This window comes from Garicola koreensis (assembly GCF_014195445.1).
In the GTDB taxonomy this organism is placed as follows: domain Bacteria; phylum Actinomycetota; class Actinomycetes; order Actinomycetales; family Micrococcaceae; genus Nesterenkonia; species Nesterenkonia koreensis.
Genome location: NZ_JACIBT010000003.1, coordinates 1 through 114,097 on the forward strand (window position 1 = coordinate 1; position 114,097 = coordinate 114,097).

Below are 114,097 nucleotides of genomic sequence, written 5' to 3' on the forward strand. Positions count from 1 at the left end.
TGCGGCGTTTGAAGACCGTCCCCTCCTTGATGGGGAAGTGCTTCACCAGGTCCTTCACGTCCAAGACGACTTCAGAGTCGGCGAAGGGGTCCTGCGGCGCGTCGACGGCTGGCTGGCTCATGCCTGAGCCTCCTCTCGGGGCTGCCGAGTCCCATTGTAGATCTCTTCGCGATAGTGGCACGCAGAGGTGTGTTCGGCAACCACCGGCAGCAGTCCGGGGCGCTCAGCGCTGCACAAGTCGGTGGCATAGGGGCAGCGCGGGTGGAACGGGCAGCCCGAGGGCATATCCGTCAGCGACGGCGGCAGTCCGGAGATGGCGTTGAGCCGCTCGTCCTGACCGTCAATGCGCGGCACCGAATTCAGCAGGCCCTCTGTATAGGGATGGGCCGGTTGGGCGTATATCTCGTAGACGTCGGAGACTTCCATCACCTGCCCGGCATACATCACCGCGATCTTATCGGCCACATCGGCGACGACGCCCAAATCGTGGGTGATGAGGATCAGTCCCATGTTGTTCTCGACCTGCAGCTCCTTGAGCAGCCGCATCACCTGGGCCTGGACGGTGACGTCCAGAGCTGTGGTGGGCTCATCGGCGATGAGCACATCCGGGTCCAGGGCGATGGCCATGGCAATCATGATCCGCTGGCGCATCCCACCGGAGAACTGGTGGGGAAAGTCGCCCACCCGTTCCTCTGCCGCGGGGATGCCCACCCGCTGCATCATGGCGATGGACTTCTGCCGGGCCAGCTTGCGGTTCATTCCTTGGTGGACCCGAAACATCTCCGCGATCTGCCAGCCGACCGGCAGCACCGGGTTCAGCGCGGAGAGCGCGTCCTGAAAGATCATGGAGATGCTTACTCCGCGCAGTTTGCGGCGCTTCTCCGGCTTCATCGTCAGCAGGTCCTCACCGCGGTAGCGGATCTCACCGCCGGCGATGTGCCCCGGGGGCATGTCCAGGATTCCCATGATGGTCTGGGCGGTCACAGACTTTCCGGATCCGGATTCACCCAGGATCGCCAGCGTCTCACCAGCATTCAGCGTCACATTCAGTCCATTGATGGCTTGGGCAACCCCGGCTTTGGTGTGAAACTCCACATGAAGGTCCACCACTTCCAGCAGCGGGGACGCCGTGTCGCCAGTGAATGAGGGCTCGGGCGTGCGGGGTGTGGTCATCTGACTCACCTCTTCTTGGACTTCGGGTCAAGGGCGTCGCGCAGCGCCTCGCCCATAGAGGTGAAGGCGAAGACGGTTAGGGCGACGAAGATCAGCGGGAACGTCAGCAGATGCGGCAGCTGCTGCAAGTAGCTTTTTGCCTCGTCGAGCTGCAGCCCCCAGGAGATCGCCGGCAGCTGCAAACCCACCCCGAGGAAGGTCAGAGTCGCCTCTGCGCCGATGACGATTCCTGTGAACACCGCCGCGTAGCCGACCACCGGGCCCAGCGAGTTGGGCAGAATATGACGTCGCATGATGGTCAGCGGCCCAGCGCCCAGCGCCCGTGCTGCGGTGATGTAGTCGTTGTTGATCACCGCCAACACGGAGCCGCGCATCAGCCTGGCGAACGTGGGCCAGGTGAAGACAATCAGGATGAGAGACACATCCCAGACGCTGCGCTCCGACTGAACCGCGAGGAACACCAAGGCTCCCAAGAGGTAGGGGATGGCGAAGACCAGGTCGGTGAGGCGCATGAGAACCGCATCGACCCAACCGCCGAAGAAGGCGGCGACGAGACCCAGCGCCACACCGATGACAAAGACGCTCAACGAGACGATGACCCCTACAGCCATGGAATTTGCGGCTCCATAGATCACCCGGGCGTAGTAGTCGCAGCCCTGGATGTCTGTGCCGAACCAGTGCTCGGCCGAGGGCTCCTGCCGCGAGCGCGAAAGCGGGCAGGCTCGTGGGTCATTGTCGGTGAAAAGCTGGGGGAACAGTGCCATGGTGACCAGGACCACCAGCAGCACCGCCGAGACGACGAACCAGGGGTTTCGGCGCAGCGAACGCCAGGCGTCCATCCAGAGGCTGGCCTCCTCCTGGGCCTTGGCCTTCTTCGGCGCCGGTGGCGGCTCCCCCGCGGCCACAGTGTGTGCTTTGTTCAGCTCAGTCATAGCGGCTCTCCTAGTCGTAGCGGATACGGGGGTCGATGGCGGCATAGAGAAGATCAACCACGAGGTTGAGCACCACGTAGAAGAGGACAAACAGGGTCACGATGCCGACCACCACAGTGTTCTCCTGGGCTTGGATGGAGCGGAAGATCTGACCGCCCAAGCCGGTGAGGTTGAAGATGGTCTCCACCACCACGGTGCCCCCGAGCATGGTCGCCAGATCTGCACCGAGGAATGTCACCACCGGGATCAGCGAATTGCGCAGTCCGTGACGGACCACGACCCTGCTGCGCCTCATGCCCTTGGCGGTGGCTGTGCGCACGTAGTCCGACTGCAGGGCCTCCACCAGTTCACTGCGCAGCATGCGGGCCACGATGCCGGTGGAGACGGCCCCCAGGGTGATTCCCGGCAGGACGTAGCTGACCAGGCCTTCTCTGGTGCCGGCAATGGGGAACCATTCGAGGTTGAGCCCAAAGGTCAGCTGCAGCAGAAAACCGATGGCCAGGGTGGGCACTGCCACCACGATGACCAGCGACACCTGGACCATCCGGTCCAGGAAGCTGTCCTTGTAGACCGCAGCCAGGACGCCGGCGATGACCCCAATGACGATTTGGAAGCTCAGGGCCACCAGCGCCAGGGTCACCGTGATCGGCAGGCCCTGCTGGATGATGTCCAGCACCGGGCGCCCCTGGAATGTGGTGCCGAAGTCACCCGCGGTGAACACTCCCCACATGTACTTGGCGTACTGCACAAGGAAGGGGTCGTTGAGGTTGTACTGCTCACGCAGCGTCTCCAAGACCTGAGGACTCATCGGCCGGTCTCCGGAGAGCGCCCGGATGGGGTCGCCGGGCATCAGGAAGACCATGGCGTAGACGATGAGCGTGGCCGCAATCACTACCGGGATGAACTGCAGCATACGCCGAATGATGTAGCCGGTCATGGGTGTCCTTGCATGGGTTCAGCGGGTACGGTGAGTCGTTTCATCGTGGGGGGTCTCCATCGTCACGCGCAAGCGACCCGCACCAGGATGAAGACCATTGCTGGTGCGGGCCACGTGCTGTGTGTCGAGAAGAGCTACTCCTCGTTGACCACGAGCTGCTCGACCCGCAGGAAGGTGCGGGGGTCCATCTGCACCGAATCGTGCTGAATCCGGTCGCTGTGCACCACGCCCTGGCTCTGGAAGAACATCGGGATCACCGGCATCTCCTCGAGCAGAATGTCCTCGGCCTCCTGGTATATCGAGTCTGCCTCTTCGGGATCGGCCGCGTTGGCCTCAGCGATCAGATTGTCAAACTCCTCATTGGAGAAGTCGGCGTAGTTCGACGATTTGCCTGTGGTGTAGATCGGCTCCATCGCGTACTGCGGGCTCGGGTAGGAGAGCACCCAGCCCAAGCGGAACGGGCCAGTGACTTCCTGGTTGTCATGCAGATCCAGGTACTGGGCGAACTCCAGGGACTCAAAGGAGATGTTCTCAATCCCCAGGTGCTCCTGCCACTGGTTGCTGACCGCTTCGACCCAGTCCTCGTGACCGGCACCGGAGTTGAAGTAGATGGTCAGCTCACTGGGACCGTCAGCCTCCTCGTAGAGCTCAGCTGCCGCCTCCGGATCGAAGTCACAGTAGTCGCAGGCGTCCTCGCGGGCAGAGGGCAGCATGGGGGGAATGATGTTGCCGGCCGGAACCTGGGCACCGTCGAAGATGTTGTCGATGATCAGCTGACGGTCGATGGCCATGGAGAGTGCGTGGCGAACATCCTTGTCCTGGAACTCCTCCTGGTAGAGCGGCAGTCCCATGTAGGTGAATGAGGAGGTGTCGAACATCGTCTGGTTGTCTCCGAAGTCTGCCTCCATGGTTGACAGGCGGTTCGGCGGCACTGAGTCCATGATGTCTAGTGTGCCTGCCTGAACGTCCAGGTAGGCGGTCTCTATGTCGTTGTAGATCTGCCATTCGATGCGCTCCGGAACTCCCGGATCCTCTCCGGGCCAGTCCTCGTACCGGTCGACGGCGATCTGCACATCGTGCTCCCATTCGCCGTCCATCTGGTACCGGCCGTTGCCGACCGGTGCCTGCTCAAACGACTCCGGATCCTCAAATGCTTCTGCGGGCATCGGGTAGAACCCGGTGTAGGACAGCATCATGGGCAGCGGCGAGAAGGGCTCGTTGAGCTCGAACTCCAAGGTGTAGTCGTCCGTTGCGGTGACGCCTGCCAGCTCTTCGGCGTCCCCGTTGACCACATCCTCGTAGCCGACGATGACGTCGTAGAAGCTGGTGTTCTGCTGAGCGTTGTCCGGGTCTACGACCCAGTTAAAGGTCTCGACGAAGGTGTTGGCGTCGATCGGGTCACCATTGTGGAAGGTCCAGTCCTCACCGAGGGTGAATGTCCACTCGGTCTGGTCCTCGTTGGACTCCCAATCGGTGGCGACACCCGGGACAGCCTCGTAGGTCTCGTAGTCCACCTGGGTGAGACCGGTGAACAGCTGCTCCAGCACCCAGGATCCGCAGACCTCGGTGGAGTTCGACGGCATCAGGTTCTGCGGCTCACAGTTATAGGCGGAGACGGTGCCGCCCCCGGCAGCTTCAGCGCCACCGTTGTCAGCGGTGCCGTTGCCGCCATCGCCATTGCCGTCGTCTCCGTTGCCGCAGGCGGCCAACACCAATGCGGCTGCTGCGGTCATGGCGACAGCACTGCGACGGCGCGCCGACCCTTGGGGTTTATGCGTGGTCATGATCAGTCTCCTCATCAATATGGAGCGTTCAAGTGATGTGAGACACACTAGTACACATTTCTGCCGAGCAATATTCTGACGCGGAATCGCACCGAACAATTGTTTCGTTTCATCGGTGCCGGCAATTCTCCGGTCTCAGCTGCTGTGATCAGTGCCGCTCCAGGATGACCGACCCTGCTTCCCAGGTCAGCAGGTAGTGGTTCTCCCCCACCGTCTGCAGAGATTCGAAACCTGCGTCGAACTGCTCCTGGGCCACCGCGGGGATCTCCACCGAATCTGCCGGTGCGTCCACGTCCAGCGGAGGCTCTGCAGGTTCAACACGTTCGGTGACGACGTCGACGGCGCTGAGCTGGTGCTCGGGGGTGTCTTCATCGAGGCCGTGATGGATCTGGAACTCATTCTCGCCGAGCCTGCCGGCGTTGAGATTGAGCACCTGACTCCACGCGGTCGCGTGTCCCTGGTGCTCACCGGTGATCTGCTGCGTCTCGACTCCACCGTCCAACCGCAGGCATTCTGGGTCGTCGTCGGAGCCCAGTGCGGCAGTGACCAGATCAGTGTCGCCGTGGTAGGTGGGGGTCTGCAGCACTACGTGGGAGCCTGCCGTTCCGACGCCGTAGAGCACCCGCTGACGGGAATCGGCCACGCTGTGGTCCCGGACGGGGTGAATCGTCTGCGCGGTCCAGGTGATCGAGGCTGTCTGCGGATCGAACAGCGACACCCGGTCAGTGCCGGTCCAATACTCCTCATGATGACCGATGAGCAGCTGGTCACCCACTGCCGCTGCCGAGTGCTGACGCTGCGTGATGCCGCCTGGGTCGAACTGACCCAGGACCGGCTGCGCATCGAACTCCTGCGCCACGATCTCTACTGCGGAGATGAGCTGCTGCTCATCCACGTCGTCGTCGCCGCTGAGCGCCTGCTGGTGCACATCCCAGTCTGCAAAAGGCGGTTGAACCCCCGAGGGGTCACCGACATGCACATACTCCCCGCAGGTCAGGCCCAGGGCGTCCGTCAGCCCTGACTCCCTGGGGTAGTCGTAGACGATGAACGCGACGACGCCGACTGCTGCAGCAAGTCCGGAGCCTTGGAGCAGCCTGCGCCGGCGCCATCGTCGGTGACTTTCACGCTTCTCAGCCATCCAGTCGCGTTTATGGGCGCGACTGTAGGCTGCGGTGAGGGCATTCGACGGCTCACTCAAGGGCAGGATCCTTCACTGGGGCCCGGCAGCTCGGCTCAGGTGGCGGTGAGCCCCTGGGCCTCCCACAGCTGCTGCCGCGCTGCGCGACGTTCATCCTGCTGGCGCGGGTCGGGCACCGGCGCTGCGGCCAGCAGCCGTTTGGTGTAGCCCATCTGTGGGTCGCGCAGAATCTGCTCCTTGTGCCCCTGTTCCACCACACGGCCCTTCTCCAGCACCATGATCTGGTCCGCCAACTGGTCGACCACGGCCAGATCGTGGCTGACGAACAGACACGCGAAGGCGTACTGCTCCTGCAGCTCGGCGAACATCTCCAGCACACGGGCCTGCACGGAGACGTCCAGCGCAGAGGTCGGCTCATCAGCGATCAGAATAGAGGGGCTCAGTGACAGGGCCCGGGCGATGCTGATGCGCTGACGCTGCCCGCCGGAGAGCTCGTGCGGGAACCGGTTGATGACCCCCGCGGGAAGCTTGACCGCCTCCAGCAGTTCGGCGGCCCGAGCTTTGCGATCCTTGGGCGAACCTACTTTGTGGACCACCATGGGCTCGGTGATGATGTCACCGATCGGAAAACGGGGGTCCAAGGAGGCCGCAGGATCCTGGAAGACCACACCGATCTCTCGCCGTGCAACCTTGCGTTCGGCTCCTTTGAGTGCCGGAAGGTTGCGTCCGCGGATCAGCAGCTCGCCCTCGTCAACGTCCAGCAGCCCCAGCACGGCCTTAGCGATCGTGGATTTGCCGGAACCAGATTCTCCGACCAGCCCCAGGATTTCACCCTTGGGCACGGCGAAGCTCACGTCCTCAACAACCCGCACCGGCTTACCCCGGTTGTTCCGGTAGGCCAGGGCGAGGTTCTTGCCCTCAATGACCGTTTCCTGCTCCGGCGCAGTCGTCGGTTGGGCAGCCTCCCGCCGATCCTTCGCGGAGACACCCTGAACGTCACCTTTCTGGTGCAGGGTGGGCATCGCATCCAGCAGCCGCCTGGTGTAGGGGTGTTCGGGCTGAAGCAGAATCTCCTCAGAGGATCCGGATTCGACCACCTGGCCCTGGAACATCACCACCACACGGTCAGCCATATCGGCCACCACACCCATATTGTGGGTGATGAGCAGAATACCGGTGTCGATCTCGTGCTTGAGCCGTCGCAGCAGATCCAGAATCTCTGCCTGGACGGTCACGTCCAGTGCTGTGGTGGGCTCATCGGCGATGATCATCGAGGGATTGCAGGAAATGGCGATCGCGATCACGATGCGTTGGCGCTGTCCGCCGGAAAATTGGTGGGGATACTCGTGGATCCGCTGCTTGGCATCGGGGATGCCCACCAGCTCCAGCAGCTCCACGCCCTTGGCCAGCGCGTCCTTGCCGAATGCCACACCATGGACCTGCATGGCCTCAACCAGCTGGTCGGAGACCTTCAGCACCGGGTTCAGCGCAGTCATCGGCTCCTGAAAGACCATGGAGACTTCGGACCCGCGCAGCCGACGCAGCTGCGCCGCGTCCATGGTGGTCGTTTCCTGGCCGTTCAGAAAGGCCCTGCCGGTCACGGTGCCATTTTGCGGGATCAACCCCATCGCGGCGGCTGAGGTGACCGACTTGCCGGAGCCGGACTCCCCGACGACGGCGACCACCTCACCGGGCATCACATCGAAGCTGACGCCTTTGACGGCGTCGACGGTGCCGAACTCGGTGTTGAAGCTTACCCCGACGTTCTGAAAGCTCAGCGCCGGCTGTTCGGCGGCATCAGCGGCGCGTTCGGCAGCCACGGCCTCGGACACTGGTTCGGCAGTTCGGTACGCGGTCACTGCGGCGAAGACCGCGATCAGCACTCCGATGCCGATTCCCGCCAGGGCGACCGTATCCGCCAGGGTCACCGCACCCCGGTTAACATCGGTGCCAGAGATCCGCAGCGGCATCATCACCATCGTCGGGCCCACGGCGATCACCAACCAGGCGATCAGGAGCTTGAGCCCGAACTCCCGCTGCTTCAGCACTGCCATCTGGCCCAGCCCGGGGATGATCAGCGACAGGACTGCGGGGAGCCAGGGATTGGTGGCCGTGGTCTGCTCAGTGGCGGGATCCTGGGTGGTGGGAACCTGGGAGCTGTCTGCGCTCATTTCTTCCTCCGGAACCTGAATATATTCGCCTTAGGGTCAGTGCTGTCCGTCGCGAGGCTGGAGCCGGTCCGCCCGGCGGTGTCCAGACCCAGCTGACCTGCCTGGCGACTCTGCGCCATGGAGGTCCCGCGAAACCCCAGCGCCTGCCGCAGGCCGGGGCGTCGCTCGCCCTTGCGCTGCTGGTGCGGGTCGAAGGCATCACGCAAGCCGTCACCGATGAAGTTCACACACAGCACGATGATCAGAATGAAGATGCCCGGGATCCAGAACAGGTGCGGCCGGGTGTTGATGGCCACCTCGCCCTCGGAGACCAGCATCCCCAGGGAGACCTCCGGCGGCTGAACGCCCATGCCCAGATACGACAGGGTCGATTCCAGAAGAATCACCGCAGCAACGGTGAACGAAGCGTTGACGATGATCACGCCCACAGCGTTGGGCAGCATGTGTTTGCGAATGATTCGCCAGGGCGAGGCCCCCATCGCCACTGCAGCAGAAACGTATTCCTTCTCCCGCAGAGACAGCACCTCCGCGCGCACCAGACGGGCCATCCCGGTCCAGCTGACGATTCCCAGGACGATGGCCAGCGGGAACGGAGGGAACGGCATGCCGCTGACGAACTGTCCCAGGATCGCAGCGATCACCAGCAGCGGCACCACGATGACGAAGTCGGTCAGTGTCATCAGCACCGCTTCGATCTTGCCGCGGAAGTATCCGGCCACCGCACCGATCAGGATTCCCATCACGGAGGAGACCAGCGCGACGACGACGCCGATGATCAGCGACTGTTGGGTGCCGCGCATCACGCGGGCGAAAATATCCCTCGGCAGACTGTCCTGGCCGAAGGGGTGGGGACCGAAGATCCGGCCGTCGTCGAACATGGTCGGCTCCCCGCCGTTGACCAGTTCGGCTCCCTGGGGCAGCCGGAACGGATGCGGCCACCATCCGGGGATTATGCCGTAGCCCACCGAGGTGAAGGCCGTCACGGTGATAATCGTGACCACCACCAGTGAGATCATCGCCGGGATGTGACCGAAGAACCGACGTCGAATCAGCTGGTTCTGGGAGTAGGACTGGTGAGTTTCGCTCAGCTTGGCGTCTTCGACCTCCGCGAGGTCGACCATCTGCTGCTCGAGGCCTTCGTTGCTCTGTTCGGGGCTCTGGTCGTTGCTCATACTCGGATCCTTGGGTCGAGGACGGCGTAGAGGATGTCAGCGATGAAGTTGAACAGCACCGCGATGCCTCCGGTGAAGAGGATGACTGCCATCACCGGGGCTGGATCAACGTTCTCCAGACCGGTGACGAACATGGTTCCCATCGAGTTCCAACCGAAGACGCGCTCCACAACAATGGCCCCGCCGATGAGACCGGCGAAGTCGAAGGCGACGATGGTGGCCAGCGGGATCATCGCATTACGAAAGGCGTGCTTAAGCACCACGGTGCGTTCGTTCACACCCTTGGCCCGCGCAGTCCTGATGAAGTCCTGTTGGACGACCTCGAGCATGGAGCTTCGGGTGTAACGGGTGTAGGTGGCCAGGGAGACCAGCATCATCACCAGGGTGGGCAGCCACAGCTGACTCAGCTGGTCCAAGGAGACGACCCAGAAGTCGTCGGTGCCCAAGTTCGGCGAGGTGGCACCGATGGTCCGCACCGGGCGAGGTTTGGCCGAGAGCAGCTGCGGCCAGGTGTACATGTAGTGGTCAAGCATGATCATCAACGAGATGAGGATGCCGCTCAGGGTCGTCACCGCAGTCGCCTGCCCCTTGGCGTATCCGCCGAATACTCGGCCGACCAGTACGCTGACCGCGATGGCCAGCGCAAACAGAGCAACCGGAAGCAGGTAGCTCTGGGCTCCGCGGATCAGGTCCCAGGTCAGGAAGTAGGAGGCGACGCCCAGTGCGGCGGTGATCAGCCCAGAAATCAGCACCTGGCGGTTCTGCAGTCCGGCCAGCAGGGCGGTGAGGCCCAGGGCGAGGACAACGGAGCCGACGATGATGAAGCCGGTGCCCAGACGGGGCTGCTCCATGAAGTGCATGTGGTCCAGCAGGGGCATCACCGTGGCGGTGTAGACAAACATCGTCGCCCCGATGGCCACTCGGCGTCGCGCGCTTCCACCAAAGATCATGGGGACAGTGACCGTGAGAATTGCTGCAACGATCAGGATCGTCGATTGGGAGAAGTGCGGGTCGGCCATCCAATCGTTGAACTCGATCGCCAGGTATTCCTTGGCGATCACTGCGGCCCAGAAGATCGGCAGCGACCAGAAGAGGAACATCAGAAAGCTCATCGCGAAGTCGAAGAACGAGTACTGGCGCATCGCAGAGACGATTCCGGTCAGCACTCCGATGATGATGGCCAGCAGCGTGGCGATCAGCACCAGACGAAGGGAGATCTCTGCGGCGTTGGCGATCTGGGCGGTGACGTCACCGCCGTTGACCGTTTCGCCGAAGCTGCACCGGCTCAGGATGGCGCCCGTGGGGTCCAAACAGCCCAGAACGCCGGTCAGCCAGTCCCAGTAGCGTTCGTACCAGGGAAGGTAGTACTGGTCAGTCCAGGGCAGCATCAGGTTCAGCTGCTCAGCCCTGGTCTCCATCTGGAACTCAGCGTCCGCGTCGGTGGACTCGCGCAGGTCCTCCAATGGGTCACCGGAGTGGACGATCAGGGCATAGGAGAGGACCGAGGCGCCGAAGAGCACCAGGAAGAGTCGTGCGAAGCGCTTGAGGATGTATTTCAGCACAGTGGGTAGCTCGCCTTCTAAGGTTTACTGAAGAAGCAGCAGGACACCGAACGGGGTCCGACAGGCGTATCGCTGCCGGACCCCGTCACTGGTGGTTACCGGGTGGTGTCCCTCAGGCTCACTCGGCGCGCTGCCACTGCTCAGCGTTCCACTGAACCTGGGTCTGAGCGGCTGTCATACGGACGTTGGCGATCGAGGAGTCATGAGCCACAACTCCCGGGTGTGTGTAGAGCGGAATGCCGTGCAGGTCATCCCAGAGCGCCTGCTCCATCTCGATCAGGGCTTGCGTGCGCTCCTCATCGGAGATGTTGCCGGCAATCACGTCCCACTGCTCATCGACTGTCTCGTTGGAGTAGCCGGTAGCGTTCTGCTGTCCATCAGAGGAGTAGATGTTCTGCCCTGAGACGATCTGACCCGATCCTGCCCAGGCGAACATGGCCACACCGGACCAGTTGCCCTCCAGCAGCTCAGCGGAGAATGCCGGGTCACCGGCATCTTGGATGTCGAATCCTGCGCCCTCGGCACCGCAGTAGGTGTTGATGATCTCGACTGCGGCCGCACGGCGCGGCTGGCCGAAGTGGTTGATGTCGATGGTGGTGCCCACTGCATCGTTGGCCTCGATGATTTCGGCTGCGCCCTCGACGTCCGCTCCGTCGTAGCGGCCATCGTAGGACTCGGCGACGAAGTCGTCATAGCCCTCTTGGAAGGAGAGAACCTCCCGGGCATTGAGCACTTCAGCCTCCTCGTAGACCGGCTGAATCAGCTGTTCGACGATCTCCTGGCGCGGCAGGCAGAGCGCGAAGGCCTCAGCCAGTTCCGGGGTCTCGGCGAACGGGCCCTGCTGGTACTGGAAGTCAATGTGCTCCCAGCTGGCAATGTCGCCTTCGTGGACGACCACGTCACCGGTCTCGGCCAGGTCGTCCAGGGCAAGCTTCACATCCTCATCGGCCTGGGGCTCAATAACGTTGATGTCTTGGTTCTCCAGCGCCTGAACGTGGGTGGACTCATCGACGAACTGGAAGATCAGCGTCTCCGTGCCGGGTGGGGTGCCCCACCATTCCGGGTTGGGCTCCAAGGTGACCGAACCGCCGGACTCCTCGCCCTGCCAGTTCCACTCAGCCAGCTGATAGGGGCCGGAGGAGAGTGCGATCTCAGGGTCCCACTCACCGGCGTAGCCCAGCCCCTCGTTCCAGACCTCAGCAACGGGCTCAAGAGCCTCCAGGTCGCCCTCCTGGATGGCTGTGCTGAGCTCATCGACACTCATGTCGGACTCCTGGGCCACGATATGAGCCGGGACGCCGGGACCGGAGACCAGCAGCTGCCAGTCGGCGTAGTACTCGGGGAGTTCCATCGTGAAGGTCTTGGCGTCGGGTGCTTCAGCCTGGAATCCATCTGGCACGTAGTCAGCCAGCGATGATCCCGATGGGTTGAAGCCGGCTCCGGGCGATTCCTCAGTGTCGGCGTACGCCTGTCCGGCCCAGCCCAGCTGGTAGTCCAGCGCAGTGATCGCAGTGCCGTCAGACCAGACGGCCTCCTCGTTGATGGTGTACTCGACGGTCAGCGGGTCCTCGCTGAGCACCTCGTAGCTGCCGAACTCCTCGTTCTCGACGATCGACAGGTCGGAGCCGAAGTACATGAAACCGGAGGACATCCGGTCAGAAACTATCGAGTTCCCTGTGGAGTTCGCCCCGGCCTCATCGTTGTTGACGTTGATGAACGGCACCGCACCAGGGGAACTGATGATGGTGTCACCGTTCGTCTCAAAGCCTTCGGGCATCTCGGCTTTGGCGCCGGAGTCAGGAATTGTCGAGTACAGAGCACCTTCCTGGTCGAATTCGCCGCCGGTGCCCTCTTCGACTCCGGCCTCGGCGTCGCCGCCGTTTTCGCCGTTCTGGGTCTCTGTGGCGTCGCCGTTGCCGCCGTCGCCATTGCCGCCGTTGCCGTCATCGCCCGGGGTGCAGGCGGTGAGGATCAGGGCGCCGCTGGCCAGCATGGCCGTGGCGGCAGAGAGTTTGCGCAGTTTCATATTGCTCCTCATGCAATAGGTGCGAACGGCTGATGAGATGAATCTCACATCAGCCTTCAAGGTGCACACCAGGCTACGGGTCAAAGTGACACCGGACACCCTCTTCCGCCCCGTGTAATTGAATCGTTACCAGCGAGAGCTGAGGGCCGCAGGACCCATGATGACGCCCGAAAAGTCAAGCTTTTCACTGCGGTCACCCCTGCAGAGCCACAGAATGCAAACCTGCCGAGTCGGCGAAATCTCAGTGAATGCCCGGAAACTCAACGAACGGGCGTCCCATCCCTTAAATCAGGCAACGCCCAGGTTTTCCGCAGTCTGCATCATGCTTAACGTGATCGCAGCAGCAGCACGACCCTTAATCCGCATACGCAGACCTGCCGGCTCGCATTCTCCGCCACCGTCAGCGTACGAAACGTTACGTTTTGTTACGCAGTTTGCTGGCGTTACGGTCCAGTATTCGGACACTCTTGGGTGAATTTTTCGTCCCGGCTCATCGACGCCAGATCTCATCGGGATCCGTGGTTTCACCGGTGGACATCCGCAGTGCTTTGCCTTCAGCGACCAGTGCCTCATGCTTCTGGTGCTGCTTATGCACTCCGGCAGTCTGCCGCGGAGCCAGCATGAGCGTGCGTTCAGCGCCGATGCCTGCCTGCAGCTGGCGCGCACGCTCCAGTTCAGCGTTGAACTCAGCCCCCAGCAGCAGCACCACGTTCATGATGTAGATCCAGAACAGGAAGATGATCACACCGGCTAAGGCCCCGTAGGTGGCCTCATAGTTGGCGAAGTTGCCGATGTAGAAGCCGACTCCGATGGTGGTGATGATCATGACGGCGATGGCCAGCAGAGCACCGGCGCTGATCCACTTGGCACCGGGCTGGCGGATATTGGGAGTAAAGGTGTAGAGCAGAGCAATGCTGAGCGCCGCCACCAGCACCAGAATCACCGGGGTGACCCAGTTCCACACTGTCAGGGCGGTTTCGCCCAGGCCCACCGTGCTGCCGAGGGATTCGGCCAGCGGCCCGGAGACCACCAGCATCACCGCAGCGGCGGCCACCAATATGATCAGTGCTGCGGTGATCCCGTACAGCAGCGGCCGCAGCTGCACAACGCTGCGCCCCTCCTGCGCGTTGAGGATGCGATTCATCGCACGGGAGAACGCGTTGACGTAGTTGGAGGCAGTCCACAGGGCCGCCAGAATACCGATGGCCAGCGCGAGCCCGGCCCCGGGAGCCGCCGTCACTTGAGCGACCACCGTTTCAATGGTCGCCATGAAGTCGCCCTCGACCATGTCGGAGAGCATGTCGAGCAGGAACTGTTGGGTGCGCTGAGCCTCCCCCACCAGGGAGAGAATCGAGACGAAGGCGATCATCGCTGGGAAGACCGACAGCACCGCATAGTAGGTGAGCCCGGCCGCCAAGTCGGTGCACTGGTCGCGGCCGAACTCCTTCAACGTTCGCTTCAGAGCGTACTTCCAGGAAGCCGCGCTCAGCTTCACCGGCGAGGACGGTTTCTTCCGCTGCGCCTGGGCCTCGTCGAACTCTTCGCGCTGACGAGTCTTGACCACGTATGGTTCGTCGGCGGCGACCGCCACACTGTCTGGCCGCCACACCTGCTGATCTCCGGGCGCGCTCACCCCGGCGGAATCCTCCGGGTCTCCTAATGCGTGAGGAGCAAGGCCCGGCCCCTCGTGCTCTGCGCTGTCTGGGCTCTGCTGTGATGCGTTCATGAAGCCACACTACCGACCTTTTTCGGCCGCCTTACGAAAAATTGTCGCGGCGCGTCTTCATCAGATCATCGGTATGGGTCACTGCCGCCGGCAGCGCCCCATTCAGGTAGCCGGAACGGGCAATGGCCATAGACCCCACTGCAGAGGTCAGCATCTGGGCAACGATGGCCAGCAGGGCTTTGAGTAGGTTCAGCCAGCTGAAGTCCATCAGCAGTGCGCCCACGACGATGCTGGCCACTCCCAGGCCCGCCGACGTGCCCACTGCCGAGGCCCGCAGGTACAGGTCCGGCAGGTTGAACAGGCCGATTCCGGCGACGACGATGGTGGCAATCCCGATGAAGATGGCCACCAGTCCTGCGATCTGCATGATGTTGTCGAGCTCCATCAGCGGCGACCTCCTGTTCCTAGGCGCGCCATGGAGAGCGCCGCCATGAACCCCAGCAGTGTGGCGATGAGAATGATGTCGAACAGCGCCTCAATGTTGGTGCGCAGCCCGATGAGTGCGATAAACCCGATGAAGGCGAAGAAGATCAGGTCAGAGGCCACTGCGCGGTCATTGATGCTCGGGCCGATGTAGGCGCGGATGGCTGCCAGCAGCATCCCCACCCCGAGCAGGATCAGGGCCGTCTCCAGAACGATGTCCGACATTACTGCTGATCACCTCCGGGAGATTTGTCCTCCGGAGCCACCACGGGCACCTGCACCGGGCGGCTGAGGTCCCCGGGGCTGCGACGCATGGCCCGCAGCATCCGGTTCTCCATCTCCTGGACCTCCGCGACCAGCGATTCACGGGAGTCTGCGAACATGCCGTGGACGTAGAGGATCCGGTGCTTCCGGGAGATGGTCAGGGTCAGGGTCCCGGGAGTCAGCGTGATCAGGCAGGAGATCAGGGTCCACTCGGCACTGGACTCACTGGCGGCCGGTACAGCGATGATGGCCGGATTCATCTTCATCCGCCTGCGTGGCCGCAGGATGTCTGCGGTGACCTGAGCATTGGCCACCAGGAACTCCTTTGCGTACCAGAAGAGGAAGGTGATGATTCTCCAGGGCCAGAGGGCCGTGGATGAGTTCTTGTGGTTAGGCACCGCTCACCGCCTCGACATAGCCTTCGGGGTTGAGCAGATTCTCTGCTGCACTCTCCGACAGAGTCATCAGCACCTCCGCGCCCAGGCCGAAGAACAGGGTGATGACGGCCAGAATCACGCTGGGCAGGATCAGCTTCAGCGGAATCTTCACCGCCCGTTCCCCCGAGAGCACCGCCGAGGTCGTCGCTGTCGGCGGCCCGATGGTCAGCGTCGGGTTCTCCGCCTGCGCCTGAACGCGCAGGTAGCGCTTGCCGTGCATACGCTCCTGGTAGGCCAGCGCGCGCTCGTCCAGGTTCTTCGGCTCTGCGCCCATAAACACTCCGGTCCAGATCTTCAGCATCGCCAGCATCGTGAGCACCGAGACGAGCAGGGCCACCGCGGCCACCCAGTAGTGGCTGAGCTCGAGGGTGGCCTGGATGATGCTGAACTTGGCGACGAAGCCGGAGAACGGCGGAAGTCCGACCAGCGAGAGGGCGGCGACCATGAATGTCACCGCGAGCAGCGGCTCGCGTTTGGCCATGCCCCCGAGTCTATCGATCTCGCCGGTGCCGTAGGTCTCCTCCATGGCCCCGGTGGAGAGGAAGAGGCTTGCTTTGACGATCATGTGATGCAGCAGATAGAAGATGCCGGCGGTCAGTCCCAGACCCGTGAAGAGGCCGACGGCCAGCAGGATGAAGCCGATGTGGCTGATCATGCTGAAGACCAGGATGGAACGGGTCGTCTTTTCACCGATGGCGCCGAGCACGCCGACGAGCATCGTCAGGCTGGTGACCAGCAGGGCGATCCACAGGAACCTCTCGTCGCCGTCGAAGAGCAGCGAATAGATGCGGTAGATCGCATAGATGGCCACTTTGGTGTGGATACCGGAGAACAGAGCGGTGACCGCCGGGGACGTCATCGGATAGGTGCGGGTCAGCCATCCGTGGACCGGCACCACAGCGGCTTTGATGCTGATCGCGGTCAGAACCACTCCGCCGGCCACGGCGACCGCCGGATCGTCTGCAGCCGCGCCGTGCAGTTCAGCGAGGTTCACCGTTCCGGCCGTGGCGTAGACCAGGCCCACCCCAACCAGCAGCAGGGTGGAGGCCAGCAGGTTCACCGTGACGAAGATGCGGGCACCGTTGGCGCCGAGCTTGGCGCCCATGGTCGCCAGCAGCCCGTAGCTGGGCAGCAGCATGACCTCAATGAACACGAAGAGGTTGAAGATGTCCCCGGTCATCAGGGCGCCGGAGACACCGGCCATGAGGATCATCACGAACGGGTGGAAGAAGCGTGCCCTGGCTTCGTGGGTGGCCATGGCGAAAAGCACGCTGGTGAGGGCCAGGGCCGTCATGATCAGCAGCACCGAGGAGGTCAGCGCATCCACGACGAACGGAATGGAGATCCCGTAGTCCCAGAACCCGACCTGATGGGCCAGGATCGTCCCGTCATGGGTGACTATCACCAACACCACGGCGAAGATGAGCATCGCACTGAGCGTGCCCAGGCTGAGGACATGGCGGGCCCGCTTGTTCTTTCGCAGAGCAGCGCCGAGGCCGCCCAACAGCAGCGGAACGCCGACGAGCAGCGGCAGCAGCGGGGGAAGTGTCTCGCTCATGTGCGCCCGCCTCGCTCAGTGCTGCTGGGACCTTCGGGGGCAGAGAACGCTCCCCTCGGCGAAGCCTTTGCTCCTCCGGTGTCAGCACTCTGCGCGCCGGTGACCGCCGTGTCGATCCGCTGACCGATGGAGTCGGCGGTGTCCGCCGTCGTCAGTTTTTGGCCCGGGGCGGCTGCGGCGGCCGGGTCCGCATCCTCGTCAGGGGGAGTCACCAGCACGTTGGCCGGCGAGCGCTCCTGGTCCTCGGTGTCGTCGTCGCCGGTGGTGGTGATTGCCAGAGTCACCATGAACATGGTGATGGAGAAGGCGATCACGATTGCTGTGAGCACGAACGCCTGGGGAAGCGGGTCTGCCTGCTGGCCAGCCTCACCGGAGCCGACGTAGGGCATGTCGCGGAAGGCGGTGTTGCCGGCGGAGAAGAGCAGCAGGTTCCCGGCATGGCTGATGAGCACGAAGCCCAGCACAATGCGGACCATGCCGCGCTGCATGAACAGGTAGACCGCGGCAGCCGTCAGCAGCCCCACTGTGATCGCGACGCTCATTCGCTCTCACCTGCCTTTCGGGAGGGTGGTGGTTCGGGCTGCCAGCCGGCGCCCTGGGCTTGGCGGGGCACATCACCGGGGTCCTGCCCGGCCTCGATCTGCAGCTGGCCGGTGTTCTGGCCCTGGGCGCGCATGTGTGCCCGCAGCAGCTCCGCCGGATACCGCTGAGCCTGGCCCAGCCGGTCCAGCGCCACCAGCACCGAGCCGATCACCGCCAGGTAGATGCCCACATCGAAGATCAGCGCGGTGCTCAGCGTGAAGCCGGCCTCAGAGCCCCACGGCAGCGTCAGCCCTTCAGCGATGACGATGGGCCGCAGGAACGACGCCTGGTCGCCGGCAAGGAATCCGGTCAGACCCACTGCGACTCCCAGGACGATTCCTCCAACGATGACCAGCGCATAGTCGAAGCGCAGCTTGACTCTGGAGTCCGAGGGCGCCACCAGGTAGCGCAGGGCGAAGAAGCCGCCAGCCACCAGGGCGGCGATGAATCCGCCGCCCGAATCGTAGTGGCCGCGGACCAGCAGCACCAGCGAGAGCAGCACGATGAACGGGGCCATCCAGTTGAAGACGCTGCGCATGGCCGTGGTGTTGTCGGCGGCGTTGCCCAAAGGCGTGCCCTCCCACAGCTTGGACTCCTGCGGCGGCTGGTCACTGGTGGAGAAGGAGGAGTTCAGCAGCGAGAGGATCGCGAAGCCGGCTATGCCCAGCACAGTGAGCTCACCCAGGGTGTCCAGTGCGCGGAAGTCCACCAGGATCGAGTTGACGATGTTGACCGCGCCCACGGTCTCGTACGTTTCGCTCAGATACCATTCGGCGATCGGTGACTGGCCGCGGCGACCGGTCAGAGCGAAGGCTGCGATGAAGGCCATGGCCCCGAATGCCAGCGCAACGGTCGCTGAGACCACGGTGCGGGTGCGCGAGACCCTGTGGAAGGTGCGCGGCAGCTTACGCATCACCAGCACCAGCACCACCACGGTGAGGATCTCCACCAGCAGCTGGGTCATGCCGACGTCGACCGCGCCGAGCACAAAGTACCAGGCGCCGACCACGAACCCGGCACCACCGGTGAGCACCACGGCCGCCGTGCGGGACTGCGAGAGCACTGCTCCGAGCAGGAAGATGGCCATGGTGGCGATGAGCACCCAGTCGTTGGGACGCGTGTGGCCCGGGTCCAGCTGTCCGACGTCGCCGACGTAGAGGACACCGGCGACGAAGATCGCGGCCAGGAAGATGCCGGGAAGAGTCAGGTGCAGCGCGTGCATATCGGTGCGGGTGAGGTTGCCGACGCGGCGACCCAAACCGATGGACCCGGTGCGGATCTTCTCAGCGGCCTGCACGCCGGTGAAGGGCAGCACAGTGCGCGGAACCCAGGTGTCCATCCGTGTGCGGCCCAGGACGGCGAGAAGCCCGACGCCGATCACGACCACCGAGAGCATCAGGTCGGTGCTGAGGCCTCCCCAGAGGTAGAAGTGGGGCTCATAGTCGGAGGTGGTGGCCGCTTGGGTGGCGGAGGTGAGCAGACCGTCGAAGATGAAGGGCACGAATCCCAGCACAGCCCCGGCCGCGGCGGGCAGCAGTGCGGGCATGTAGAAGGTCGGCGCCGCCTCGTGGGCGGTGTCGGGGTGCATCGGCTCTTTGACCTCATCCTGCCTGCCGGTCCCGGTGTAGGTGGTGAAGCAGCCCAGTACGATGCGTCCGCAGTAGGCGAAGGTGCCGATAGACGCCAGCACGCCCAGCAGGGTGATGGTCCAGGTGACTCCGGTGCTGAAGCCGCCGTCCTCACCGGCTGAGAGGAACCCTTTGAGCAGGTTCTCCTTGGAGACGAAGCCGAACAGCGGGGGCACCCCGGCCATGGACAGCGAGGCCACCAGGGTGATCACAAAGCTCACCGGCATCGTGCGTCGCAACCCGTTGAGCACGCGGATGTCTCGGGATCCGGCTTCGTGCTCGATGAGCCCGACCATCATGAACAGGCTCGACTTGAACAGCGCGTGGGCGACCACATGGATCAGCGCCGCGGCGATGGCGGTGGGGGTGCCGATGCCGATGATCGCCACCAAAAAGCCCAGTTGGGAGACCGTGGAATAGGCCATGATCTCTTTGATGTCGTGGCGCTGCAGCGCGAAGAGCGCCCCGATGAGCGCAGTGATGAGGCCGCCGATGATCAGCATGCTCTGCCAGATCACCACACCTTCGAACACCGGGGAGAAGCGCAGCAGCAGGTAGATGCCGGCCTTGACCATGGCTGCCGCGTGCAGATACGCCGACACCGGTGCCGGGGCGACCATAGCGTCGGGCAGCCAGAGGTGGAAGGGGAACTGCGCCGACTTGGTGAAGGCGGCGAAGACGATCAGCACCGCGACCGCACCGGTGAACCCGGCGTCGTCGTGCCATATCTGATGCTGCAGAGCCTCTGCGAGGCTGGTGGTTCCGGTGCGCACAATGATCATCAGCACTGCGGCGAGCAGACCCAGACCGCCGGCCATGGTGATCAGCAGGGTGCGCTGAGCCGGGGCCGCGGCCTTCTCCCCGGAGCGGTTGATCAGGAAGAACGAACACAGAGTGGTGAACTCCCAGAAGACGAAGAGCAGGATCATGTCGTCGGCGAGCACCATGCCGGACATGGAGAAGACGAAGAGCAGCATCCAGACGTAGTAGTCGGATGTCTTCTTCTGCGGCGTGAAGTAGCGGGCGCTGTAGGCCAAAACCAGGGCTCCGATGAACAGCACCAGCAGCAGGAACACCATGCTGATCCCGTCCAGCCGCAGCGAGATGCCCACGTTGGCCGTAGGGATCCAGGGCACCTGCTCCGCCATGGTCTCACCAGCAATGATGCCGGGCAGCCACGCCGCGCTGAAGCCACCCAGGACCAGCAGCCCCACCGCGGCGAACCAGCCGGTGTCGCGGCCGAGGATCCGGTGGACAGCGCTGGAGGCAGGAACCAGCAGCAGAGTCAGGAAGAGCAGCACCAGCAGATTCACCGGGCGTTCACCGTCTCAGACTCTGCACCAGCACGCGGGGCACCGATGAGACCATGCGGCGGTGAGATCTCCATCAGGCGCTCTCCAGGAAGGGTCGGCGTGCATCGGTCACTTGCTGAGACTGCATCTTACAGATGCTGGCGTGGGCCCTGCATATCAGGCTCACGTCCCCAACAAGGCTCGACGTCGTCGCCGAACCTGCCGACCAGACTTCCCGGCACACCAATTTTGCTGTTCTGACTATAACCACAGCGGGCAGGGCACACCAAAGTCGGCCCAGCCGGCGCGGTTCCTCAGTCCGCGCTCTCCAGCACCCCGCAGGCCAGGCGCGCCCCAGCGTCGCCGGTGGCCAGCGACCCGGCGTCGGGGCCGTAGGGGGCGTAGCGCTCCGGGACGTTTCCGTGATGGTCGGCGTCGGCGTAGATGACCACTGCTGTGCCGTCCTCGTCCATCAGCAGATCCTCGGTCAGGGCTGTGGAGACCACTTCCAGGTAGCCGGTCTCGTTGTCGTTGATCATCAGGTTCGGAAGCGCTCCAGCACGTTGGGACCGGGGCAGATCCTCTGCGGTCTCCGGCGGCCTCTCGGGCTGCCCCGGTGCGGCCTCACCGGCAGCCTCTGCCCCGGGCAGTCCTCCGGCTGGGCGAACACTGAGCTGAGCTGCCGCAGCGCTGGAGCCGGGTGCTCCCTGCGGAGGCTGCTGCTGTGTGCTGCCCGGCAGCTGATCCTGCTGTCCGCCGGGATCCTGACCGTCGGTGCCCGGCTCCTCAGGGGTCTGCTGACCCGGCGCCTGCTGGTCAGGAGTCTCCGCCCCGGGCGATTCGGACAGTTCCTCTTCGCCCTCGACCACTCCGGGGTCTTCCTCAAGTGGGCCAGGGACCACGGCACCGGCGGAGTTGAAGTCACCGATCTGGCCCCACTGATCAGCCGACTGAACCTCACAGACCCCGTGCTCGTGAACGGCTATTGCGCGGAACCCCGGTGTGAGATTCTGCACCTCAGCGCTCAGCCGCACTCCCTCCTCTGAGTCTGCGGCGGTGACGGTGCCGATCGGGTTGCCGGCCAGGTCGGTCACCTCGGCTGTGGCGAAGGCGTGATTCTCAGCGCTTTCGGTCTCCCCGGTGCCCGCAGTCTCCTCGGCGGATGCTTCAGCCGATTCCTCCGCCGTGGGCTCGGACGTGGTCTCGACCGGTTCGGCGTCGTCGTCCGCGCCGCAGGCGGTGAGCAGCAGTATCGCAGTGGTCGCGAGGCAGAGTGTGCCCTGAGTGGTATTCATCAGCGCCCAGCATAGTCAACGCTGCTGGGTGAGCCCGGACGCCACCGCATGGGACTCGGCGCATGCAGGGCTACCATGCGGAGTTGCCATGTGGGGCGCCCCAGTGCCTTCCATGCCGGCGGCGCTGGAATTGGTCGCCGCCTCGACCATCGGTTGATGGATTCTTGGCGGAATGCGCCCAGATCTGTGCTCCGAGCACCAAGAATCCATCAACCGATGCAGCTGAGCGCTGGACACACTGCTTCAGCTGGACACCGGGGCCGCTGACGCAGGCGGGCGCCGGGAGCACAGCCGCCGCAGCCTCGAAATCACGGCGGGCCCGGACGAAACGTGGGGCACAGTGGCAGCGCACCACCGGCTGAGCATGAAAAGCTGACTGTCATGACTGACACCACATTCTCCGACCTTGACCACTATGTGGCCCACCCGCGGATCGGCGCTCTGGCGCTGAGCCCCGACGGTTCGCGGCTGGTCACCACGGTTCAGACGCTGAACCCCAAGAAGGACGGTTACCTCACCGCGCTCTGGGAGGTCGACCCCAGCGGTCAGCGGCCCGCGCGCCGGCTGACCCGCAGCGCTCACGGCGAGTCCGGGCCCGTCTTTGCCGCCGACGGGGATCTGTACTTCACCTCGGCCAGGCCGGACGACGAGGCCGGCGATGAGGGCACTGCGCTCTGGTGCCTGCCGGCAGCCGGCGGCGAGGCCTTTGTGGTCAACCGCCGGGCTGGCGGGGTCAGCTCGGTGATCCCGGCCGCCGGCGCGGCGGTAGTGGCGGTCACTGCCCCGCTGCTGCCCGGCGCCGAGGACGAAGCCGCCCAGGAGACGCTGCACAAGGCACGCAGCGACTCCTCGGTGAAGGCGATCCTGCACAGCGGCTACCCGGTGCGGTACTGGGACCATGATCTGGGCCCGGCTCACCCCTCGCTGTTCGTTCTCGGCGAGGAGGAGGAGGACGACGACGGCGCCGCCACCGTGGAGCCCCGGCGCCGCAGCCTGCGGAGCGTCACCGCAGGGATCGGATCGCACTTCAGCGGTGAGGCACACCTCAGCCCGGACGGCACCCAGGCGCTGATCGGCGTCGTGGTGCCTGAGGCCCAGGCGGAGCGGCGCAGTGCCGTGGCGCTGGTGGACACTGCGACCGGCGAGCGCCGAATCCTGCTCGACGAGCCCGGCACTGACTACTCCCCCGGGCCGATCAGCCCTGACGGGACCAAAGCCGCAGTCACCATCAGCCCGCAGCCGCACCCGGGACGGGCGCTCGCACCGAACCTGTACGTGCTCGATCTGAGGGACGGCAGCCTGACCCGCATTGCTGAGGACCTGGACCTGTGGCTGACGCCAGCCTCGGCCCGGCCGTGGATCGATGACACCCGGCTGCTGGCCACCGCTGATCAGCAGGGCCGCGGGGCCGTGCTCATCGCCGACAGTGCCAGCGGATCGGCCTCCGAGGTGCCGGTGGCCGACGCTGTCTACTCCGAGCTCTTCGCCTCAGCAGACGGCAGGAGCGCCTACGGGCTCGCCACCAGCTACGCCTTCCCCGCCGAAGTGGTCCGCATCGATCTGGACACCGGTGAGACCACCCGGCTGCAGAACCCGGTGGAGCGCCCACAGCTGCCGGGCCGCCTGACCGAGGTGGAGACTACCGCCAGCGACGGCGTGCGCCTGCGCGCCTGGCTGTGCCTGCCCGAGAATGCCTCAGCGACAGAGCCGGCGCCGACGCTGCTGTGGATCCACGGCGGCCCGCTCGGCTCATGGAACGGGTGGTCCTGGCGTTGGAATCCGTGGCTGGCGGTGCAGCAGGGCTATGCGGTGCTGCTTCCGGACCCGGCGCTCTCCACCGGCTACGGTCAGGATTTCATCGCCCGCGGGTGGAACAGCTGGGGCGATAAGCCCTACACCGATCTGATGAGCATCACCGATGCCGCGCTGCAGCGGTCCGACCTGGACTCCACGCGCACCGCGGCGATGGGCGGGTCCTTCGGCGGGTACATGGCCAACTGGGTGGCCGGGCACACCGACCGGTTCAGTGCGATCGTCACCCACGCCAGCCTCTGGGCACTGGACCAGTTCGGCCCCACCACCGATATGTCACCGTTCTGGCGCCGGCAGATCGACCAGGCGATGGCCCAGACCCATTCGCCGCACCGCCATGTGGCCGATATTGTCACCCCGATGCTGGTCATCCACGGTGATAAGGACTACCGGGTGCCCATCGGCGAGGGCCTGCGGCTGTGGTACGAGCTGCTGGCCGACTCGGGTCTGCCCGCCGACCAGAACGGTGAGACGGCCCACCGGTTCCTCTACTTCCCCACGGAGAACCATTGGATCCTCAGCCCCCACCACGCCAAAGTCTGGTACCAGGTGGTGTTCGCGTTCCTGGCTGAGCATGTGCTCGGCCAGCAGGCCACCCTGCCGCAGGAGCTCGGACTGACCCCGCCTGCGGAGCAGGACGGATCAGCTAACGCCTGACGACGAAGCCGCTGCCGGGCAGCGACTCCAGCTCCTCGACGGAGGCCTCCCGCTCGTCGACCGAATCGACCTCTGCCCGCCGCGGCCCCCGGCGGCACCAGGCGAGGAGGGAGTCCACTGCCGGACCGTCCCCACCGATGAGGAGCTCGACGGCGCCGTCGTCGGTGTTGCGCACCCACCCGAGAAGACTCAGCTCATCGGCCTGCCGCTTGGCGGCGTTTCGGTAGTTCACCCCCTGCACCGTTCCGGTGACGCGGGCGAGGGTCCCGGTGCGGATGTTGCCCTGCGGTTCCGGTGCTGGCTCAGTGCTCATCATCGGCTCACTCTCTGTACGTGGTCTGTAGGGTGCGGCGTACCTCGGGGCGGCGGACTTAGGGTCCAGCGCTACCAGCGGGAGGCTGCCTCGCCCAGCCCGCTGCTGGGGTCGAAGGTGTAGACCTGCGTGCCGCTGACCCACGTGCGCAGCACCCGGTTTCGAGCGTCAAGCGGGTCGGCCGACCACAGGACCAGATCCGCATCCTTGCCCGGCTCCAGGGACCCGACCCGGTCGGCGACCCCGAGCACCTCTGCCGGGTTGATGGTCACCGCCCGCAGCGCGGCCTGCGGGTCCATGCCCTCACGCACCGCCAAGGCCGCCTGGGTGATCAGAAAGTCGATGGGCACCACGGGGTGGTCGGTGATGATGGAGACCTTCACCCCGGCCCGGCTCAGCAGCCCGGGCCCACGCGCAGTGCGATCGCGGACCTCGACTTTCGACCGGGAGACCATCAGCGGCCCGCAGAGCACCGGGATCCCGCGGGCGGCGATCCGGTCGGCGAGCTTATAGGCCTCGGTGCCGTGATCCAGTACCAGCTCGTAGCCGAACTCATCAGCGATGCGGATCGCGGTGGCGATGTCATCAGCGCGGTGACAGTGCTGACGCCACGGGATCTCCCGGTTGAGCACCTGGCTCAGAGCTTCGGAGACGAGGTCGGCGCTGCGTTCCTTCTGCGGTGTGGCCGCCCAATGGCGAGCCTGGGTGAACGCCCTGCGCAGGATCAGGGCCACCCCCATCCGGGTGCCGGGAGTCTGCTTCTGTTCGCCGTAGACCCGTTTGGGGTTCTCCCCCAGGGCCGCCTTCAGCCCCGATGGGGAGCGCAGCACCATATCGTCGACCACGGCGCCGAAGGTCTTCAGCGCCACGGTGAGCCCGCCGATCGGGTTGGCCGAACCGGGGTTGACGTTGACCGTGGTCACCCCGTTGGCCAGAGCGTCGTCAAAGCCGATCTCCAGGGGGTTGACGGCGTCCAGGGCCCGTGCGGCTGCGGTGACCGGGTCGGTGGATTCGTTGAAGTCGGCACCGGCCCACCCCTCGCCCTCCTCATGCACCCCCAGGTGCACGTGCGCGTCGATCAGGCCCGGCAGCAGCCAGCCGCCCTCGGCGTCGATGATCTGGTGACCATCAGGGACGACGACGTCGGGCCCGAGCGCGGCGATGCGGCCCTCGGTGACCACCAGCGAGCCGTCAAAGGCCTCCGCGGTGACCGGCACAATATGGGCGTTGCGCACCACATAGTTCTCCGCAGCATAGTTCTCCGCAGCAACCATGGGCCCACCCTAACGCACCCGATTCCCAGCTGGCCTGCGGTGAGAACGCTTCCCAGTAGCGCTCGCAGGATGTGTGTTCTTCCGCTGAACCGGGAGAATGGGGACTATGGATCACCACTCTCACACGGCCACCGGCTCCCGCTCCGGCCACCGTCTGCGGCTGATGGCAGCCTTGTTGATCACCGGTGGGATCGTGGTGGCTCAGCTGGTGGGCGCCTGGGTCACCGGTTCCTTGGCGCTGCTGACCGATGCGGTGCACTCCTTCACCGACACCATCGGGCTCGGTGTGGCGCTGGTGGCCGCCACCCTGATGTTCCGTGCCGCCACGGCCACCCGCACCTGGGGGTTCCGCCGCGTGGAGATCCTCGCCGGATTCCTGCAGGCCACCCTGCTGCTGGGGATCGGCATCTACGCCGCAGTGGAGGGCATCAGCCGGCTCAGCTCCCCGCCGCAGATCCCACCGGTGGAGCTGATGGTGTTCGGCGCCGTCGGCCTGGTGGGAAACATCGCCTCCATGGCAGTGCTCAACGCCTCCCGGAAGGCCAACTTCAATATGCGGGCAGCCTTCCTGGAGGTCGCTGCCGACGCGCTGGGGTCCTTGGGGGTCGTGGTGGCCGGCGTCGTCATTTGGACCACCGGGTTCCAGCAGGCCGATGCGGCAGCGGGTCTGCTGATCGCCGCGCTGATCATTCCGCGCGCGCTGAAGCTGCTGGTGGAGACCGCACGCATCCTGCTGGAGTTCGCACCGAAAGGCCTGGACCTGGAGAAGGTGCGTCAGCATATGCTCCAGCTGGAGCACGTCGAAAAGGTCCACGACCTGCACGCCTCCACTGTGGCTACCGGGCTGCCGGTCATCTCCGCCCATGTGGTGGTGGATGAGTCCTGCTTCCGCGCCGGCTGCGCCCCGGACAAGCTGGCCGAGCTTCAGGCCTGTGTCGCCGAGCATTTCGACGTCGGCGTCCAGCACTCCACCTTCCAGCTGGAGACTCGGGACATCGCCGCCTCCGAGACCCACGTTCACACCTAGTTGCACCCCTGGCAGCAGCTGAACAGCAGCCGGTTGCGGTTCCCGAGGGACCTGTTAGTGTCCTGAAGCAGTGGCGCTGATCCGCCACAGAGATTCTTACACAACTTCAGGAGGGTATTCAGATGACGACGACAACGTCACCCATCAGCACCGCAACGACCGATTTCTACCCGACGCGCACCGGCGAAGGATCGAAGGTCCTGGACCGCCGGGACCCGGTGGTCCACGGAACTGCGGAGCAGGGCCCCTTCGACGCCGAAACCCTGCGCAGCTTCGACGCGAAGGGCTACCTCTCCATTGATCAGCTCATCAGTGACGATGAGCTGACGCTGTTCAAGGACGAACTCAAGCGTCTGGCGGAGGATCCCGAGGTCAAGCAGGACGAGCGCACAGTCGTTGAGGCCAAGTCCGATGAGGTTCGTTCGATCTTCGACATTCACCGCAGCAATGAGATCTTCGCCAAGATCGCCAACGATCCGCGCGTGGTCAATCGTGCCCGCCAGATTCTGGGCTCAGAGGTCTACATCCACCAGAGCCGGATCAACTATAAGCCCGGGTTCGTGGGCAAGGACTTCACCTGGCACTCGGATTTCGAGACCTGGCACGCCGAGGACGGCATGCCCACGCCGCGGGCGGTGTCGATCTCGATCTCGCTGACCGACAACTACTCCTTCAACGGTCCGCTGATGATCATGCCCGGGTCGCATAAGCACTACATCAGCTGCCAGGCCGAGACTCCGGAGGACAACTACAAGAAGTCGCTGGTCATGCAGGGCGCCGGTGTACCTGAGCCGCAGATCCTCTCGGACTTCGCCGACCGGTTCGGCATCGATGTGCTGGAGGGCCCGGCCGGAGGAGCGATCATGTTCGACTCCAACTGCATGCATGCCTCCAACGGCAACGTCACCCCCTATTCACGGTCGAATGTGTTCATCGTCTACAACTCGGTGGAGAACACCCCGGTCGAGCCATTCGCCGCACCCGCCCCACGGCCGGAATTCGTGGGAAGCCGAGACTACACACCGGCTGGCCAGTAGCGCCTGGGGCGCCTCAGAGCGGCCGCTGCACCCCGATGACGGCATCCATGTCGTCATCGGGGGCCAGGCGGTTCCGGTCTTGGGCCCCGCAGACGGTGCAGCGATGAATGAGCAGATATCCCTTCTTCCCCGAGTGGTCGACCCCCACCGGGCGCATCGCTCCCCCACAGTTCGCAGCCCGGTCCCCGGGGGTGATGTCCACATGCTTGGACCACAGGCACCGCGGACAGTGGTTGCGGTAGCTACCCCCGGGTTGGCTGGGGATCGGCCGTCCACAGTGCATACAGTCGAATCCGGTGTTCTGGGTCGAACGGCTGGTTGGTGAGTAGCTCACTGGGCTGCCCGGCGCTGATGCATCGCTGAGGCGTAGAGACAGATCCCGGCGGCCACCGCCACGTTGAGTGACTCCGCCTGCCCATACATCGGGACGGCCACGCGGTGGTCTGCCAGCTGCAGCTGCTCATCACTGAGCCCGTGCGCCTCATTGCCCAGCAGCCACAGAGTGGGCCGGGCCGGCTGGTGGCTCGTCATGGCAATCAGCGAGGTGTCACCGCCCCCGGCAGCGGCCAGCACCTGCCACCCGTTGGCTCGGGTGAGATCGATCAGCTGTCGCAGGTCGATGCCGGCGGCAATGGGGATGTGAAAGTGCGACCCCGCTGCGGCGCGAACCACTTTGGGCGCCCAGGGGTCGGCGCTGCCGGGACTGAGGATGACGACGCCGGCGCCTGCGGCATCTGCGGTGCGGATGATGGTGCCCACGTTGCCCGGATCCTGAAGCTCAGTGATCACCGGCGCCAGGGTGAGCGGCGGATGCTGCGCGGTGAAGCTGCCATCTCCCACACTCGTCCCCATCAGCAGAGAGTCCAGGCCCTCAAACTCCAGCCGCGGGATGCGGCAGACTGCAATGATCCCCTGGGAGGTTTCCGCATCACCCATAGCGCTGAGCACCTCGGCGGTGGCCTCGCGCAGGAACACTCGCCCCCCGCGGGGAAGCTGCGTCTGGGGGTCGAAGAGGACACCACGCATGCGGTCCAGCAGCGCCTGAACGTCGCTGTGCTGCTCAAGCGCCGCCGGGTCGAAGTACAGTGCATCAAGGGTCGGGGTGAAGGGGGACGGCGCCCCAGCCGATTCACCGGCCTCCCACTGCTGCAGCCACAGCCGCATCGCTTCACGGACCGGCTGCGGCCCCTCTGCCAGGAAAAGGCCCTGCTTCCTGCGTCCGGAACGAGTGGCCAGCAGCGCGGTCTTCTTCACCCGCTCAGCCCGGGGGTTGTCCATCACATGCTCAGTCACAAGGGTCATTGTCTCGCATCATCGTCGCTTGTGACCCGTTGTCCCCGCTGATGTTGCGTTTGCGCACTCGCGGCCGTCCATTGTGAAACGAGACCGGGGATTTCAGCGGTGACGACCGCGATGTGCCGACCGGTTAACGAAGACGGCGCCCGCCCCCGTGCTGAGCAGGGATCGAGCGCCGTGTTCGGTGTGCTGAAAGATCGGTGCGCTGGAAGTGCTTCAGGCAGCCTTGGGAGCGTTGACGTCCTGCGGCAGCGCCTTCCGAGCGGTGTCGACCAGTGATTCGAAAGCCTTGGCGTCGGAGACGGCCAGCTCGGCCAGCATGCGGCGATCCACCTCAACCTCAGCGGCCTTCAGGCCCTGGATGAAGCGGTTGTAGGTCATGCCGTGGGCGCGGGCAGCGGCGTTGATGCGCTGGATCCACAGGCGGCGGAAGTCGCCCTTGCGCTTCTTGCGGTGCTGGTAGTTGTAGGTGAAGCTGTGCAGCAGCTGCTCGTGCGCCTTGCGGTAGAGGCGGGAGCGCTGGCCGCGGTAGCCCGAAGCCCGGTCAAGAATCTTGCGGCGCTTCTTGTGAGAATGCACCGCCCTTTTTACACGTGCCATGTTTCAGTTTCTCCTGTAAGTCTTCAAAGTCTTCGTAGCCCCACAATGCAGGGACTGGTCTGGGTCAGAGTCTCAGAGACCCAGCATCTTCTTCACACGAGTCTCGTCAGCCTTGGTGACGAGCTCGTCCGAGGCCAGACGGCGAGTCCGGCGGGAAGACTTGTGCTCCAGGTAGTGGCGGCGGTTGGCCTGCTGCCGCTTGATCTTGCCGGAGCCGGTTACCTTGAACCGCTTCTTCGCTCCGGAGTGCGTCTTGTTCTTCGGCATAGTGCCGTTCTCCTTCGTTGGTTCGGACCTTCAACACCTGTATGCCGCGTACCCGTAGGTTCAGCGGCGGCGGTGCAGAGGTGGATCCACTGGCTCCTGGTCACAGGAAGCCGGGTTCCCTTTCGTTCGGGCCTGCTGCGCTGGGCACCAGGGCACAGCTCATCAGGCCCAACGCACTAGTTTACGCAGAGTCGCACCCATCCGGCAATCGAAGCCGGTCAGAGGTTCTTCAGCTCATCCGGAAGGTAATCAGCCATGGAGTTCGACAGCGGCTTGACGTCGTCCTCATCGGTGTTGACCCGCTCCTGACGCTGCTGGGTCTTGCGAGCACGCCGTTCGCTCTTCGCCCTGGCCTGCGCCTTATTGTCCTCGTTGTCCGTGACGACGTCGTTGCCGCCGCTCTTGGCCTGCTGAGCTTTGGTCCGCAGCGGGCCGACAACCATGACCATGTGACGGCCGTCCTGGCGCGGTGAGGATTCCACCTGGCCCAGATCGGCGACGTCCTCGCTGAAGCGCTGAAGCAGCCGCACGCCCATCTCCGGGCGCTGCTGCTCACGGCCGCGGAACTGGATCATGGACTTGACCTTGTCCCCGGCCTCCAGGAACCGGCGCGCGTGTCCGACCTTGGTCTGGTAATCGTGCTCATCGATCTTCAGACGGAAGCGAACTTCCTTCAGCGTTGTGGTGGCCTGGTTCTTCCGCGATTCGCGGGCTTTGACCGCGGCCTCATACTTCCACTTGCCGAAGTCCATCAGCTTGCACACCGGCGGCTTGGCCTGGGGGGCAACCTCCACCAGATCCAGGTCAGCCTCGCCGGCCAATCGCAGTGCATCCTCAATTCTGACGATACCGACCTGCTCCCCCTGAGGGCCCACGAGGCGGACCTCCGGTACGCGGATGCGGTTATTGATACGTGGTTCGCTGATGTGTCCTGCTCCTGGCTCGATACGGTGAAAAGTGTGAGTGTCTGCATCTGGGCACGCGTTGGCGCGGCCGAATGAGACTATGTCAAGCTTATCAGCATGACCAGTGAGCAGAACACCCCAGATCCGATCACCAACGACGACGCCGGCGCCGTGCTGGGCGGAGCCCAAGCCAGAGACATCGCAGAAGTCCCCGCAGTGGAACTCATCAACACCGTTTCGGTGCACCTGATGAGTGCCGCCGCAGTCAAGACCGGTCTGGCTGAGGGCGAGGACGCCGCCCAGCTGAAGGATCTCGATGAGGCCCGCAAGCTCATCACCGCTCTGGCCGGCCTGGTGACCGCTGCGGCCCCGGAGGTGGGCTCAACCCACGCGGCTCCGCTGCGTGACGGGCTGCGCTCCCTACAGCTGGCCTTCCGTGAAGAGTCACGGATTCCCGACGAGCCGGGCAAGGGCCCCGGTGAGAAGTGGACCGGCCCCGTCAACTGAGGCGCCGCTCGCAGGGCGCATCAGAGGGCCTGCTCCCAGAGCTGAAGATGCTCCACATGAGAGTCCGATGAGAAGCAGATGAGAAGATCGTGCGATTTTTCTCATCCGTCTCTCACCGTGATCTCACGTTCACCGCGCAGAGTGGTTGACCATGAGCATCACTGTTGCGCTGTACTCCCACGACTCCGTGGGCTTGGGCCACGCCCGTCGTAATCGCGCCCTCGCCTATGCCCTCGCCGCTGATCTGCCCCGCCTGACCGGTCAACGGGTGCGGGGCCTGCTGATCGCCGGACACCCAGATGCCACCGCGGACTCCCTTCCGCCGGGGTGGGACTGGTTGGTGCTGCCGGGGTTCACCCATACCCGCCAGGGCTATATGTCCCGCAGCTTGGATGTGAGCACCGAGCGGCTGTGGCATCTGCGCAGCGCCACCGCCACGGCCGCCCTGGAGGCGATGAGCCCGGACCTGTTCATCGTTGACCGCCACGCCTTCGGAGTGGACGACGAACTGCTGCCCGCTTTGGAGACCCTGCGCGCAGCCGGAACCCGCTGCGTGCTGGGCATGCGCGAAGTGTTGGACACCCCCGAGGTCGCCGCCGCCGAGTGGGAGCGCATCGGCGGAGCGTCCGCCGTCGCCCACTACTACGACGCGGTATGGGTCTACGGGGACCGAAACGTCTACGATCCGGTGGCCACCGGCGAGGTCCCGGCCGAGTTGGCGGACCGCACCCACTTCACCGGCTACCTCTCCCACGGTCGTCCGGACGACCTGCTCACCGAATCCAGCGTGCGTGCCGAACGGCCCTACGTGCTGACCATGGTCGGCGGCGGCTCCGACGGCGGCCACATCGGCCTCGCCGCCGCTCGGGCTGCGCTGCCCACAGGCCACCGTCACCTCATCCTCACCGGTCCGCAGATGCCCGCCGAGGACCACCAGAGCATCCTGGATGCCGCACGCAGCTCTGCGGATGCACAGCAGATCAAAGTCAGTCGCAATGCCCCCCATGTGCCCCACCTGGTGCGCGAGGCCGCCGCAGTGGTGTCGATGGGCGGATACAACTCGCTGGCCGAAATTATGGCCACCACCACCCCGGCGCTGATCGTTCCGCGCAACGGTCGTCGCCAGGAGCAGCTGCGCCGGGCCCAGGCGTTGGCCGCCGCCGGAGCGGCAGACGCCCTTCATCCCGAGAAGCTGACCCCGCAGGCGCTCAGCGGTTGGCTCGAGGAAGCCGTGAGCCGCCGAACTGCACGCGATGCAGTGGATCTGGACGGGCTGATGCGCGTCGGCGACTTCGCGGCCCGAGAGATCACCCCACGACCCGTCGGTGCAGACCTGTTCACCGCACCTGTCCCCACGCTGAACGAGACGAGGCCCCTCCCCCATGTTTGATAACAACGACGCCGAGCCCACAACTCAGTCCGCGGTCCAGTCCAGCTCCCCCGTCGTCGGCTATGTGCTGAAGATGTATCCCCGGTTCTCCGAGACGTTCATCGTCTCCGAGATCCTGGCCCGTGAGGCCGCCGGTGAGCGGATCGTCATCTTCTCCCTGCGCCCTCCCACCGACGCCCGCTTCCATGCGGAGCTGGCCGCGGTCCGGGCGCCGGTCATCCAGATTCCGCGCACCTCCAATGCCGCAAAGCTGTGGCAGCAGCTGGGCGAAGTCGGCAGCGACCCCCAGCTGCGGACCGGCCTCAGCCAATCGTTCCCCGATCTTCTGGCTCACCACGGCGACGACGCCCTGCAGGCCGCACTGCTGGCCCAGGCCGCGCTGCAGGCCGGGGTGACTCATCTGCACGCCCACTTCGCCTCGGTCGCCACCTCGGTGGCCCGCCTGGCCGGGCAGATCGCCGCACTGCCGTACTCCTTCACCGCCCATGCCAAAGACATCTTCCATGAGGAGGTCGACCCACAGATGCTGCAGCGCAAGCTCGCTGAGGCCCACCATGCGGTGACCATCTCCGAGTACAACCTCAGCTACCTTCGGCAGCGCTTCCCGCAGGCCACCCAGCGGCTGCACCTGGTGCGCAACGGGCTGAGCCTGGAGCGCTTCCCCTATGAGCCGCGCGCTGCGGGCAGCTCCTCGATGCCGCGCATTCTCGCGGTGGGCCGGCTGGTGGAGAAGAAGGGATTCGGCCTGCTGATCCAGGCGATCGCCCAACTGCATCGTCGCGGTGTTCAGGTCCAGGCCGATATTGCCGGCGACGGTCCGCTGGCAGCAGAGCTGCAGGCCCAGATCAGTGCCCTCGATCTGCACGACGACGTCCACCTGCTCGGCCCCCGCACCCAGGCCGAGATCAACCAGCTGCTGGGCAGTCATGATGTGTTCGCCGCTCCCTTCATCATCGGTGCCGACGGCAATGCCGACGGTCTGCCCACTGTGCTGCTGGAAGCCATGGCTCGCGGGATCCGCTGCGTGGCAGCCGATGTGACCGCTGTCGCAGAAGTCATCTGCGGCGCCTCACCGATACGCGCGGCGACCGGCTGGCTGGTTCCCTCCGGCGACGTCGACGCGTTGGCGGATGCGTTGGCTGAGGCGCTGACACCCGGTGACCACTCGGCGATGACCGACGCCGCGCGACTGTTGGTGGAGGAGCAGTTCGGCTCCCACCGGCAGGCCGAGCAGCTGAAGGCACTGGTCCGCGGCGAATCACCGCAGCGACCAGCGGCCGACCTGCTGTCAGCGGCGGCACTGGCCCACGAAGGAGTGTCGGTATGAAGATCGCCTACATCCTTGCCGACCCGGGCATCGGCATCTTCGGCTCCAAAGGTGCCAGCGTGCATGCCCAGGAGATGATCCGGGCCTTCAGGCAGCTGGGTCATGAGGTCACCGTCTACTGCACCAAACGCGGAAACCGGGCGGATGACCCCACCAGCGAAGCGGTGCCGCCGGATCTGGGTGACCTGCCGGTCTTCGTCGTTCCGGTGACCGGTGTCAAGGGCGCCGCCGCCCGGGAGCAGGCCGTCGCCCGCACGGCCGCGCGCATGGCCGCCATAGCCGGTGAGGCGACCTACGATCTGATCTATGAGCGCTACTCGCTGTTCTCCGCAGCCGGAGCCGCACTGGCCGAATCCACCTCGGCCCCGCTGGTGCTGGAGGTCAACGCCCCGCTGCTGAGTGAGCAGGCAGCCCACCGCAGCCTGCACGACGCCGACGGGGCGCATCAGGCCACCCTGCGCAGCTTCAGCGCAGCACACCTGATCTCGTGCGTGAGCGAACCTGTCGCGAACTGGGCGCGCGGGATGATCCCTCAGGGATCGGCGAAAGCGCCGTCGGTGCGTGTCACCCCCAACGGTGTCAACACTGCGCGGTTCACCCCCGGCGCCGCCGGCCGCACCGGGCAGTACATCACAGAGCAGTTCACCGTAGGGTTCCTCGGCACCCTGAAACCTTGGCACGGCACCGAGCTGCTGCTTGAGGCCTTCGCTGCCGCCCCCGCCGCTGACCGGAACAGCTGGCGCTGCGAGATCCTCGGCGACGGGCCCCATCGTCAGCAGCTTCAGCAGCTGGCCGACCAGTTGGGCATCAGTCACCAGGTCAGCTTCCGGGGCGCGGCGGCACCTGAGACGGTGCCCGCCGCCCTGGCCGACTGGGACGTCGCCGTCGCCCCCTATCCCGCACCTGGTGAGCAGCAGAACCACTACTTCTCGCCGATGAAGGTCTACGAGTACTTAGCCGCCGGTCTTCCCACGGTGGCCTCGGCAGTGGGCGAGCTGCCCCGACTCATCGACGACGGCGTCACCGGCGTGCTGGTGCCAGGCTCTGATGTGGCCGCTCTGGCCGCCGCGCTGGCTCAGCTGGCCGCCGATCACCGGCTGCGCGATGAGCTGGGCCGCGCGGCTCGCGCCGAAGTGCTGGCCCATCACGACTGGCGGCACCGGGCTTCAGCAGTCATCGACGCCGTCCACCTGCGCCCCCCACTGCTGCCCACCCCCCACCTGCCGACCCCACTGCCCGTTGAGGAGGCGCTTACCTGATGGCTTCCAAGAAGGAGAGCAAGATCCACCGTGAGTCGCTGCTTCGAACGGTGAAGATGCTCCTGCCGTTCGTCAAGCGCCACAAGCTGTTGGTGACTCTGGGGCTGCTGGCGCTGATGGGTGACGTGGTGTTCCGCATCCTTGAGCCGTGGCCGGTGAAGTACGCCGTCGACACCGTCTCCGAAGCCCTGGGCGCAGAAGTCTCCGACGTCGCCGCCACTGACGAGAACGTCGGGCAGCTCATCGCCTTCTGGGCGGTGGCGCTGGCGCTGATCGTCGGCGGCCGCGCGGCGTGCAACTATGCCTCCACGATCGCCTTCGCCCGAACCGGGGTGAAGGTGGTCGCGGCCCTGCGGGTCCGGGTCTTCGCCCACATTCAGGCGCTCTCCCTGCGGTACCACTCCAAAGCATCGGTCGGGGACACCTCGCAGCGGCTGGTCGGCGATATGGGCCGGCTGCAGGAAGTCGCAGTGACTGCTGGGCTGCCGCTGGCGGGAAATCTGCTCACCCTGGTGACCCTGTTCGTCGTCGTCATCGTGCTCAACCCGATGCTTGCGGTGATTGTGCTGGTCACCGGCATCGCCTACCTGCTGGTGTCACGATCGCTGAGTCCGCAGATCACCTCGGCCTCTCGGGACACCCGCAAGGGCGAGGGCCGGCTGGTCGGCGACGCCGCCGAAGCGCTGGCAGCCATTCGTGTGGTTCAGGCCTACGGCCTGGAGGACACCGTGGCCTCCGGCTTCGCCGCCGGGAACAACACTGCGGTGAAGGCCGGCATCCGCGCCCGGCGGCTGGCCGCGCGTCTGGAGCGCTCCACTGACGTGTTCGTCGGCGTCGCCACCGCTGTGGTGCTCGGCTTCGGCGGCTGGCAGGTGCTCGCTGGAATCATGACTCCCGGTGACATGGTGCTGTTCCTGATGTACCTGAAGGTGGCGATGAAGCCGTTGCGGGACATGGCCAAGTACACCGGGCGCATCGCGCGTGCCACCGCCTCCGGAGAGCGCATCGCCGATCTGCTCGATGAGCCGATTGAGATCCAGGACCCCCCTGACCCAATGCCGATGCGTCAGGTCTCAGGCGATATCCGGTTCTGGAACGTCAGTGCAGCCGACGGCCGTGGTGTGCCGCTGTTCGAAGATCTGAATCTGCATATCCCGGCTGGGCAGCGGGTGGGGCTTTTAGGTCCCTCCGGTGCCGGCAAATCGACGCTGACCGGTTATCTGATGCGGTTGGCCGACCCGGATTCGGGCTCAGTGCTGGTCGACGGCTATTCCACCCGCAGTGTGGCGAAGTCGCAGCTGCGCGCCAATATTGCCGTGCTGCTGCAGGAGTCGGTGCTGTTCTCCACCAGCATCGCCGACAACATCCGCCACGGGCGGCCCGACGCCACCGACGAGGAGGTCGTCGCCGCCGCCCGCAGGGCTGGTGCCCACCAGTTCATCATGAGTCTGCCCGATGAGTACCAGACCGTGCTGGGCAACCGCGGAGACACCCTCTCCGGCGGGCAGCGGCAGCGAGTGGCCATTGCTCGGGCGCTGATTCGTGAGGCCCCGATCGTGCTTCTCGATGAGCCCACCACCGGGCTGGACCCGGCCTCGAAGTCGCTGGTGGAGACCTCGCTGCGGGAGCTGACCCGCGGCCGCACCACGGTGGCGATCACGCACGACCTGTCGATGATTCAGTCCCTGGACCGGGTGCTGTGGCTGCAGCACGGCACGATCATCGAGGACGGTGCGCCTGAGCAGCTGCTCACCGACCCGGACTCGCAGCTTGCCCAGTGGGCCGCCACCCAGCGCGGGGCGGCCGAGGCCGGCGCGCAGACGGCATCCGGGCAGGTCGCAGTGCCCCAGCCTGATGCGGCTGAGCCGGATGCCGATGAGCCGGGTGGCTCTGATCCCTCTGCCCTGCGCCCGAGTCTGCCCAGCGCCCACGATGTTCTCATTCCCGCTCGGAGGGTGATCAGTGCATGAGCCTCACCACCACACAGTCCACTTCGGCCAGCGGCCGTCCCACCTCGTCCAGCGACCGGCAGGACGGCGGCGGGACGCTGCAGCCGCTCACTGTGTCGGCAGCCGATGCCCTGGCGGCCAACGCTTCTGGTTTGGAGCGCGCTGGTGAGCTGCTGGACCCGGCGGCGCTGTCTGAGCTGCTGGGCCAGCAGGTGAGAATCACCCATGTGCGCAGCAAGCCCGACCGTTCGCTGCTGGTGGCCCATACCGACAGTCGCGGCGAAGCCGGCTGGACCATGCTCACCGTTGACCCGGTGAAATATCACAACGCGCAGGAGCGCGCGGAGGGCTTCGGCCGCAGGATCCAGGTGCACAGCACCGCTGGGCCCCACCTCTTCAGCGGCTCGGTGTGGTCGGACCCGCAGCTGGCCAAGGAGCTCACCGAAGCTCGCGCGGTCCTCGGCGAGGACGTTTCCTGGCAGATTCTGCGCTACAACCCGCGACGCCGGGTGGTGGCCACACTCAGGTCCGGGAGCAGCCAGAAAGTCGTTCGCGTGCTGGCCAGCGGCGCGGATCACCTGCGTCAGACCACCCGGCACTGGCGCGGACTGGGCCTGCCGGTCAGCAATGTCTCTGCACTGGGTCAGCGCAGCACCGCTGTCATCGCCCCGATGTGGGGAGTCAGCGACCTGCACAGCAGCCCGCATCCGCCAGCGGCGGTGACCGCCGGTGCCGCCGTCGCCGCGCTGCACGCTGCCCCGCCACGCAGATCCGCTGCCAACTGTGCTCACCCAGACCCCCAGAGAGCCGCCGCCGGACTGGGCCAGGTGGCCCCATGGGCGCAGCAGCGCGCCACCACCCTCGCCGAACGGTTGGCGGAGCGGCTGGCACCGTTGGGCAGCTCCACCGCAGCGGAGATTCACGGTGACCTCTCCCCCGACCAAGTGGTGCTGGCCGCCCACGGCAGTCATAAGATCCGACTGATCGACCTGGACCGAGCCGGAAGCGGACACCCGATGCGCGATGTGGGCTCCTGGGTCGCAGCCTGTCGGCGCAATGAGCAGACTGAGCTGATCGATGCTTTCCTCACCGGCTACACCGAACACGCCCCCGCAGAGCCGGACGATATGCACGCCTGGGAGGCCTATGCCCACCTTGCCGGTGCCGCGGACTTCTTCCGCCACCGCGAAACCGACTGGCCAGCGCACACGGTTCGCGCGCTGGACCTGACTGAGGAGGCCCTCAACAGATGAACCCCACAGAGACTCGTCCGCGCAGCGGTCCGAGCACCGCTTCAGATCTGCCCGCGACCCGACTGACCACTGCCGACGGCAGCCTGAGCGTGCGCCGCGCGTGGCCGGTGCCCGGCTCGGACCCGCACACATTAGCCATAGAACTCGACGACGCCGACACCATCCGCGCCGGCTGGTGGTCAGCGGATAAGCTGCGCCTGCTGGACGCCGGCGAGGACCCGAAGCTGGCCGCCTTGGCGGCCGCCGCGCAGCAGGGCACCGTGATCTCCCACCGGCCCGGCAAGCGAGCGGTGGTCCGCAGCTCCGACGATGCGCGTTATGTGAAGGTCGTCAAAGCCGGAAAGGCCGGCAGCATCCTCGACGGCGTGCGCCGGGCCGCCGCATTCTCCGGGCCCTTCCGCACCCCAGAGGTGCTGGGCAGCACCGAGTCCACAGTCACCTTCGCCGCCCTGGAGGGGCAGAGTCTGCATGAGGCGAACACCTTCACCGCCGATCAGTGGCGAACCGCATGGTTGGCGGTCTGCGCAGCCTGGGAAGAGTCCGTGGCTGAGCCACGCTCAACGGCGGCATCGGCGCCGGTGCGTCAGTCGGGGCTCATTCACCGCGCGGAGGCTGAGATCGCCGTGCTGCGCCACTGGTACCAGCTGGCCCGCCCCTGGCTGAGCGATGAGGAGCAGGCCCACCAATCCGTGGAGCACCTGGCAGAGCTGCTGGCGAGCCTGCCGCAGGAGCAGCTGCGCCCGGCACACCGGGATCTGCACGATAAGCAGCTGCTGTGGTCTGCGCAGGCGGGGCCGGGGCTGCTGGATGTGGACACCGCCTGTCTGGCGGATCCTGCGCTGGACCTGGGGAATCTGCGCGCTCACGCGCTGCTGCGTCGTCGTCAGGGTGTGTGGACGGCCGAGCAGGCGGAGACGGTCACCTTCTGCGTGGATGAGACCGCGCAGCGGATCGGTGCACCCATGCCCACGGTCGCCGTCTACGAACAGTCTGCTCTGCTGCGCCTGGGCTTCGTCTATGCGGTGCGGCCGCAGTACGCCCGGGTCGCCGAGCAGCTGCGTGAACTGATCCGCGCCTAGTCTGCCCGAGGGCCTCCGCCCAGCCACTGCTGCGTGGGCCGGAGGAACAGCATCACCAGAACAGCACCGGCCGGAACCAGAAACCCAGCGCCGACCAGGGGCGCACCACCTGCGAAGAAGTTGAAGGAGAGCACCACGACCAGCAGCTGCAGCACCATAGTGGGCGTGCGCGCACCTGCCGAGCCGGCCAGTATGCGGAATCCGAGCAGGATGAGCACCGCCCCGGCCACGAGGTAGAGCACCAGCATGGCGACTTGCCCGGCGACGTCGAGCTGCTCGGCCTGCCCTGAGACCATCTCACCGATGATGCTGAGGATGACTGCGGCACCCTGCAGCAGCAGAATGAGCCAGATGCTCCAAACAGTTGCAGGACGCGCGGGAGTGGAGGTGGGTTCAGCCATGGGTTCCATTCAATCATCGCCGAAAAGAATGAGAACATTCTCATCTGTCTCTCCTCCTGCTCTCATCGCCAGGTGGAAGAGTGACCACACAGAGTCAGAGGGATCGTGCTGAAGGAGCAGGGACACATCATGAGCCGACAGACCACCTGGGTCATCACCGGAGCACTGAGCATCATCGCCATCGGCGGCGGCACCGCAGTGGCCAGCGTCATGGGCCAGGGAACCAACCACGACCTGGGCCCGGCCATGGAGGTCACCACCAGTGCCGAGCCGGAAGCGAGCCCCTCGCCGACGGACACCCCCGCTGCCAGCCCCAGCAGCACCGCGGTTCCCACCGCCACCAGCGCCGCCTCGCCGACCAGCACCCCGACCCCGGAGAGCTCCGACAGCCCCGCCGCACCGGCCACCACTGAGCAGCCGCAGCCGAGCACCGTGAACCCGGCGCCGCCGTCGTCGCAGGCACCGCTGCAGTCACCGGACTCCTGGACCGCCCCCTCGCCCCAGAGCGTGTCACCGCAGTCGGCGCAGAGCTATTCAGCTCCTTCGGCTGCCTCCAGCGCGTGAGAGGGTTCTCATCACTGTCTCCTCTGCTTCTCACCAAAGGCCGGAAGAGTGGGTATATCCGATCAGAACGTTGACATGGAGGAGCAGGAAATATCATGAGCCGTCAGACCACCTGGGTCATCACCGGAGCACTGAGCATCGTCGCCATCGGCGGCGGCACCGCAATGGCCAGCGGCATGGAGCCAAGCATCGATCACGATCTGGGCCCAGCCATGGAGGTCACCGCCAGCCCCGAGCCCGCGGGGGCCGCATCGGCACCTGCCACACCTTCGGCCACGCCCACCAACACGGCTATCCCCTCAACGGTCAGTGCCACCAGCACGACCTCACCAAACAGCACCGCTTCGCCGACGAGCCCCGCCTCCGCGACAAGTGCGCCCTCGCCCCAGAGCGTCTCCGCACAGTCAGCGCAGAGCGCCTCCCCCCAGTCGGTGCAGTCAGCTGACAGCGTCTCGGCCCCATCGGCGCAGAGTGTATCGGCGCAGTCCGCCCAGAGCTACTCAGCTCCCTCAGCTGCATCCAGCGCCTGAGGCTGGACCCACATCCCAACAAGGACCGTTCGCGGGACCAGCTACGCACTGAGCCGGTAGCCGACGCCGCGGACGGTCTTGATGCTGTCGGCTCCCATCTTCGCCCGCAGGTACCGGACGTAGACGTCGACCAGATTGGAGCCGGGGTCAAAGCTGTAGCCCCACACCATCCCCAGCAGCTGCTCACGGGAGAGCACCTGACGGGGGTGGCGCATAAAAGTCTCTGCCAAGGTGAACTCCCGGGACGAGAGCTCATGCTGGACACCGTCGACGCTGATGATGCGCGAATGCAGGTCCAGCTCCAACGAGCCGGCGCTGAGCCGGGTGGGTTCGTCGGCCGAGCCGCCGCGCAGCCGCAGGCGTATCCGAGCCAACAGCTCATCGATGCTGAAGGGCTTGGCCATGTAATCATCGGCTCCGGAGTCCAAACCGGCCACAGTGTCGGCCGGAGTGTCACGGGCGGTGAGAATGATCACCGGGGCGCTGAACTTTTTCGTCCGCAGCCGCGAAAGCATACGCAGCCCATCCTCATCGGGCAGCCCCAGATCCAGCACCACCAGGTCCACAGCCGAGTTCAGTGCGTTCTCGAAGCCCTCTGCAGCGGTGGCAGTCCGCAGCGTGGCGTAGCCTGCAGAGCGCAGGCCCTTTTCGACGAAGGATGCGATGCGATCCTCGTCCTCAATGATCAGAATATGAGTCACCGGTCGTTCTCCTCGCTGCTGTTCTCGGCCTCTGCCTTCTGGGGCAGCACAATGGTAAACGTCGACCCGGCGTCCGGGGCAGATTCAACCTCGGTCCGGCCCCCATGGGCGACGGCGATGGCCTCCACGATAGCCAAACCCAGCCCGGACCCTGCTGCTGTGGTGTCGGTGCGGGCGAAGCGTTCGAAGATCCGCTCGGTGTCTTCGGCGCTGATGCCCCGACCCTGGTCACGCATACTGAGCCGGATCGTCCCGTCGGAGACGGATGAGCCCATCGAGATGACTGAGTCCGGCGGAGAGAACTTCACCGCATTCGCGGCCAGCTGCAGCCATGCCTGGGTCAGACGCTGACGATCCAGCAGCACCGTTCCTTCAGCACGGGAATCGATGAGCCAGCGCCTCTGGCCCAGACCACGGGCCTTGTCATAGACCTCATCGGTCAGTGTTCCCAGCTCGACCGGCTGCCGCTGGACGAATTCGGGGTGGTCGGCCTGGGCAAGGGTGGTGAGGTCATCGACGACGCGGTTCATCCGATGCAGCTCATCCAGGGTGAGTTCCCGGGTGGAGACCACATCGTCTTGGTCTCCGACGTCGAGGACCTCCAGGTGTCCTCGCACAATGGTCAATGGGGTGCGCAGCTCGTGGCTGACGTCGTGAATGAGTTGGTCCTTGGCCTGAAAGGCACCTTCAAGCCGATCCAGCATCTCATTGACGGATCGGGTCATCTCCCCCAGATCATCGCTGCGAGTGATGGGGATCCGTTCAGAAATGTCCTCTCGTCCGATGCGCCGGGCTCTGGTCGCCAGCACCCGCACCGGGTGCAGCAGCCGCCCGGCGACCAGCCAGCCCACCAGTCCGACCACGAGCAGGGACACCAGCGCGACACCGGCGTAGATCACGAACCCTTCGGAGAACACGGCCTTCTCAGCAGTGATGTCATAAGCCAGTACAAAGGCTGCGACGTCACCGTCGCCGCCGTCTGCGCCCTCGACGGAGGCGTGCACCGGCACCACTGCGGATCGATAGGTGGTGGTCGCCGTCTGGAATGTTGTGAAGCTTGCCCGCTCGGCCACCGCATACTGACTCAGTTCTTCGATGAGCTCGGTGTCCTCCTCCAGCTTCACCGGAGAGACCGGGGAGGTGTACCTCACCTCACCGTTGACCATGCCCACGATGCCCTCATTGCGGGTCGGAATGATGCGTTCCATCGCTGTGCGCACCAAATCCGAGGGCGAGGCGAAGCTCTGGCCCGTGCTCGGGTCCACCCCCACATCGTGCAGAACCCTAAACTGTTCGGCATCGGCTTCGAGCTCGGCGTCGATGCGGGTCTCCACCTGGATCTGCTGGATGACGAAGGCGGTGTAGCCGGCCACGGTGAGTGCAAGGGCGGTCAGAGTGACCACTGCAGTCAGAATTCGGGCACGGACGCTGAGGATGCCCAGGCTGCGGCGCCGCTTCCTGTCGGTGCCGTCCAGGGCCGCGGAGGGCTGCGGCTGGGCAGCAGCATGCTGATTCGTCACACTGATCAGTTTCTCATTGATTGTCGACTTTGGAGAAATAAAATCCATGAGAGTTTTCTCATTCGTCGCATCCGTCAGAATAGAACCATGACGCGAGAACTGGAACGGCTGCTGCGCAGCGAGGACGCTGGAGACCTGCTGGCCTCGGCGCTGGCATCCACCCGGATGCAGCTGGACTCATGGCAGCTGGAGCGCATCTACTCCCGGCCGCAGAACCATGGGCGAAGTGCGGAGACCTCTGCCAGATTCCGAGTCTCGGCGGGGGGCCGGACCCTCACCCTGGTGGCCAGCACCCGCACGCTGGACCACCTCCAGCTGCAGGCCCTGGGTGCCGTGCGCTGCGATTCCCCGGCTGGCCAGCTGTACGTGTGGGCCCATCCCAACGACCCGGAGCTTCCGGGACTGGCGGTGGCTGAGGACCCGAGGCTGCTGGCCCAGCGCCTCACCCCCCTGCTGGGAATCTCTGTCCACGTCACTGCCACGGAGATGCTGGTGCTGCGGCCGCTGCGTCGGGCGGTCTACCGTGTGCAGGTGTCCTCGCAGCTGGGCGAGCGAGTCCTGTTCCTCAAAGTGGTCCGGCCGAAGAAGGTCGCGGAGCTGCTGCAGCGCTACGCCGCCTCTTCGCTGACCCCCCGAGCCGCCGACGCCGGTGATGGGCTGCTGGTCAGTGAGGCCGCCGACGGATGGCCGCTGACCGAACTGCTCTACCGGCCGAGCTCGCCGAATCCGGGAATGCGCATTGACCCGCACGCGGTGCTCGCCGCCTTAGACTCCCTGCAGCCTGAGGCAATGGCTCTGCCGCCGCGGGCGGCACCGTCGACACGTCATCGCAGCTTTGTGGACTCGCTGGTTGCCGCTGGAGCGGACCGCAGCAGACTCCAGCGACTCGTCGACCGGATCGAGGCCGGGCTGATGCCGAATCCGGGACCGACTGTGCCCACCCACGGTGACTTCCATCCGGGAAATCTCTTTCTCACTCCTGATGGCAACCAGGCAACCGCGCTCATCGACGCCGACACCGTCGGTCCGGGTCATCGCGGCGATGACTTGGCCATGCTGTTGGCGCACCTGCTGGTCCTTCCCAGCTTCGACGCGGCCGGATACGCTGAGGTTCCCATCCTGGTCAATGATCTCTGGGAGCTGGTGCGCCACGAGCAGGACGCCGCCGACTTACCGGCACGCACCGCAGCGTCTGTGATCTCACTGGCGCCGGGGGCCAGGTCCACTGAACAGTTGGAGCACTACACAACCATCGCAGAATCACTTATTGGCTGTGATCAATCACACATACTTTCTGGAAAGTTTACCGGCTGAGAGGTCTTGTTTGCACTGCCGTAACATGCCAGCCTTGATAGGTACCACGGTGAATGCGGAAGTGACCGGCCGAAATCCGGTATGATCCGGCCCTCGCACGCTGAGAGTGGACGTGATCCCGATCCGTCGCCCCGAGTTCATCACACGTAAGAGCCCCACCTGGCCCGCACCCCGCGACGCCAGACCCAAGGAGTAGTGATCGCCATGGATTGGCGCAGCCGAGCAGCTTGTCTGGACAAGGACCCAGAGCTTTTCTTCCCCGTCGGCAACACCGGACCCGCCCTGCTTCAGATAGAAGAGGCCAAGAGCGTATGCCGTCGCTGCCCAGTCATGGACACCTGCCTGCAGTGGGCCCTGGACAGCGGCCAGGATGCCGGCGTCTGGGGCGGAATGAGCGAGGATGAGCGCCGGGCGCTGAAGCGCCGCGCCGCACGCGCACGCCGCGCATCCTGAACCCCCACTAACTCAGGATAGGGGCCCGGATCACCACACGTGTTCCGGGCCTCACTGCCTCCGGGCTGCGCTGCTTCCATTCGATGGACCCAGAAAGTTCTCCGCGCACCAGCGTGCGCACGATCTGCAGGCCGAGTCCGGGCTCCCACCCTTCGGCGGGCACGCCCACCCCGTCGTCAGTGAGTTCGATGTCGAGCCGCTGCCGGCCGGCGGCGTCATCGTGGCGACGCACGTTCAGCTCAACGTTCAGCTGCTCGTCCGCACCGCTGGCGCCGGGTCCGTGTTCAACCGCATTGGCCACGATCTCGGTGATCACCAGCGCCAGAGGGGTGACCATATCCGGGGGCAGCTGGCCAAAGCTTCCATGCAGCTGAGTGTGCGCGATGCGCTGGGACTGGCCGGACTCAGTGGCAAGGGCCATCTCTGCGGCCAGGCGCAGCTGGCGCCGAATCAGCTCATCGACGTCGACCATCTCCTCCAGCCCCTCCGAAAGGGAGTCGTGGACCATGGCGATAGTCTCCACCCGGCGTTGGGCCCGCGTGAGCCCTTCGCGTCCCTCTTCGGAATCCATACGGCGCGACTGCATGCGCAGCAGCGCGGAGACGGTCTGGAGATTGTTCTTCACCCGGTGGTGAATCTCCTTGATGGTGGCGTCTTTGCTCATCAGCTGCTTCTCGCGCCGGCGCAGCTCGGTCACATCGCGGCACAGCACCAGAGCGCCGACACGCTGGGCGCCCTGGTAGAGCGGAATCGAGCGCAGCGTCACCGCAGCGCCGTGCGCCTCCAGCTCGCTGCGCTGGGCCCGCCGGCCGGTCAGAAGCATCGGCTGGGACTCATCGACCACGACTCCGGTGGCCCGCTGCAGCTCAGCGCCGATGCCGGCCAGAGAACGGCCCTCCACAGTGTCCTGCACCCCCAGCCGCAGCAGAGCTGAGACCGCGTTCGGACTGGCGAAGGTGATGGTGCCCTCGGAGTCCAGGCGCAGCAGACCGTCACCGACCCGGGGAGCACCGGAATAGCCGGTGAACTCCTGCGCGGTATCGGGCCAGGCCCCGGACGCCACCATCGGCAGCAGATCCCCCGCACAGCGACGGTAGGTCAGCTCCAGCCGCGAGGGGGTGCGCATGGCGCCGACGGAGAAGTGCAGGGTGATCACCCCCACCGTACGACCTGCGCGCACCAACGGGATCGCGGTGACCCGCATGGGCGCCGGAGACGGCTGACCCTGATCTGAGGAGTTGGTCTCCACCTGGGAGGCCCAGGCGCGTTCCACCATAGTGCGCAGATCTGCCCTGATGCGGTCCCCGACCACATCACGGTGGATGAGCGTCTGCGTCGTGGACGGTCGGGCCTGGGCGATGGAAACGTAGGAGCGCCCCTCCGAGGAGACCATCCCCTCTGGGGTGTGGGGGAACCACAGCACCAGGTCCGAGAACGCGAGGTCGGAGAGCAGCTGCCAGTCGGTGACCAGAGCATGCAGCCATTCCACGTCGGCTGGGACCAGGTGTGGGTTGCTCTTCAGCCGCTCGTTGAAGAACGCCATGGTCAGCCCGGGTCAGCCTCCGATGAGGCCGCGCAGGTGACGCAGCAGCACTGTGATGGAGGCGATGCTGTGGTCTCCTCGGCCGCGCACCTCGGCGATGAGGCGCTCCGAGCGTTCCACCGAATCGGCATAGTCCTGCTTCCAGCGCTGCAGCCGATCCTGCGCATCTGCCGCCTCCGTGTTGGTCAGCACCGATTCGGTGATCTGCCGCAGCGCGAAGTACAGGTCATCACGCTGGGCTCCCCGGGCCAGAGCCTGCCACTTGTCCTGCCGCGGAAGGCTGCTGATCGAGTTCAGCAGCGCATCGGCGTCGAACTCGGCGTAGACGGCGTAGTAGACCTCTGCGACCTGTCGGGAGTCCAGGCCCAGCTGCTCTGCCGAAGCGGCAATGTCCAGCAGTGAGTAACTTTCGAAGAGCTGGGAGTACCAGTCCGCCAGCTGATGGCCCATCCCCTCGGCGGTGGCCTTCTCATACTTGGAGGAGACACGCTCAACGTCTGCGCCGCGCATCAGCTCCCCGACCCGGCCGTGCAGTGGGCTGATGTGTTCGGCATAGCTGTCGATGTCCTCAGCCAGCGACTGGGATGCCGTGTGGTTGTTGATGATCCAGCGCACAGCGCGGTCCAACAGCCGACGCATGTCCACATAGATCGGGGCACGGGCCGAGGTGGGGAACTCCACCGGCAGCTGCCGCATCTGGGCGTCGAACTCGTCGAGCCGGAACAGTTCGCGGGCCATGATGAAAGCACGCACCACCTCAGCCTCGGAGGCGAAGGTCTCCTCCATGGTCCGGAAGACGAAGGTGGCCCCGCCCATGTTGACCGCGGCGTTGGCGATCTGATTGACGATGAGCCGGTGCTGCAGCGGATGCCGCCTCAGCTCACCGGCGAACTCTGAGGTCATCCGCTCTGGGAAGTAGTTCCGCAGCACCTGGGTGAACCAGGGGTCGGCAGAGAGATCGGACTCCACCAGTGCGCCCTTGAGCTGAATCTTGGCATAGGCGGCCAGCACCGAGAGCTCCGGAGACGTCAGCGGCGGGAGGTCGTCGGAGAGACGGACCCGCAGCTCCTCGTTCGTCGGCAGCACTTCCAGGTCGCGGTCAAGCCCGGCGGTCTCCTCCAACCAGTTCAGCAGGCGGCCGAAGCTCGGCGACCAGTCAGCCAACCGCTGCCGGTCGGTGAACAGCAGCACGTTCTGATCCTCATTGGTCTGCAGCACCAGCTCGGCGACCTCCTCGGTCATCTCGGCCAGCAGATCCGGGCGGTCATCAGGATCCAGGTGGCCGGAGTCGATGAGCCGACCCAACAGGATCTTGATATTGACTTCGTAGTCTGAGCTTTCCACCCCGGCGGAGTTGTCGATGGCGTCAGTGTTGAGCAGCACCCCGCCCTGGGCCGCTTCGATGCGGCCGGACTGGGTGAGGCCGAGGTTGCCGCCCTCGACGACGATCTTGCAGCCCAGATCAGCCCCATTGACCCGGATGTTGTTATTGGCCCGGTCCCCCACCTCGTCGTGGGTCTCATGCTCGGATTTGACGTAGGTGCCGATGCCCCCGTTGTAGAGCAGATCCACCGGTGCCTTCAGCATCGCAGAGATCAGCTCCGGAGGGGTGAGGGTCTTCGCCTCGATGCCGAAACGTTCCCGCATCTGCGGTGTGACCTCGATGCTGCGGGCGCTGCGGGAGAAGACCCCGCCGCCCTCCGAGATCAGGTCGGCGTCGTAGGCGTCCCAGCCGCCCCGCTCGTTGAAGAGCCGCTGGCGCTCCTCGAAGGAACGGGCCGCGTCCGGGTCGGGGTCCACGAAGATGTGCAGATGGTTGAAGGCACCGACCAGCTGGGTGTGCTCCGAGCGCAGCATCCCGTTGCCGAAGACGTCGCCGCCCATGTCTCCGATGGCCACCACGGTGAACTCCTGGCTCTGCACGTCGTGGCCGAAGCTGGCAAAGTGTGACTTCACCGATTCCCAGGCGCCGCGGGCGGTGATGCCCATGGCCTTGTGGTCGTAGCCCACTGAGCCGCCGGAGGCGAAGGCGTCGCCGAGCCAGTGCCCGTACTCGAGGCTGATCTCGTTGGCGGTGTCGGAGAAGGTCGCCGTACCTTTGTCTGCGGCGACCACCAGGTAGGAGTCATCGCCGTCATGGCAGCGCACGTTGTTCGGGGCAGCGATGGTGACGCTGCCGTCGTCCTCCTCGATCTGCTTATCGGTGAGGTCCAGCAGGCCGCGGATGAAGATCTTGTACGCCTCACGGCCGCCCTCGAACCATGCGGTGCGGTCCTGCCGCGGATCGGGAAGCTGCTTGGCGTAGAAACCGCCCTTGGCCCCCGAGGGCACAATGACCGAGTTCTTCACCATTTGGGCCTTGACCAAGCCCAGCACCTCAGTGCGGAAGTCCTCCTGACGGTCCGACCAGCGCAGTCCGCCGCGGGCAATGGTGTCGAAGCGCAGGTGGGTGCCCTCAACCTGCGGTGAATAGACCCAGATCTCATGGGCCGGACGCGGCAGCGGGGCGGCGTCGATATCTGCGGGCCGCAGCTTGAGCGCAACCCGGTCGTGGCCCTGATAAAGGTTGGTTCGGTCCGTGGCGTCGATGAGGTTCAGGAAGGCGCTCAGCACCCGGTCGGCATCGAGTGTGGCCACACCCTCCAGTGCCTCCATCACCGCAGCACGAGCAGAGTCGACGCCGTTCTCGCGGCCTGCCGCCTCCGGGTCGAACTTGGCGATGAAGTACTCGACCAGCGCCTCAGCCACCTCCGGGTGGGCCAGCAGCGCTTCGGCGAGGAAGTCGTAGGAGTGCGGGCTGCCCAGTTGACGCATGTACTTGGCATAGGCCCGCAGCACTGTCACCTTGCGGATGCTCATTGCCAGCCGCAGCACCAGCCGGGAGAACACGTCCGACTCCACACGGCCGGTGAGCACGTGGTGGTAGGCCTCCTGGAACAGCTCCTTGGTGGCCGAGGCGTCGACTGACTCCGGGTACCGCATCCCCAGGTCGTAGAGGTAGAAGACCTCGCCGTCGTCTGTGGTGAGGGTGTAGGCACGCTCATCGAGGACGGAGAGCCCGAAGTCCACCAGGTTCGGCAGCGTATCGGTCAGCGTCTTGGGCTCGGTGAGGTAGAGCTTCAGCCGCATATCGGCGGGGTCATCGTCCTGCGGAGTGTAGAAACTCAGCCGCGGACCGTCCTGCGGCCGGGCCTCCAGGGTCTCGAAGGTGGCCGCGTCCTGCAGCGCATCGGAGACTTCGTAGAGGACCCGGTAGTCGCCGGGGAACGCTTCCCGCCATCTGCGCGAGATGCGCTCAGCGTGCTCGTCCTCGTAGCGGGCGGCGGCCTCCTGAGCGATGCCCTCCGGCCAGGAGCGCACGACGTCGGCCAGCCGGGCCTGCAGCTCCTCGGTGGTCAGGGCCAGCTCATCGGCACCGGGGCGCAGCCGCATCCGGAAGAACACCCGGGCCAGCACAGACTCGGAGAGCCGAACTGTGAAGTCGATCGACTCGGCGTCGATGTGCTCCAGCATCTCGTTCTCCACACGACGACGCACCGCGGTGTTGTAGCGGTCGCGCGGCAGGTAGAGCAGTGCGGTCATGAACCGGCCGAAATGGTCCTGGCGCAGGAAGAGCTTGATCCGACGGCGCTCCTGCAGCTGAAGGATCTGCCAGGCGACGTCTTCGACCTCGTCGATCTCCATCTGCATCAGTTCGTTGCGCGGATACGTCTCCAGGATCTGCAGCAGGTCGCTGCCGGAGTGTGAGTCGGCGCTGAACCCGGAGCGGGCGAGCAGCTGCTTCGCCCGTGAGCGCAGCAGCGGAATGGTGGAGATGGACTGCGTGTAGGCGCGCTGGCTGAACAGCCCGAGGAAGCGGCGCTCACCGGTGACCTCACCGTCGGCGTCGAACATCTTCACGGCCACATAGTCCATGTAGGTGCGGCGGCGCACGGTGGATCGTGAGTTGGCCTTGGTGATCACCAGCGCGCGGCGCTGGCGCGCCCTGGCACGACCGGCCGCAGACAGCGCCGAGGCGCTCTTGGGGCGGGTGGCACCCTCCACATCAGAGAGGATCCCCAAGCCGGTGCCGGGCACCGGCTCCAGCCGGGCCGTGCCGTCGCTGTCGGTCAGGGAGTACTCTCGGGACCCCAGGAAGAGGAAGTTTCCATCGCCCATCCATTCGACCAGTTCGGCGGACTCGCCCTGGTCGACCAGATCGTCCAGTCGGCGAATATCAGCGGCTGAGCGGTGGGCCTCAGCGATCATGCGGTCCTGATCACGATGGCTGAGCGCCACATCGCTGAGGATCTTCCGCAGTCCCGATTTGAGCTCCTGGACCTGCTGATCGGTGAGGACGTGGTCAAGTTCGACCGAGATCCAGGACTCCAGCTGGCTGTGGTCGTCCTCATCCTCCAGCAGGGCCGAGAGCGCCGGATGCGACTGGGTGTCGCCGGAGGACAGCGACCGGGCTTGGCTGGGCAGCGACTTGACGCTCTTGAGGCTGTGGTCGGCGCTGGAGCGAGCCGTGAGGAAGATGGGATGGACCACCAGAGAGATCGGGTGGCCGGCACGAGAGATCTCGGCGGTGACCGAGTCCACCAGATACGGCTTATCGTCAGTGACGACGTAGACGATGCTGCGGCGGCCCACTGTGACGACCTCGACCACCGGTTCGGAGTCGCTGCGTGCGGCGGCGACCTCCAGGTGCACCTTCAGCCGTTCTCGCTGCTTCTCCGGATCCACCTGTGCGAGGTCCTCCGGCGCGATATACGCGTAGTACGCGCTGTGAAGGTCATCGACCTCCTGATCATCGCGGGTCCAAAGTCTGGTGGGCAGCTCAGCCATTGCCTGACATCTTCCTAACCTCGATCGTGAACTACCACACAGCCTATCCTCTGGACGCGGGGGTTTCGACCTTCCCGCGGCGGCGCCGACGACGCAGGCCGCTGCCCGGCAGCAGTCGGCGACGCGGGGAGAGCTCGACGCCGACCAGCGAGGCGATATGACGCCGCAGCCCGGAGTTTTTGCCCGACTCGGCCAGCACCTCTCCGGAACGAAGCGCCAGGTCGCAGGCTTCCTGATCCCAGGGGAGGAAGCTGCCGATGCTGCCGCCGGGGCCCAACTGCGCCCACGCGTCACTGAGCTGCCGCCGTGGGGAGCGTCCGATGACCTCTTTGCGCAGCTGATTGACGATGACCTGCGGCTCGGGGGCCTGCGGCAGGTTCTCCGTCATCTCTTGAACGGCCTTGATCAGGCGCGCAAACCCCACCGGATCGGCTCCGCCGACGGCGAAGACCGTATCGGCGTGGATCAGCGCCGTTCGCGTCGCGGCGTTTCGCTGCGCAGCGGTTCCGGCGGAGTCCAGGGACAACTCCTCATCGTGCTCGATCCAGGGTGCCGTGTCGATGATGATGTGGTCATAGTCGGCCCTGGCCTGGGCCAGCACCAGTTCCAGGGCGTGGGCCCGCACTTCGGTCCAGCGGTCAGCCCGCGGAAGCCCGGTGAGCACTGTGAGTCGCCGATTTCCCAGCATCACAGTGGTGGCCGCCGCTGCAAGTCCCACCGGATCCAGCCGCCTGAGGTCGGCTGCGCGACAAGCCTGTGCGAGTCCGGCCGACTCCTGCAGCAGACCCAGGTGCACAGCGATGGATGAAGCGTAGGTGTCAGCGTCGATAAGCAGCGTACGCGCTCCGGAGATCGCCAATTCAGCGGCAATATTGACAGCCACAGTGGTGCGCCCGGGAGATCCGGCGGCACCCCAGACCGTGGTGATACCAGCCACCTGCCCCACTGCCTGCCCCGGCTGCACAGGCTCTGACGCCTCATGGCCGAGGTCGTCGACCATCCCGTTGGTCTCCATCAGGCGGGTGAACTCATCTGCCGACAGCCCATCCGCCGGCGGCTCCTCGGCGGATCCGCCGGCCACGCCCTGCGGATCAGCCAATGCTTCGGCCAGCTGCTCCGGGTCGGCGTCGTCGCTGAAGCAGACGGAGCCGAGTCCGGTGAGCCGCTGGCGCTCAGCGGCCACTTCGGAAACGACGACCACGTTCAGTCCCTGGTCGCCCAAGCCCGCCAGCACGGCGGCAGTCAGCTGTTCGGTGCCACCGATGATCAGGGCCGCATCGGCCCGGGTGGTCTGCGCTGCGGCGATCAGCTCAGTCAGGTCGGCGCAGCGCCGGTCCACCGTCACGGGAGTGTGCAGCCGTTCCAACGCGGTGACGTGGTCGGTCTGCAGCCGCCCGGTGCTCAGCACTGAGCAGCGCCTCATGGTGCGTCCCCCTGGGCCGCCGAGGGCAGCACCGAGATGACCGCACCCTCGCCCTGGGCCGTCAGCAGTTCAGAGAGCTCCTCAGATGCGACCAACAGTTCGACGGTCACCGAGTCTTCAGCTGCGAATGTGGAGCTGGACTCCCGGACATCTGTGACCTCTGCGGCGGTGACCAGCTGGGCCGCATCAGGGGCTTCGCCGCTGAGCGCGGCCCCTGCTGCGGCCCACACATCGACGAGGCGGCCGGGCTGAACGGCTCTGGCGAGGTCGTGCTCGGCCTGCACAGTGACGGCCTGCAGCCCGTTGGAGGTGACTTCGGTGAGCGCGGCGGCCGGAAGCATCTCGCCCTGGCCCACCATCCTGGTCAGCTGCAGCCCCTCAGGCAGATCGTCTTCCGCGGAGACGTAGCGTTCGGCGGCTTCGGGGATATAAACGTGAACAGTGCGCAGGTCCTCAGGCTGCAGATGATCCCCGGTGCTCAGCGGCCTGTCGGCGGCGTACACGGGCACAGTGCGGTCCTGGGCCGTGAGCAGTCCAAGAACACCAGCAACTGAGAGAACGACGATCAGCACCCCCAGGATGAGCCGGGGGTCGCGCCAGGTCGGCCGACGCAGGCGCTGCGCAGACCGTGACTTCTGATCTTCGGTGACTGTGATCTGACTCACGCGCTACACGATAGTCGAACCTGTGGGCACATGGGAGGGCGCGCCTGGAACTGTGGATAGTTCCGCTGAGCGCCCCGGGGTGAGACAATAATGACAAACAGCACCAAATGGCAGCGAAAGGGGAATAAGCGATGCGGAGGTTCCTCACCCTCCCCGATGTGGCCGAAGCACTGAACATCTCGATGTCCCAGACCCGCGCGCTCATCAAAAGCGGCGACCTGGAGGGCATTCAGATCGGCGGACGCGGCCAGTGGCGCGTCGAGGAGGCGAAGCTGGATGAGTACATCGACCGCCAGTACGCCGCTCAGCGGGCATCGCGGGCAGCCCATGACCAGGAGCAGCAGCACACAGCGAATTAGCTGCAGCGACTCACATGCTGCGCACCAGCACGACCGAGGCCAGGGCTATCGTCCGTATTCGTGGCTGAGTGCGCACTGCGGGGACTGAGGAGCCCGGCACTGCCACATCGAGGTGATCGGCACTCACGCCGGTGATCACTCCATGGCCGAGCTCTCCGCCGGGGCCTTCGACGGTCACTGTTTCGCGGCTGCGCGCCAGCGCCCGCAGCGGTGACCCGATCCCCAGCAGCCTTCGCGCACCGCTGGTTTCAGGCTGCGCCCGGGACGGCAGCGCCTCGACTGAGGCAATGGCGCGGACCGGAATGAGGAGACTCTGGGCACCTGCATGCCCACTGACCCAGTCAGCACCCACACTCTGAACCAGCAGGCTGCGCTCGCTGCCGCCCTGCAGCTTGAGCTGCAGCTGCGCGCCGACACCGGCACGCAGTCGGTTCACCAGCAGTATCTGCGCGCGCTCCCATTCGACAGCCTGGGCGACGTCGGCCTCCAACTGGTGAGCCTGCTGCGCAGACCACTGGGCCTCCAGGTCATCGAACAGCGCGTCCCACCGCATGATCTGCCCCCGATTCGACTCGTTCAGGTATCACTCTACGCGCCACTCTGGCGCCGCCACTGGCAGCTGTGTATTATCTAATGACATCAAACACTGCGAAACATGTTGATACACGTTCCAGCAATACGTATAGAGAGTCAACGATGGGTTTTGTTTCATTTCGGCCGCGACTGGGGTCTCCCCGGCACACCGGAGCCGAGGTTCGTGCCGGGGAGGCGGACGTCTGCGTGACAGTCACTGCCGGCACCTCACTGTGGAGCATCGCCGGTGAGCATCTGGGAGCGGCGGCGACGGACTGGGAGATTGCTCGCGAGTGGCCCCGGTGGCACCTGGCGAACTATGAGCTCATCGGCGAGGACCCGGCGCAGCTGCGCCCCGGGACCGTGCTGCGGCCTCCGCCGCGCTGACAGAACTGTTCGAGGACCGATCACCTGATGTGAAGGAGTGACCTGTGACGATGGCACTGAAGAAGAAGACCACACTGTTGGAGACCCTGGGGCCCGGTGAGGCTTCACGTCCGCTGCGTGCCACCGCCAGCGCAGCGGACGCCGATGCCGCCGAATACCAGGATGCCGGGCCGGGGTCTGCCGAACCTGGACGGTTCCGGCTCCATCGGGAGGCAGAGGTTCCGCGCATGATGGCCGCATTGGGCACTGATGCGGCGCCCTCTGCCTGGGCACAGGATGCTCAGCGCCCGGATGAGCTGGCTACCCTGCGGCAGGAGCGTCGCCAGATCGTGGCGATCTCACGGGTCGTGTGCCAAGCAGTGGCCGAAGTGCTGGCCGGGCTGCGGCCGGTGGCGCAGATGAGCCGTTGGCTGACTCCAGAGGTTCACGACAAGGTCCGGCAGCGTGGTGAGATCCTGGCACGCCACAGGCAGGGATCCACTGTGTACGGCGGTCCGCTCGCCTTTCGGTCCATCCGCACCACACATGTGCGACCCGGAGTGTGGGAGGTGTCGGTGGTCTTCAGCGACGAACGCCGCACCAGAGCCTGTGCGATGCGCCTTCAGGCTCACCGCAGGCGGTGGCGCATCAGCGCCATGGAGCTGGGCTGAGCCGCAGGGTCAGCTGGAGGGGTTTGTGTCCCGCATCCCTGGAATGGTGACCCGTTTGCCGGCGGCGGCAGCACGGCCGTCCTTGACCCCGGGGAGCTTCGGCCCATCGGCCGGCGGAGTCACAGCAGTGACTTCTGCGGCAAAGAGCTTACGGACCGACTCTTCACGGATGTCCTCGGCCATCCCCTGGAAGAGCAGGTATCCCTCCCGCTGGTACTCCACCAGCGGGTCACGCTGGGCCATGGAGCGCAGACCGATGCCTGACTTCAGATAGTCCATCTCGTAGAGGTGCTCCTGCCACTTCTCATCGATCACGCTCAGCAGCACCCGCCGCTCCAGGTGGCGCAGCGCATCGGCGCCGATCTCCTCTTCCTTCTTCTGATAGGCGATCTTCGCATCAGAGACTATCTCTCGGGTGAGCATCTTGGTGCTCAGCTGGTCGATACCACCGGCCTCCTCGATCAGATCCTCGATCTCCAAGGTGATCCCGTAGAGGTCGCCCAGCTCGTCCCACAGCGTCTCAAGGTCCCAGTCCTCGGCGGATGAGGCCATGGTCTTCTCCCGGATCATCAGCTCAACAGCGTCCTCGATGAAGAACTGGACCTTCTCGTGGACGTCGTCGCCCTCCAGAATGCGCCTGCGGTCGGAGTAGATGGCTTTGCGCTGCCGGTTCATGACGTCGTCGTACTTCAGCACGTTCTTACGGGTCTCAGTGTTCTGTGACTCGCGCTGCTGCTGGGCGTTGGCGATGGCGCCGGAGACCATTTTGTGCTCCACCGGCACCTCGTCGGCCATCGCTGAGGAGTTCATGATGCGCTGCGCCGCCGACTGGTTGAACAGCCGCATCAGGTCATCGGTCAGTGAGATGTAGAAGCGGGACTCTCCCGGGTCTCCCTGACGCCCGGAACGGCCACGCAGCTGGTTGTCGATGCGCCGGGACTGGTGCCGTTCGGTCCCCAGCACGTAGAGGCCGCCGAGCTCGCGGACCTTCGCAGCCTCTTCCTCGGCCTGGGCCTTCGCCCGAGCAAAGACCTCGTCCCATTTGGCCTCGTACTCCTCTGCGTCCTCCTCAGGGTCAAGCCCCAGCTGCTCCATCTGATGGACCGCGTTGAACTCAGAGTTGCCGCCGAGCATGATGTCGGTTCCGCGGCCGGCCATGTTCGTGGCCACAGTCACCGAGCCCACACGTCCGGCCTGGGCGACGATCGCGGCCTCCCGTTCGTGGTTCTTGGCATTGAGCACCTCGTGGCGGACGCCGTTCTTGGCCAGCTGTTTGGAGAGATACTCCGACTTCTCCACCGACTCGGTGCCGACCAGCATCGGCTGGCCCCTCTCATGACGGGCCAGGATGTCCTCGACTACGGCGTTGAACTTGATGACTTCGTTCTTGTACACCAGGTCGTTGTGGTCGGTGCGCTGACGCGGCTTATTCGGCGGAATCAGCACGACCCCGAGCTTATAGGTGGACATGAACTCCGCAGCCTCAGTCTCAGCGGTGCCGGTCATGCCGGAGATCTTCTGGTAGCTGCGGAAGTAGTTCTGCAGCGTGACTGTGGCCCGCGTCTGGTTCTCCGGCTTGATGCGCACCTCCTCCTTGGCCTCGATGGCCTGGTGCAGGCCCTCGTTGTAGCGACGGCCCTTGAGGACGCGCCCGGTGTGCTCATCGACGATGTGCACTTCGCCGTCGACGACCACATAGTCCGTGTCACGCCTATAGAGCTCTTTGGCGCGGATGGCGTTGTTGAGGTACTGAATCAGCGTGGTGTTCTGGGTCTCGTAGAGGTTCTCGATGCCGAGATAGTCTTCGACCTTGTCGATGCCGGGCTCTAGGACGCCGACGGTCCTCTTCTTCTCGTCGACCTCGTAGTCCTCCTCAGCGTGGAGGGTCTTGACCAACTTGGCAAAGTCCCCGTACCAGCGCGAGATGTCACCGCTGGCCGCCCCGGAGATGATCAGCGGGGTCCTGGCCTCGTCGATCAGGATGGAGTCGATCTCATCGATGATCGCGTAGTTGTGGCCGCGCTGGACCAGATCGTCCAACGACTGGGCCATATTGTCACGCAGGAAGTCGAAGCCGAACTCGTTGTTGGTGCCGTAGGTGATGTCGGCGGCATAGGCTTCACGACGCTGAGCGGGATTCAGCGCATTGGTGATGACTCCGGTGGTCATCCCCAGAAAACGAAAGACGCGCCCCATCAGCTCCGACTGGTACTTCGCGAGGTAATCGTTGACCGTAATGATGTGAACGCCCTCACCGGTCAGAGCGTTCAAGTAGGCCGGCGCCGTAGCAACTAGGGTCTTGCCCTCACCGGTGCCCATTTCGGCAATATTTCCCAAGTGCAGCGCGGCCCCACCCATGATCTGCACGTCGTAGTGGCGCTGACCCAGGGTCCGGTCGGCGGCCTCCCGAACCGCAGCAAAGGCTTCGGGAAGCAGCGAATCCAGGGATTCGCCCTCGGCGATGCGCTCCTTGAAGCGCTCCGTTTCGCCCCGCAGCTCCTCATCAGAGAGCTCTTTGAACTCATCCTCCAACAGGTTGACCGCGTCGGCGTAGCCGCGCAGCTGTTTGAGGACTTTCTTGTCCCCGGTCTTGAGGACTTTTTCCAGCAGGGTGGGCACAGTCGGTTTCTCCGTTGAGTGTTCTTATGTCAGCAGGGTGCGCTCTGGGCACACCGGACCACCTTCCAGTGTATGCGCGAAGTCAACGATTGCGCACACACCTGCCTCCGATGTGCCCAGAGCAGGCGACGGCCAGCAGAGCCCCCGCGCTCAGCCGGTGGGCAGGTTCGCCCGCGTGGTGCCGTTGGTCGCCCGGTAGGCACGCTCCTCAGTGTGCGGCTGCCCTGAGGTCTGGTCGGTGTCCAGCGAGATCACCCCGTAGGTCCATCCGCGACGGCGGTAGACGGCCGAGGGCTGACCGGTCTCCGCGTCGAGATAGAGGTAGAAGTCGTGTCCGATGAGTTCCATGGCATCGACCGCAGCATCGACGCTCATCGGTTCGGCGCCGAAGACCTTGCGCCGGATTCTGATGGGCTCATCGCCGTCCTCCTCCTCAGGAGGGGCGTCGTCGGCGGCCTCGGCGTCCAAGACCTGTTCATAGAGGGGGCGGTGGGGGTCCACCGGAGTCAGGCCTGACAGCGCTTCCCCCACGGATGGGGTGTGTTGGCCGCTGCTGCGCGAGCGGCTCTTCTTCTTGTCGCGTGCCCTGCGAAGCCGCTCCAAGAGTTTGTTGAAGGCCGTTTCGAATGCGGCGAACTTCTCCTCGGCCTGCGCCTCGGAGCGGATGACTTTGCCGCGTCCCACCACGGTGAGCTCGACGGTCAGCGTGGAGTCGGCACGACGGTGGGAGGTTTCATTGGAAACTTTGATCTCTAGTCGCTGACCCTTATCCGCCAGCTGCTCAATCTTGCCGCTTTTGGAGTCGACGTGCTCTTTGAACCGGTCAGGGATCGTGATGTTGCGGCCGGTGTAAGTCGTCTGCAGAGCCATAAGTGTCCTCCTTGGCATCCGGGCTGGTATGTCGCAGCGCAAGCCGGAAGACTCTGCATCGAGCCCACCGCTGCTGCGATGGGACTCTTTCTCAAGTGCCCATACCTCACACTATGCCGAAAACCAGTCCGCGGGAAGAGCCCTTCGACAAATCATCGCTGAGGTGGACGCTCACCGCGCAGTGGCAGCAAGCACCGCCGCTGCCGACACGTGAGCCCCGGCCTGACAGAGACACTGATACAGGCGTCCCAGGGTGGCACCGGTGGTGAGCACATCATCGACCAGCATCACCTCGGCACCGCGAAGCACCTGGTCAGCGCCGGGCACCAGGCTGAAGCGATTCTGAGTCTGACGCCGGGCACGCTTGGACCGGCTCTTCTGCCCGCGGCCCGGACGCACCACATCGGTCACCGTGATCCGGTGCCGCACCCAATGGCCGGCCGGCATCACCTGGGCGGGCAGCCTCAGCTGCTGAATCAGCTCACCCAGCGGATGCCGCCCCCTCCGGAGCTGGGAACGCGGCGGGGACGGCGGCCAGACCAGCAGGACCTGCTCACTGGAGCACAGCGTCGCGGCGGACCGTACAGCCCGCTCCAGCGCCGAAGCCAGCACACGGGTCAGTCCCACGCGTTGGTGATCTTTGAAGGTCAGCACCGCATCTGCCACCAATGTGGTGTACTCAGCCGCGCTGAGCACCGGCAGGACGCTGAGGTCCTCCAGGATGGGCAGCGCTTCAGCCGGCCCCTCCGCCCGGTAGGGGTGCTGGGTCAGCAGCCGCAGGTCGTCCCGGCAGTCCGGGCACAGGTCAGTGCCTGGGGAGCGGCAGCCCACACACCACGAGGGTGCCAGCAGGTCGGCCGCACCGGCTGTCGCGCCGCGCACCGCAGCCGCTGGTGGGGAGAACCAGAGCCGGTCCAGACGTTTGAGCACCATGTGTTCAGCCTGCCTCACCTGGCAGCCGGCCACCAGAGCAGAGGGGCTGACTGTGGAGAACGCGCCTGAAGCCTCAGCCGGAGTAGGAGAGGTCCGAGACTCCTATCTCCTCCTGCTGGGTCCACCGGTCCCCTACGTTGACATAGACCTGGTCACCTGACTGCTCCATGTAGATGTTCGACCGGCCTTCCCCGATGGAGACGTTGAGCAGGCCCGTGACTCCTTCTTCGGGATCATCGAGGGTGCCGTCCAGATCGATGCGCTGCACCTGACCCTGGGCCGGATCTGAGTCCTCATCCTCGTCCCAGGGCTGCCAGACCATGACCGCGTCGTTCTCCGCCCACCGGACCTCTTCGATGGCGACGTCGGCGTTGAGCACGTAGTGTCCGCCCAGACCCCGCGGCACCCCGGTGGACCCGTCACGGACCACTGAGGCGATATAGAGGGTCCGCACCCCGGCGTCCTCGACAACAAGGGCCACGCGGGTGCCGTCCTGGGATATGCGCAGCGACGTCACCTCCTTGTCCTCGAGAAAGTCAGCCGGCACCTGCACACTGGTGGTCTCGGTCGGCTCCTCGTAGGAGTAGGCACGGATCGTGGCGTCGCCGTCCTCGGTGTGGGTCACCGTCCAGGTCCAGCCGAAGTTGTCCATCGAAGGCCGAGTCAGGCGGTCGGCCTCGACCAGAAGCTCCGGAGCCGGCGCGTCGGCTCGCACGTGGTAGAGAGAGCTGAGGTCGCCATCCATAAATGCGAACACCTGGTCAGCCGGGGGGCTGGGCATCGCAGGGTACCGGGGATCGAGCTCGGAGACGTCCGGCAGCCCGGAAATTTCGTTGGTCGAGGTCCCGGTCTGTCGCACCAGGGCCCCGTTGCGCACAGCGATCTGAGACTCTCCCGCAGTCGGGCTGGCCTCAATGTCCAGCTGCTCCTCCTCACTGAGCTCGCCCGGTTCGGGAACATCGACGCTGCTGCCATTGACAGTGATCTCCGTGTCGCGCACCGTGGACAGCTGCGAGAGCGCCAAGTTGAGCTGGTGGCGCATCAGTGCCAGTTCCGGCCCGCTGGCCCCCGAGGTCACCTCATCGGCGAGATCCACAGTGGCTACCAGTTCGTCCACCGGCACAGACGGGTTGCCCAGCGAGGCTTCCGGCTGGAAGGCCGAGACAGCCCCGTCCTCCAACCACGGGGCCGGGCCCTCAAGAATGCGGCTGACGATTTCGGCGGGCAGACCGGGCCGGTTGATGAACCAGCGCAGATCCGGCACGGCGTAGCGCTGCTGAGAATCGTAGAAGTACAGCGTATAGGGGTTGTAGACCTCGTTGAACGTTCCCCTATCGAGGATCTTTCCAGCAGGAGCCTCAGCGATGCGCCACTCGTCCTCCACCTGCTCAACGGCGAAGTGGAAGGTCTCCGTGCCGCCGGGACGGACCATCGTGCCGTTGCCGTCAACGTAGCGGTCCAGCTGAATCTCGACGACGAAAGCTTCCCCCTCAGCCTCCTGAATAGTCGGTTCGCCCGCGTAGACGTAGGTCTGATCATCCGGCGACCATTGGTCGGCAGCACTTTCGGTGAGGTACTCACGGGCGACGTCGTAGTCGTTCTGCGGACCGGCTCCAGCCTCCAAGAAGCCGTTGATAATGTCTTCGGGCCCAGCCCCGGGCTGCGGAGCGACCGGGTCACGCTGATACTCATACCCCTGAGCCGGCGGTGCTTCCGCTCTGCCGACGGGCCCATCGGTGGGCAGGGCGGGAGTGCAGCCGATGACGGCCAGTGACACCGCGAGGACGGCGGCAAGGGTGGTCTTGGTGCGGGAACGGCTCATGCTTTGGGGTCCTGCTGGTAGAGAGACTGCTCGTGGACGCGATCATGGGGCACCTCGCCGCTGAGCGACACCGAGTCCACCGAGATTCGACGTCGCTCAGACTCCTGATAGCTGGGCGGCAGCGCCAGTGGAGAGGCACGGTAAGGCTGGCCCTGGCGGCGCGGCAGCACCACACGGAAGCATGAACCCTGCCCCATTTGGCCCCATGGGTCCAGACTGCCCTGATGCAGACGGGTATCCTCAGTGGCGATGGAGAGACCCAGACCCGATCCGCCGGTGGTGCGAGCCCGGGCCGGATCAGCTCGCCAGAACCGGTCGAAGACATGGTCCACCTGATCCGGAGTCATCCCGATTCCGAAGTCTCGCACGGCGATGCCGACCGCTGTCGGGCTGGATGTGATCACCACATCCACCGGCTGGCCCTCAGAGTGCTCGATGGCGTTGTTGACCAGATTGCGCAGGATCCGATCAATCCGCCGTCGGTCAACCTCCGCGATGAAGTCCTCCCCCTGGACCACAATATTCAGTTCACCCCCGGCCTGTTCCGCCAGCGGCAGCGCAGCGGTGAGCACCTCTTCGCAGAGTGCTCTGAGATCAACGTCGCTCAGCACCAGCTCTGCGGCCCCGGCGTCGAAGCGCGACATCTCCAGAAGGTCTGCAAGCAGCGCCTGGAAACGTTCCACCTGGTGATGCAGCAGCTCGGCAGAGCGGCGGCTGACCGGGTCGAAGTCCTCACTGGAGTCGTGGAGGACATCTGCTGCGATGCTCACCGTCGTCAGCGGGGTGCGCAGCTCGTGGGAGACGTCGGAGACGAAGCGCTGCTGCATCTTCGACAGGTTGGCCAACTGCGTAATCTGCTCCTGCAGGGTGGAAGCCATACGGTTGAACGAAAGCCCCAGCCGGGCGATCTCATCCTCACCGACCACCGCCAGACGCTGGTCCAGCTGGCCATCGGCGATGCGCTCAGAGACTTCGGCGGCTTGGGAGACCGGTTTGACCACTGTGCGGGTGATCCATGCGGCGATGAGCATATTCATCAGCAGGATCACTGCGATAGCAGTGAGGAACACCTGAAAGACGAAGGTGACATTCTCATCCACCGAGGAGAAGTCGTAGACGTAGAACAGGCCGTAGGGCTCCCCCGGCGGCAGGTGCACATAGATCCCGAAGGCCACCCCCGGGGCAGTGTTTCCGGCGTCATCCTCGATGCCCACCGGCTGCCACAGCTGGGTATCCTGACCGCTGGTGAGCACCGCCTCACGCAGCTCGTCGCTGATGATGTCTTCCGAAAATCCTTCGGAGTGCCGCGGCGCCACCTGCAGGTCCTCCGGCTGGCCCAGCGGAAGCAGCACAAAGTTGCGCGGCAGCGCAGCGGAGCCTCCGAGGTTCTCCAGGACCCCGGCCACCTGAGACTCAACCTCCGAGCTGTCCACCGGCTGCATTGCATCGAAGCCGTTGCGGGCCTGGATCAGTTCATCCGTGGCTTCGGCCTCCACCTGGTCGAAGCGCTCCTGGTAGAAGCCGGTGGTGACCTGCTCCACCAAGAAGTAGGCGATCAGCCCAGTTCCGATCAGCGTCAGCAGACCAGTGAAGAACACCGCGCGGACCATCAGCGAGCGCGCCCAGAACTTGGGCAGCCGCAGCATGCGCTGGCGGAAGCTCAGCGGTGGGCGGGCGCGCTCGATCGCTGGCGAGTCGGGCTCGGTGCCAGAAGGGTTCGCTGGGGCTGCTGCGGTGTTCTGCTCAGTGATGGCTGCGGACGCTCCTTATCCGCCAGCTTTGTACCCGATGCCGCGCACGGTTTGGACGATCTCAGGGTGCTCCGGGTCCTTCTCCACTTTGGAGCGCAGCCGCTGCACGTGCACATTCACCAGCCGGGTGTCTGCCTGGTGCCGGTAGCCCCAGACCTCCTCCAGCAGCATCTCGCGGTTCCAGACCTGCCAGGGTTTCTTGGCCAGCGTGGAGAGCAGGTCGAACTCCAGCGGGGTCAGCGGAATCTTGGTGCTGCCGCGACGGACCTCGTGGCCGGCCACGTCGATGGACAGATCCCCGATGGTCAGCGTCTCCGCCTCGTGGTGATTGGCACTGCCCTCAGCAGGCCGCAGCCGAGCGCGGACCCGGGCGACCAGCTCGGCTGGTTTGAACGGTTTGGGCACGTAGTCGTCGGCGCCGGCCTCCAAGCCGCGCACCACATCTGCAGTGTCGGACTTGGCGGTGAGCATAATGATCGGGGTATCGGCCTCTTCACGGATTTCGCGGCACACCTCGATGCCGTCTTTGCCCGGAAGCATCAGGTCAAGCAGCACCAGATCAGGGTCTGAGGCGCGGAAGACTTCCAGGGCGCCGTCGCCGGTTTCACAGAACGTCGGATCGAACCCGTCGTTTCGCAGCACGATGCCGATCATCTCGGAAAGTGCCTCATCATCGTCGACCACCAGGATCCGGCCCTTCATGACACATCCTTCCTCACAGCTGCTGCAGCGATTGAACCTTTTCCTCAGGATATATGCATTCCAGCCTGTCATCCTCATACACGCGCGCTGAACCCCGATTGCGATGCGCGCCTGCGGCCAACGGCGATAAGGTGGCGGAGAAAGTCTGACATGCGAGGAGGGTGTGGTGAGCGCAGTGCGCCGGCCGAACACGACGCCGTCTCCGAGCAGCCCAGCGCCCGGAAGTGCAGAGCCCCGCAGCCCAGAGCCGCAGGTGCGGCCCGGTGCGGTCTACCCGCTGCGTGCCATGGGTCAGGACGAGATGTTCTCCGGGGCGTTCAGCGTGATTCGGCGCAATCGGCGCGCCGTGCTGGGCCTGCCCCTTCTGGCCGGTGTGCTCAACTTCGCCACCGCCATTCTGCTGATGCTGCTCTTCCCCTCGCAGCAGTTCATGCGCATGCTCCTGGACCCGGCGGCCTTCGATGACCCGGAGATGGCCTGGGCGGTGATGGGTGATGGGGCCATGTGGCTGGTGCTGATGCTCACCGGCTTCATCGGCAACCTGGTGCTGGCGCTGTCTGTGGGGCTGCTGGCCATCCCCGCGCTGCGTGCGGCCTACGGTCTGCCCACCACTCTGGGCCAGACCATCCGGCTGCGCGCCGGCACGCTGGGCTGGCTGGCGCTGCACTGTGTGGTGCTGGGGCTTCTGCTGGCAGTCGCTGGGGTCATCGTCCTGGTCCTCAGCGCGCTGCTGATCGGCGTGACGTTCTTCATCGCCGCCGTCGTGGTGCTGCCGGGGCTCTTCCTGCTGCTCTGCTGGGTGAGCGCGGCCTTCATGTTCGGCCCGATGGTCATTGTGGTGGAGCGCCGCAACGCCTTCAGCGCGCTGGCGCGTTCGTTCAGCCTCAACCGCGGCCTGTGGTGGCGCCACATCGGTGCGGTGGCCCTGGTTTATCTGATCGGCACCATCGCCCTGCTCATCGCCTCGCTGCCTGCCGGCATTGTGGCGGGATTCGGCACCGAGCTCGGCTGGCAGGCGCCGCAGGGTCAGGAAAGCTGGATTTCGATTCTGCTGCTCGCCGTCGGGAACCTGTACGACGCCGTGCTGGCCGCACTGATGGTGGCACTGGCTGGCACCGTGATTGCGGTGATGTACCTCAACGCGCGGTTCCGGCAGGAGGCCCTGGATGCGGTGCTGCTGGATGCCGCCGCAGACGTTGATGATCCGGCGACGCTGATCCCCGGCTCCCCGGAGCACCTGGGGGCGCACTTCTCCGCTGCCGGCAGTGGGAGGCCCGAGTAGATGTATGACCGGGATGAGGCGCGCCGGCTGCTGGAGGATGAGCTCTCCGGCCCTGAGTACCAGCGGCAGTTCAGCGGACCGGTGCGCGAGGCCGTCGACCGGTTCCTGCAGTGGCTGCAGGAGGGTGCGGTGAACCTCGGCGTCGTCGATATTCCTGCCGGACCCCTGGTGGTTCTGCTTCTGCTGGCGGCGGCCGTCACGGTGGTTCTGCTGGTGGTCCGCCCGCGGCTTCAGCGTTCCGGCGATCCGGACCAGCAGGTCGATATCGAGGCGGGCATCACTGCCGCCGCGCTGCGTGATCGCGCTGACCGCAGCGCTGAGGCAGGCAACTACGACGACGCCGCCCGCGACCGTTTCCGAGCGCTGGTGCGCGGCGCGGAGGAGCGCGCCCTGCTGCCCAGGTCCACCGGCCGCACCGCCACCGAGATCGCTGAGCATCTGGCGGGACAGTTCAATGAGCATGGCCACCAGCTGCGCACCGCCGCCGAACTGTTCAACCTCTCCCGGTACGGCAGGCAGCGGCTGAGCGCCCAGCAGTACGGGCAGCTTCGCACCCTGGATGCGACCCTGCGGGAGGCCCAACCCACCGGAAGCCTCGATGTTCAGGGACCCAGACTGGTGGCCCCGCGGTGACCGCGACCGTCGCAGGTGCAGGCGCTGCCGCACGCTCAGCCCTGGCCAGGTGGCAGTTCTGGATCGTGCTGGTCCTCCTCGGCGCCATAGCTGCAGCGGCCATGCAGCTGCTGGACACTGAGGACGCTGAACCCTACGGCTTGGCCAACACAGACCTTGACGGGTACGCCGGGTTGGCCTCCGTTCTGGACGAGCAGGGCGTGGAAATCCACCGCGCGCACTCGGCCCAGGTGGCCGCGGACCTGATGGATGAGCACCCTGATGCCTCGGTGGTGGTCCTGACCCGCAGCTTCCCACCCGATGAGGGGTTCATCTCCGAGCTGGGCCAGCAGCACCAGGCCGGCCGCGAGGTGGTGTGGATGGCTGAGCGCTCCCACCTGCTGGCCAACGCACTGGGCGATGAGCTGCGGGCTGGGCCGCCGATTCCCACCGGAGCGGCCGGGACACCCGCCACGGTCGGCGCCTCAGAGGCGTGCACCGCTGAAGCAGCCCACAGCGCGGAGAACATTCAGGCCTCCGGCACGAGTCTGCAGGCCGACTCCGGGTGCTTCCGCCTGGAACCCCAAGCCGAGGGCGCGGCTGCGGGCTACGTGCTGGCCGAGACCAGCTTGGGCTGGGCGTTCACCGCCCCGGATGCGTTCACCAATCAGCGCATCACCGACGCGGGCAACGCAGCCCTGGCGCTGGGGATGCTGGGTGCCGATGGGGGCCCCAGCGGCGGCGACCTGATCTGGTACACGCCTGCGGGCGCAGATCTGGCCGGCTCTGAGCAGTGGTCCTCGCCGATGGATCATCTGCCGGACTGGTTCTGGCCGCTGGTGTGGTGGCTGCTGATCTGCGCGGCGGTGGCCATGCTGGTCGCCGGGCGGCGCTATGGCCCTGTGGTCTCCGAGCCGCTGCCGGTGAGCGTGCCCGCCAGCGAATCCGCCCACGGCCGGGGCCGGCTCTATCAGCGCTCCAATGAGGTGACCGCCACCGCGCGCACCCTGCGCAGCGCCCATCTGCTGCGACTGGGCAGGCTGCTGCGGCTGGGGCCCGCCCCTGAGGCTGAAGTTGTCGCTGCGGCCGCGGCGCGAGCCTCCGGCTGGGATGATCAGCGGGTGCCCCGGCTGCTCATCAGCGACGAGGTGCGAGGCAACAGTCAGCTCAGCAGCTATGCTCAACAGCTTGCGCGGCTGGAGAATGACGTCAGAGACCGAACACGAATGCGAAGGAGACCATAAGTGAATGAGCCCGGGCCCTACGACGGCGCAGAGGCAGCGCCACAGACGCATGCGCCCAGCGCTGCACAACCCAGCGCTGACCAGCCCGGTGCTCCCGGTGCGTCCAACGACGAGCTGCGGGCGCGGCTGACCAGGGTCCGCGAAGAGGTGGCCAAGGCCGTCGTCGGCCAGGACGCGGCGGTCACCAGTGTGGTCATCGCCCTGCTGGTGCGCGGCCACGTGCTCCTGGAGGGCGTGCCCGGGGTGGCCAAGACCCTGCTGGTGCGCTCGATATCGGCCTCGCTGAGTCTGGACACCGCACGCGTGCAGTTCACCCCCGACCTGATGCCCGGTGACGTGACCGGCTCCCTGGTCTACGACTCCACCACCGGGGACTTCTCCTTCCGCCACGGACCGGTCTTCACCAACCTGATGCTTGCCGATGAGATCAACCGCACTCCGCCGAAAACCCAGGCCTCCCTGCTGGAGGCCATGGAGGAGCGGCAGGTCTCGGTGGACGGACTGGGCCGGTCCCTGCCGGACCCGTTCCTGGTGGCGGCCACGCAGAACCCGGTGGAGTACGAAGGCACCTATGCGCTGCCCGAAGCGCAGTTGGACCGGTTTTTGCTGAAGGTGAATCTGGACCTGCCTGAACGCGAGCAGGAGGTGGAGATCATCCGCCGCCATGCTGCCGGCTTCAACCCGTCGGACCTGGCAGCGGCCGGAGTGGCACCGGTGGCTTCTGCGCACGATGTGCTGGCCGCCCGGCACGCAGTGGCTGGGGTGCAGATCGCCGCCGAGGTGATCGGCTACGTCGTCGAAATTGCCCGCGCCACCCGCCAGGCGCCCAGCTTCCAACTGGGGGTCTCCCCCCGCGGGGCGACGGCGCTGATGAACGCCGCCAAGGCCTGGGCCTGGCTCTCCGGCCGGGACTACGTGACCCCCGACGACGTCAAGGCGCTGGCGCTGCCGACCCTGCGGCACCGCGTCTCGCTGACCCCGGAGGCCGCGATGGACGGCGCCGGTGCCGACAATGTGCTTCAGGGGATCCTCGCCTCCACGCCGGTGCCGCGCTAGGTACCGGAGCGCTGCCACGTGTTGACCTACCGGTTCCTGTGGACGGCGTTGGGCTTCGCCGTCGTCGTCGTCCTTGCCCCCCAGCACTTCTGGTGGTGGGTGGCGCTCCTTGCCGCGCTGGCGGTGACCGATCTGCTGCTGTGTGCTTCCCCGCGCCGCATTTCTGTGGAGCGTGAACCCACCCAGCCGGTGCGCCAAGGAGGCACCGGCTCCGCGTCGAGCCGACTGGTGAATCGTGGCCGGCGTCGGCTGCGAGGTTGGGCCAAGGACGGGTGGCAGCCCACCGCAGGAGCTGCCGACGCGCTGCAGCGCGTCAGCATCGGTGCCGGTGAGCAGACCGTGGTGCGTGTTCAGCTGGCGCCGACTCGCCGCGGCGAGCTGCGAAGCGAGCACCTCACGCTGCGCTCCGTGGGCCCGCTGGGGCTGGCGGGCCGCCAGGTGGTGCACCGGAGTCCGCACAGTCTGCGGGTGCTCCCCCAATTCCGCTCCCGCAGACATCTGCCCTCCAGGCTGCAGCGGCTGCGCGAGCTCGACGGCGCCACCGCAGTGCAGCTGCGCGGTGCCGGCACGGAGTTCGACTCCCTGCGCGACTACGTGCGCGGCGATGACATCCGCTCCATCGACTGGCGCGCCACCGCACGTCGGCAGGACGCGGCGGGCCAACACCTGGTGGTGCGCACCTGGCGCCCCGAGCGGGACCGCCGGGTGATCCTCTGCTTGGACGCCTCCCGGACCTCTGCGGCGCGGGTCGGAGCGGTGGACGATGAGCAGGCAGCTCCGGGCGCCGCAGACCAGCCAACTGCCGAACCGCGGCTGGACGCGGGGGTCGAGGCCTCGCTGCTGCTGGGCGCCCTGGCCGCTCAGGCCGGCGACCGGGTCGACTTCCTCGCCTTCCACCGCCACACCGTGGCCCGGGCCTCCTCGGCTGAGCGCGGCCAGTTTCTGCACGTGCTCAGCACGGCCGCCTCCACCGTGGAACCGGCACTGGTGGAGGCCGACTTCTCCCAGCTGCCAGCCGAGATCGCCGCGGTGAGCAGCCAGCAGGCCCTGGTGGTGGTGCTCACCGCAGCCGACTCGCCCTCGCTGCAGGAGGGACTGCTGCCGGTGCTGCCTGCGCTGACCGCCAAGCACCGTGTACTGGTGGCCTCGGTGCGCGACCCGCAGCTGCAGCGGGCGGCCCAGCGCCGCGAATCAACCTCCGATGTCTACCAGGCCGCGGCGGCCGAACGAGCCCTGATTGAAACCGAGGCCGTGGCCGCTGAGCTGGCCGGGATGGGCGTGGAGGTGCTGCAGGAAGTGCCGGATAAGCTCGCCCCGGCTCTGGCGGACGCCTATATCCGCCTGAAGGCCACCGGCAAACTCTGATCCCTGCCGCCCCTCCCCTCCCTCCTGCCTCCTCCGCGTTCGGTCACGCACTATGACCCTTTCTTAGCCGTTCTTGGGCCCAAGGTGCTGTCAGACTGCGTGACCGAACGGCGAGGGTGGGGCGGTGGCGTGGCAGCGGGGGTGGCGGCAGGTGGGGCGGCGGCCGTGTTGGCGGCGGCACCGCAGATTCCGTACCGTAGATACCTATGAAGGTCCTTGCAGCAATGTCCGGCGGTGTCGATTCCGCAGTAGCCGCCGCCCGCGCCGTCGACGCCGGTCACGAGGTGGTCGGGGTGCACCTGGCGCTCTCACGCATGCCCGGAACCCTGCGCACCGGTTCCCGGGGCTGCTGCACCATTGAGGACTCCTCCGACGCATGGCGCGCCTGCGAGAAGTTGGGCATCCCCTTCTACGTGTGGGACTTCTCTGAGCGGTTCAAGGCCGACGTCGTCGACGATTTCATCGCTGAGTACTCCGCCGGGCGCACGCCCAATCCGTGCATGCGCTGCAATGAGAAGATCAAGTTCGAAGCTCTGCTGGACAAGGCGATCGCGCTGGGCTTCGACGCCGTGGCCACCGGCCACTACGCCAAGGTCACCGAGAACGACGACGGCACCCGCGAGCTGCACCGTGCGGCCACCTGGACCAAGGACCAGTCCTATGTGTTGGGCGTGCTCAACGCTGAGCAGATCGCCCACTGCATGTTCCCCCTGGGTGAGACGCCGTCCAAGGAGCTGGTGCGCGAAGAGGCGGCCGAACGGGGCATCTCAGTGGCAAAGAAGCCCGACTCCCATGACATCTGCTTCATCCCCGACGGCGACACCCGTGGGTGGCTGGCAGAGCAGATCGACATGGAGCCCGGCGCGATCGTCGACGCTGAAGGCACCCAGATCGGCGAGCACGAGGGCTCCCAGGCCTACACGGTGGGCCAGCGCCGCGGGCTCAAGCTGGGCCGTCCAGCACCTGATGGCAAACCGCGCTTCGTCCTGGAGATCCGGCCGAAGGAGAACACCGTGGTGGCCGGGCCCAAGGAGCTGCTGGACATCGACCTGATCACCGGGATCCGGCTGTCCTGGGCGGGAACTCCGGTGCCGCAGGCCGAAACCGGCGAGTGGTTCCAAATCGAGCTGCAGATCCGCGCGCACGCCGACCCGGTGCCGGCTCAGGCTCGGGTGGAGTACGCGGACCAGGCCCCACGGCTGGTCGTGGAGCTGGCGGAGCCGCTGCAGGGTGTGGCCCCGGGCCAGACTGCGGTGATGTACCAGGGCACCCGCGTGCTGGGCCAGTCGACCATCGACACGGCCCGCTCCAGGCACCGCACCGACGTGCCCGCCGTCTCCTAGTGGGGCGCGCAGCGGATAGGCTGGCACGATGAGCACCGATCCCCGGGCCGGCGAGGCCGGACAGTACGTGGACTCCGAGATCCTTCAGGACCTGCTGTCGATACGCTCCTCGATCGACAACATCGACGCCGCCCTGGTGCACCTGCTGGCCGAACGGTTCAAGGCCACCCAGCGGGTGGGCGTGCTCAAAGCCAAGCACCGGCTGCCCCCGGCGGATCCGGGCCGGGAGAAGGCCCAGATTGCCCGCTTGAAGCAGCTGGCCCAGGACGCCCAGCTGGACCCGGACTTCGCCGAGAAGTTCCTGAACTTCATCATTGAGGAAGTCATCCGCCACCACCAGGCGATCTCTGAGACCTCCGGCGGCGAACCGGATCCGAACGCCCCCTTCGACTGGGCCGACCACCAGTGAGCGGTGCACCAGTGAGTGTTGTACGAGTGAGCGCTGCCCGAAAGGTCGGGCTGTGACGCTGCGATTCGCCGCGCCGGCGGTGATGGGCGGCGCCGATTACCGCCGCGCCACTGAGCTGACTAACGCCGAGCTGCACGCCCCACACCTGCAGCCCCTCCTTGAGCTGCCCCAGCGCGGCAACCACGCCTCGCTGCTGGGCCGCACCGTCGCCCACCTCACGGAGCTCTACGCCGAGCTGGCCTCCTACGGGTGGCGGCTGGTGCAACGTCCCGGAGCAGACCACAGCCGGGCGGTGAGCCTGCTGAACTCCGATGTGGACGCGCTTGCCGATGTGCGCGGAGAACGTGCCGACACGCACCACGACGACGCCCCGCTGCCGCTGAACCTGGAGGTCCTGGGGCCGGTGAGCCTGGCCGCCCAACTGCATCTGCCCGGCGGAGAGAAGGCGCTCATCGACCATGGTGCCCGGCGCGATCTGGCAGACTCGCTGGCCACCGGGCTGATGGCCCATGTGGCCCACGTGCGCCGCGCCGCGGCCGCCGAGCAGGTCCACGTGGTGCTGCTGGAGCCCGACTATGCCCGGGTGCTCGCCGGCGATGTGCCCACCGCCAGCGGATACCGGACGCTGCGTTCGCTGCACCGCGATGAGACGCGGCAGCTGCTCGGCGTCGTGGTGCAGGCGCTGCGCGATGCTGGGGCCGCCAGTGTGATCCTGGACTTCGGCCAGCCGATGACCGCTGAGCAGATAGAAGACTTTCGCAGCCGCAGCGGGAGCGCCGTGGACGGTTTCACGCTGCCGGTGCACCTGGCGCAGACCCAGGACTGGGAGCGGGCGGCAGCACTGGTGGAGGACGGCGCCAATCTGTGGGCCGCCCTGCTGGACCCGCAGGAGGCGGACCACTCCACCCGGTTGCCGCAGGTCAGTGCGCTTGCCGACCGGCTGGCTGCGCCCTGGCGTGGGCTGGGCATGCCGCTGACCGCGCTGGAGGCGTTCACAGTGACGGGCTGCGGCGCCGAGCACCGTGGGCGCCTGGCCCGGCTCAGTGAGGCCGGCTCCATGAGGACGCTCACCCGACTACGCGGTGCTGCAGAGGCGCTGACGGACCAGATCCGTCAGTAACTGTGCTCCGCTCATACTGGTTCCCGCAGCAGCGATGCTGCCCCACGCAGAGCGGCCACATAGGAGGCCTGCGCCTCGTCCGCCTCTGAGGAGCCCGGCACCAGGCCCTCCAACTCCAGACTGACCAGCCCATGGACGTAGGCCCACACGCGCTGGGCTCGCAGCGCCGCCTCGGCGTCGTCGCAGTCGGCGGCGCGGCCGACCGCGTTCACCAGCACGGCGAACGTCTCCTCGCCGCGGCCGGCGGACACAGCGCCGGAGGCCGGGCCGAACATCACACGGTAGAAGTGCGGATTCTTCAGCGCATTCTCCCGGTAGGCAACACCGAGCCCAATGAGGTCCTCAGCAGGCTGGGCGGTCTTCTCGACCGTGGCCAGATGGGCACCGAAGCGTCGGAACCCTTCCTCGACCACAGCGGCGATGAGAGCTTCGCGGCTGCCGAAGAGCGCATAGACCGCAGCCGTCGTCGTCGAGGCGTCTCGGGCCGTCGCGCGCAGCGAAACTGCAGCTGCTCCCCCGGCCGCGATGGAGGCCGAGGCAGCCTCTAGGAGACGACGGCGCACGTGGTGGTCGTGGGTCCTGGGCCTGGCCATGGGATTAAGCATAGGGGTTGCCAGAAGGTTTCCGCACATTGTTAGATAACAGTGTTACTAAACCTTCGCCCAAGGAGTGCCCCCGTGTTTGAGATCACCGAAGCCGCCCAAACGACCGCCGGCATTGTGTTCCTGGCCGCCATCACCGTGACCAGCGGCGGCTGGTTCCTCACCCGCGTCAGCCTCGGCAGTGTCGAAGCCACCGAGTTCCAGAGGTCGTTCTTCCGCGCCGGCCACGCCCACGCCGGCACGCTGATCATTCTGGGGCTGCTGTGCCTGCTGTTCACCGAGGCCACCGCACTCACCGGGTTCTGGCAGTGGCTCAGCCGCACCGGCGTGCTGGTTGCTGCGATCCTGATGCCGGCAGGCTTCTTCCTCTCGGCCACCGGTCAGGGCCGGACCACGCCGAACCGCCTGATCGGACTGCTGTGGCTCGGCGCCGGTTTTCTGATCGCGGGGCTGGGGACCTGTGGAATCGGGCTGCTGCTGGGTTGAGAACTGCAGCTGCGGCGAGAGTTGCCCCATACTGAGGGGTGTCTGATTCCGAGAACGTTCACTTCGACGAACCCCGCGCCGGCGTCGTCACCGTTTTACCCCGCCGGATAGGAATGACCGGCCTCTATAGGGCGGGGTAATTCCTGCAAAGCAGGGTAAAAAGCCGCTGAGACGGTGCTGGCCGCGCACCCCTTACCCCCACGATGCTTGGTGCGTAGACTCGCTGTCACAAGGTCTCAACTGAAGTCGCACCAGGAGGTATGGCATGCGCGCAGTAGTGTTCGAGGAGTACCAGACGTTCCCCTCGCTGAAAGATGTGGAGAGGCCGACGCCGGGCCCCGGAGAGGTGCTGCTGAAGGTCGCTGGCTCCGGCGCGTGCCACTCCGATGTGGCCATCTACAACGACTTCACCGCCGACTTCGGGCCACCGCAGATGGCCCCCAGCTTCATTCTGGGTCACGAGAATTCCGGCTGGGTCGAAGAGCTGGGCCAAGGCGTCACCGGCATCAGCAAGGGTGACGCCTACCTGGTCTACGGACCCATCGGCTGTCAGCAGTGCCGGGCCTGCAGCCGGGGTCAGGACACCTACTGTGAGAACGCCGCGTCCATGCGGTACCTGGGCTCCGGTCTGGGACGCGACGGCGGTATGGCCGAGTACCTCGCGGTACCGGCACGCAACCTGGTGGCGCTGGGCGACGCCGACCCGATCGCAGCAGCACCGCTCTCCGATGCTGGCCTGACCCCCTACCACGCCATCAAGAAGGCCATGCCGGTGCTCACCGGCGGCGGCAAGACCGCCCTGGTGATCGGCCTGGGCGGGCTGGGCCAGCTGGCGGTGCAGATGCTCACCGCTCTCACCGGCGCCAAAGTCATCGCCACCGACATGAAGGACTCCGCGATGCGGCGGGCCGAAGAAGCTGGCGCGGTCACCGTAGCCGGCGGGGACGATCAGGCTGCCCAGATCTGTGAACTCACCGAAGGCCGCGGCGTCGATGCGGTCTTCGACTTCGTCGGCGTCGCCCCCACGATCAAGGTCGCCATGAGTGTGGTGGCCCTGCAGGGCAAGGTCACGGTGCTGGGCATCGCGGGCGGGAAGTACGAATGGGACTTCTACTCCACCCCCTATGAGGCGCAGCTGACCAACACGTACTGGGGCACCATCGAGGAGCTTCACGAGGTGGTCGACCTCTATAAGGCCGGGCTGATAAGCCCTCTGGTGACGCGCTATAGCCTCCACGACGCGCTGAAGGCCTACCGAGCCCTCCAGGCCGGGGAACTCGATGGCCGCGCCGTCGTCGTCCCACACGGAAGCTGAGCACCAGCTGCTGGGGCTGCGCGTTTGGGGCTGAGCTCCCCGGGGCTCAGCTCTGCTGTGCCCAGGGATCTTCGCGCATACTGGAAGGCGATGACCACTGCAGACAACGTTCACTTCTACGAACCCCGCGCCGGCCACGGACTGCCGCATTCGCCGTTCAACGCGATCATCGCGCCGCGGCCCATCGGCTGGATCTCCACCCGCAGCACCGCCGGGGTGCTGAACCTGGCTCCCTACAGCTTCTTCAACGCGTTCAACTACCTGCCCCCGATCATCGGCTTCGCCAGCAACGGCGACAAGGACAGTGTCACCAACGCAGAGGCCACCGGTCAGTTCTGCTGGAACCTGGTCAGCTCAGAGTTGGCCGAGGCGATGAACACCAGCTCAGCGCAGGCGCCGCCACAGGTCGACGAGTTTGATCTGGCCGGGCTGACCCCGGCTGCCTCACGAGTGGTCGGTGCGCCCCACGTCGCAGAGGCCCGGGTGGTCTTCGAATGCCGCACCACACAGGTGGTGCCGCTGGTCACTGCCGCCGGCGAACCGACGGTGACCCGGATGGTGTTCGGCGAGGTGGTGGGAGTCCACATCGACCGCTCGCTGCTGCACGAGGGCATCTATCAGACGGCCTGGGCTGACCCGCTGCTGCGCGGCGGCGGGCCGAGCGCCTACTTCACCATCCGCGATGAGGACCGCACCGATATGCGCCGTCCCGTCTGGGACGGTTAGCACCACCAGCGGGCGTTGACGCAGGCCTCAGCGGCGGCTGGCGGCCAGGCCTGCGCTGCGCGACTGCGCAACGATGCCGGGCAGGGCATCGGCGAGCGCGGCGACGTCCTCCGCCGTGGTGGTCCACCCCAGTGTGAAGCGCTGGGCGCCGCGGGCTTGGGACTCGCTGAGACCCATCGCCAGCAGCACATGCGAAGGTCGCGGCACCCCGGCGGTGCAGGCCGAGCCGGTGGCCGTGTCGAAGCCGGCCATATCCAGCATGAACAGCAGCGAATCCCCCTCGGCGTCGTCGACGGTGATGTGCAGGTTATTGGGCAGCCGTCGCTCTGGAGCGCTGCGCGGATCGACGCCGCGCAGGGTGACCCCATCGAGCCCGACGACGGCCTCCAGCAGCTGGTTGCGCAGGCCGGCCAGCCGCACCGCCTCCTGTTCGCGCTCGGCGACCACCTCCTGTGCCACGGCGGCGAATGCGCAGATACCTGGTGCGTCCAGGGTGCCGGAGCGGATGTCGCGCTCCTGGCCTCCTCCGTGCAGCACCGGGGTGAGCTTGGCGTCGCGGCGCACCAGCAGCGCACCGATGCCCACCGGAGCGCCGATCTTGTGGCCGCTGATGGCCATCGTGGTGGCGGCCGAATCGGTGAAGCTCACCGGAACCGCGCCGAAGGCCTGCACCGCATCGGTGTGGAAGGGAACTGCCTGCTCGGCGCACAGCCGCGCCAGCTCGGCGATGGGCTGGACGGTGCCGACCTCGCTGTTGGCCCACATCACGGTGGCCAGCGCGATCGTCTCCGGGTCTTCGGCCAGCAGCGCTTCGAACGCTGCGACGTCGACTACTCCCTCAGCGTCGACGTCGATCATCACCAGTTCGGCGCCCTCGTGGGCCTCCAACCATTCGGCAGTGTCCAGCACGGCGTGGTGCTCGATGCCGGTCAGCAGCACCCGGCGTCGTCGTGGGTCCTCGGCGCGGCGCTGCCACCAGAGTCCCTTCAGGGCCAGGTTGTCCGCCTCGGTGCCGCCTGAGGTGAAGATCACCTCCGAGGAGTGGGCGCCGACTGCGGCGGCCAGCTGCTCCCGGGCAGAGTCCACCGCCAGCCGGGCCCGGCGTCCGGAGCCGTGCAGCGAGGAGGGGTTGGCCAGCTGCGGCATCAGCTCAGTGAGCACTGAGACAGCAGTCGGCTTCACCGGTGTGGTGGAGGCGTGATCGAAGTAGCGGGTCATCGTCAGCCGATTCTACGCGGCAGCGGTAAGGTAGGCACCTGATGAGAGAGCAGGACTTCTACGCCGTGCTGGGCCTGGACCCCGACGCTGATGAGCAGGCCGTCCGTGCCGCCTATCGGCGCGCCGCCCGTGAGCACCACCCTGACCGCGGCGGCTCTGCCGCACAGTTCCACCGCATCCAGGAAGCCTGGGAGGTGCTGGGGTCCCCGCAGTCCCGGGCTGACTATGATCGCAGGCGGGGCACCTCGGCCGCCTCGGCAGACTCACCGGCACCGACCGAAGAGGGCGCAGGCTTCACCTACTCGCGCACCAGTGCGGCTCGCAGCGGGCGTGAGCGGGCCGATGCCCGCACTCGTCGCGGATCCCCGGCCCGCTCGGCCAGCGCCGACCGGGACCCGGTCTATGAACCGCCGCTCTCGGAGCCCGAACCGCTGCGCCTGCCGCTGACCAGCCAGCGGGTCCACGGCCACTTCCCCACCCGGGGACTCTTCGGCGGCGGCAGAGTGGCGCGGCGGCACCGGCGCAGCGCCGAAATCCTGGAGAAGCACGTGCTCAGCGACCTCTCGGCCGCCCGGCTGTTCAACGACGTCTACGTCACCGCTCTCACCACGGACAAGAAGGGACGACGCCGGCCGCCGAAGAATGCCGAACGGGTGGACCATGTGCTGCTGTGCGGCCATACGCTGATGCTGGTCAGCTCCCTGGAGATCCCCGCCCACACCGCGTCCTGGAACGGGCGCAGCCTGCGGGCCGCGGGACGCAGCATCGCACTGGACGACCTGTCGGCACACGCCAAGCGGCTGCGCCACGTGCTCACCGCCCGGCTGCAGTCCGCCTACGGCCAGGACCCGTCGCTGAGCCTGGACTACCAGCACGTGCTGCTGGCTGCCGACGGCGACCTGTTCCACCCGGTGGTGGAGTCCCTGGGCCCGGGGCGGCACGGCTCGGCTCCGGCGGCTGCCGGGCGAGCCATCGGACACATCGCCAATGTGCTGGGATCCGCAGACCGGGCCAACCTGGTGGACCGCCGCCTGATGGCCGCGCTGCGGGACCAGCTGGTCACCCCCGACACCGACTGACGCCCACCGGCTGCCTCCGCTGGGCTGCCCCCGCTAGGCTGGCACCTATGGCTCTTCCGCTGCGTGTGCTCCTTGATCAGCCCGAGATCCCCGGCAACACCGGCAACCTGATCCGGCTGGCCGCCGTGGTCGGCTTCGAGCTGCACATCGCTGGGCCCACGCTCTTCGACTTCTCCGACGCCCGGCTCAAGCGCGCCGGTCTGGACTACCACGACCTGGCGGTGATGACCGAGCACGCCGATTTGGAGGCGGCCTACGCACACTTGGCGCCGCAGCGGATCTTCGCGTTCACCGGCGGCGGCGACACCGCCCACACCGACATTGCCTACCGCGACTCCGACGTGCTGCTCTTCGGCCGCGAATCCACCGGCCTGGACCACCATGTCGCCCATGACCAGCGCGTCTCCGCCCGCGTCCGGATCCCGATGCTGCCGGGGCTGCGCAGCCTCAACCTGGCCAATTCGGTCACTGTGGCCGTCTATGAGGCGTGGCGGCAGCGCGGGTTCGCCGGCGCCGACTGATCCCGGGTTCGGGTGTTGGTCACCGCAGTGCTCAGCGGAGCTGACTAGAATCACCCACAGAGTGAGCCGGGGACCCGACGCAGCCCGATGCATGGGGCGGGAAGCGAGAGCACAATGAGCCAGACGCCAGGGGACGACCCCCGCTGGGCGAGTTCCCCTGCCGACCCGCAGCAGGATCCGGCCGGGCACGACGACGCCGGGCACCGTGACACTGGGCCCGACGGCGAGACAGTTGAGCAGGACTTTGCCCAGGAGGAGCCGAGTCTGGCGGACCTGCTGGCCGGCACCGCACGCGGGGAAACGGCGTCGTTCTCTGCGTTCTTCGAGTCCACGGCCGACGTCGTCTACGGCCTGGCCCTGCTGGTCCACGCCGATGCTGACGGAGCCCGCACCGCCACGGTGGCTGTCTACCAGCATCTGTGGGATCAGGCCGACGCCCGAGCCCGCGACCTGCGGCTGCAGAGCCAGACCTCGGTCACTCTGACCCATGAGTATGCCGGATTCAACGACGCCGAATCTGCCGCGGAGACTGACACCTACCGGCCCAATGAGTATGAGCTGGTTCTGGAGTGGCTGGTCCCGCTGACTCACCGGATCTTCGTGGAGCGCTTCCGTGAGGGCATTGCCACACCGATCCCGCTGGACCCGGTGCCCCAGGACCAGGGCGGGGTCGCCGGCCTGCCCGAGGAGGTCCTGGAGGATCTGCTGGCGCTGTCGGACTCGCAGGCGCAGTCGGTGGCGCTGACCTATTTGGCCGGCCTGACCCACCAGCAGGTGGCTGAGCGGGTCGGGGCCGCCGTGCCCAGCGTCAAGTCCCGGCTGCGGGATGCGATGACCCGGATGCATGCACAGCGCAGCGAGCGCCGGGCCGACTCCGACCCGATTCTGCGTGCGGCGGTGACCCGTGAGGATGTGGCGCGCTCCGGTGCGGTCAACCGCAACTTCACCAATGCGATCGCCGCCGATCTGGACAAGGGCCTGCTGGTGGAGCTGGCCGAGCTCTATGCCCTGGACGGACTCGATGACCGGGAGCGCGCCCTGCTGGATGAGCGGGCGCTGACCGCCGAGCCCGGCGAGGCCCAGCAGTGGGAGACCCGCGTGCTGGCCGCCCGGCGCACCCTCTCCGAGATCTTCGCCGCCGATCCGGTGCCGCCGCCCAGTCACCTGCTCGACGAGGTGCTGCACAGCGTCGGCGACCAGGAGGTCGGCGTCGGGCTGGTGGAGGAGTTCTCCAACCACACCGGCGAGGAGCCCCGCCGCAGACCGGTGCTCAAGCGCTGGATGTTCATCGCCGGGTTCCTGCTGGTGCTGCTGGTGGGCGGACTGGTCATCTGGCAGGTCTCCGTTCCGCGCGACATTGAGGCGGTCGCAGAAGCTGACCCGCAGGCGCACCTGGTCCAGGGGTACGAGATGGCCGACGGCGGCCAGGTCGATGCAGTGTTCTCCCAGGAGGAGGACCTCGGCTATGTGGAGTTCAACGATGTGCCCGAACTGGACGAGGGCGCCACCTACCAGGTCTGGCTGCTGCCCACGGGCACCGGCTCCCCCTCATCGGTGGGCAACTTCACCGCCGAGGAGCTGCAGAGCGAGAACCTGCAGGTCCAGCGGCTGGCGCAGTACCGCACGCTGATGATCACAGTGGAGTCGATCCGCGGCCTGGAGCGGCCCCAGGGGGACACGGTCGCCGAGTTCCAGCTGCGCTAGAAGCCAGCCGGACTCCCCCGCACCGGACCACCGTCGGCGGTGGACGGGGCTCACCTGAACGGGCTCGCGTGAACGGGCTCAGAAGCCGGAGATCGTCGCTTCGCTGTTGACCACCACGTGGTGGAACTCTTCGGCGCTGCCGCCGGCACCGTGCGCCTGGGCCAAACCGTCGGTGACGAACTTCACCATGGCCTCGGCGTCGCGGTGTTGGCTGAAGTGCCGGTTCAGCGCGGCGATCTTGCGGTCCTGGTACCCGGCGACGTCGACTTTGGTCTGCGCCAAGTGCCGGGGTGCACCCATCATCAGCAGGTGGCGGATCTTGAAGGCCTCAAGCCCAGCCGCCGCCAGCTCCGGATAGGCGAAGGGGTTCTCCACCGCCGGGTAGCAGGCGCGCACCACGGCCTCGCCGCAGGCCAGATGGTCCGGATGGGACTTCTGCAGCCGGTCCCAGGACCGTTCGGGGTGCATGCTGAACACCGCATCGGGGCGCTGGGCGCGCATCACCTCCACAATTTTTCCGATCAGCTCGTCAGTGGGCCGTAGGAACCCGTCAGGCTCGTTGAGCTGGATGACCCGCTGAAACCCGACGACGGCGGCGGCCTCCTGCTGCTCCTTCTCTCGCAGCCGGGCAGTCTCCTGCGGGGAGCGTTCGGCGTCGAACCCTCCGGCGTCACCGGCGGTGAGCAGGCAGAGGGTCGCTTCAACCCCGCGGTCGGTCAGCGCAGCCAGCGTGGCTGAGGCGCCGAAGTCGACGTCGTCGGGGTGGGCGGCGAAGGCCACCACCCGCCGCAGCCCCAGGCGCCGCACCAGCTCATCCGGGTCGATGAGGCCCTGCACCCCAGCATCAGCGGCAGTCATCAGCGGATCCCTCCTACAGCGATGCGAGGGTGACGTCGATGTCCTGGCGCTCCCCGTCACGCAGCACGGTCAGGGTGATGGTCTCCCCATCGGCGTACTCACGCACTGTGGCGGTCAGCGAGGTGCCGTCCTGGATCTGGCGGCCCTCGACTGCCTCGATGACATCGCCCTCCTGGATGCCTGCCTCGGAGGCAGGAGACTGCTCAGAGACTGCGGTGACCAGCCCGCCGGCGGGAAAGCCCATCGGCGGCAGCTGGTCGCCCTCTGCGGCGTCGAGCATCTGCTGGTTCACCTCCGCATCGGGGTGTGCTGGCAGCACTTGGACGCCCAGCAGCCCGTGTGAGGTCTCGCCGTTCTCAATCAGGTCGTTGGCAATGCGCTCGGCATAGTCGATGGGGATGGAGAAGCCCACCCCGATGCTGCCGGCGCCGCCTCCGCCCTGCATGCCTCCGCCTCCGGTGGAGGCAATGGCGACGTTGACTCCGATGACCCGGCCCTCAGCGTCCACCAGGGCACCGCCGGAGTTGCCCTGGTTGATGGCCGCGTCCGTCTGGATGACGTTGAGATAGATGCTGCCCTGGCTGGGCGACTGCTCCTGGTCGGGGAAGAAGAACTCGAAGCCTCCCTCGCCGTCGGGGCTCTGCTCCTGATCCTGCGACTCCAGGTCCTCGAACAGCTCGGGGGTCGGTTCAGTTTCGTCGGGCTCCACCGCGGCCGAGGCCACTTGGATGGTGCGGTCCAGGGTGGAGACGATTCCCGTGGTGACCGTTCCGGCCAGGCTCAGCGGGGCGCCGATGGCGATGGTCTGATCCCCCACGTTGAGGTCGCCGGAGGAGCCGAGTTCGGCGGGGGTGAGATTCTCCGTGTCCTCCAGCTGGATGACGGCGAGATCGCTGAGCGGGTCGGTGCCGACGATCTCGGCAGTGGTGACCCGGCCGTCGTTGAGCTGGACCTGGATCTCGGGGTCGGCCGCGGAGCCGCCCAGGGTCACCACATGAGTGTTGGTGAGCACGTGTCCCTCGTTGTCCAGAATGATGCCGGATCCGGAGCCGGAGCCGCCCTGGCCGCCGACTGCGAGGGTGACCACCGAGGAAGAGGCCTGGTCGGCCGCCGCAGTGATCTGGGAGGCATCCTCCGGGTCGTTGATCTCGATGCCGGGTCCGGACTCGCCGACCTGAGGGGCCGGGTCGTCCAGGAGCGCCTGGCCGCCCAGCACCGCGACGCCGCCGCCGAGCAGCGCGGCCAAAAATATGCCCAGCGCGAACGCTCCGACACCGATGCCGCGACGCTTCTTCTTCGGCGCCGGTGCCGCCGCTGCCGACTGGTCCCAGGACCCGGGCTGCTGAGCGCCCCAGCCGGGAGTCTGCCCTGCCGCATTAGCATTAGCCGGTGCCTGCTGCTCCGGGTGCGCGGGTCGTTCCGCATAGACCCCCTGGCCGAAGTGCGGGGCAGGATCGGACTGCGCAGCAGAATCGGAGTGCGGCGCAGGAGGCGGCGTCGAACCCTGGTCAGCGGCCGAGGACGGGTCCGGACGGGGGCCCTGCTGGCCTGATTCTTCGGGGTTCTCAGGCAGCCGCTGGGTCGGTTCGTCACCGCCGTTGGGGCTGGGCCGGTTCGCCCCGTCGTCGTGACCGTCCGGCGACTGGGAGGGGTCTTTCGGATCCTGTGACATGCGCAGCTGCTGCTCCTACTCTGCGGTCTGGGTGGTGTCGGTCAGCTAATAGACCATGACATACACGCCTTATAGACTCCTACACATGGTGCCAGAGACTCTCCTGACAATCCCGACGGTGACCGGCGCAATCATCGTGGGCCCGCTGATCATCGGCGCGGCGGTGCTCGCTCTGATCGGCGTGGGAGCAGTCTATCTCTCCGGCGGAAACAAACGCTCCAAACGCTTCGCCGCCTCCCGGCAGCGGGGCCAGGTCGAGCAGGGCGAACGCGACCCGCTTGATGAGCACAGCACGGAGGAGCTGCGTCTGAAGGCCGGTGAGCTGCTGGTCGCCGCCGACAACGCCGTGCAGTCCAGTGAGCAGGAGCTGCTGTTCGCCTCCGCCTCCTACGGCGATGAGAAGGTCGCCACCTTCGAGGAGGATCTCGCCTCCGCCAAAGCGCACCTGAGTGAGTCCTTCCGGCTGCAGCAGCAGGCTGACGCCGTGGACGAGGAGGACGACGCCCAGGCCCGGCACCTGCTGAAGCAGATCATCGGCTCCGCGGAGAAGGTCAACGAGACCCTGCAGTCCCACCAGGAGGAGTTCGACGGCCTGCGTGACCTGGAGCGCAATCCGCAGCCAGCCGTGGAGGAGCTGCAGCAGCAGCTCGATGCGCTCACCCCGCGCCGTGCAGACTGCGAATCAGCTCTCCAACAGCTGCGCACCCAGTACAGCGACGACGCCCTCCACCAGTACCGAGACAACCTCGAGCAGTCCAACCAGGTGCTGCAGTCGGCCCAGTCGGCCCAGTCAGAGGCTGCGGCGGCCACAGCCTCCGGCGATACGGCAGAGGCGGTGCTGGCGATCCATTCCGGCGAGCAGGCGGCCTCCGATGCGCGCAGCCTCATCGAATCCATGGAACAGACCCAGGAACGATTGGCGACCGCCCGGCGGAACTTGGACATCGGTGTGGCTCAGACCCATCAGGACATCGCTCAGGCGAAGGCCACCTACGATGCCGGTCAGGCTCCTGAGCTTGCCGGGCCGATCGCTGCCGCCGAAACCACTGTGGCCCGCACTGAGCGCGCCCTGCAGTCCCAGGAGCGCATCGACCCGTTGGAGCTGCTGCACGCGTTGGAATTGGCTCACCGTGAACTGGACACGCCGCTGAACGCAGTGCGCGACCGCCAGGCCCAGGACCGGCGGGCGCGGCAGATGCTTGATCATGAGCTGCTGACCGCCCGCAACCAGGTGCAGTCCTCCTTGGACTACCTGCGCTCACGCCGCTACGGGGTCTCCTCCACGGCCCGGACCCGGATGGCGGAGGCGCAGCGGTGCCTGACCGAGGCAGAGTCAACCGGCTCCTCCCAGCCCTCGCGGGCAGTGGAGCTGGCGCAGCAGGCCAAGGGGCTGGCCGTTCAGGCCGCTCAGATCGCTGAGCGTGAGGCCGCCACCGCAGGCATGCAGACCATGGGCGGCGGGGCGGGGCACCGCGGCTCCCTGGGTGGGGGCTACGGCACCGGCGGAGGATTCGGCGGGTTCGGCGGGCTTGGATATGGCACCGGGGTGCCGCAGCAGCGCGGCTACGGCTACGGCCGTCGTCGTTCTGCTTTGGGCATGGGGATGCGGATGGCCGCCCGGGCCAGCAGACGCCGCCGGTGGTGAGCGCGTCATGCCGGCGGCACAGAAAATTCATCCCCGGGGCTGATGCCGCCGCGGGCATGGCAGATAGTATCGATACGTGAGCAACAGAAGCAGCCCGACGCCCTTCGAGGAAAGGTGATCAATGTGAATAAGCAGTCCATTTTCGGACGGATGTCCCAATTGGTCCGCGCCAACGTGAACGCCATGCTGGACCGTGCAGAGGACCCGGAGAAGATGCTGGACCAGATGGTTCGCGACTTCACCGACAACATCCGTGAAGCTGAGGAAGCTGTCGCCCAGACCATCGGCAACCTGCGCATGATGGAGGACGACTACAAAGAGGACCTGGACACCGCCCGCTCCTGGGGGCAGAAGGCCCTGGCCGCCTCGAAGAAGTCCGATGACTTCCGCGCCGACGACAACGACCAGAACGCAGCGAAGTTCGACAACCTGGCTAAGGTGGCGATCCAGCGGCAGATGGACGCAGAGGGTTCGGCGAAGAACGCCGAGCCGGCCATCCAGTCCCAGCGCGACGTGGTGGAGCAGCTGCGCACCGGCCTGGAGCAGATGAAGACCAAGCGCCAGCAGCTGATCTCCAAGCGCGACGAGCTGGTGGCCCGTTCCAAGGCCGCTCACGCCCAGTCGCAGGTGCACGACGCGGTGCAGTCCATCGACATCATGGACCCCACCTCCGAGGTGGGCCGGTTCGAGGAAAAGATCCGCCGCGAAGAGGCGCGGGTGCGTGGGCAGAACGAACTGGCCGCCTCCAGCCTGGATTCGCAGTTCGAGCAGCTGGAGGATCTCGGTGAGCAGGCCGAGATCGATGCGCGCCTGGCGGCGCTGAAGGGTGGGGACTCCTCCCCCGCCGAAATCGGCGCCGGCACCTCAGGCACCGGTGTCACCGAAGACGATCTGGCCTCGTTGGACACTGAGCAGGGCAGGGCCTGACGTCCCGGCGTATTCCCAGGGCGAACCCGGCAGTCTCAATAGCGCCAATCCGGCGGGACTCTGATGTAATGGGGAGTGGACTGACAGTTCACTCCCCATTTGCATGTCTGTAGGAGAAATCTCGTGACCGCTGACTCAACGACCAACGGCAACGCCACTGATTCGGCAGCCCAGACCAGTGCCGGCTCAGTCAACACGGGCCTGGCACAGATGCTCAAGGGCGGCGTCATCATGGACGTGGTCACCCCTGAGCAGGCGAAGATCGCCGAGGACGCCGGTGCAGTGGCTGTGATGGCCCTGGAGCGGGTGCCCGCAGATATCCGCGCCACCGGCGGACTGGCCCGGATGTCTGATCCGGAGCTGATCACCGGCATCATCGACACCGTCTCGGTGCCGGTGATGGCCAAAGCCCGCATCGGCCACTTCGTGGAGGCCCAGATGCTGCAGCACCTGCAGGTGGACTACATCGATGAGTCCGAGGTCCTCTCCCCCGCTGACTACGTCCACCACATCAACAAGTCAAAGTTCACCGTGCCCTTCGTCTGCGGTGCCACCAACTTGGGTGAGGCCCTGCGCCGGATCACCGAGGGCGCATCCATGATCCGTTCCAAGGGTGAGGCCGGCACCGGAGACGTCTCCGAGGCGATGAAGCACATCCGCACCATCAACTCGGAGATCGCGAACCTCACCGCCATGAGCGAGGATGAGCTCTTCGTCGCTGCCAAGGAGCTGCAGGCCCCCTACGACCTGGTGAAGCAGGTCGCCGCCGACGGTCGTCTGCCGGTGGTGCTGTTTGTGGCCGGCGGTGTGGCCACACCAGCCGATGCGGCCATGATGATGCAGCTTGGCGCAGACGGGGTGTTCGTCGGCTCCGGCATCTTCAAGTCGGGCAACCCACAGGAACGTGCCGCAGCAATCGTGAAGGCCACCACACACTACGACGACCCTGCGGTCATCACCGAGGTCTCTCGTGGTCTGGGAGAAGCGATGGTCGGCCTCAACGTGGCAGACCTTCCGGCTCCGCACCGGCTGGCTGAACGCGGCTGGTGAACCCCGCCCCGGTGATCGGCGTCCTGGCCCTTCAGGGGGCCGTGGCTGAGCACCAACGCGCTCTGCACGCCGTCGGGGCCACGACCCGCCTGGTGCGTCGCCCCGCTGAGCTGGAGAACTTGGACGGGCTGGTCGTTCCTGGCGGCGAATCCACTGCCATGGCACGACTGGCGGCTTCCACGAATCTCATGCCTGCCATCCGGGAGCACCACGAGCAAGGCATGGCCGTCTTCGGCACCTGCGCTGGGCTGATCCTCCTGGCCAATGACGTCGCAGACGAAGCTGGCCTGCAGGGGTTCGACCGGATCGGAGGGCTGGACGTCGCAGTCCGGCGCAACGCCTACGGCGCCCAGCTGGATTCCTTTGAGGAGCAGCTGGAAGTCCGTGGTCTTGAGGCCCCGATGACGGCGGTGTTCATCCGGGCTCCGATCATTGAGCAGGTTCTCAGTGACGACGTCGAGGTCCTTGCTGAGGCTCGGGGAACTGCCGCCGCTGTGTGCCAGGGCAACCTGGTGGCCACCAGCTTCCACCCGGAGCTGACCGAGGACACCGGCCTTCATCGGCTCTTTGCTGAGATCGCGGAGTCCCGCCGAAGCCGCCGGCGTCCGGCGCTCAGCCCATAGGGTCCTGGTCTCGCCCCTCCCTCAAAAATGCATGAGCAGTCCCTGGGCATTGCCTGCACACTAATGCGTGCTCTGCTCCCCTTTGGCATGATGTCTGTGGTCGGGCAATTTTCCCGGCGTGCGCCACAGCAACCAGGAGACCCATGAGCCAAGATGCCCAGCGTGGGGGCGAATCGGACCCCGCATCCAGAGCCGCGGACCCCAGCACATCGCAGGCTGAGCTGCATCAGCTCTGCGCAGCCCGTCCTGAGCTGCGGCCGGTGATCGCAGAGAACCCGAATGCCTACCCGCAGCTGTTGGAGTGGTTGGGCCGCCTGGGCGACCCTGAGGTGGATGCGGCACTGGCCCGCAGGGGTGAGGACGGCCAGACTCGGCCGCTGACTGATGAAGGTCCCGGAGCGGCCGGGTCTGCCCAAGAGCAGACCCAAGAATTCGGTGCCGTTCAGCAGCCCCCCAGCACACCGGGGCACGCTGCGCCGCCGGAGCCCTCAGACTTCGACCAGCAGGTCTACGGTGCCCCGGCAGCGAGTGCGCACAGCGGGCAGGACTATACCCAGCCGCCGGTCTACGCCCATCAGCCCCACCCCGGGTATCCGCCGCCGGGTTACGCCTACACGCCTGCGGTCTCCGCCGAACCTGACACCGAGCCGCGTCGTCGCCGAGGCGGGGCAGGGTGCGTCATCGTGTTCGTGCTGGCACTGATCACCGCAGCCGCACTGATCGCCAGCTATTTCCTGCTCTTCGGCAACCCTTTGGCCAATAATGACGACGCCGCTCCCGGCGCTGAGCAGCAGGAAGAGGTCTCCCCGGAAGATGAGCAGCAGGGCGGGGCAGCCTCCCCCGACGACTCTGCCTCCCCCACCGAGGACACCGGCGACGAGGAGGACACGGACGAGGACGCACAGGCCCGTCCGGCACCAGATGACGCCCTGGACATCACCGCCTTCTCTGCGCCCAGCGGCAATATCCACTGCACGCTCAGCGACGATCAGACCCTCTGCACCATCGGTGAGCACTTCTTTGACACCCCCTCCGGCTGTGACGAGGCGGTGACGGTACGAATCGGCGCGGAGGGTGCGGCCGAAACGGCCTGCGATGAAAGCATCGGCTCGCAGGGCCAAGAGCTGAACTATGGTCAGGTCACCGGCAACGGCAACTTCGCTTGTGAGGCCACACAGACACACTTCGAATGCTGGTCCCAACAAACGGGCAACGGGTTCCAATTGGCCCGTGAGTACTACGAGCTCTACGACTACTGAGGGGTCACGGTGGACATCAACGTCGTGCTGACGCTGGTCACCAGCGTCGTCATCGTCTTCTGCCTGTTCTCCGTCCTGCTTCAGCGCCTGTCGCTGCCGGGGCCGACCATATGCCTGGCCTTTGGTGTACTGGTCGGCCCCTTTGCCCTGGATCTGATCCGGTTGGAAGATTTCGGGCTGCCGCCCAGCACCCTGCTGGAGCAGGCCGCGCGCATCACCCTGGCGATGAGTCTTGCCGGGATCGCGCTGCGGCTTCCCCACGGGTACTGGCGGCGCAATATCCGCTGGGTTGCCGTCATCATCGGACTGGGCATGGCCGCCATGCTCCTAGCAGCTGCCGGGGTGCTCTGGGCAGGCCTGCAGGTGCCGCTGCTGGTGGCGCTGCTCTTCGCCGCAATCATCACCCCTACTGACCCTGTGGTCACCACACCGATCGTCACCGGACCAGTCGCCGAGGAGCGAATTCCCCAACGGCTGCGGCACAACCTCTCAGCGGAGAGCGGCATCAATGACGGACTGGGCCACTTATTCGTGATGCCGATGGTGCTGTTGCTGACCAGCCCGGCCACCGCTGGCGGTGATTTCGCGGCCGTTCTGCTGTGGGAAGTGATCGGCGGTTCGGTCTTCGGCATGATTCTTGGGTTCCTGATGGGCCACCTGTTCATCCACGTGAAGAAGCGGGGGCTGATGGATGAGTCGTCCTACCTGGTCTTCCTCGTGCCGTTCAGCCTCTTTCTGCTGGGCTCAGCAACCCTGTTGAACACTGAGGGGCTCTTGGCCGTATTCCTGGGCTCGGCGGTGTTCGGCCAGGTGATCCCGCAGCGGGACGAGGATGAGGAGGACAAGATCGATGACGCGGTGAATCAGCTCCTGCTGCTTCCGGTGTTCGTGCTGCTGGGCGCCGCGCTGCCCCTGGGGAGGTGGGCCCAGGAGGGGTGGGTCGTGGCCGCAGTGATCGTGGTGGCAGTGTTCGCCCGGCGGCTGGTCGCACTGTGGGTGCTGCGCCCGCTGCTGAAGCCGCTGCACGATCGGTCTGAGACGCTGTTCCTCAGCTGGTTCGGCCCCATCGGGATCTCCGCGCTGTACTACACCATGGTGGCCCAGGACCACACCGGCAACCAGGACCTCTTTGTCTGGGCCACTGTGGCGATCACCGCCTCTGTGCTAATCCATGGGGCTTCCACTGCACCGCTGAGTCGCTGGCTGAAGCTCCATGAGCGCCGGGGGAAGACCTCAGGAACCCCTTAAGCCGGTGAGCTGCGGGGATGGGCCTCAATCAGCAGCTCCAGCAATCGGGAAAGCTCCGCTCGGTCGGCTGCACCGAGCACCGCGAAGAAGTCCTCGGCCTGTTTGAGCCGTTCGCTGCGAATGAGCCCGAAGAGCCGCTGGCCCTGCTCGGTGACGTTGACCCGGGTGGCCCGTCGATCTGCAGGGTCCGGATCGCGGCGCACCAGATGTTTGGCCTCCAGCAGGTCAATGACTTCAGTGGCTGATCGAGGGGCGATGCGCAGGCGGTCAGCGATCTCGCTGAGCCGCATACCTTCCGGATGCTCGCCGGCTTCCGCGCCGTTGTGCATCGTCGAACGCGCCAGGGCCGCCAGCGCCCGGTATTGGTGCGGACTGAGATCGAACGGGGTCAATTGGTCCATCCACCCCCGGCGCAGCCTTCGGTTGACGGCGTGAAGCTGGTCGGAGAGCTCTGGTTGCTGCGTTCTATAGGTCACTGCGACATACTACCTCTATTGCCTGGATACCTCTTAGTGAGGTAACCTCTTTACATAATGACTGTGACAGCTCAGCCGCGCGGGCAGGCCCACCTCAGCGGCACCAAGATTGCTCCGGAGGACCGCCAACAGCTGAACCAGCATCCGGTCTCACTGCGGCGCATTGCCCAGCTCTTCGCACCCCATCGAGGGGCCATCACACTCGTGGTCGCCCTGATCACGGCATCCTCGGCCATCACCATCGCCCAGCCCTTCCTGGTGCGCGAGGTGATCGACAACGCGCTGCCGAATCAGAACCTGGCCCTGTTGGCATGGCTGACCGCAGCAATGATCGTCATCGCGGCACTGACGGCTGTGATCGGCGTGGTGCAGACCTGGATGTCGACGCTGATGGGCCAACGGGTGATGCACGGGCTGCGGGTCAGTCTCTTCACCCATCTGCAAGCTCAGTCCCTGCGGTTCTTCACCCGTACCCGTTCCGGTGAGGTCCAGTCCCGGCTGATGAATGACATCTCCGGTATGCAGCAGGTCGTGACAACCACCGCCACCGGCGTCGCGGCGAACATCACCACCGTGGTGGCCACGTTCGTGGCCATGCTTGCCCTGTCGCCGAGCCTGACGATGATCTCAGTGATCGTGCTGCCTCCGGCCATCTGGCTCTCGCGGCAGGTCGCGAGGCTTCGTCGGCAGTTCACCGATGAGCGCCAACAGGCTCTTGCTGGCCTCCACACCCAGGTCGAGGAGGGGCTCAGCGTCTCCGGTGCCCGGCTGGCCAAGACTCTGGGCACCACCGAGCGCGATGCTGAAAAGTTCACGCTGCGATCACGTGACCTGATCGGCTTGGAAGTCCGCAGCCAGCTGGCCGGCCGCTGGCGCATGGCCACGATGCAGATCGTCTTCGCGGCTATCCCCGCCGTCATCTACTTCGCGGCAGGGCTGCCCTTCGCCGCAGAGACCATGACCATCGGCACCGTCGTCGCCTTCACCGCGCTGCAGTCCCAGGTCTTCCGGCCCATGATGGGGCTGCTCAACATTGGGGTGCAGTGGTACACCGCCTTGGCGTTCTTCTCCCGCATCTTCGAGTATCTGGACCTGGTTCCGGAACTGACACCCGCTGCCAACCCGGTTCGTATGAAACCGGCGCACCTGACTGGCGAGGTGCGCATCTGCGGTGTGGACTTCTCCTACGGCTCGGGCGTCGCCAACCGCTCGGGCTCCTCCAACGACGCTGAATCCCCCAGCAACACTGACCCCGCCAGTAACCCTGAGTCCCCCAGCACGAATGTGCTGCACGGCGTCGACCTGCACATCCCGGCCGGTCGGACCGTCGCTGTCGTGGGACCCACCGGATCCGGAAAATCGACGCTGGCGGCCCTGCTGCCCCGGTTGTACGACCCCACCGCCGGCACAGTCACCATTGACGGCGTCTCGGTGGATCAGATTCATCCCCAGGATCTGGCCCAGCTTGTCGGCGTCGTCTCCCAGGAGACCTACCTGATCCATGCCACCATCCGGGAGAACCTGCTGCTGGCGCGGCCCGAATCATCCGACGCCGACCTGTGGTCAGCCTTGGAGAACGCGGCCCTGGCAGAGACCGTCCGCCGGCTGCCGGAGGGTCTGGACAGCCTCGTCGGTGCTCGCGGGCACCGATTCTCCGGCGGCGAGCAGCAGCGGTTGGCGATCGCCCGCACGATCCTGCGCAACCCACCGATCCTGGTGCTGGACGAGGCGACCTCCGCTCTGGACAACACCACCGAAGCCCAGGTCCAGCACGCTCTGAACAAGCTGGCCCAGCAGCGGACGACCCTGCTGATCGCCCATCGGCTCGACACGGTCCTGGAGGCCGACAAGGTCGTGGTGCTGGACTCTGGAAGGATCGTCGAATCCGGCGCACCGAGTGCCCTGCTGAACGGCGACGGCGCCTTCGCCGCCTTAGCGGCGCGCCGCGTGACCTAGGGACCGCTTTGCCGGATGACCGCGCCCAAACGTGCAGGTGGCTCTCCGACGCACAGCGCCGCCCGGCGCCCCTCGGAGGCCTGCGCCTACCCTGAAGTAGTGGACATCTGAGATAGGTAGCAGCTGGCGGATGGCCTTAGTTGGAAGCGGTAGTCTGCGTAGTTGGTGTGTAATCTCGCATCATCGTGGACACTGAATCTCAGTATTTCATGCACACCGGGTCTCAAAGCTTCGTGTGTCCTGTCTCAGCACATCGAGGACACACGATCTCATGACATCGTGGACAGGGTGTCTCACCACATCGAAGACAGTTGCCCTGCTGGATTCCTGCCACGCTCAACGGATGGCTAATTCTCTTTCACCTCGTGTCCGGGCCGCGATCATCAACTACGACCCCACCCGGCCCAATGCGCTCACAGTCACCGAGTTCTGCCGGTCAGTGAAGATCTCTCGCAGCGTGTTCTACAAGATCCGCCGGCGGCGGGGCTCAGGAGTCCACAGCAGCACTGCACCCGCGTTCCCGGGCCCCGAGGACCCCGGCCAGGCGGTACGGCCCAGAGGTCATCAACGAACTGGTCCGGATCCGTAAGCAGCTCAAAGCTGACGGGTGGGACTATGGGCCACGGTCGATCTACTATGGGGCCACCATCCAGGATGCCTTCCCCGGGGAGAAGATTCCGTCGGTGGCGACCATCGCCCGGCTGCTGGCCAGCGTGGGCCAGGTCGAGGCCTCGCCGAAGAAGCGTCCGAAGTCCTCCTACATCCCCTTCGCTCGCTCGACTGCGATGTCGCTGTGGCAACTCGATGCCTTCGAGTACCGGCTCATCAGTGGGACCACCGCGACGATCTATCAGCTGCTCGATGATGCCACCAGATTCGATATGGGCACCAGCGCCTATACCCGCCATGAGAACAGTGCTGATGCCAAAGAGGTGCTCCAACACGCCATCGCCGCCCACGGGGCTCCACGTGAGCTGCTTTCGGATAACTCCTCGGCCTTCAACCAGCAGCGCCCGGGCGCCATCGGCTCGGTGGAGATCTTCCTGGCGTCCAAGGGCACCATGCCGATCAGCGGACTGCCCGGTAGGCCCACGACCCAGGGCAAGAATGAGAGATCGCATCAGATTTCAATGACGCCTGAATAATGAGCACCGGCAATGGCTCTGGTCAACAATCGATTTCGACCTCGGACACTGGCTACATCAATGATTCCTTCACCTAGGTCGACCAGCTCAGCAGCCATCGCAGAGCTGAGGACCTCATGAGTGTGTGCGCTCTCCACATCGAGGAAAGGCAGTGGGTCATTGAAAACAGCTTCGGCGACTGTGCGCTTGTCTCTCCAGTCGCGCGGCACTCCTCCGACCATCAAGAAATGAGGGCCCTGCTCTGCCACGTGCTTCCTTATCGCAGGCGCTGGTCGAAACCGCGCCAGCGTCTCCGCGTAGGCACCCTCTAGATCGCTGGCAAAGTACAGGACCCCGTGACCAGGGACGTCAAAGCGATTGCCGGCGTGTTTGCGTGGACTGTCTTCCGCAGAGATCTCAGACCAATGAAAGGGATTATCAGCGCGGGCGACACGATAGAGCCGCTTACCGTTGAGGTCCCTGGTGTCCGGGGCCTCAAGGTGTTCAGGCAGCATTGAGATACGCGCGAGCTGCGGCCATGACATCCCGGGCAGACCCGTCTCGGATCGCTTCAGCTGGTGAGGCGTCATCCAGCTGGGGGTTCATCCCCATGAACCACGCCCTGATCGTGGCCGGTTCTTCTTTCTGGCGCAGCAGGGTGTACACGGCGTCGAGATCTCTGACTCTTTTCTCTGAGTCGTAGCGGATGCCGTGGCCGACGGCCCAGCGCTGAAGGGACCGGTTGTCGACTTCCATGATGAATGACAGTAACGAGGACCCGAAGGCCCCTGTGAGCTCCCCAATGATCTCCGAGACATCTCTGACCGGGAACTCCGCGGCCGAATGCGTGCGAATAGCTTCGCTCATCGAGACCACCTCCTGGCATGTATAGTGCCTCTATTGTCGCACTAACGTCGCCTAAGTGTCACCAAGCTCGATTCTGGAGACCTGCCGCTGTCCGGCTCCGATGCGCTCGGCCAGCTCATCTACATCGGTAGACCGTAGTTCACCGGATAAGACGTCAACTCGATTTCCGTTCTCGTTCCCGCACGTAGTCCCGCACGCCGGCGACCAGCTCAGCCACACCCTGATCGACGGCCTCCGTCTGGTCATCGATATCTAAGCGTGCTCCCAATTGCAACCGGAAGCTCCTGCCGAGTATCGTACATTAGGTGTTACACTATGTCATATGGCTACACTTACAATACGCACTGATCCAGAGGTGGAGCGCGCCTTGGAGTCGCTGACCTACGGTGGACTGTCGCGCTCTGAAGCAGCCAGGACTGCGATTCTCGAGGCTGAACGGGCACACCGTCGGGCGGCGCTTCGGGCTGAGGCCGAGTCGCTGCGCAATGATCCTGAAGACGTCGCGGCCTCGCGTGAGCTGGCTGCGAAGATGGATGCCGTTCGTGCGTGGTGATCTCTACCGGCTCCGAGCACCTAAGGACGTTCGCGGACACGAGCAGGCCGGAGCACGGTTCGCGGTGGTGCTGCAGTCCGACGACCTCCCGCTGTCCACGTGGGTCGTTGCACCTACTTCCACCGGGCGGCGCGAGGCATCCTTCCGACCCCAGATCGAGATCGAAGGCACGATGACCCGCGTGATGGTCGAGCAGCTCACCGTGGTGGATCCAGAGGCCCGGCTGGGAGACTTCGCCGGCCGCCTGGACGCCGCGGAGTTGCGTGCCGTGGACGCTGCTCTCTTGGTCGTGCTGGGCCTGGATTGAAGAACAGCAGGGTCGTCTTCGCACTCATCGCTCAGAGGACTCACGCGGCCCCGGCCTCCCAGACCCGATCGCGCAACCGATCGAAGTACTCCTCGTTCATCTCCGAGCCGGACCCAGAGCTCATACCGTCCACCAACAAGGTGTGCAGCTGGGAGCGTTGCTGCTGTCGCCGGAGCAGCTGGCGGATGAACTCGCTGCCGGTGTCATAGCCACGCTCATGGACCTGCTCCTCGTGAGGCTCCTTGATCCCTTCGGGCAATGAGATATTCATTCTCGCCATGGAGCTAGCGTAATCCTTAGGGCAGTCAGGTTCTTCTCACGGCACTCGGTTACCAACGGTGCTATACCCTGGTTGCCATCGTGCTTCCAGACTTTCAGAGGCCGTTGCGGATGGAGTTGGTGGGAGTCCCTGGGATCGAACCCTTGCTGCCGTTGCTGGACCTGGAGCACCATGAGTTCGAAGCCGTTCTGGGACAGCCGGTGAGGCTGAGCAGAGTCAGTCCTGCTGATGAGCACGTGTGGCACGTGGTCATCGACCCCCACGCCCCTGCCGCAGAGCTGCGGGCAGAACCGGACAGATGCCGTCTAAGCAGCGTAGTTCCTACGGCAGAGGACTTTGTGGGCTCTTCACAATTGAGGGTGTAGTTGGGTTCTGAATCCTCCGGATTCTAGCAGCGACCGGGCGATGTAGTTGGTGAGGTTCCGGAAGCCCAGGGCTGAGCCGCGCAGGTGTTCCAGTCGGCCATTGATTGCTTATGCCGATGTTTGGATTATGCCGACCTTTTCGGGTTGCCCCTGGTGAGGGCCGTAGGGCGTTGACTCTTGTCGGCATAATCATAGATTCTCCAGCCAGGTGAGTACGTCGGGTGACGGCGTGTAGGTGCCGGCCTCGATTTCGGGGTGGCGGGTCTTGTCGAGGATGTTTTTCTTGGTTTCCATGTCTGCCTGCAGATACATGTCAGTCGTTGAGGTTTGCTCATGGCCCAGCCATAGGGCGATGAGGCTGACGTCGACTCCGGCGTGAAGCAGATTCATCGCCGTAGTGTGACGCAGCGAATGCATGGTGATGTGCTTACCTCTTAAGGACGGGCAGGATGTGCTGGCAGTGCCCAAGTGAATGGCGAGGCGGCGTTCGATGGCGTCGCGTGAAAGGGCCCTGCCGTGCGGCCCGGGAAATAGGGCCTCTCCTGTGCGGTTTGCGCGTTCTGTGAGGTAACGGTGCATCTGCTCTGCCAGTGGAGTGCTGATGGGTATGGCCCGGTGTTTTCGGCCCTTGCCTTCGCATTCGACATGTGGGCTGGTGCCGACGTGGATGCTGGGGATGGTCAGTGTGATCAGTTCGCTGACTCTTAACCCGGTGTGGATGACCAGAGCGAGCATCGCCTGGTCGCGCCGGCCGACCCAGCTGCCCAGATTCGGTGCTGCCAGCAGTGCAGCGCTCTCTGCCTCGTTGAGGTAGCCGATCTGAGGTTTGGAGGTTTTCGCTGGTGGGATGGCCAGGATCTGGCGGAGACTCTCAGCGTGTTCTGGGTGATCGGGCAGGGCGTGTGTGAACACAGCACAGATCGCAGTAAGCCGCCCATTGCGTGTCGCGGCGCTGTTTTCCCGCTCGGTGGCCAGATGCTCCAGAAAGCCGGTGACCACCGACCGGTCAATATCTTCCAGGCGGATGTGATCTGCCGGGGTCGCAGTCGTGGCGCAGATGTGCTTGATCAGCAGCCGCCAGGCGTCACGGTAGGAGGCGACCGTGTTGGCCGAGAGGTTGCGCTGGGCATGGACGTAGTCGGTGAAGAATGCTTGTAGCACTGTGGTGAGGTAGGTCATGGTGATTCACTCCGTGGTGGTGATGGCATCGACCCGGCCTGCGGCCAGGGCCAGCAGTTCGGGGACGGCTTCGATGTACCAGTAGGTGTGGGCGGGATCTGAGTGGCCCAGCCAAGTGGCCAGCAGACTCAACGTCGCGGCCGGGTCAGTTGCCTCGGTGGTGTAGGCCCGGATCATCTGCCGGGTAGCGAAGGTGTGGCGCAGGTCTGATAAACGTGGAGCTGGACCTTCCCAAGTGAAGTCAGCCGCGGCACGGATTCGCTGGAAGTGAGCGCCCACGCTTTGTCGCTGATAGGCGCTGCCTGTGATCGTGACAAAGATCGGGCCATCAGGCTGAGGACCGGCCGCCTGCCGGGAGGGATCGGCCTGGTAGCTGGTCAGGGCATTGATGGTGGTGGGACCCAGCGGAATAACCCGATCGGGACCGTGTTTGTTCGCCTGGATCAGCATGGTTGCGGCACCGACATCGAGATCGCCAGCTCGTAGGCGTAGAGCCTCTCCGGGCCTGATTCCGGTCACCGCCAGCAAACCAATCAGATGGGCCATCGTCGTCTGAACCAACGGGTGACTGAAAACCCGGTAGCAAGCGCCGATGAGCGCGTCGACTTCGGCTTGGGAGTAGATGTGAGGCCTGCGCCGGTCCCTACCGGCGTTTAACGCTCTAGTGGTGGGCACTTGCACATCCATTGCCAGTGCCTGGCAGTAGCGGGTAAAACAGCGCACTGCACTGAGGCGCTGGTGCTGATAGCCGCTGGTAAAGTCGCCCTCGCCGCGAACCCAGGCGGCGGCTTGGGCAGCTGTGAAGCTGGCACCAGTATTTCCACTGGCCCAGAGCCATTGAAGGAAATTCCGCATGTGGCGTTCTTCCATCAGCAGCTTGAAGCCCAGAGCCCGCCGTTTGGCCAGATAGTCCTCCAGTGCGGTGACCAGCTCGACGTTGACCAGCTCGGCACTCATGGCAACCTGCCCCACGGTGGGGCCATTCCGCGTAACGGGGCCATGTCCACTCGCGCGTAGCTCATGGCCGAGGCGGGGTCTGTGTGCCCGAGGAGCTCACTTACCTGCCTGATGGTCCCGCCTGCGCTGAGCACCTGGGAAGCCAGCGTATGCCGAAGCCGGTGAGCATAGACTCCTTCAAGACCGGCCAGACGAGCGTATTTGGTCACCACATTGCTGATGCCGGTGCGACTCAACGCGGTCAATGGCGGCATCGAGCGGATAAAGACACCGCGTTCACCGGGGTCGGCCCGACGCACGCGCAAGTAATCAACCAGGACCTGGCCAAGATCGGCCGGCATCGGAAGCACCAGCACTCGACCGCCCTTGCCGGTCACTTGCAGAGACGATCTTCTCCAGTCGATGTCATCAAGACTCAGGTCAGCAACTTCGCCGGCACGTATCCCTAATCGAGAAAGCATCGCGATGATCGCTGCATCTCGTAATCCCGTGGGGTTGGTCAGATCGACTGCGCGCTTTAGCGCGGCGAGTTCAGCACTGCGCATCGCCACCGGCAGATCAGGCCGAACTCGTCGAGCAGAGAGAACCCCACTGGCAATGGTGTCGCTGATCCATCCCTGGGCTGCCGCCCAGGTGAGCAGTCCACGCAACAGCGCGGCCATCGACTGAGCCGTTGAGGAGGAATAGCCGGCCACGGCACGGGCCAAGAACTCGTTGGCCATCGCGGCATCAACCTGGCCCCATGCCAGCTGGCCCTGCTCGTCCTCGATCAGCCTCAGAAAGCCTTCCCCGAAACTACGGGCCTTCCCGATCCAGCTTGGTCCTTGTTCCTGTTCTTGTGCTAAGAAACGCGCCCAGGCTGCAAGACACACCTGCACTGGCCCAGTCGGCACCTCAACAGTCGCAGCGGCCGGAACTCTGCCTGTCTGTTGCAGGAAGCGCATCACCGCCGAGATATTCTCATTGGCCGACCGGTGCTTGGGGTGGCGTTGATTATCCTGAGCCACCATGAGCCTGACACGGTCTGGGTCAAGGCCATCGAGTCCGACACCAGCCTCGGTCATCCATGAGCCCAGCCGCGCTGCTGCACGCACATGATTACGCTGGGTCAAGGGAGCATAACCTTGTACCAGCAGCCAATCTATGAACTCGGCCATCACTGCAGTCATAGGCCCCGCACAGCGGCGAGGCCAAATTTTCTGCCTCCACTGATCCGCGGAAAAGACCTGGTCACCTACGGTGATCTCAGTCCCTATAAACCCCGGGTCATCCACAGCGGCGATCGACGCGTATTCGGCACACATCGAGTTATTCATCACCTGCTCCTTCCTTCAGGAGCAGGCAGACTCTCATCCCAAAATTATGCCGACAAGAGTCAACGCCCTTCGGCCCTCACCAGGGGCAACCCGAAAAGGTCGGCATAATCCAAACATCGGCATAAGCGATAGAATGCCGACATCGGCATTCCAGCGCTTCAGTGGGACCGTTCGAGGTGCCGGGTCGGTCGAAGTAGGCCAGGATGTCCTCCGCCCGGTTCTTCAGGGTGCGCCCGAGTGTGGTCAGCTCGGTGAGTGCTTTGGGTACGGCGCGGGAGAGCTTGGTGATCACCTTCTGCATGATCTGCTTTCCCTGGGCCCGGTCGGGTTCGCGGTAGGCGGCGACCATGTGCTGGTAGAAGGCCCAGGTGGCTTCGACTTCGACGTGGGCGTCACCGTCGAAGACGTCCTGGATCCGACCGTACTGCTTATCGGTGAGCAGGTCGGCCCCGGTCAGCAGGGTCCGACGGGCCTTGTACAACGGATCCTGTTTGCGGCCCCGGTGGCCGAGGGTCTTCAACTGGATCCGGCGGCGGCATTTTTCCACCGCGTCGCCGGCGAGCCGGATAACGTGGAAGGGGTCCATCACGGCGGTGGCCTGGGGCAGTTCTTCTTCGGCGGCGGTCTTGAAGCCAGTGAACCCGTCCATGGCTACTACTTCGACTTGTCCCGCCAGGATTGGTCGCGGTCGGCCAGCCACGTCTTGAAAGCCTGTTTGGAGCGGCCCTCGACCATGTCCAACAGCCTGGCGGGCCCGGTGCCGGCGCGTAGCGGGGTGAGGTCGATGATCACGGTGACGTATTTGTCCCCGCCCCGGGTGTGGCGCCATACGTGCTCATCGACCCCGATCGTGGTCACGTTATCGAACCGGTGGGGGTCGTTGATCAGCAGCCGCCGGCCCTCGGCCAGAACGGCGTCGTTGGCGGTGTTCCACCGCACCGCCAACGATTCGGCCACCCGAGCCACAGTCAGGTGCTGGATCACCAGCGCTTCCAGGGCCCACCGCAGGCCCCTGCGGGAGAGCTTGGCCCGCGGCTGGGCTGCTTTCGTGGTGTCTTGCCGCCATACGTGGGCACATTCGGCGCACCGGTAGCGACGGACCGTGACATGCAGCGTGGTGGGCCGCCACCCCAACGGTTCATGCCCCAGCCGGCGGATCACCGTGCCCCGCGGGGAGCCTGGGGCTCCGCAGCGGCGGCACCAGTCATCGGATTCGACCACGCGGCAGGCAAGCACCGCACGCCGCGGTTCAATGCGTTGGCCAGTGGCTTCCAGGCCGAGCTCATCAAGGCGGGCGAATCTCGTCAGGTCAGGGTCATTGAAGGTAGCGTCAACCACGTCGAGGTCTTCCAGATAGGCAGTGTGAGAACTTCCATCATCGGAAGGCCTCGACCCCTATCCGGCCACCGACGCGCCCATCCGCCCACAGTCCGGGACTACACCCTCAATTGTGAAGAGCCGGCAATGGCTGCCGAGTCCCGCCGCACCGGACAACCCCTCGACACCCGCGACCTCGAGGCACGCCTACTCGCCGACGACGCAGAAGAGACCACCCAGGTCGTCGGCACCTGGACCTACGTCGGCACCGGCTGGCGCGACAACCTCGAACAAGCCCTGGCCCTGGCGGTCGCAGCCCGCAGCCGCGAGTACGACCTGTGGAAAGCCGAACGCCGCAAAGCGCGATCTGGGCTAGAGAGAGGAGATGGCCATGCAGGAGCAGGACATCAGGGAGGTGCCGACGTGATCGAGCGTCGAGTCCTGGACTCGGGGCGGGTGCGCTGGCGGGTCCGGTACCGGACACCGGAGCACCGCCAGCGGTCCCGGACGTTCGACCGGCGTGCGGATGCCGAGGCATTCGAGGACGAGCTGCGGGGTCGGATGCGCCGTGGGGAGTTCGTCGACCCTCGACGTGGACTGGTGACGCTAACGGCCCTGTGGTCCGAGTACGAGCAGGGCGGGATGACCCATCTACGGGTGACGACGCAGCAGAACTACCGCATGGCGTTTCGCCATGTGCTGAACCACTTCGGCACGTGGCCGGTCGCGAAGATCGAGCACGCCGACGTCGCGGAGTGGGTGACCTCGCTCGGGAAGACCAAGGGCCCGGAGACCGTGCGCTACGCCCACCGAGTCTTCTGTCTCGTCCTCGACTTCGGCATGCGGACCCGGCGCCTGAGCCACAACGTCGCTCGTGGCGTCCGGTTGCCAGCGAGGCCTCCATCGCGCGAGCGGATCCTGACCATGGCCCAGGTCGAGGCCCTGGCGGCACGCCTCGGTCGTGAGGGCGACCTGGTGCTGGCGATGGCCCTGCTCGGTCTGCGGTGGTCGGAGCTGGCCGCCCTCAGGGTCTCGGACGTCGACCTCGAGCGGGGCAGGGTCCGGGTGGTCGAGCGGGCTACCGAGGTCGGCGGTCGGATGGATGTCTCTGCTCCGAAGTCGCGGACCTCTGCACGCTCGATCGGGATCCCGCCCTCGATGCGGGAGGTGCTCGAGGCCAGGACCGCGGGTCGGTCTGCGGATGCGTTGGTCTTCCCCGCTCCGGACGGCGGCTACCTGCGCAACGGGAACTGGCGGCACCGGTCAGGGTGGAGCGCTGCGCTGAAGTCGACGGGGCTCGAGGGGGTGACGCCGCACGACCTGCGACGCACCTTCGGCAGTCTGGCGAGGAAGGCCGGCGCCGACCTGCGCTATATCCAACGAGCGATGGGCCACGAGTCGATCACCACCACGGCGCGCATCTACGCGCACCTCTACGACGACGAGCTGGACGAGATCGCAGCCGCGCTGGACGGCCTGCGGGGAGCCCAGCCATGAGCCCCCTTCGCCACCTGATGTGCCCAAAGTGTGCCCATTTCGGCCCCGCCGAACTGCTCTTGGCGGCGCTTGCAGGTCTGGTCGCCGTCCTTGCCGGCTCGGCTAAAACCGCCCCTGACCAGCAAAAACGCCCCCGACCGTGTCGAGGGCGTTCCGCTGAGCCGCCTATCGGAATCGAACCGATGACCTATTCATTACGAGTCGGGCCCGGCGCCTGCCCGTGATGAACTTCCCGCTCAACCATGCGGGTTCTGGTGTTGGGTCGTGTGGGCGTGGTTGGTCGTTCTCGGAGTGACGGGGGCACTATGGGGGCATTTGAAGGCCTCGCTCCCCAGCGCTCCGGCGGGGCCACGGTCGCCCTCAGGTGGCCGAGCTGAAAGGCCGTCGTTGGCACTCGGCTGCGAAGCGAGGAACACCAGCACGGCTGAGCCTTTGAAGCAGGTCGGCCATCGTCAGTGTTGGGCGAGTGGCCTCGTCTACTTGTCGGATCATGGAACGGGCCACCTTCTCCGGGTGCAGGTCGAGCTGGTCGAGCAGGAAGTCGTCCGGGTGCACCGCCGTGATCTCGAAGCCGGCGAGCGAACTGGTGGGGAAGTCGTCGAGGTTGAACGTGACCAGTACCTGACTGTCGCTGTGGACGGCGGCAGCCAGGACGTGACGATCCTTTGGATCACAGGTCATGATCGGGATCAGCGGTTCATAGCCCTCGACCATTGCTTCGGGGAACGCGTCTGTCATGGCTTTGACGCGACGGTCGGCTGCACCCGCCGGAAGGTTGGGGATCATGCTGAGGTTGCGGCGAAGTTCCTCGACGACGTCCGGGGACCATTGCGGACTGAAGGCGTCCTCCTCAGCGATCCGGAGCAGGGTGTCGTTGAGGTTTGCTCCATAGAGGACGCAGGTGTCGAGGAAGGCTGGGAACGCCATCTGGTGTCAGCGAGTGCGCCGGGGCGGACCGTCGGTGGCTTCGTAGAGTCCATCGCGTTCGCTTTCGAGGGCCATGCGTTCGAGCGCTTCGCGTCGCTGGTTCCTCTGGTGCTGTTGGTAGTCGACGAGGTCTGCCAGCCGAACGAACCGGTGACGCCCTGGCTTCTCCATGGGGATCTCGCCTCTTTCGAGCATGCGGACGAGGGTAGGTCGCGAGATGCCGAGAAAGTCGGCCGCCTCCTGGGTGGTCAGGCGGGCGTTCTTCGGCGCGACGGTGACCCCCATGCCCTTGTCGAGGGCTTCTGCGACCTGCCGGAGCACGTCGTACATCGCTTCGGGCAGCAGGAGGCGCTCGCCATTAGCGCCAACGAGTTCTGGTCGTTGTGTACTGCCCTCGCCCAGGATGGCCTTCAGGGCCGGATCGACCGCCCCCTCGGGCACGTAGGTTCGGACGTCGGGGCCAGCTGCTGTCTTGGTCATGTCGTCGCCGTCCTCTCATCCACAAGGATACTCAAACGAACAAAACGAACAACCACCACGGTGGGGGCGTCGCAAAGATCTGGGGCCGGCCGGAGTGGGGCCACCGACCCGATAACTAGCCCTCCTCCGCGTCGCGGACCAGGGTCAGGGGTGGCCGGAGGCCATCGCGTAGCGACGCGTAGCGCCCTTGATGCTGGTGCGCGGCGTGGAGACTCTCTAACCGCGGGTCGGTGGCCTCGCGGTAAGCAGGATGGCGCCCGATGTAGTTCGGGCAGTCGCGTACCAGGCAAGGGCCGAAGGTCTCGTCGGCTTCCAGGTGTGCGGTGTCCACCGGGTCATCGTGCCTGAGACGAGCTGATCGGAACAGGCCAGCGGGGCATCCGTCCAGACGGGCGGGTGCCTCGTTGTTGTGCCCGGAGTGCGGAGCGGGCGGGGGTGCGCGGAGCGAGCGAAGCGAGCGCAGCGCGGGGGTCCCCGCGGAGCGGAGCACGACGGGCACTCGCGCCGAAGGCGCGCTTGAACCAGTAAGGAAAGTCCTCACGCGGGTACTTGGCATATGCTCCGTTTGCCGAACATCACACCGAACAGCACAGTGCGGCCACAAAGTCGCTCGGCCTAGAGGTCGGGCCCGCAAGAGTGGCGGCGCACATGCGGACCAACCGCCTACATGGACAACGCGCTGTGTCGGGCCGGGCCCCGGTTGCGACACCTGCGGGGGCATGGGTCTGCTCATCGATGGTCGCTAAATGCAACTCACCCGGCGACGTCCACTGGAATCTGCCCCCTTTATTGCCTGCGGCGATTAGACGCGTTGGCATGGGTGCACGGCTTGGTTCTCTCGGCCCCGCGACATCTCGCGGGTCAGCCAGAAGCCGGCGGCGAGCAGCAAGGCGCCACCATAGATGATGCCTCGTCCGGGCACCTCTGCGAAGATCAGATATCCGAATATGGAGGCTATAACCGGCGAGACGATGACGTCGACCAGGGCATAGACATTGGCATCGATCGACTTCAAGACGATGGAGATGCCGAAGTAGGCGAAACCTGTGGAGACGATGCCCAGGCCCGCGGCCCAGAGCATCACCGGCAGTTCCACGCCGAGTGCCGGATGCGCGATCGTCGTCGCCACTTGGCCGGGGCCGACGATCAGGAGGAACGGCGAAAGCGAAAGTGCGGCGACCAGCAGTGACCAGGCGATGTCGTTCCCGGTCTCGGTTTTACCCTCGTAGCGCATGTAGGTGACCATCGCGGCGTAGATCGCCCCGGTGGCCAGCGCCACGAAATTTCCCAGCATATGGCCGCCACCGAGCGGGTTGGCCAGCGCAATGCCGGCCAGGGCGATAGCGAATATCAGGATGTAGCTTTTTCGCGCCTTCTCGCCGAGGAAAATCGCCGAAAAGATGAACACAAAGAACGGCGCGATGCTCCAGAAGATCACCGCGTTGGCGATAGGTACAAGCGACATCGCGAAATTGAATGCGCTGCCCTGGGCCGCGATCAGCACGCCGATGATAGCGGTGTCCTTGACGTTGCCCGCGGGAAAGCGGGGCCATTGCCGAGTTGCCAGGGCTCGCGCTATGAACAGGAAAGTCGCTGCGAAGGCCATGGCATAGAAGGTCAGCGTCTGGATTGGGATCCGCCCGTCGGTGAGCTTGACGAACACACCGATGGTCGCCTCGGAGAACGTGATCAAGGCAAGCAGAAGGAGGGTTCTCACGCCTGTCCCTTCTTGCGCGTCTCACGCATGACATCGATCGCTTCGGCGTCGGACTCGTCGAGGTAGGCGGCCTCCACCTGCAGTGTGGCGAAGAAGAAGCCGTACTGATCCTTGAGCATGCTGGAGGCGGCTTGGAGCACAGCCTGTGGATCGGCCCCGTCGGCGATGCGCAGGTGACCGGAGAACACGTAACGTCCACTGGTCAGTGCCCAAGCGTGCACGTGATGGGCGCCTTCAACGCCGTCGAGCGCTTCCAGTGCTTCGGTCACCTCACCCAGGCGAATCTCAGCGGGCGTGCCCTCCATCAGCAAATGGGTGGAGTCGCGCAGGATGCCCCAACTTGCCCATACCAGGACGAAGCCGAAGGCCATTCCGAGCAGCGGATCGATCAGCAAGAACCCGGTGAAGCGGATCACCAGCGCGGTGACGATGATGAGCAGGCTGCCGACGAAAGTCTGAAGAATGTGCCACAGCGCGCCTCTGACGTTCAGGTCGCTGCGGCTTTGCTTCCAGATCAATCCCAACGAGATGAACTCGGTGAGCAAGCCACCGGCCGCCGCCCACAGCATGGGTGTAGTGGGCAAGTCAACGGGGTCGGTCATGCGCATGCCGGCCATCACAATCACGACCAGCGCCATGCCCAGCAAGAAGCCGCCGTTGACCAGGGCGCCCACGATCTCGGCGCGATACCAACCGAAGCTGCGGTCCTTATCGGCCGGGCGGCGGGCCAGTCGGGCGGCGATGATGGCCACCAGCACGCCACCCACCGCCGAGAAGGTGTGGGCGGCGTCCGAAATCACCGCCACCGATCCCGTCCACAGGCCGATGCCCAACTCGATGACGAAGTAGATCCCCGTCAGCCACGCCGAAATCGCCAGGGCGGCGCCGCTGGAGGGCAGGTGCCCCGCGTGGCTGCGACCGCCGTTACCGTGAGCCATCGCCTTCCTTCCTCCGTTTCGTCATCGCTGTACTCCTTCATCTTTTTACCAAGTGCCGGAGAACCCCGGACCATTTCGACGCTACTGGGCAGTTGCGACAGGGACAACAGTTCGGAGCCGAACTTCACCGAATCTTCATGTCGGCGCGCACACGGGAAACTGTGCGGGATAGATAGAGCGAAGAACCCTGGCCCAGGGCTCACCAGAGCAGCGACGGTTGAGTCAACGACTCTGGCAGCAGGTGCCTCGTTGTGAAGGCGAGGCACGAGACACCGGACTCACGCGAGCTGCGAGGTGGTGAGGCACGTCGGATCACCTTCTCCGGTCGAGATCGGCGCGGTCGAGGTCAGACCCTCGTGTTCAATGCTGAGTTCGGCATCTATGTCTCGTGGCAGCCACAGCCCGAAGAACCCGTTGTCGTGTGTTTGCACGGTCTCGTCGACCAAGACCTCGCCGGTGTCCCCCTTAACGACAGTCACCTCCAGTTCTTCATTGCCCATCTCTCCGACACACGTCGTCAAGCTGTGAAAGAAACACTCGTGCGTCTGGTCAACGTAGGGTGCCACCGAGAGGTAGAACTCATCCTCGGGCAGGGGCACTGTTGATTCGTTGCCCTCATCATCGATCATCACAACTGCTTCTGTTTCAACGGATGCGACAAAATCTGTAGGCCGCTCCGCCAGCGGCAGCTTTTCCAGTTCCTCGACAAGCTCCCGTCCGGAGGCGTCCTCCAACCCGGAGACTGACAGCGCAGTGGCACTGCCCCCGGAAGGGGCTGAGGGGTCTTCAGATGAACATGCTGCAACAAACACCATCGCTGCTAGAGCCGCAGCGGTTGTGCTGAAGCGTCTGGTTCGGCTGGCCTGCGTCATGGTGGGGTCCTCCTAGGTACTGAGTAGTTCGACAGGTTGTTGGGAAACACCGCTGATGACTCAGAGGCTGTCGCGCATTTCTTCCATCTCGTCGATCTCTGCAGACTGGTCGGAGATGACGTTTTCTGAGAGTTCAAGGGCCTCCGGGTTCTGTCCCGTTTCGAGGTGCTCTTCTGCCATGCTTACGGCACCTTCGTGGTGGATGATCATCTGGTCTAGGAACAGGCGGGAGGCTTCGTCCCCCTCGGCAGACTCCAGGTTTTCGAGGTCATCTTCACTCATCATGCCCTCGTGGCCACCATCGTCCATCATGCCACCGTGGTCTCCGTGATCGCCGTCGGGTTCATGGCCCCAAGTATCAAGCCATGATTCCATCTGCTCAATCTCGGGCTGCTGCGCGGCTCGGATGTCTTCCGCTAAAGCCGAGACCTCGGGATCGGCATCATCGGTCTGCAGCAAGATGTCTGACATTTCCACCGCCTGCTCGTGATGAAGAATCATCCCGGAGGCATACTCGGCGTCGGCATCGTTGTAATCGGCATTCGCGGTCTCAGTTTGTTCGTCCTGTGCAGCAGGATCGTCGGTAGGGTCCTCGGTGTCCTGAGCGGGATCTCCACAAGCGGTGAGTGCGACAGATGCCGCAAACACACTGACCGCCACTGCCCTGAGTCTAGTCTTCATGCCTTGATCTCCTTAAAGTTGATTCCTGCTGAGTAAACCCGAGGCGGAGGCCGCCAGTCTTGCCGGAAGTGGGTTCTTCAGAGGATCTTTAGGAAAGTTAAACTCCCGCTTGATGCGGTTGTGTCGGGGCTCACTCGCCTGATGGCCGCACCCGTGGCGGCCTCAGGAGCATCTCCAGCGGCCCGCGGTTGGCCAGCCGACGCCAGATGAGCGAAAAAGCTGTGAGCACGGCAAGGATCAGGGCGCTGATCACAAGCCCTTCTGGAACGTTAGCGGGCCCAGGTCGCACCGCGAGGGCAAGAATCAGCAGATGACCCACGTAGCCGGTGAAGGCCAACTGACCTAGCTTCACCAGCGGCTGCAGCCAGCTTTGGGTGCCGCGGTCAGCAATCTTCAGGCATAGTCCCAACACAAAGATGGCCACCCCGGTACTTTCGACCAGCCATAGCGGCATTTGGGAATGAGCCACAGAGCTGATCAACCGTTGCCACACCTGATGACTGGTGGGCTCACCCATGTAGGTGATGAGTGCGAAGGAGGTGGCCCTTGCTCCGAGGGCGCTGACCGCGCCCCACATGATGAGTCGGGTGCTCAGGAGCTGACTGGTCAGGTCCCGCCTCCCAAGCCACATCCCGAGGAGGAACGGGGCCACCCAGACTGCGACGGGGTATGGGCCTATGATCAGAGTGCCAGTCAGCAAGTCCCAGGGAGAGTCGGTAGCAGCCAGCGGTTCTCGATCGAACCGCTTGTCGGTCTGTTCTTGAACCGCGAGCCACAATATGGGCCCGAGCGAGGCACTGAATCCGGCAAGAACAAGCAGCACGCCCCCGGCGGCTCGAGTGAGGGGCAACGCCACGATGAACAGGACAGCGTAAATCACTAGAATCACCGAGACGCCGTGGTCCAGGGCTTGAAGGAGCAGTCCGCCCACGAACAGCACCAATGCCCGCCACAGGATAGAGCCCGCCGGTATGGAAGTTTCTCTGCTCCGGGCGCGCCGGGACAAGAGGGAGAACCCGATTCCGCCTAAGAGCATGAACAACAACGAAGCCCGCCCGTAAGGGAGGCGGTAGAGCATCTCGGCCAAGCTGTCTCCGCCGCGCGGCCCGACATTGACGACCACCATGCCCGCCACGGCGAGGCCGCGAGCCGCGTCCAGCGCCACGAGACGCCCCGCGCCTGGCCTGTCGCTCTGCTTGAGGGAGGACGTGCTAGGAGGTGGCAATCTCGCTCCCCCTGAGTCAAAATGTGGTCTTCGGTGTGCGCGATCACTTCCCGCGACCCTCTAGGCTAGCCAACCGCCGTGGCTGACAGGCTCAAATGCAGGGTCCCTTGACTGAATCTTGATTGAACCTTCGCCAGATGCCGGGATTGCTGACGACGGCTGTGCGTCAGCCGTGGCGCGGCAACTCCACTGTAAAAAGAGTTCCATGCCCGGGGCCGCGACTTTCGGCCCTTACATCGCCGTCATGAGCCTCAACGATGGAGCGTACGATCGTCAGCCCGATACCGGAACCGCCGTGGGCGCGATCACGGGCGGTGTCCACCCGGTAAAACCTTTCGAACAGGTGGGGAAGGTGCTCTGGGGCTACCCCGTGACCAGTGTCTTCGACGCTCAAGAAAACCGTCGCTGAGTCGCTGCCGGCTCGAAGGGTGACCTGATCACCCGGTCCCGTATGCCGCAAGGCATTGTCGAGCAGGTTCGTCAGAACTTGTGAAAGGCGATCCCGGTCCCCGAGGAGCACGGCGCCCCCGGAATCTTCGGCAATCTGCAGAGTGACCTCTTTTGCTGCGTAGGAGCTGTGGGCTTGTCCCTGCGCGACGCCGATGAGCTCGGCGACCGAGATAACGTGGGTCTCCATGCTTAATCGGTGTTCTTCGGCAAAGCTCACCAGGGAAACGTCTTCCGCAAGGCGCTTCAGGCGATCGGTCTGCTCACGAAGCATGGTCAGTGTTTCTGGGTCGGCTCCTGCCACCCCGTCGAGCATTGCCTCCAGATAGCCATCGACGGTGGCTACAGGTGTTCGCATCTCGTGAGCCAAGTCAGACAGAAGCCGCTTTCGAGTGTGTTCTGTCTCGTCGAGTTCCGAAGCCATTCGGTTAAACGCCGAGATCATTTCGGTGAACTCTGCGCCCATGGCGCCCTCTGGTACCCGTGCCCCGTAATCGCCGTGTGCCACCCGAATCGCAGCGCTGCGCACCTTATTCAGAATGCCTGCTATGCGGCGTGCGAGAAAGGCACCGACCAAGACGGACGCTAGGCAGGCCGCAATCAGTGCCAATAGGAGGGAGAGCTGCCAAGATGCGTCGAAGGCCTCCTCAGCGTGCCTCACCACCTCTGGGCCCGGATTGGGAGTCTCAACCATGAGCATGTGCTCGTGGAAAATCGCTGGTCCGGTGGCAAGGGCCACGACCCAAGCTGTCAGCGCCCCTACGCCAAGGACGAGAACTGCAGCCAGGAGTATCCGGACCCCAAGCCTGGCACCCCAGGGTTGCCGCGCAGGCATCATTCGCCCGTCCGCAACTTATATCCCACGCCACGCACGGTATGAACGAAGCGAGGCCAAGCGGGGTCGTCATGTATCTTTCGCCGGAGATTGCCGATGTGCACGTCGACCAAATGCTCATCTCCTATCCACTCTCCACCCCAGACTTGGGTAATCAGTTCGCGGCGGGACTTTGCGGTCCCGGGTTCAGTGATCAGCGCTGACAGCAGCTCAAACTCGGTCCGGGTCAACTCCACTTGACTGTCGTCAAGCCACACTTCGCGCGCATTCGTGTCCACCACCAGGGCTCCCACCCTGTGCCGGTGCCTTTCTGCTGCCGACCCAGGACGCGACCGCCGCAACATAGCCCGGACCCTCAGCACCAATTCACGCGGGCTGAAGGGCTTTGTCACGTAATCATCGGCCCCCACCGACAGGCCAATAAGACGATCCACCTCATCAGCGCGTGCCGTCAGCATGATCACGTAGCAATCTGAAAACGTTCTGACCTGTCGGCACACTTCCACCCCGTCCACCCCAGGCAGCCCCAGGTCCAGGATGACCACCGCGGGCTGAAGATCGCGCACCATCTGGATCGCTTTACGACCCTCATCAGTGGCCTCCACCGAGTACCCCTCTCGCTGGAGGTACTCACCTATCAGGCGCACCAGCGGCGCTTCATCGTCTACTACGAGGACAGTGGGCCGGTCGGTTACTGTTTTGGACGTCATTTTTCGATCGTAGAGGACGCTAGCTTTTCCGTACGGCTCCCTTGTTCGTCCCGCGCGGAAGGGCAGTGCATTTCGAGCCCGCCAGGATGCCCCGGGGCCAGCGACCACGAGTCCTGTCGTTACCTGATCGTGACAACTATATAGATCTGTTATACAGTCGGCTGAGTGCTCGGGGCAGGAGTCCGAAACTGTCCCAAATCCCCATCCCGGTTCAGCCCCCTGCAAACCGGCACGGGCACGTTCGCTGAACTACCGCAACAGCAGGGAAAGGTTCCAGAAGTGACAGACACAATCATCTATGGCTCGCGACGTGATCGCCGCCGCGCAGCCCGTAAGAGCTTGGCCGCCGCAAACGCAGCCTCAGCCGGCCGTGCGACCGCAGCTGTGCTGGCCGCATCCGGCCTAGTCATCAGCAGCACTGCAGCCGCAAACGCCACCGAGGAATCCGACGAGGGCCGCGAGTCGGCCACCGTTGAGCTCAACACCTCGGCGCTCAACGTAGAGCGCGCCTCCACCGTTGCTGCTGAGGCCGTCAGCGCCGACCCCGACGTCGAGCTGAGCTTTGACCGGCCCGCCGTGAGTTCCGAGGCCGCCCCGGAGCCAATCCCAGAGTCAGCACCGGAGCCGGTTGTAGAGGCGACACCCGCTTCCCACCAGGTCGAGCAGCCGGCGCAGACTCAGCCCGATCCGCAGCACAGCGAGTCCTCTCAGCAGACCCATCAGCACAGCCACCAGGCCGAGCAGCCCGCGCAGACCGAGCCGCCTCAGCAGCGTGAGACACAGCAGGCGCCCCAGACCGGTCAGCAGACCCATCAGCACAGCCACCAGGCCGAGCAGCCCGCGCAGACCGAGCCGCCTCAGCAGCGTGAGACACAGCAGGCGCCCCAGACTCGCCAGCAGGGCTCCCAGCAGCAGAGCCAGTCCAGTAATGGGGCCTCCGCTGCAAGCGGGAATCAAGAGCGGCCCGCCAACAGCGGAGGCAGCAGTTCTGTGGTCAGCGCCGCATACGCTGCCGTCGGGACCCCCTACAAGTGGGGCGGGAACACGACCTCTGGCTTCGACTGCTCCGGGCTCATCAACTGGGCCTACAACCAGGCCGGCCGCGGCGGCCTTCCCCGCACTACTTACGGGATGGACGCTTCCCTTCCACGAGTCTCCAGCCCCCAGCCCGGGGACATTGTGCTCGCCAACAACAACGGCCACGGCGGTATCTACGTGGGCAACGGCCAGGTAATCTCGGCCACCAGCTCCGGCGGGGTGCGCTTGCACGGGATGAACGAATCATGGCACCAGGTCAACGCCATTCTCCGACCAGGTGCCTGACCTGAGTCAACAGAAGCTTTTACAGCGTGGGGCGTGATCCGCAAGGGTCACGCCCCACGTCTTTGGCCACCCCAGGCAAGGGCCGAACTCTCGCCCACTCCAGAGGTCCGGCTGGGTCCGTCCGTCTACACATTCTCCGTCGTGTCGTGGGCAAAGCCCACATTCTCCCCAACCGGCCCCACACACTCAGCTCAACTGCCCGTCGCCGATCTGGTAACGGATGATGCCCCCGGTGTCCGAAACCGGGGGCATCAATCAGTGAGTTATTCAGTTGTTCAGGCCTGTTCCCTACCGCTGGAGCGTGGCCTATGGTTCAGATTCAGGTCACCCGGCGCACGGTGGTGGGCGAACCGAAGACGCTGCGCACGGTCACGCCCGAGGAGGGGGAGCCGGCATCGACGATCTGCCCGTTGCCCAGGTAGATGGCCATGTGATAGTCGCCCCAGAAGATGAGGTCGCCGGGCTGACGCTCGTCCCAAGAAACCTGGCGTCCCTGGGTTATCTGATCATAAGTCGTCCGACCGAGGCTGATCCCGGCTTGAGCGTATGCTGCCTGCGTAAAGCTGGAGCAGTCCCAGGCGTCGGGGCCATTGGCGCCCAACCGGTAGTAGGTGTTGGAGCGGTTGGCGGTGTTGACTGCCCAGTTCATGGCGATCTGAGCGGCGTTGCCGCCGCCGCTGCTGGCCTCCTGGACGTTGGATGACTGAGTCTGGGTCGCCGTGGGGGTCGGTGTCGACGTCTGAGTCGGTGTCGGTGTCGGCGTTGGGCTCGCGGACTGGGTCCGGCTCGGTGACGGGGTGGAGCTGGCGCGGTCCTGGCGTTCCAGGTAGTCCACGTGCCACTGGAGGGCATTCTGCGAGACTCGCCCGTCAGCGGTGGTCAGGTCAGGGTTGTTCAGCACCGCGCGGTAGTAGTCACCGCCGCTGCCGCTGAAGCCTGACTCCAGCCGTGCGCCGGTGCTGAGCAAGCTCTGCATGGAGCTGGGGAGATCACCCCAGGAGGGGATCGACGGTGTCGAGTTCGTGGTGGCCCGCTGTGCCGGGGCGGATGTCGAGGGCGACGGCGAGGGGGTAGACGTTGCTGTCTGGCTCGGCGTCGGAGTGGGGGTGGCGCTGGGGCTCGGTGTGCTTGATGGGGTGGCTGAGCGCGTCGGGGAGGGGCTGGGGGCGGCCTCTTCCTCCTCTTCCTCCTCCTGGGCCTGCAGGTAGGACCGGTGGCCCTCCAGCACGGTCCAGTTCACTGTCCCGCCGCTGGTGGTGAAGTTGGAATTGTCCAGCACCATCCGGTAGTAGTCCCGGGCACTGCTGCCGTTCTCCAGTTCACCGGTCTCAGCCAGCAGTTCCCGCTGGTCCGAGCTGAGGGAGTCGAAGCTTGCCGGCGAGCTCTCATTCGAAGCTGTGCTGACGCTTGCGTTATCCGTGGCCGAAGAGCTCGGGCTTGGGGTATCGCTGGGGCTTGGTGTGGCGCTCGGGCTTGGGGCAGCGCTGGGGCTGGGTGTGGCGGAGGGGCTCGGGGACGGTGCCTCGCTGGCCGATTCTTCGGCCTCCTCCTGGGATTCGAGGTAGTCGACGTGCGCTGCCACCGCTTCCCAGTTCACACCGCCAGAAGCGCGGGTGAAGTTGCTGTTCTCCAGCACCGAGTTGCTGTAGTAGGACCGTGCGTCGCCTGCATCTTCCAGCTCGGCGCCCAAAGCCAGCAGCTCCTGCTGCTCGGAGGTCAGTGAGT

Annotated in this window: 101 protein-coding genes and 2 pseudogenes (1 of these 103 cut by a window edge); 43 read left to right on the forward strand and 60 right to left on the reverse strand. The window is 65.5% G+C overall.

Going from position 1 to position 114,097, the window contains the following annotated elements:
• Positions 1-117: 117 nt before the first annotated feature.
• The 17 genes from FHX47_RS06405 to FHX47_RS06485 all read right to left on the reverse strand — a co-directional run bounded on the left by FHX47_RS06405 (position 118) and on the right by FHX47_RS06485 (position 22,100).
• On the reverse strand, positions 118-1,173 hold the full coding sequence (locus FHX47_RS06405) for an ABC transporter ATP-binding protein (protein WP_183357901.1): 1,056 nt from the start codon (positions 1,171-1,173) through the stop codon (positions 118-120).
• Positions 1,174-1,178: 5 nt separating this feature from the next.
• The gene (locus tag FHX47_RS06410) at positions 1,179-2,105 is read right to left on the reverse strand and encodes an ABC transporter permease (RefSeq protein WP_246328048.1); all 927 of its coding nucleotides are present in this window, start codon (positions 2,103-2,105) and stop codon (positions 1,179-1,181) included.
• 10 nt (positions 2,106-2,115) lie between these two features.
• On the reverse strand, positions 2,116-3,042 hold the full coding sequence (locus FHX47_RS06415) for an ABC transporter permease (protein ID WP_183357899.1): 927 nt from the start codon (positions 3,040-3,042) through the stop codon (positions 2,116-2,118).
• A 134-nt stretch (positions 3,043-3,176) separates the two neighbouring features.
• Positions 3,177-4,826, reverse strand: a complete 1,650-nt coding sequence (locus FHX47_RS06420; RefSeq protein WP_183357898.1) for a peptide ABC transporter substrate-binding protein — start codon at positions 4,824-4,826, stop codon at positions 3,177-3,179.
• A gap of 148 nt (positions 4,827-4,974) precedes the next feature.
• A complete protein-coding gene (locus FHX47_RS06425) occupies positions 4,975-6,024 on the reverse strand; it encodes a hypothetical protein (RefSeq protein WP_183357897.1) in 1,050 nt (349 codons plus the stop codon).
• Between the two features lie 35 nt (positions 6,025-6,059).
• Entirely contained in the window at positions 6,060-8,135 is a 2,076-nt protein-coding gene (locus tag FHX47_RS06430) for an ABC transporter ATP-binding protein (RefSeq protein WP_246328077.1), read from the reverse strand.
• Positions 8,132-9,307: an ABC transporter permease gene (locus FHX47_RS06435; protein WP_246328078.1), complete on the reverse strand. Its 1,176-nt coding sequence runs from the start codon at positions 9,305-9,307 to the stop codon at positions 8,132-8,134. The genes FHX47_RS06430 and FHX47_RS06435 overlap by 4 nt, the downstream gene beginning before the upstream one ends.
• Entirely contained in the window at positions 9,304-10,869 is a 1,566-nt protein-coding gene (locus FHX47_RS06440) for an ABC transporter permease subunit (protein ID WP_183358094.1), read from the reverse strand. Before FHX47_RS06440 ends, FHX47_RS06435 begins: the two co-directional genes overlap by 4 nt.
• A 118-nt stretch (positions 10,870-10,987) precedes the next feature.
• Positions 10,988-12,895: an ABC transporter substrate-binding protein gene (locus FHX47_RS06445; protein ID WP_183358096.1), complete on the reverse strand. Its 1,908-nt coding sequence runs from the start codon at positions 12,893-12,895 to the stop codon at positions 10,988-10,990.
• Between the two features lie 490 nt (positions 12,896-13,385).
• On the reverse strand, positions 13,386-14,621 hold the full coding sequence (locus tag FHX47_RS06450; RefSeq protein WP_183358097.1) for a YihY/virulence factor BrkB family protein: 1,236 nt from the start codon (positions 14,619-14,621) through the stop codon (positions 13,386-13,388).
• Between the two features lie 31 nt (positions 14,622-14,652).
• Entirely contained in the window at positions 14,653-15,006 is a 354-nt protein-coding gene (locus FHX47_RS06455; RefSeq protein ID WP_246328079.1) for a cation:proton antiporter, read from the reverse strand.
• Positions 15,006-15,269 carry an MrpF/PhaF family protein gene (locus tag FHX47_RS06460; RefSeq protein WP_183358099.1) on the reverse strand — a complete coding sequence of 88 codons (264 nt, stop codon included), beginning with the start codon at positions 15,267-15,269 and terminating at the stop codon, positions 15,006-15,008. The genes FHX47_RS06455 and FHX47_RS06460 overlap by 1 nt, the downstream gene beginning before the upstream one ends.
• Positions 15,269-15,706 carry a Na+/H+ antiporter subunit E gene (locus tag FHX47_RS06465; protein ID WP_183358101.1) on the reverse strand — a complete coding sequence of 146 codons (438 nt, stop codon included), beginning with the start codon at positions 15,704-15,706 and terminating at the stop codon, positions 15,269-15,271. The genes FHX47_RS06460 and FHX47_RS06465 overlap by 1 nt, the downstream gene beginning before the upstream one ends.
• Positions 15,699-17,303, reverse strand: a complete 1,605-nt coding sequence (locus FHX47_RS06470) for a monovalent cation/H+ antiporter subunit D family protein (RefSeq protein WP_183358103.1) — start codon at positions 17,301-17,303, stop codon at positions 15,699-15,701. Before FHX47_RS06470 ends, FHX47_RS06465 begins: the two co-directional genes overlap by 8 nt.
• A complete protein-coding gene (locus FHX47_RS06475) occupies positions 17,300-17,845 on the reverse strand; it encodes a sodium:proton antiporter (RefSeq protein ID WP_183358105.1) in 546 nt (181 codons plus the stop codon). Before FHX47_RS06475 ends, FHX47_RS06470 begins: the two co-directional genes overlap by 4 nt.
• Positions 17,842-20,826, reverse strand: coding sequence for a DUF4040 family protein (locus FHX47_RS06480; protein ID WP_183358107.1), 2,985 nt, complete (start codon positions 20,824-20,826; stop codon positions 17,842-17,844). Before FHX47_RS06480 ends, FHX47_RS06475 begins: the two co-directional genes overlap by 4 nt.
• Positions 20,827-21,119: 293 nt before the next feature.
• A complete protein-coding gene (locus FHX47_RS06485; RefSeq protein ID WP_183358109.1) occupies positions 21,120-22,100 on the reverse strand; it encodes a superoxide dismutase family protein in 981 nt (326 codons plus the stop codon).
• 381 nt (positions 22,101-22,481) lie between these two features.
• On the opposite strand from FHX47_RS06485, the gene FHX47_RS06490 reads away from it, so the two are divergent.
• Positions 22,482-24,569, forward strand: a complete 2,088-nt coding sequence (locus tag FHX47_RS06490; RefSeq protein ID WP_183358111.1) for a S9 family peptidase — start codon at positions 22,482-22,484, stop codon at positions 24,567-24,569.
• On the opposite strand, the gene FHX47_RS06495 is transcribed toward FHX47_RS06490, so the two are convergent.
• Together FHX47_RS06495 and FHX47_RS06500 are read right to left on the reverse strand one after the other, a co-directional pair.
• On the reverse strand, positions 24,559-24,882 hold the full coding sequence (locus FHX47_RS06495; protein WP_183358113.1) for an acylphosphatase: 324 nt from the start codon (positions 24,880-24,882) through the stop codon (positions 24,559-24,561). The genes FHX47_RS06490 and FHX47_RS06495 overlap by 11 nt on opposite strands.
• 71 nt (positions 24,883-24,953) lie before the next feature.
• On the reverse strand, positions 24,954-26,156 hold the full coding sequence (locus FHX47_RS06500) for an amidohydrolase (RefSeq protein WP_183358115.1): 1,203 nt from the start codon (positions 26,154-26,156) through the stop codon (positions 24,954-24,956).
• A gap of 97 nt (positions 26,157-26,253) precedes the next feature.
• Between FHX47_RS06500 and FHX47_RS06505 the strand changes: the two genes are divergently transcribed.
• Complete coding sequence (locus tag FHX47_RS06505) at positions 26,254-27,183, forward strand: cation diffusion facilitator family transporter (protein ID WP_183358117.1); 930 nt, start codon at positions 26,254-26,256, stop codon at positions 27,181-27,183.
• 122 nt (positions 27,184-27,305) lie between these two features.
• Positions 27,306-28,220 (forward strand): ectoine hydroxylase, encoded by a 915-nt coding sequence (gene thpD, locus FHX47_RS06510; RefSeq protein ID WP_183358119.1) that lies wholly within the window; start codon positions 27,306-27,308, stop codon positions 28,218-28,220.
• Between the two features lie 13 nt (positions 28,221-28,233).
• Here thpD and FHX47_RS06515 read toward each other — a convergent pair whose 3' ends face one another.
• From FHX47_RS06515 to infC, 5 genes are all read right to left on the reverse strand, one after another.
• The gene (locus FHX47_RS06515) at positions 28,234-28,554 is read right to left on the reverse strand and encodes an RNHCP domain-containing protein (protein ID WP_221206165.1); all 321 of its coding nucleotides are present in this window, start codon (positions 28,552-28,554) and stop codon (positions 28,234-28,236) included.
• Positions 28,551-29,522: a TrmH family RNA methyltransferase gene (locus FHX47_RS06520; RefSeq protein ID WP_183358121.1), complete on the reverse strand. Its 972-nt coding sequence runs from the start codon at positions 29,520-29,522 to the stop codon at positions 28,551-28,553. Before FHX47_RS06520 ends, FHX47_RS06515 begins: the two co-directional genes overlap by 4 nt.
• A gap of 210 nt (positions 29,523-29,732) precedes the next feature.
• Positions 29,733-30,116: a 50S ribosomal protein L20 gene (rplT, locus tag FHX47_RS06525; RefSeq protein WP_183358123.1), complete on the reverse strand. Its 384-nt coding sequence runs from the start codon at positions 30,114-30,116 to the stop codon at positions 29,733-29,735.
• A 72-nt stretch (positions 30,117-30,188) separates the two neighbouring features.
• A complete protein-coding gene (rpmI, locus tag FHX47_RS06530; RefSeq protein ID WP_183358125.1) occupies positions 30,189-30,383 on the reverse strand; it encodes a 50S ribosomal protein L35 in 195 nt (64 codons plus the stop codon).
• Between the two features lie 218 nt (positions 30,384-30,601).
• Complete coding sequence (gene infC / locus FHX47_RS06535) at positions 30,602-31,258, reverse strand: translation initiation factor IF-3 (protein ID WP_343064327.1); 657 nt, start codon at positions 31,256-31,258, stop codon at positions 30,602-30,604.
• Between the two features lie 147 nt (positions 31,259-31,405).
• Here infC and FHX47_RS06540 point away from each other — a divergent pair, with 147 nt between their 5' ends.
• From FHX47_RS06540 to FHX47_RS06570, 7 genes are all read left to right on the forward strand, one after another.
• Positions 31,406-31,795, forward strand: a complete 390-nt coding sequence (locus FHX47_RS06540) for a DUF1844 domain-containing protein (RefSeq protein WP_221206166.1) — start codon at positions 31,406-31,408, stop codon at positions 31,793-31,795.
• A 151-nt stretch (positions 31,796-31,946) separates the two neighbouring features.
• A complete protein-coding gene (locus FHX47_RS06545) occupies positions 31,947-33,185 on the forward strand; it encodes a glycosyltransferase family protein (protein ID WP_183358127.1) in 1,239 nt (412 codons plus the stop codon).
• On the forward strand, positions 33,178-34,512 hold the full coding sequence (locus tag FHX47_RS06550; RefSeq protein WP_183358128.1) for a glycosyltransferase family 4 protein: 1,335 nt from the start codon (positions 33,178-33,180) through the stop codon (positions 34,510-34,512). Before FHX47_RS06545 ends, FHX47_RS06550 begins: the two co-directional genes overlap by 8 nt.
• Positions 34,509-35,771 (forward strand): glycosyltransferase family 4 protein, encoded by a 1,263-nt coding sequence (locus FHX47_RS06555; protein ID WP_183358129.1) that lies wholly within the window; start codon positions 34,509-34,511, stop codon positions 35,769-35,771. Before FHX47_RS06550 ends, FHX47_RS06555 begins: the two co-directional genes overlap by 4 nt.
• The gene (locus FHX47_RS06560) at positions 35,771-37,741 is read left to right on the forward strand and encodes an ABC transporter ATP-binding protein (RefSeq protein ID WP_183358130.1); all 1,971 of its coding nucleotides are present in this window, start codon (positions 35,771-35,773) and stop codon (positions 37,739-37,741) included. Before FHX47_RS06555 ends, FHX47_RS06560 begins: the two co-directional genes overlap by 1 nt.
• Positions 37,738-38,973 (forward strand): phosphotransferase, encoded by a 1,236-nt coding sequence (locus tag FHX47_RS06565; RefSeq protein WP_183358131.1) that lies wholly within the window; start codon positions 37,738-37,740, stop codon positions 38,971-38,973. Before FHX47_RS06560 ends, FHX47_RS06565 begins: the two co-directional genes overlap by 4 nt.
• Positions 38,970-40,052, forward strand: a complete 1,083-nt coding sequence (locus FHX47_RS06570; protein ID WP_183358132.1) for a phosphotransferase family protein — start codon at positions 38,970-38,972, stop codon at positions 40,050-40,052. The genes FHX47_RS06565 and FHX47_RS06570 overlap by 4 nt, the downstream gene beginning before the upstream one ends.
• On the opposite strand, the gene FHX47_RS06575 is transcribed toward FHX47_RS06570, so the two are convergent.
• A complete protein-coding gene (locus FHX47_RS06575; RefSeq protein ID WP_183358133.1) occupies positions 40,049-40,453 on the reverse strand; it encodes a hypothetical protein in 405 nt (134 codons plus the stop codon). The two genes, FHX47_RS06570 and FHX47_RS06575, sit on opposite strands and share 4 nt — an antisense overlap.
• A 129-nt stretch (positions 40,454-40,582) precedes the next feature.
• Here FHX47_RS06575 and FHX47_RS06580 point away from each other — a divergent pair, with 129 nt between their 5' ends.
• Both FHX47_RS06580 and FHX47_RS06585 read left to right on the forward strand, forming a co-directional pair.
• The gene (locus FHX47_RS06580) at positions 40,583-41,017 is read left to right on the forward strand and encodes a hypothetical protein (protein WP_183358134.1); all 435 of its coding nucleotides are present in this window, start codon (positions 40,583-40,585) and stop codon (positions 41,015-41,017) included.
• Positions 41,018-41,112: 95 nt separating this feature from the next.
• Entirely contained in the window at positions 41,113-41,547 is a 435-nt protein-coding gene (locus tag FHX47_RS06585; RefSeq protein ID WP_183358135.1) for a hypothetical protein, read from the forward strand.
• A gap of 41 nt (positions 41,548-41,588) precedes the next feature.
• Here FHX47_RS06585 and FHX47_RS06590 read toward each other — a convergent pair whose 3' ends face one another.
• The gene (locus tag FHX47_RS06590; protein WP_183358136.1) at positions 41,589-42,248 is read right to left on the reverse strand and encodes a response regulator; all 660 of its coding nucleotides are present in this window, start codon (positions 42,246-42,248) and stop codon (positions 41,589-41,591) included.
• The gene (locus tag FHX47_RS06595) at positions 42,245-43,768 is read right to left on the reverse strand and encodes a sensor histidine kinase (protein WP_343064328.1); all 1,524 of its coding nucleotides are present in this window, start codon (positions 43,766-43,768) and stop codon (positions 42,245-42,247) included. The genes FHX47_RS06590 and FHX47_RS06595 overlap by 4 nt, the downstream gene beginning before the upstream one ends.
• 87 nt (positions 43,769-43,855) lie before the next feature.
• Here FHX47_RS06595 and FHX47_RS06600 point away from each other — a divergent pair, with 87 nt between their 5' ends.
• The gene (locus FHX47_RS06600) at positions 43,856-45,082 is read left to right on the forward strand and encodes a phosphotransferase family protein (protein ID WP_183358138.1); all 1,227 of its coding nucleotides are present in this window, start codon (positions 43,856-43,858) and stop codon (positions 45,080-45,082) included.
• A 204-nt stretch (positions 45,083-45,286) separates the two neighbouring features.
• Positions 45,287-45,535, forward strand: a complete 249-nt coding sequence (locus FHX47_RS06605) for a WhiB family transcriptional regulator (RefSeq protein ID WP_183358233.1) — start codon at positions 45,287-45,289, stop codon at positions 45,533-45,535.
• Positions 45,536-45,542: 7 nt separating this feature from the next.
• Here FHX47_RS06605 and FHX47_RS06610 read toward each other — a convergent pair whose 3' ends face one another.
• Genes FHX47_RS06610 through FHX47_RS06625 form a run of 4 tightly spaced genes read right to left on the reverse strand, consistent with a single transcriptional unit; the run spans position 45,543 to position 53,993 of the window.
• Positions 45,543-47,078: a sensor histidine kinase gene (locus FHX47_RS06610; protein WP_183358139.1), complete on the reverse strand. Its 1,536-nt coding sequence runs from the start codon at positions 47,076-47,078 to the stop codon at positions 45,543-45,545.
• 12 nt (positions 47,079-47,090) lie between these two features.
• The gene (locus FHX47_RS06615; protein ID WP_183358140.1) at positions 47,091-51,905 is read right to left on the reverse strand and encodes an NAD-glutamate dehydrogenase; all 4,815 of its coding nucleotides are present in this window, start codon (positions 51,903-51,905) and stop codon (positions 47,091-47,093) included.
• A gap of 43 nt (positions 51,906-51,948) precedes the next feature.
• Complete coding sequence (locus FHX47_RS06620) at positions 51,949-53,328, reverse strand: CpaE/TadZ family protein (protein ID WP_183358141.1); 1,380 nt, start codon at positions 53,326-53,328, stop codon at positions 51,949-51,951.
• Entirely contained in the window at positions 53,325-53,993 is a 669-nt protein-coding gene (locus FHX47_RS06625) for a CpaB family protein (protein ID WP_183358142.1), read from the reverse strand. The genes FHX47_RS06620 and FHX47_RS06625 overlap by 4 nt, the downstream gene beginning before the upstream one ends.
• Positions 53,994-54,124: 131 nt before the next feature.
• On the opposite strand from FHX47_RS06625, the gene FHX47_RS06630 reads away from it, so the two are divergent.
• Positions 54,125-54,352: a helix-turn-helix domain-containing protein gene (locus FHX47_RS06630; RefSeq protein ID WP_183358143.1), complete on the forward strand. Its 228-nt coding sequence runs from the start codon at positions 54,125-54,127 to the stop codon at positions 54,350-54,352.
• A gap of 10 nt (positions 54,353-54,362) precedes the next feature.
• Here FHX47_RS06630 and FHX47_RS06635 read toward each other — a convergent pair whose 3' ends face one another.
• Positions 54,363-54,905: a hypothetical protein gene (locus tag FHX47_RS06635; protein WP_183358144.1), complete on the reverse strand. Its 543-nt coding sequence runs from the start codon at positions 54,903-54,905 to the stop codon at positions 54,363-54,365.
• A gap of 143 nt (positions 54,906-55,048) precedes the next feature.
• Between FHX47_RS06635 and FHX47_RS06640 the strand changes: the two genes are divergently transcribed.
• Together FHX47_RS06640 and FHX47_RS06645 are read left to right on the forward strand one after the other, a co-directional pair.
• Positions 55,049-55,312, forward strand: a complete 264-nt coding sequence (locus FHX47_RS06640) for a LysM peptidoglycan-binding domain-containing protein (protein ID WP_221206169.1) — start codon at positions 55,049-55,051, stop codon at positions 55,310-55,312.
• Between the two features lie 50 nt (positions 55,313-55,362).
• A complete protein-coding gene (locus FHX47_RS06645; protein ID WP_246328082.1) occupies positions 55,363-55,962 on the forward strand; it encodes an Rv3235 family protein in 600 nt (199 codons plus the stop codon).
• A gap of 9 nt (positions 55,963-55,971) precedes the next feature.
• Here the strand turns inward: FHX47_RS06645 and secA are convergent, their stop codons facing one another.
• From secA to mtrA, 6 genes are all read right to left on the reverse strand, one after another.
• Positions 55,972-58,581, reverse strand: coding sequence for a preprotein translocase subunit SecA (gene secA / locus FHX47_RS06650; protein ID WP_183358147.1), 2,610 nt, complete (start codon positions 58,579-58,581; stop codon positions 55,972-55,974).
• Positions 58,582-58,731: 150 nt separating this feature from the next.
• Entirely contained in the window at positions 58,732-59,451 is a 720-nt protein-coding gene (gene hpf / locus FHX47_RS06655; RefSeq protein ID WP_183358148.1) for a ribosome hibernation-promoting factor, HPF/YfiA family, read from the reverse strand.
• Positions 59,452-59,622: 171 nt separating this feature from the next.
• Positions 59,623-60,384, reverse strand: a complete 762-nt coding sequence (locus FHX47_RS06660) for a ComF family protein (RefSeq protein ID WP_183358149.1) — start codon at positions 60,382-60,384, stop codon at positions 59,623-59,625.
• Between the two features lie 73 nt (positions 60,385-60,457).
• Positions 60,458-62,206, reverse strand: a complete 1,749-nt coding sequence (locus tag FHX47_RS06665) for an LpqB family beta-propeller domain-containing protein (RefSeq protein ID WP_183358150.1) — start codon at positions 62,204-62,206, stop codon at positions 60,458-60,460.
• Entirely contained in the window at positions 62,203-63,852 is a 1,650-nt protein-coding gene (gene mtrB, locus FHX47_RS06670; protein WP_183358151.1) for an MtrAB system histidine kinase MtrB, read from the reverse strand. Before mtrB ends, FHX47_RS06665 begins: the two co-directional genes overlap by 4 nt.
• 120 nt (positions 63,853-63,972) lie before the next feature.
• A complete protein-coding gene (mtrA, locus tag FHX47_RS06675) occupies positions 63,973-64,659 on the reverse strand; it encodes an MtrAB system response regulator MtrA (RefSeq protein WP_183358152.1) in 687 nt (228 codons plus the stop codon).
• Positions 64,660-64,825: 166 nt separating this feature from the next.
• Here mtrA and FHX47_RS06680 point away from each other — a divergent pair, with 166 nt between their 5' ends.
• The 8 genes from FHX47_RS06680 (at position 64,826) to FHX47_RS06715 (ending at position 73,090) form a co-directional block, all read left to right on the forward strand.
• Entirely contained in the window at positions 64,826-65,941 is a 1,116-nt protein-coding gene (locus tag FHX47_RS06680; protein WP_183358153.1) for a hypothetical protein, read from the forward strand.
• On the forward strand, positions 65,942-66,574 hold the full coding sequence (locus FHX47_RS06685; protein WP_183358154.1) for a DUF4129 domain-containing protein: 633 nt from the start codon (positions 65,942-65,944) through the stop codon (positions 66,572-66,574).
• The gene (locus tag FHX47_RS06690) at positions 66,571-67,797 is read left to right on the forward strand and encodes a DUF4350 domain-containing protein (protein ID WP_183358155.1); all 1,227 of its coding nucleotides are present in this window, start codon (positions 66,571-66,573) and stop codon (positions 67,795-67,797) included. Before FHX47_RS06685 ends, FHX47_RS06690 begins: the two co-directional genes overlap by 4 nt.
• 114 nt (positions 67,798-67,911) lie before the next feature.
• Complete coding sequence (locus FHX47_RS06695) at positions 67,912-68,853, forward strand: AAA family ATPase (RefSeq protein WP_221206186.1); 942 nt, start codon at positions 67,912-67,914, stop codon at positions 68,851-68,853.
• Positions 68,854-68,871: 18 nt separating this feature from the next.
• Complete coding sequence (locus FHX47_RS06700; protein WP_183358157.1) at positions 68,872-70,218, forward strand: DUF58 domain-containing protein; 1,347 nt, start codon at positions 68,872-68,874, stop codon at positions 70,216-70,218.
• A 206-nt stretch (positions 70,219-70,424) separates the two neighbouring features.
• Positions 70,425-71,561 carry a tRNA 2-thiouridine(34) synthase MnmA gene (mnmA, locus tag FHX47_RS06705; protein ID WP_183358158.1) on the forward strand — a complete coding sequence of 379 codons (1,137 nt, stop codon included), beginning with the start codon at positions 70,425-70,427 and terminating at the stop codon, positions 71,559-71,561.
• A 28-nt stretch (positions 71,562-71,589) separates the two neighbouring features.
• Positions 71,590-71,970, forward strand: a complete 381-nt coding sequence (locus FHX47_RS06710) for a chorismate mutase (RefSeq protein ID WP_183358159.1) — start codon at positions 71,590-71,592, stop codon at positions 71,968-71,970.
• 52 nt (positions 71,971-72,022) lie between these two features.
• On the forward strand, positions 72,023-73,090 hold the full coding sequence (locus FHX47_RS06715) for a uroporphyrinogen decarboxylase/cobalamine-independent methonine synthase family protein (protein WP_183358160.1): 1,068 nt from the start codon (positions 72,023-72,025) through the stop codon (positions 73,088-73,090).
• Positions 73,091-73,101: 11 nt separating this feature from the next.
• Here FHX47_RS06715 and FHX47_RS06720 read toward each other — a convergent pair whose 3' ends face one another.
• On the reverse strand, positions 73,102-73,683 hold the full coding sequence (locus FHX47_RS06720; RefSeq protein WP_183358161.1) for a TetR/AcrR family transcriptional regulator: 582 nt from the start codon (positions 73,681-73,683) through the stop codon (positions 73,102-73,104).
• Between the two features lie 84 nt (positions 73,684-73,767).
• Between FHX47_RS06720 and FHX47_RS06725 the strand changes: the two genes are divergently transcribed.
• From FHX47_RS06725 to FHX47_RS06735, 3 genes are all read left to right on the forward strand, one after another.
• Entirely contained in the window at positions 73,768-74,178 is a 411-nt protein-coding gene (locus FHX47_RS06725) for a hypothetical protein (RefSeq protein WP_183358162.1), read from the forward strand.
• A gap of 265 nt (positions 74,179-74,443) precedes the next feature.
• The gene (locus FHX47_RS06730; protein ID WP_183358163.1) at positions 74,444-75,493 is read left to right on the forward strand and encodes an NAD(P)-dependent alcohol dehydrogenase; all 1,050 of its coding nucleotides are present in this window, start codon (positions 74,444-74,446) and stop codon (positions 75,491-75,493) included.
• Between the two features lie 90 nt (positions 75,494-75,583).
• Positions 75,584-76,219, forward strand: a complete 636-nt coding sequence (locus FHX47_RS06735; RefSeq protein ID WP_183358164.1) for a flavin reductase family protein — start codon at positions 75,584-75,586, stop codon at positions 76,217-76,219.
• A 27-nt stretch (positions 76,220-76,246) separates the two neighbouring features.
• On the opposite strand, the gene FHX47_RS06740 is transcribed toward FHX47_RS06735, so the two are convergent.
• Positions 76,247-77,437, reverse strand: coding sequence for a cysteine desulfurase family protein (locus FHX47_RS06740; protein WP_183358165.1), 1,191 nt, complete (start codon positions 77,435-77,437; stop codon positions 76,247-76,249).
• 41 nt (positions 77,438-77,478) lie between these two features.
• Here FHX47_RS06740 and FHX47_RS06745 point away from each other — a divergent pair, with 41 nt between their 5' ends.
• The 3 genes from FHX47_RS06745 to FHX47_RS06755 all read left to right on the forward strand — a co-directional run bounded on the left by FHX47_RS06745 (position 77,479) and on the right by FHX47_RS06755 (position 80,741).
• The gene (locus FHX47_RS06745) at positions 77,479-78,516 is read left to right on the forward strand and encodes a J domain-containing protein (protein WP_183358166.1); all 1,038 of its coding nucleotides are present in this window, start codon (positions 77,479-77,481) and stop codon (positions 78,514-78,516) included.
• Positions 78,517-78,563: 47 nt separating this feature from the next.
• Positions 78,564-79,037, forward strand: coding sequence for a tRNA (cytidine(34)-2'-O)-methyltransferase (locus FHX47_RS06750; RefSeq protein ID WP_183358167.1), 474 nt, complete (start codon positions 78,564-78,566; stop codon positions 79,035-79,037).
• A 114-nt stretch (positions 79,038-79,151) separates the two neighbouring features.
• Complete coding sequence (locus tag FHX47_RS06755; RefSeq protein ID WP_183358168.1) at positions 79,152-80,741, forward strand: anti-sigma factor domain-containing protein; 1,590 nt, start codon at positions 79,152-79,154, stop codon at positions 80,739-80,741.
• Between the two features lie 78 nt (positions 80,742-80,819).
• On the opposite strand, the gene FHX47_RS06760 is transcribed toward FHX47_RS06755, so the two are convergent.
• Together FHX47_RS06760 and FHX47_RS06765 are read right to left on the reverse strand one after the other, a co-directional pair.
• On the reverse strand, positions 80,820-81,599 hold the full coding sequence (locus tag FHX47_RS06760) for a PIG-L deacetylase family protein (protein WP_183358169.1): 780 nt from the start codon (positions 81,597-81,599) through the stop codon (positions 80,820-80,822).
• A gap of 13 nt (positions 81,600-81,612) precedes the next feature.
• Positions 81,613-83,271: a S1C family serine protease gene (locus tag FHX47_RS06765; protein WP_183358170.1), complete on the reverse strand. Its 1,659-nt coding sequence runs from the start codon at positions 83,269-83,271 to the stop codon at positions 81,613-81,615.
• Between the two features lie 85 nt (positions 83,272-83,356).
• Between FHX47_RS06765 and FHX47_RS06770 the strand changes: the two genes are divergently transcribed.
• From FHX47_RS06770 to FHX47_RS06795, 6 genes are all read left to right on the forward strand, one after another.
• Positions 83,357-84,916, forward strand: a complete 1,560-nt coding sequence (locus FHX47_RS06770) for a coiled-coil domain-containing protein (protein ID WP_183358171.1) — start codon at positions 83,357-83,359, stop codon at positions 84,914-84,916.
• A gap of 123 nt (positions 84,917-85,039) precedes the next feature.
• The gene (locus FHX47_RS06775) at positions 85,040-85,843 is read left to right on the forward strand and encodes a PspA/IM30 family protein (protein WP_183358172.1); all 804 of its coding nucleotides are present in this window, start codon (positions 85,040-85,042) and stop codon (positions 85,841-85,843) included.
• 123 nt (positions 85,844-85,966) lie between these two features.
• Positions 85,967-86,893, forward strand: a complete 927-nt coding sequence (gene pdxS / locus FHX47_RS06780; RefSeq protein WP_343064329.1) for a pyridoxal 5'-phosphate synthase lyase subunit PdxS — start codon at positions 85,967-85,969, stop codon at positions 86,891-86,893.
• A complete protein-coding gene (gene pdxT / locus FHX47_RS06785) occupies positions 86,890-87,516 on the forward strand; it encodes a pyridoxal 5'-phosphate synthase glutaminase subunit PdxT (RefSeq protein WP_183358173.1) in 627 nt (208 codons plus the stop codon). Before pdxS ends, pdxT begins: the two co-directional genes overlap by 4 nt.
• Before the next feature lie 143 nt (positions 87,517-87,659).
• Positions 87,660-88,775: a variant leucine-rich repeat-containing protein gene (locus tag FHX47_RS06790; RefSeq protein WP_183358174.1), complete on the forward strand. Its 1,116-nt coding sequence runs from the start codon at positions 87,660-87,662 to the stop codon at positions 88,773-88,775.
• A gap of 9 nt (positions 88,776-88,784) precedes the next feature.
• Complete coding sequence (locus FHX47_RS06795; RefSeq protein ID WP_183358175.1) at positions 88,785-90,023, forward strand: cation:proton antiporter domain-containing protein; 1,239 nt, start codon at positions 88,785-88,787, stop codon at positions 90,021-90,023.
• Here the strand turns inward: FHX47_RS06795 and FHX47_RS06800 are convergent.
• The gene (locus FHX47_RS06800; protein WP_343064330.1) at positions 90,020-90,499 is read right to left on the reverse strand and encodes a MarR family winged helix-turn-helix transcriptional regulator; all 480 of its coding nucleotides are present in this window, start codon (positions 90,497-90,499) and stop codon (positions 90,020-90,022) included. The genes FHX47_RS06795 and FHX47_RS06800 overlap by 4 nt on opposite strands.
• Before the next feature lie 57 nt (positions 90,500-90,556).
• Between FHX47_RS06800 and FHX47_RS06805 the strand changes: the two genes are divergently transcribed.
• Entirely contained in the window at positions 90,557-92,455 is a 1,899-nt protein-coding gene (locus tag FHX47_RS06805; RefSeq protein WP_183358176.1) for an ABC transporter ATP-binding protein, read from the forward strand.
• Positions 92,456-92,798: 343 nt separating this feature from the next.
• A pseudogene (locus FHX47_RS06810) lies at positions 92,799-93,579 on the forward strand (transposase family protein); the annotation flags it as partial.
• Here the strand turns inward: FHX47_RS06810 and FHX47_RS06815 are convergent.
• Positions 93,576-94,169 (reverse strand): RES family NAD+ phosphorylase, encoded by a 594-nt coding sequence (locus FHX47_RS06815; RefSeq protein ID WP_343064331.1) that lies wholly within the window; start codon positions 94,167-94,169, stop codon positions 93,576-93,578. The pseudogene FHX47_RS06810 and the gene FHX47_RS06815 sit on opposite strands and share 4 nt — an antisense overlap.
• Complete coding sequence (locus tag FHX47_RS06820; protein WP_183358178.1) at positions 94,084-94,446, reverse strand: hypothetical protein; 363 nt, start codon at positions 94,444-94,446, stop codon at positions 94,084-94,086. Before FHX47_RS06820 ends, FHX47_RS06815 begins: the two co-directional genes overlap by 86 nt.
• A 322-nt stretch (positions 94,447-94,768) precedes the next feature.
• On the opposite strand from FHX47_RS06820, the gene FHX47_RS06825 reads away from it, so the two are divergent.
• Positions 94,769-94,999, forward strand: coding sequence for a hypothetical protein (locus FHX47_RS06825; protein WP_183358179.1), 231 nt, complete (start codon positions 94,769-94,771; stop codon positions 94,997-94,999).
• On the forward strand, positions 94,989-95,306 hold the full coding sequence (locus tag FHX47_RS06830) for a type II toxin-antitoxin system PemK/MazF family toxin (RefSeq protein WP_183358180.1): 318 nt from the start codon (positions 94,989-94,991) through the stop codon (positions 95,304-95,306). The genes FHX47_RS06825 and FHX47_RS06830 overlap by 11 nt, the downstream gene beginning before the upstream one ends.
• 40 nt (positions 95,307-95,346) lie before the next feature.
• On the opposite strand, the gene FHX47_RS06835 is transcribed toward FHX47_RS06830, so the two are convergent.
• The 5 genes and pseudogenes from FHX47_RS06835 to FHX47_RS06860 all read right to left on the reverse strand — a co-directional run.
• A complete protein-coding gene (locus FHX47_RS06835) occupies positions 95,347-95,586 on the reverse strand; it encodes a type II toxin-antitoxin system ParD family antitoxin (protein WP_183358181.1) in 240 nt (79 codons plus the stop codon).
• A 554-nt stretch (positions 95,587-96,140) separates the two neighbouring features.
• Positions 96,141-97,130 (reverse strand): tyrosine-type recombinase/integrase, encoded by a 990-nt coding sequence (locus FHX47_RS06845; RefSeq protein ID WP_168888656.1) that lies wholly within the window; start codon positions 97,128-97,130, stop codon positions 96,141-96,143.
• A 6-nt stretch (positions 97,131-97,136) separates the two neighbouring features.
• Positions 97,137-98,087, reverse strand: a complete 951-nt coding sequence (locus FHX47_RS06850; RefSeq protein WP_183358182.1) for a tyrosine-type recombinase/integrase — start codon at positions 98,085-98,087, stop codon at positions 97,137-97,139.
• On the reverse strand, positions 98,084-99,403 hold the full coding sequence (locus tag FHX47_RS06855; protein WP_183358183.1) for a tyrosine-type recombinase/integrase: 1,320 nt from the start codon (positions 99,401-99,403) through the stop codon (positions 98,084-98,086). The genes FHX47_RS06850 and FHX47_RS06855 overlap by 4 nt, the downstream gene beginning before the upstream one ends.
• A 133-nt stretch (positions 99,404-99,536) precedes the next feature.
• A pseudogene (locus tag FHX47_RS06860) lies at positions 99,537-100,741 on the reverse strand (ISL3 family transposase); the annotation flags it as partial.
• Positions 100,742-100,867: 126 nt separating this feature from the next.
• On the opposite strand from FHX47_RS06860, the gene FHX47_RS06865 reads away from it, so the two are divergent.
• Entirely contained in the window at positions 100,868-102,217 is a 1,350-nt protein-coding gene (locus tag FHX47_RS06865; protein WP_183358184.1) for a tyrosine-type recombinase/integrase, read from the forward strand.
• A 360-nt stretch (positions 102,218-102,577) separates the two neighbouring features.
• Here the strand turns inward: FHX47_RS06865 and FHX47_RS06870 are convergent, their stop codons facing one another.
• From FHX47_RS06870 to FHX47_RS06910, 9 genes are all read right to left on the reverse strand, one after another.
• A complete protein-coding gene (locus tag FHX47_RS06870; protein WP_183358185.1) occupies positions 102,578-103,144 on the reverse strand; it encodes a PIN domain-containing protein in 567 nt (188 codons plus the stop codon).
• Between the two features lie 6 nt (positions 103,145-103,150).
• Positions 103,151-103,624 carry a helix-turn-helix domain-containing protein gene (locus FHX47_RS06875; protein ID WP_012801972.1) on the reverse strand — a complete coding sequence of 158 codons (474 nt, stop codon included), beginning with the start codon at positions 103,622-103,624 and terminating at the stop codon, positions 103,151-103,153.
• A gap of 802 nt (positions 103,625-104,426) precedes the next feature.
• Positions 104,427-105,341 carry an EamA family transporter gene (locus FHX47_RS06880; protein WP_183358186.1) on the reverse strand — a complete coding sequence of 305 codons (915 nt, stop codon included), beginning with the start codon at positions 105,339-105,341 and terminating at the stop codon, positions 104,427-104,429.
• A complete protein-coding gene (locus FHX47_RS06885) occupies positions 105,338-106,279 on the reverse strand; it encodes a cation diffusion facilitator family transporter (RefSeq protein WP_183358187.1) in 942 nt (313 codons plus the stop codon). Before FHX47_RS06885 ends, FHX47_RS06880 begins: the two co-directional genes overlap by 4 nt.
• 278 nt (positions 106,280-106,557) lie before the next feature.
• Complete coding sequence (locus FHX47_RS06890) at positions 106,558-107,151, reverse strand: CueP family metal-binding protein (protein ID WP_183358188.1); 594 nt, start codon at positions 107,149-107,151, stop codon at positions 106,558-106,560.
• 60 nt (positions 107,152-107,211) lie between these two features.
• Positions 107,212-107,811 (reverse strand): DUF305 domain-containing protein, encoded by a 600-nt coding sequence (locus FHX47_RS06895; RefSeq protein WP_343064332.1) that lies wholly within the window; start codon positions 107,809-107,811, stop codon positions 107,212-107,214.
• Between the two features lie 151 nt (positions 107,812-107,962).
• Positions 107,963-108,997, reverse strand: coding sequence for a DUF418 domain-containing protein (locus FHX47_RS06900; RefSeq protein ID WP_183358190.1), 1,035 nt, complete (start codon positions 108,995-108,997; stop codon positions 107,963-107,965).
• A gap of 226 nt (positions 108,998-109,223) precedes the next feature.
• The gene (locus tag FHX47_RS06905; RefSeq protein ID WP_183358191.1) at positions 109,224-110,342 is read right to left on the reverse strand and encodes an ATP-binding protein; all 1,119 of its coding nucleotides are present in this window, start codon (positions 110,340-110,342) and stop codon (positions 109,224-109,226) included.
• Positions 110,339-111,049: a response regulator transcription factor gene (locus tag FHX47_RS06910; RefSeq protein ID WP_183358192.1), complete on the reverse strand. Its 711-nt coding sequence runs from the start codon at positions 111,047-111,049 to the stop codon at positions 110,339-110,341. The genes FHX47_RS06905 and FHX47_RS06910 overlap by 4 nt, the downstream gene beginning before the upstream one ends.
• 279 nt (positions 111,050-111,328) lie before the next feature.
• Here FHX47_RS06910 and FHX47_RS06915 point away from each other — a divergent pair, with 279 nt between their 5' ends.
• Positions 111,329-112,372 carry an NlpC/P60 family protein gene (locus tag FHX47_RS06915; protein ID WP_183358193.1) on the forward strand — a complete coding sequence of 348 codons (1,044 nt, stop codon included), beginning with the start codon at positions 111,329-111,331 and terminating at the stop codon, positions 112,370-112,372.
• A 319-nt stretch (positions 112,373-112,691) separates the two neighbouring features.
• Here the strand turns inward: FHX47_RS06915 and FHX47_RS11065 are convergent, their stop codons facing one another.
• A protein-coding gene (locus FHX47_RS11065) for an NlpC/P60 family protein (RefSeq protein ID WP_183358194.1) crosses the window boundary here: on the reverse strand, positions 112,692-114,097 show its 3' portion. 301 nt of this gene lie beyond the right edge of the window; the window shows 1,406 of its 1,707 coding nt (coding positions 302-1,707); its start codon lies beyond the right edge, outside the window; the stop codon is at positions 112,692-112,694.

What these genes read in the sequence shown, in the direction of transcription:
- FHX47_RS06405 (WP_183357901.1), bottom strand. Translation starts at nt 1,173, where the DNA reads ATGACCACACCCCGCACGCCCGAGCCCTCATTCACTGGCGACACGGCG.
- FHX47_RS06410 (WP_246328048.1), bottom strand. Translation starts at nt 2,105, where the DNA reads ATGACTGAGCTGAACAAAGCACACACTGTGGCCGCGGGGGAGCCGCCA.
- FHX47_RS06415 (WP_183357899.1), bottom strand. Translation starts at nt 3,042, where the DNA reads ATGACCGGCTACATCATTCGGCGTATGCTGCAGTTCATCCCGGTAGTG.
- FHX47_RS06420 (WP_183357898.1), bottom strand. Translation starts at nt 4,826, where the DNA reads ATGACCACGCATAAACCCCAAGGGTCGGCGCGCCGTCGCAGTGCTGTC.
- FHX47_RS06430 (WP_246328077.1), bottom strand. Translation starts at nt 8,135, where the DNA reads ATGAGCGCAGACAGCTCCCAGGTTCCCACCACCCAGGATCCCGCCACT.
- FHX47_RS06435 (WP_246328078.1), bottom strand. Translation starts at nt 9,307, where the DNA reads ATGAGCAACGACCAGAGCCCCGAACAGAGCAACGAAGGCCTCGAGCAG.
- FHX47_RS06445 (WP_183358096.1), bottom strand. Translation starts at nt 12,895, where the DNA reads ATGAAACTGCGCAAACTCTCTGCCGCCACGGCCATGCTGGCCAGCGGC.
- FHX47_RS06450 (WP_183358097.1), bottom strand. Translation starts at nt 14,621, where the DNA reads ATGAACGCATCACAGCAGAGCCCAGACAGCGCAGAGCACGAGGGGCCG.
- FHX47_RS06455 (WP_246328079.1), bottom strand. Translation starts at nt 15,006, where the DNA reads ATGGAGCTCGACAACATCATGCAGATCGCAGGACTGGTGGCCATCTTC.
- FHX47_RS06460 (WP_183358099.1), bottom strand. Translation starts at nt 15,269, where the DNA reads ATGTCGGACATCGTTCTGGAGACGGCCCTGATCCTGCTCGGGGTGGGG.
- FHX47_RS06470 (WP_183358103.1), bottom strand. Translation starts at nt 17,303, where the DNA reads ATGAGCGAGACACTTCCCCCGCTGCTGCCGCTGCTCGTCGGCGTTCCG.
- FHX47_RS06475 (WP_183358105.1), bottom strand. Translation starts at nt 17,845, where the DNA reads ATGAGCGTCGCGATCACAGTGGGGCTGCTGACGGCTGCCGCGGTCTAC.
- FHX47_RS06485 (WP_183358109.1), bottom strand. Translation starts at nt 22,100, where the DNA reads ATGAATACCACTCAGGGCACACTCTGCCTCGCGACCACTGCGATACTG.
- FHX47_RS06490 (WP_183358111.1), top strand. Translation starts at nt 22,482, where the DNA reads ATGACTGACACCACATTCTCCGACCTTGACCACTATGTGGCCCACCCG.
- FHX47_RS06495 (WP_183358113.1), bottom strand. Translation starts at nt 24,882, where the DNA reads ATGAGCACTGAGCCAGCACCGGAACCGCAGGGCAACATCCGCACCGGG.
- FHX47_RS06500 (WP_183358115.1), bottom strand. Translation starts at nt 26,156, where the DNA reads ATGGTTGCTGCGGAGAACTATGCTGCGGAGAACTATGTGGTGCGCAAC.
- FHX47_RS06505 (WP_183358117.1), top strand. Translation starts at nt 26,254, where the DNA reads ATGGGGACTATGGATCACCACTCTCACACGGCCACCGGCTCCCGCTCC.
- thpD (WP_183358119.1), top strand. Translation starts at nt 27,306, where the DNA reads ATGACGACGACAACGTCACCCATCAGCACCGCAACGACCGATTTCTAC.
- FHX47_RS06520 (WP_183358121.1), bottom strand. Translation starts at nt 29,522, where the DNA reads ATGACCCTTGTGACTGAGCATGTGATGGACAACCCCCGGGCTGAGCGG.
- rplT (WP_183358123.1), bottom strand. Translation starts at nt 30,116, where the DNA reads ATGGCACGTGTAAAAAGGGCGGTGCATTCTCACAAGAAGCGCCGCAAG.
- rpmI (WP_183358125.1), bottom strand. Translation starts at nt 30,383, where the DNA reads ATGCCGAAGAACAAGACGCACTCCGGAGCGAAGAAGCGGTTCAAGGTA.
- FHX47_RS06540 (WP_221206166.1), top strand. Translation starts at nt 31,406, where the DNA reads ATGACCAGTGAGCAGAACACCCCAGATCCGATCACCAACGACGACGCC.
- FHX47_RS06545 (WP_183358127.1), top strand. Translation starts at nt 31,947, where the DNA reads ATGAGCATCACTGTTGCGCTGTACTCCCACGACTCCGTGGGCTTGGGC.
- FHX47_RS06550 (WP_183358128.1), top strand. Translation starts at nt 33,178, where the DNA reads ATGTTTGATAACAACGACGCCGAGCCCACAACTCAGTCCGCGGTCCAG.
- FHX47_RS06555 (WP_183358129.1), top strand. Translation starts at nt 34,509, where the DNA reads ATGAAGATCGCCTACATCCTTGCCGACCCGGGCATCGGCATCTTCGGC.
- FHX47_RS06560 (WP_183358130.1), top strand. Translation starts at nt 35,771, where the DNA reads ATGGCTTCCAAGAAGGAGAGCAAGATCCACCGTGAGTCGCTGCTTCGA.
- FHX47_RS06565 (WP_183358131.1), top strand. Translation starts at nt 37,738, where the DNA reads ATGAGCCTCACCACCACACAGTCCACTTCGGCCAGCGGCCGTCCCACC.
- FHX47_RS06570 (WP_183358132.1), top strand. Translation starts at nt 38,970, where the DNA reads ATGAACCCCACAGAGACTCGTCCGCGCAGCGGTCCGAGCACCGCTTCA.
- FHX47_RS06575 (WP_183358133.1), bottom strand. Translation starts at nt 40,453, where the DNA reads ATGGCTGAACCCACCTCCACTCCCGCGCGTCCTGCAACTGTTTGGAGC.
- FHX47_RS06580 (WP_183358134.1), top strand. Translation starts at nt 40,583, where the DNA reads ATGAGCCGACAGACCACCTGGGTCATCACCGGAGCACTGAGCATCATC.
- FHX47_RS06585 (WP_183358135.1), top strand. Translation starts at nt 41,113, where the DNA reads ATGAGCCGTCAGACCACCTGGGTCATCACCGGAGCACTGAGCATCGTC.
- FHX47_RS06600 (WP_183358138.1), top strand. Translation starts at nt 43,856, where the DNA reads ATGACGCGAGAACTGGAACGGCTGCTGCGCAGCGAGGACGCTGGAGAC.
- FHX47_RS06605 (WP_183358233.1), top strand. Translation starts at nt 45,287, where the DNA reads ATGGATTGGCGCAGCCGAGCAGCTTGTCTGGACAAGGACCCAGAGCTT.
- FHX47_RS06610 (WP_183358139.1), bottom strand. Translation starts at nt 47,078, where the DNA reads ATGGCGTTCTTCAACGAGCGGCTGAAGAGCAACCCACACCTGGTCCCA.
- FHX47_RS06615 (WP_183358140.1), bottom strand. Translation starts at nt 51,905, where the DNA reads ATGGCTGAGCTGCCCACCAGACTTTGGACCCGCGATGATCAGGAGGTC.
- FHX47_RS06620 (WP_183358141.1), bottom strand. Translation starts at nt 53,328, where the DNA reads ATGAGGCGCTGCTCAGTGCTGAGCACCGGGCGGCTGCAGACCGACCAC.
- FHX47_RS06630 (WP_183358143.1), top strand. Translation starts at nt 54,125, where the DNA reads ATGCGGAGGTTCCTCACCCTCCCCGATGTGGCCGAAGCACTGAACATC.
- FHX47_RS06635 (WP_183358144.1), bottom strand. Translation starts at nt 54,905, where the DNA reads ATGCGGTGGGACGCGCTGTTCGATGACCTGGAGGCCCAGTGGTCTGCG.
- FHX47_RS06640 (WP_221206169.1), top strand. Translation starts at nt 55,049, where the DNA reads ATGGGTTTTGTTTCATTTCGGCCGCGACTGGGGTCTCCCCGGCACACC.
- FHX47_RS06645 (WP_246328082.1), top strand. Translation starts at nt 55,363, where the DNA reads ATGGCACTGAAGAAGAAGACCACACTGTTGGAGACCCTGGGGCCCGGT.
- hpf (WP_183358148.1), bottom strand. Translation starts at nt 59,451, where the DNA reads ATGGCTCTGCAGACGACTTACACCGGCCGCAACATCACGATCCCTGAC.
- FHX47_RS06660 (WP_183358149.1), bottom strand. Translation starts at nt 60,384, where the DNA reads ATGGTGCTCAAACGTCTGGACCGGCTCTGGTTCTCCCCACCAGCGGCT.
- FHX47_RS06665 (WP_183358150.1), bottom strand. Translation starts at nt 62,206, where the DNA reads ATGAGCCGTTCCCGCACCAAGACCACCCTTGCCGCCGTCCTCGCGGTG.
- mtrB (WP_183358151.1), bottom strand. Translation starts at nt 63,852, where the DNA reads ATGCTGCGGCTGCCCAAGTTCTGGGCGCGCTCGCTGATGGTCCGCGCG.
- mtrA (WP_183358152.1), bottom strand. Translation starts at nt 64,659, where the DNA reads ATGAAGGGCCGGATCCTGGTGGTCGACGATGATGAGGCACTTTCCGAG.
- FHX47_RS06685 (WP_183358154.1), top strand. Translation starts at nt 65,942, where the DNA reads ATGTATGACCGGGATGAGGCGCGCCGGCTGCTGGAGGATGAGCTCTCC.
- mnmA (WP_183358158.1), top strand. Translation starts at nt 70,425, where the DNA reads ATGAAGGTCCTTGCAGCAATGTCCGGCGGTGTCGATTCCGCAGTAGCC.
- FHX47_RS06710 (WP_183358159.1), top strand. Translation starts at nt 71,590, where the DNA reads ATGAGCACCGATCCCCGGGCCGGCGAGGCCGGACAGTACGTGGACTCC.
- FHX47_RS06720 (WP_183358161.1), bottom strand. Translation starts at nt 73,683, where the DNA reads ATGGCCAGGCCCAGGACCCACGACCACCACGTGCGCCGTCGTCTCCTA.
- FHX47_RS06730 (WP_183358163.1), top strand. Translation starts at nt 74,444, where the DNA reads ATGCGCGCAGTAGTGTTCGAGGAGTACCAGACGTTCCCCTCGCTGAAA.
- FHX47_RS06735 (WP_183358164.1), top strand. Translation starts at nt 75,584, where the DNA reads ATGACCACTGCAGACAACGTTCACTTCTACGAACCCCGCGCCGGCCAC.
- FHX47_RS06740 (WP_183358165.1), bottom strand. Translation starts at nt 77,437, where the DNA reads ATGACCCGCTACTTCGATCACGCCTCCACCACACCGGTGAAGCCGACT.
- FHX47_RS06745 (WP_183358166.1), top strand. Translation starts at nt 77,479, where the DNA reads ATGAGAGAGCAGGACTTCTACGCCGTGCTGGGCCTGGACCCCGACGCT.
- FHX47_RS06750 (WP_183358167.1), top strand. Translation starts at nt 78,564, where the DNA reads ATGGCTCTTCCGCTGCGTGTGCTCCTTGATCAGCCCGAGATCCCCGGC.
- FHX47_RS06755 (WP_183358168.1), top strand. Translation starts at nt 79,152, where the DNA reads ATGAGCCAGACGCCAGGGGACGACCCCCGCTGGGCGAGTTCCCCTGCC.
- FHX47_RS06760 (WP_183358169.1), bottom strand. Translation starts at nt 81,599, where the DNA reads ATGACTGCCGCTGATGCTGGGGTGCAGGGCCTCATCGACCCGGATGAG.
- FHX47_RS06765 (WP_183358170.1), bottom strand. Translation starts at nt 83,271, where the DNA reads ATGTCACAGGATCCGAAAGACCCCTCCCAGTCGCCGGACGGTCACGAC.
- FHX47_RS06770 (WP_183358171.1), top strand. Translation starts at nt 83,357, where the DNA reads ATGGTGCCAGAGACTCTCCTGACAATCCCGACGGTGACCGGCGCAATC.
- FHX47_RS06790 (WP_183358174.1), top strand. Translation starts at nt 87,660, where the DNA reads ATGAGCCAAGATGCCCAGCGTGGGGGCGAATCGGACCCCGCATCCAGA.
- FHX47_RS06805 (WP_183358176.1), top strand. Translation starts at nt 90,557, where the DNA reads ATGACTGTGACAGCTCAGCCGCGCGGGCAGGCCCACCTCAGCGGCACC.
- FHX47_RS06815 (WP_343064331.1), bottom strand. Translation starts at nt 94,169, where the DNA reads ATGACGCCTCACCAGCTGAAGCGATCCGAGACGGGTCTGCCCGGGATG.
- FHX47_RS06820 (WP_183358178.1), bottom strand. Translation starts at nt 94,446, where the DNA reads ATGAGCGAAGCTATTCGCACGCATTCGGCCGCGGAGTTCCCGGTCAGA.
- FHX47_RS06825 (WP_183358179.1), top strand. Translation starts at nt 94,769, where the DNA reads ATGGCTACACTTACAATACGCACTGATCCAGAGGTGGAGCGCGCCTTG.
- FHX47_RS06835 (WP_183358181.1), bottom strand. Translation starts at nt 95,586, where the DNA reads ATGGCGAGAATGAATATCTCATTGCCCGAAGGGATCAAGGAGCCTCAC.
- FHX47_RS06845 (WP_168888656.1), bottom strand. Translation starts at nt 97,130, where the DNA reads ATGACCTACCTCACCACAGTGCTACAAGCATTCTTCACCGACTACGTC.
- FHX47_RS06850 (WP_183358182.1), bottom strand. Translation starts at nt 98,087, where the DNA reads ATGAGTGCCGAGCTGGTCAACGTCGAGCTGGTCACCGCACTGGAGGAC.
- FHX47_RS06855 (WP_183358183.1), bottom strand. Translation starts at nt 99,403, where the DNA reads ATGAATAACTCGATGTGTGCCGAATACGCGTCGATCGCCGCTGTGGAT.
- FHX47_RS06865 (WP_183358184.1), top strand. Translation starts at nt 100,868, where the DNA reads ATGGCTGCCGAGTCCCGCCGCACCGGACAACCCCTCGACACCCGCGAC.
- FHX47_RS06870 (WP_183358185.1), bottom strand. Translation starts at nt 103,144, where the DNA reads ATGGCGTTCCCAGCCTTCCTCGACACCTGCGTCCTCTATGGAGCAAAC.
- FHX47_RS06875 (WP_012801972.1), bottom strand. Translation starts at nt 103,624, where the DNA reads ATGACCAAGACAGCAGCTGGCCCCGACGTCCGAACCTACGTGCCCGAG.
- FHX47_RS06885 (WP_183358187.1), bottom strand. Translation starts at nt 106,279, where the DNA reads ATGGCTCACGGTAACGGCGGTCGCAGCCACGCGGGGCACCTGCCCTCC.
- FHX47_RS06890 (WP_183358188.1), bottom strand. Translation starts at nt 107,151, where the DNA reads ATGACGCAGGCCAGCCGAACCAGACGCTTCAGCACAACCGCTGCGGCT.
- FHX47_RS06905 (WP_183358191.1), bottom strand. Translation starts at nt 110,342, where the DNA reads ATGATGCCTGCGCGGCAACCCTGGGGTGCCAGGCTTGGGGTCCGGATA.
- FHX47_RS06910 (WP_183358192.1), bottom strand. Translation starts at nt 111,049, where the DNA reads ATGACGTCCAAAACAGTAACCGACCGGCCCACTGTCCTCGTAGTAGAC.